This window comes from Microbacterium lacticum, from assembly GCF_006716815.1.
GTDB classification, from domain to species: domain Bacteria; phylum Actinomycetota; class Actinomycetes; order Actinomycetales; family Microbacteriaceae; genus Microbacterium; species Microbacterium lacticum.
In genome coordinates this window covers 1-112,507 of the sequence record NZ_VFPS01000004.1, presented here as the reverse complement: position 1 = coordinate 112,507, position 112,507 = coordinate 1, and the positions used below count along the sequence as shown (strand labels likewise).

The following is a 112,507-nucleotide window of genomic DNA, read 5'->3' as shown; positions in this document are numbered from 1 at the left end:
GAAGACGCCCGCCTCTTCCATCTCGCCGATCAGGTCGTTGCCCTCACGGGTGCGCTCGCCGACGCCGGCGAACACCGAGACACCACCGTGGTCCTGCGCGACGCGCTGGATCATCTCCTGGATGAGGACGGTCTTGCCGACGCCCGCACCGCCGAACAGGCCGATCTTTCCACCCTGCACGTACGGGGTGAGGAGGTCGATCGACTTGATGCCGGTCTCGAACATCTCGGTCTTCGACTCGAGCTGGTCGAAGTTCGGCGCGGGACGGTGGATGCCCCAGCGCTCGGTGATCTCGACCTGCTGGCCGGGCTCGAGGTTCAGGATGTCACCGGTGACGTTGAACACCTTGCCCTTGGTCACGTCGCCGACGGGCACCGTGATGGGGCCGCCGGTGTCGCGCACCTCCTGGCCGCGGACCATCCCGTCGGTCGGCTTCAGCGAGATGGCGCGCACGAGGTCGTCGCCGAGGTGCTGGGCGACCTCGAGGGTGATCTCGGCCGAGTCGTCGCCGATCACGATCGTCGTCTTCAGCGCGTTGTAGATGTCGGGGATCGCATCGTGCGGGAACTCGATGTCGACGACCGGGCCGGTGACGCGTGCGACGCGCCCGACGACCGTCGTCTCGGCCTGTTCGGCAGTGGCGGTGGCAGTCATTGTCTGTCTCTTTCGGTGTGGTCTTACTTGCCGGATGCCAGGGCGTCGGCGCCGCCGACGATCTCGGCGATCTGCTGAGTGATCTCGGCCTGACGCGCGTTGTTGCGCAGGCGGGTGTAGTCGGTGATGAGGTTGTCGGCGTTGTCGCTGGCCGACTTCATCGCCTTCTGGGTGGCGGCGTGCTTGGCGGCCGACGACTGCAGCAGCGCGTTGAACACGCGGCTCTGCACGTAGACCGGCAGTAGCGCGTCGAGCACGACCTCGGGGCTCGGCTCGAACTCGTAGAGCGGGTAGACCTGGGCCGGACCGGTGGAGGGCTCGGCGACCTCGTCGGCCTCGACGACCTCGAGGGGCAGCAGACGCACGGTCTGCGGCTCCTGGGTCATCATGCTGACGAAGCGGTTGAAGACCAGGTGGATCTCGTCGACACCGCCCTCCTCCTCGCCGCCACGGTCGTAGGCATCCAGCAGGGCGCCCGCGATCTGCTCGGCGGTGTTGAAGTGCGGCGTGTCGGTGTCACCGACCCACTCGCCCGCCGACGGCATGCGACGGAACTGGAAGTATCCGACGGCCTTGCGCCCGACGAGGAAGTACTCGACCTCTTTGCCCTCGGAGCGCAGCAGCTCGCCCAGCTGCAGACCCTCGCGGAGGATCTGCGAGTTGAACGCGCCGGCCAGGCCCCGGTCGCTGGCGAAGATCACGACCGCCGAGCGGCGGATGTTCTCGCGCTCGGTGGTCAGCGGGTGCTGGGTGTTGGAGTGCGTCGCGACGGCGGAGACGGCCCGCGTCACGGCACGCGCGAAGGGCGACGAGGCGCGCACGCGCGCCTTCGCCTTCTGGATGCGCGAAGCCGCGATGAGTTCCATCGCCTTCGTGATCTTCTTGGTCGTCTGAGCAGAAGCGATCTTCTGCTTGTAGACCCGGAGTTGTGCGCCCATGGATGTCCTGTATCAGAGGGATGCCCGGCCTCAGCCGCGGCGACCCTTGACGATCTGCTCCTGGTTGACGTCTTCCGCCTGCGCCGAGGCGACCTCTTCGTGGCCGGGCTTGTTGATGGCCTGGCCCTTGCCGCCCTGGAACTCGAGGATGAACGCGTCGGTGACCTTGTCGAGTTCGGCGACGGTGTCGTCGTCGAGAACGTTGGTCTCGGGGAGGGTGTCGAGGATCGAGGTGTTGCGCTTGAGGTAGTCGAGCAGCTCGCGCTCGAACCGCAGCACGTCCTCGACCTCGATGGTGTCGAGCTTGCCGTTCGTGCCGGCCCAGATCGACACGACCTGCTCCTCGACGGGGTACGGCGAGTACTGAGGCTGCTTGAGCAGCTCGGTCAGACGCGCACCGCGCTCGAGCTGACGGCGGGAGGCCGCGTCGAGGTCGGAGGCGAACATCGCGAACGCCTCGAGCGAGCGGTACTGGGCGAGCTCGAGCTTCAGCGTGCCCGAGACCTTCTTGATCGACTTCACCTGGGCATCGCCACCGACGCGCGACACCGAGATGCCGACGTCGACCGCGGGGCGCTGGTTGGCGTTGAAGAGGTCGGACTGCAGGAAGATCTGGCCGTCGGTGATCGAGATCACGTTGGTGGGGATGTACGCCGAGACGTCGTTGGCCTTGGTCTCGATGATCGGGAGGCCCGTCATCGATCCGGCGCCGAGGTCGTCGGAGAGCTTCGCGCAGCGCTCGAGCAGACGCGAGTGCAGGTAGAAGACGTCGCCCGGGTAGGCCTCGCGGCCCGGCGGGCGGCGCAGCAGCAGAGACACGGCGCGGTAGGCCTCGGCCTGCTTGGACAGGTCGTCGAAGATGATCAGCACGTGCTTGCCGCCGTACATCCAGTGCTGGCCGATGGCCGAGCCTGTGTAGGGGGCGAGGTACTTGAAGCCGGCGGGGTCGGAGGCGGGAGCGGCGACGATCGTCGTGTACTCCATCGCCCCGGCATCCTCCAGCGCACCCTTGACGGAGGCGATGGTGGAGCCCTTCTGACCGATCGCGACGTAGATGCAGCGCACCTGCTTGTTCACATCGCCCGAGGCCCAGTTGTCCTTCTGGTTGATGATCGTGTCGATCGCGATCGCGGTCTTGCCGGTCTGGCGGTCGCCGATGATCAGCTGACGCTGGCCGCGGCCGATCGGGATCATCGCGTCGATGGCCTTGATGCCGGTCTGCATCGGCTCGTGCACGCTCTTGCGGCTCATGACGCCCGGCGCCTGCAGCTCGAGCGCGCGGCGACCCTCGGTCGCGATCTCGCCGAGACCGTCGATCGGGTTGCCGAGCGGGTCGACGACGCGGCCGAGGTAGCCGTCGCCGACGGCGACCGAGAGCACCTCGCCGGTGCGGGTGACCTTCTGGCCCGCCTCGACGCCGGAGAAGTCGCCGAGGACGACGACACCGATCTCTTTCTCGTCGAGGTTCTGCGCGAGACCCTCCACGCCGTTGTCGAAGCGGATCAGCTCGTTGGCCATGACGCCGGGAAGACCCTCGACGTGGGCGATACCGTCGGCCGCGTCGACGACCGTGCCGACCTCGGTCGCGCTCGCGGACGCCGGCTCGTAGGCTGCGACGAAGTCCTTCAGCGCATCCCGGATGGCATCGGGGCTGATGGTGAGATCTGCCATGGTGTTCCTTCTTTTCTAGCCAGCGAGGCGCTGGCGCAAGTCGTTGATTCGGGAAGAGACGGTGCCGTCGATGACGTCGTCGCCGATCTCCACCCGCATGCCGCCGAGGACCTCGGGGTCCACGACGACGTTGACGGTGACGTCGCTGCCGTGGCGCGCGCGGAGAGCCTCCGCGAGGCGCTGCTGCTGCGCGGCATCCGGCGCCGCGGCGACACGCACCGTCGCAACGGTCCGGCCGCGCTCGTCGGCGACGAGGTGGAGAGCACGGTTCAGCAGGGCGCGCACGCGCCGCTCACGCGGCTGCTGCACGAGCTGCGACGCGATGAGCGTCGTCGCCTCACTCGTCTGACCGGAGAACAGCTTCTCGATGAGTGCACCCTTGGCGGATGCGTCACCGAGGCGACTGCCGAGGGCGAGCTCGAGCTCCGGGTTCGCCGCGACGGTACGGTCGACCTGGAACAGCTCTCCCTCGATGTCAGCGTCCGGCGCACCGATGGCGGCAGCGCGGATCGCGAGCTCCTCGATGCCGGCGATGAGGTCCTCGGTCGAGGACCACCGCTGCGACACCGCCGATGCCACGAGCTGCACCGAGGTCGCGCCGAAACCGGCGAACACGGTGCGGGCGACCTGGGCGCGCGCCGCTGCCGGAGCGCCCCACGACGAGAGCGCGCCGCTCAGCTGCGCCGACTCGGCGATCTCGCGCGCGGCCGTGAACAGCTCGCGGGCGACCGTGAGGTCACTCACCTTCGCTGCCTTCAGCTCGGCGGTGGTCGTCGCCAGTGCCTGAGTGGTCGCGCTGCCCATTACTTGACCTTCTCGGTCTCGAGCTCGGCGAGGAAGCGGTCGACGACACGCTTGGCCTTTGCGTCGTCGGAGAGGGACTCACCGATGACAGCGCTGGCCAGGTCGAGCGCGAGCGTGCCGACCTCACTGCGCAGCGAGACGAGGGCCGACTGTCGCTCCGCCTCGATCTGCGTGTGCGCGGTTGCGATCAGACGCGCAGCCTCAGCAGACGCGATCTCGCGCGCCTCGGCGATGATCTTCTTGCCGTCCTCGCGGGCGGCCTCACGGATCTCGCCGGCCTCCTTGCGAGCCTCGGCGAGCTGCGCCGTGTACTCCTCGAGCGCGGCCTCGGCCTTGCGCTGGGCCTCGTCCGCCTTCGCGATGTTGCCCTCGATGGCGGCGGAGCGCTTGTCGAGCAGTGCCTTCATCTTCGGAAGGGCGACCTTCCAGAAGACGAACAGGATGATGACGAAGCAGAGCGCCGACCAGATGATGTCGTACCACGCGGGGATGAGCGGGTTATGCACCTCAGCCTCTTCCGCGGCGTACGCGACAAGAGCGTTCAGCATCCTGTCTCCTTAACTCTGGTGGCGGGCGATCAGTTGGTGAAGATGAAGTACGTCGCGATGCCGATGAAGGCGAGCGCCTCGGTGAAGGCGATACCGATCCACATGAGGACCTGCAGGCGACCGGCCAGCTCGGGCTGACGGGCGACGCCCTCGATCGTCTTGCCGACGACGATGCCCACGCCGATGGCGGGGCCGATGGCCGCGAGGCCGTAGCCCATCGTGGCGACGTTGCCGGAAAGCTCGGCGAGAACCGTAGTTGCGTCCACGGGTGTTTTCCTTTCGGGGTTGGGTGGGAGAGGCGGAAGCCTCGCCCGCTCAGTGCTCTTCTGCCACCGCGAGCTGGATGTAGACCGCGGTGAGGATGGTGAAGACGTATGCCTGGAGGACGGCCACCAGGATCTCGAACAGGGTGAAGGCGAGGCCGAGGGCGAACGATCCGGCCGCCAGCAGCGACCACCACCCGCCCAGGGTCACGAGGAAGAACAGCGTCGCCGAGAAGAACAGGACGAGCATCAGGTGGCCGACGATCATGTTCATCAGCAGTCGCAGCGTCAGCGTGACGGGACGGATGATGAACGTCGAGATGAACTCGAGCGGCGTGACGATGATGTAGAGGAACGGCGGCACCCCCGGGGGGAACAGCGAGTTCTTGAAGAAGTTCTTCGGGCTCTTCTTGATGCCGGCGTAGATGAACATCACGTAGCTGACGAGGGCCAGCAGCAGCGGCACCGCGACGATGCTCGTGCCGGCGAGGTTCAGGAGCGGGATGATGCCTGTGATGTTGAAGAACAGGATCATGAAGAACATCGTCGTGAGAATGGGCAGGAATCGCTGCCCGTCCTTCTTGCCGAGGAGGTCTTCGGCGATGTTGACGCGGACGAAGTCCAGGCCCATCTCGACGAGCGACTGGAAACGTCCCGGCACGATCTGCATGCGGCGGGTGCCGAGCGTGAAGATCAGAACGATCGCCGCCGTCGCCAGGAACTGGATCAGGTGGATGCGCGTGACCGGGATGCCCGCGATCTCGAACAGGACGTCAGGGAAGAACTCCGAGATGGAGGGTCCGTGGAACTCGCCGCCGTCTTCGGCGGTCTTGGCGATCAGTGTCGCAGCTTGGGTAAACAGCGCTGGCTCCAGCTTCGGGGCACCGGCGAACCGGGGCGACGATGGTCGGTGTGAGCGTCACTGCGCACGCGTTGCACTCCTGGGTGTAGGGCGGCGCGAACGGGCGCAGAGACAGACTATCAGCCTCTCGGCGGGTTCTCGTCCGCCTGATCGGACCGGATGGGCCCCGCCCCCTCTTCCGGGGGCGTCGCGCCCTCCGGCGCGGGTGCGGACGGGCGGCGGGCCTCGTCGATGATGTCGGCAAGCGTGGGCAGCGACACGTCGCCGACGTGCGGCACGCGCATCCTCAGCATGACGACGACGTCGATGGCGAGCGAGGCGATGACGCTCACCACGAGGGCGACGAAGAACACCGTGCCGTTCAGCCACGGCGCGCCGCGGAGCACGAACAGCACGACGATGAAGAGGGCGAACTTCACGATCCAGCCGCCCATCACCGCGCCGAAGAAGATCGGCGTGTAGAGCGGATCGCCGTACCAGCGGTTCGCGACGAGGATCGTGCCGGCGGTGAGGCCGAGGAACACGGCGGCGAGCAGCACCGCCACCAGCGCGCTCCACAGGCCCGACGTGCCGGCGACGGCGAAGCCGACGATCGCTCCGACGACCGCGAGGCCTGCGGTGACGATCGCCGACCACAGCAGGGTCGTGCGCAGCAGCCGGTTGCTGGAGACCTCGCGCGGCGTGCGGGGGGTGTTCGGGGCGGATGCCTGGGTCATGCGTTCCTCTGTTCGGCGGTCGGGTCGGATTCGGAAGCGTCGGGCGCGGACGGCCCGGGGGCGGCGTCGGGGACGGGGTGCGCGGCCCGCGCACGGCGGGAGGGCAGGCGCGTCACGGCGATGCAGGCGGCGGCGCCGAGGACCAGGTATCCGACGCCCAGCCAGTAGTCGCCCGGCCAGTCCTGCGCCGTGCCGAAGTACATCAGCAGCACGCCGATCGAGACGACCGCCGTCCAGGCGTAGAAGACGAGCACGGCGGCGCGGTCGCTGTGCCCCATGTCGAGCATCCGGTGGTGCAGGTGCTTGCGATCGGGCGAGAAGGGCGACAGACCCCGGCCCATGCGCCGGATGACCGCCATGCCGAAATCGAGCAGCGGCAGCAGCACGACCACGACCGGCAAGAGGATCGGGATGAACGCACCGAGCAGCTGCGAGCGGCCGAACACGTCGTTGTCGCCGAGCAGCCGCGGATCGAGGTTGCCGGTGAACGCGATCGCCGCGGTCGCCATGAGGAGGCCGATGAGGAGGGCGCCGGAGTCGCCCATGAAGAGCTTCGAGGGGTTCCAGTTCAGCGGCAGGAAGCCGATGCACACGCCGATGAGCACGACGGCGATGAAGGAGGCGAGGCTCGAATAGCTGGATGCCCCGGTGTCGCGCGCCACGATGTAGGTGTAGACGAAGAACACGACGTTCGAGATGAGGGCGACGCCCGCGACCAGGCCGTCGAGCCCGTCGATGAAGTTGACGGCGTTCATCACGATGACGATCGCGAGCACCGACACGGCGAAGCCCACCCAGCTCGAGACGGCGAGCTGGGTGCCGACGGGCAGGTAGTAGATCTGGATGCCGCCGAAGCCGACGACGATGCCGGCCGCGAGGAACTGGGCGCCGAGCTTGATCATCCAGTCGAGATCCCACAGATCGTCGACCACGCCGACGATCACGATGAGGGTCGCCGCGGCCATGATCGACCAGTTCCGGGAGGGATCGGTCCAGATGATCGAGAAGTACGGCACCTGCGACGACAGCGCGAACGCCGCCAGCACGCCGAGGTACATCGCGACCCCGCCGATGCGGGGCTTGGGCGTCGTGTGCACATCGCGTTCGCGGATCTCGGGGTAGAGCCGGTAGCGCAGCCCGATCCGCCAGACGATCGCCGTGAAGGCGAGGGTGGCGGCTGCCGTCAGGATGACGGTGAAGACGTAGTACTTCACGCCGAGCCGTCGGATGCCGGCCGCGCGGGCGGTTCGGGGCGGCGGTCGGCCTCGCCGTAAGCGTCGGCGGGGTCGGGCTCGAGCAGGTCGCCGAGCACCTCGCGCAGCTGCGCGCGCCGGATGGCGCCGTCGCGGAGCACCCGCACGGGGCGGGACGAGCCCGCCACGAGCCCGGTGGCGTCGATGATGGTCGAGGCCACACCGGTCTTCGAAGCCCCGCCGTCGAGGTACACCGACACGGAGTCGCCGAGCATGCCGCGGGCCTCGTGCACGTCGATCGCCGCGGCCCGCTTCGTGAGGTTCGCGCTCGAGACAGCGAGCGGGCCACACTCCTCGAGCAGTTCGAGGGCGATGCGGTCGGCGGGCATCCGCACCGCGACGGTGCCCCCGGTGTCGCCGAGGTCCCAGGAGAGGGACGGCTGGGCGGGCAGCACGATCGTGAGTCCCCCGGGCCAGAAGGCCTCGACGAGGCGTTCGACCGGCTCGGGCACCTCGGAGACGAGGGCGCGCATCGTCGCGAGCCCCGCGACGAGCACGGGCGGCGGCGACTGGCGTCCGCGGCCCTTCGCGGCGAGCAGGCGCGCGACGGCGGCGGCGCTGAACGCGTCGGCTCCGACGCCGTACACGGTGTCGGTCGGCAGCACGACGAGCTCGCCCCGCGCGATCGCCTGACGCGCCCGGCGCATCCCGGGAAGGAGCTGCTCGGGGTCGCGGCAGTCGAAGAGCTCAGACATATCCGGTCCAGTCTACGGCGCGTCGCCCGGCAGACCCTGGCACGGCGTGGGACTCGAGCGCCCGATTCTGGGTCAGGGTCGGACGGCCGTGGTGGCGCGGTCGCGCATCGTCAGGTCGGGGTGGGTCGCGCTCGCGCGCCAGCCGGCCTGGTCGAGGAGCTCCCGGATGGGCGCGCCCTGCCACTCGCCGTGCTCGATCACGAGCGTGCCGCCGGGCCGGAGGAGCCGCATCCCCACCTCCGAGAGCGTGCGGACGACGTCGAGGCCGTCCTCGCCGCCGTAGAGCGCCGACGGCGGATCCCACAGCCGCACCTCGGGGTCCCGGGGCACCGCGGCATCCGGCACGTACGGCGGGTTCGAGACGAGCACGGCGACCTGGCCGTCGAGCTCGGGGAATGCGGATGCCAGGTCGATGAACGCCAGCCGGGCGTGCGGCGCGAGCCGGGCGAAGTTCTCCTTCGCCCAGATGAACGCGTCGACGGCGTTCTCGGCGGCATGCACGCGCGCGTGCGGCACCTCGGTCGCCATCGCGAGGGCGAGAGCGCCCGAGCCGGTGCCGAGGTCGACGGCGATCGGATCGGCGTCGGGCACGGCGCGCAGCGCGTCGATCGCGAGCTGGGCGACCATCTCGGTCTCGGGGCGCGGCACGAACACGCCCCGCCCGACGCGCAGCTCGAGGTGCCGGAACGGCGCGAGCCCGGTGAGGTGCTGCAGAGGCTCGCGCGCCGCGCGGCGCGCGACGAGCTCGTCGAAGGCGGCGGTGTCCGCCGGCGCGTCGTCACCGCGGACGGATGCCGCGGCCAACGCCCCGCGCGACAGCCCGAACGCGTGCGCCGCGAGCAGCTCCGCGTCGACGTCGGGGCTCGGCACACCGGCATCCACCAGGGTGCGGGTGGCGGCGCCCAGCAGGATCGACAGGCGCACGGGGGTCTCGCGCGGGGCCTCGCTCGTGCGGGGCGCGCGGGGGTCTGACACGGCGCTCATGGGTCCTCCCAGCCTACCCGTGCCGGTTCGTCACATTCAGCGCCCGGACATCCCCGCCCGCATAAGCTGGTCGCACCCGGGCGATGCCCGGCACCCGACCCGTCGTCACCGCACGAAAGGCACCCCATGTCCGGCATCCACCCCGACATCACCAGCGCATTCGGCAACACCCCGCTCGTCCGCCTCAACCGCATCAGCGAGGGCCTGCCCGGCACGATCCTCGCCAAGCTCGAGTTCTACAACCCCGCCTCGTCGGTCAAGGACCGCATCGGCATCGCCATCGTCGACGCCGCCGAGGCGTCGGGCGAGCTGCAGCCCGGCGGCACGATCGTCGAGGGCACGAGCGGCAACACCGGCATCGCGCTCGCGATGGTCGGCGCGGCGCGCGGCTACAGGGTGATCCTCACCATGCCGGCCTCGATGTCGGTCGAGCGCCGCCTGCTGCTCAAGGCCTACGGCGCCGAGCTCGTGCTCACCGAGCCCGCCCTCGGCATGAAGGGCGCCGTCGCCAAGGCCGAGGAGATCGCGGCCGAGACCCCCGGCGCGATCCTCGCCAAGCAGTTCGCGAACCAGGCGAACGTCGAGATCCACCGCCGCACGACCGCCGAGGAGATCCTCCGCGACACCGACGGCGAGATCGGCTACTTCGTCGCCGGCATCGGCACCGGCGGCACGATCTCCGGCGTCGGTCAGGTGCTGAAGGAGCGCGTGCCGGGCGTCCAGGTCATCGGCGTCGAGCCGGCCGACTCCCCGCTCCTCACCAAGGGCACCCCGGGACCGCACAAGATCCAGGGCATCGGCGCGAACTTCATCCCCGAGATCCTCGACCAGAGCGTCATCGACGAGGTCATCGACGTCGAGCTCGACGACACGCTGCGCGTCGCCCGCGAGGTGGCCACGAGCGAGGGCATCCTCGTCGGCATCTCGTCGGGCGCCGCCATCTGGGCCGCTCTGCAGGTCGCCGCGCGCCCCGAGGCGGAGGGCAAGAATGTCGTCGTGATCGTGCCGTCGTTCGGCGAGCGCTACCTGTCGACCGTGCTGTTCGAGAACCTGCGCGACGAGGCCGCGGGCCTCTGAGCCGGCCTCCGACCCGCTCGGCATCTGACAAACTCGGCACGTGGCATCGATCCTCCCCGACATCACCCAGGCGTTCGGCGAGACGCCGCTCGTGCGGCTGAACGCCCTCACCGCGGGCGCTGAGGCCGAGGTCGTCGTCAAACTCGAGTTCTACAACCCCGGGGCATCCGTCAAGGACCGCCTGGGCTACGCCCTCGTCGAAGCGGCGGAGCAATCGGGCGCACTCCGGCCGGGTGGCACGATCGTCGAGTCGACGAGCGGGAACACGGGCATCGCGCTCGCGCTCATCGGCGCGGCGCGCGGATACCGGGTGATCCTCACGATGCCCGCCTCGATGTCGAAGGAGCGGCGCGCGATCCTGAAGGCCTACGGCGCGGAGCTCGTGCTCACCGATCCCCACAAGGGCATGACCGAGGCGGTCGCGACGGCCGAGCGGATCGCCGCCGAGACACCCGGCGCCGTGCTCGCGCACCAGTTCGAGAGCGCGGCGAACGCCGCCATCCACCGCCGCACCACGGCGGAGGAGATCTGGCGCGACACCGACGGACGGGTGGACGTGTTCGTCGCGGGGTCGGGCACCGGCGGCACGATCACCGGGGTCGGTCAGGTGCTGAAGGAGCGGAACCCCGACGTGCGCGTCGTGCTCGTGGAGCCCGCCGACTCGCCGGTGCTCAGCGAGGGCCGCGCGGGCGGCCACCGCATCCAGGGCATCGGGCCGAACTTCGTGCCCGAGGTGCTCGACCGGTCGGTCGTCGACGAGATCGTCGACGTGCAGTTCGACGACGCGATCCGCGTCGCCCGCGAGCTCGCCACCCGCGAGGGCATCCTCGCCGGCATGTCGGCGGGCGCCGCCGTGTGGGCGGCGCTCGAGATCGCCGCGCGGCCCGAGTCGGCCGGCAAGCGCATCGTCGTGATCGTGCCGGATGCCGGGGAGCGCTACCTCTCCACAGCGCTGTACGCGCACCTGCGGGACGAGGTGCCCGCGTGAGCCCGGTCGAGCGCCTCGGTGTGCGCGCGCGCCTGCGCGAAGACCTCGCCGCGGCGAAGCTGCGCGACCCCGCCGCGCGGAGCGCGTGGGAGATCGCGGTGCTCTACTCGGGCCTGCACGCGATCTGGTCGTACCGGCTCGCGCACACGCTCTGGACGCGCGGCTGGCGCTTCCCCGCCCGCGCCCTGTCGCAGCTGACCCGCTGGCTCACCGGGGTCGAGATCCACCCTGGCGCGGTCATCGGCCGCCGGTTCTTCATCGACCACGGGATGGGCGTCGTCATCGGCGAGACCGCCGAGGTCGGCGACGACGTGATGCTCTACCACGGGGTCACGCTCGGCGGCCGCACGCGCGAAGCGGGCAAGAGGCATCCGACCCTCGGCGACGGCGTCGCCGTCGGCGCGGGTGCGAAGATCCTCGGACCGGTCGTGATCGGGGCGGGGTCGGCGGTCGGCGCGAACGCGGTCGTCACGAAGGATGCCCCGGAGGATTCGATCCTCGTGGGCGTTCCCGCCAAGGCACGTCGCCGCACCGACCGCGACGACCCCCGGGCGCTCTTGACGACGCCCGAGTACTTCATCTGACCGGGTGGTCAGGCCGCGCGGCGCTCCTGCACCTTCTTCTTGAAGAACAGGCCGGGCAGCAGCCACGTCGCGAGCGCCGTCACGAGCCACACGATCACCGGCGCGACGAGCCACGTCCACCACGGGGCGCCGATCGTGAGGCCCGCCCCGGGGATCAGCACGACGATCAGCAGCGCGATGAACGTCGAGACGATGCCGATGCCGCCGAGGAACGCCGGCGCGTTCTTGCCTGGATCGTGTCACCGTCGGGTGATTTCGCGGGTTGAGGATCGTTGAGGCTTGATTTTCCGGGGGTGCTGGTGCCTCGTGCGGGGCACTAACGGCGTCGATCTAGACTCGCTCGGTGGGGTGGTTCGTGCGGAAGGTGCGCACCGCGTCGGGTGCGACGGCGGTGCAGATCGCGTCGAAGACCCGTGGTGTGCGGACGATCGTGGAGCACCTCGGCTCCGCGCACGACGATGAGCAGCTCGCGGTGCTGGTCGCGATCGCGCGGGAGCGGATCGCGGAGCTGGCCGGGCATGTCCCGTTCGATCTGGACGGGCTGGGCGCGACGCCGCCGGCCACGACCGCGCCGACGGTGACCGGGTCGAGGTCCAGGTTGTTGTGGGATGTCCTCGAGGACGCCTACGCCCGTCTCGGGTTCGACGCGGTCGGCAACGACACATTCATGAAGCTGGTCCTGGCCCGCGTCGTCGAGCCGACCAGCAAGGCGGACACGCTGCGGGTGTGGGACGAGCTCGGTGTCCCGGGTGCGCCGTCGCTGTCGACCGTGTGGCGGACCCTCGCCCGCAGCGTTGAGCAGGACTGGCGGTCGAAGATCGCCGCCGCAGCCTACGCGCATGCGACCCGATCTGGCCCGCTCACCGTCGTGCTCTACGACGTCACCACCCTCTACTTCGAGGCGGAGCGTGAAGACAAGCTCCGCAAGGTCGGGATGAGCAAAGAGCGCCGCGTCGACCCGCAGATCCTCGTCGGCCTCCTCGTGGACCAGGGCGGGTTCCCCCTCGAAGTCCACGAGTTCGCGGGCAACAGGGGCGAGACCCTCACCCTGCTGCCCGTCCTCGACCAGTTCCGCGAACGTCACTCCGCGACCGAGGTCGTGGTCGTCGCGGACGCCGGCATGCTGTCCGCAGCGAACCTGAACCGGCTGGAGGACGCCGGGTTCGGTTTCATCGTCGGCTCCCGCACCTCCTCCGCGCCATACGATCTCGCCGAGCACTACGCGACCGTCGGGAACATCGTCACCGATGGGGAGACGGTCGAGACCACCCGAACCATGGGTGCGGGTGTGAACGCGCGGGAGCGGCGAGTGGTGTGGCAGTACTCCCACAAGCGGAAGATCCGCGACAACATCACGTTGAACAAGCAGATCGAACGCGCCGAGCAGATCGCTGACGGCACCCGCCCGGCGAAGAAGGACCGGTTCGTCACCCTCGGCACGGGGCCCGGCGTGAACTGGGCAAGAGTCGAGAAGGCCCGCGAATACATCGGCCTCAAGGGGTACGTCACCAACCTCAGCACCGCGACGGCTTCCGCTGCAGAGATCGTGGCGGCCTACCATGACCTGTTCCAGGTCGAGGCGACGTTCCGGATGGCGAAGACCGACCTGCGGGCGAGGCCGATGTTCGCGTCGACCGCGGACTCGATCCACGCGCACCTCACCGTCGTGTTCTGCGCTCTCGCGATCAGCCGGCACCTCTACAAGACCACCGGCGTGACGGTCCGCCGTATCGTCCGCGCGCTGCGCCCGCTGCGTGACGTCACGATCACCATCGACGGACACGAACTCACCGCGACCACCCCGCCAACGGGGGAAGCCGCCGACATCATCGCCGCACTCCGGCCGGGCGTGGGGCACTAATCTGACACGATCCAGGTCTTGCGCGCGACCTTCGCCGCCCACGGCGTCAGCACCGACTGGAGCACCGCGAAGATCACGACGGCGAGCACGAACCCCCACCAGTTCGACCAGTCGATGCGGAACCCGTCGAGCACGAGGTCGGCGACGATGAGCCCGACCGCCGCCGAGACGACGAAGATCAGCGCGCGGATGACGAAGGTGATCATGCGCTGACACGATCGTTTTCGAGAGTCCTCACCGCGCCTTCACGGGTCCCGGATTGCAAGGGATCGTGCGCGACGCGCCGGGCGCGTGCGCCGCGCAGCGGCGTGTCGCGCCGCAGGCCTTGCAGTTCGGGCGGACCGCGCCACGCCGACCCGCGCGAGCGCTCAGTCGGCGCCGATGGCGGCGAGGCGCGCCTCTTCGTCGGCGGTGATCGCCGACTCGATGATCGGGCCGAGAGCGCCGTCCATCACCTGGTCGAGGTTGTACGCCTTGTACCCCGTGCGGTGGTCGGCGATGCGGTTCTCCGGGAAGTTGTACGTGCGGATGCGCTCGGAGCGGTCCATGCCCCGGATCTGAGATCTGCGGGCATCGGAGGCCGCGGCATCCCGCTCCTCCTGCTGCTTGGCGAGCAGGCGCGCGCGCAGCACCCGCATGCCGGCCTCGCGGTTCTGCAGCTGACTCTTCTCGTTCTGCATCGACACGACGATGCCGGTCGGGATGTGGGTGATCCGCACCGCCGAGTCGGTCGTGTTGACCGACTGGCCACCGGGGCCCGAGGAGCGGTAGACATCGATGCGCAGATCGTTCTGATCGATCTGCACCTCTTCGGGCTCGTCGACCTCGGGGAAGACGAGCACTCCCGTCGTCGAGGTGTGGATGCGCCCCTGCGACTCGGTCGCGGGCACCCGCTGCACGCGGTGCACCCCGCCCTCGTACTTCAGGTGCGCCCAGACGCCCTGCGCCGGATCGGTCGAGGACCCCTTGATCGCGACCTGCACATCCTTGTAGCCGCCGAGATCGCTCTCGTTGCGCTCGAGGAGCTCGGTCTTCCAGCCCATGGATGCCGCGAACTGCAGATACATGCGCAGGAGATCGGCGGCGAACAGCGCCGACTCGGCGCCGCCCTCCCCCGCCTTGATCTCCATGATCACGTCGCGCGCGTCGTCGGAGTCGCGCGGGATGAGCAGGCGCCGGAGCTTCTCCTGCGCCGCGGCGACCTGCCCTTCGAGCGCCGGGATCTCCTCGGCAAACGCGTCGTCCTCACGGGCGAGCTCGCGCGCCGCGTCGAGGTCGGTGGATGCCGCGGCCCACGCCTCGTGGGCCGCGACGATCCTCGACAGCTCCGCGTACCGACGGTTGACGCGCTTCGCGCGCCCCGCGTCGGCGTGCACGGTGGGGTCGGAGAGCTCCTCCTGGACCGCCTTGTGCTCGGCGATCAGCGACTGGACGGACTCGAACACAACGGGATCAGCGGATGCTGTTCTCGTGTCCGTGGCTGTGGCCGCCGGAGGCGGGCGCCGGGATCGACTTCTGCATCTGCACGAGGAACTCGACGTTCGAGGAGGTCTCCTTGAGGTTGCCGAGCACGACCTCGAGGGCCTGCTGCGGGTCGAGGCCCGCGAGGGCACGGCGGAGCTTCCAGGTGATCTTGACCTCGTCGGGGCTGAGCAGCATCTCTTCGCGACGCGTCGACGACGCGTTGACGTCGACGGCGGGGAAGATCCGCTTGTCGGCGAGCTGGCGCGACAGGCGCAGCTCGCTGTTGCCGGTGCCCTTGAACTCCTCGAAGATCACGTCGTCCATCTTCGACCCGGTCTCCACGAGCGCCGTGGCGAGGATGGTGAGCGAGCCGCCGTTCTCGATGTTGCGCGCGGCGCCGAAGAAGCGCTTGGGCGGGTAGAGGGCCGAGGCATCCACACCGCCGGAGAGGACGCGACCGCTCGTGGGTGCCGACACGTTGTAGGCGCGGCCGAGGCGGGTGATCGAGTCGAGCAGCACGACGACGTCGCGACCGAGCTCGACGAGGCGCTTCGCGCGCTCGATGGCGAGCTCGGCGACCGTCGTGTGGTCTTCGGCCGGCCGATCGAAGGTCGAGGCGATGACCTCGCCCTTGACCGTGCGCTGCATGTCGGTGACCTCTTCGGGGCGCTCGTCGACGAGCACGACCATGAGGTGCACCTCGGGGTTGTTCTGCGCGATCGCGTTCGCGATCTGCTGCAGCACGATCGTCTTGCCGGCCTTGGGCGGCGCGACGATGAGGCTGCGCTGGCCCTTGCCGATCGGCGCGACGAGGTCGATGATCCGCTGCGTCAGCTTCTCGGGCGCGGTCTCGAGGCGCAGGCGCTCCTGCGGGTAGAGCGGGGTGAGCGCCCCGAACTCGACGCGGCTGGCCGCGTCTTCGACAGACAGGCCGTTGATCGCGTCGACCTTGACGAGCGCGTTGTACTTCTGGCGGCTCGACTGCTCGCCCTCGCGGGGCTGCTTGATCGCGCCGACGACCGCGTCGCCCTTGCGCAGGTTGTACTTCTTCACCTGACCGAGCGAGACGTACACGTCGCTCGTGCCGGGGAGGTAGCCGGTCGTGCGGACGAACGCGTAGTTGTCGAGCACGTCGAGGATGCCCGCGATCGGGATGAGCACGTCATCCTCGCCGATCTCGGTCTCGAACTCGTCGCCCGACTGGCTCTGGCCGCGACGCTTGCCGCGCTGGCGGCCGCGCCCCGAGCCCTGCTCGTCGGCGTCGTCGCGGTTGTTGCTGCCGCCGTTGTTGTTGTTGTTCGAGGATGCCTCGGCGGGCTGCGCGTTCTGCGCGGGCTGGTCACCCTGGCCCGTCTGCGCGTTCTGGCCGTTCTGCGCGGCGTCGCCCTTCTGGCCGCGGCCGCGGCTGCGGCTGCGCGAACGGCTGCGGCTGCGGCTCGGGGTCTCGCCCTCGGCCTGCTCGGCGCCTTCGGCCGGGGTCTCGGCGGCGGGGGTCTCCGCGCCGTCGCTCGACTCGGCCGGCTGATCGGCGGGAGCCTTAGCGCCCTCGGCGGGGGTCTCGGCGGCGGGCGTCTCGGTCGCGGGCTGCGCGGCGGTCTCGGCGGGCGCGTCGGCGGCGGGGGCCGCGTCGGCGGACGCCTCGGTGGCCGGAGCCTCCGTCGCGGCGGGAACGTCGGTGCTCTTGGCCCGGCGCGGCGCGCGCTTGCGGGGCGCCTTCACGGGCGCGGCCTCGGCGGGCGCCTCCTCGACGGGCGCAGCCTCGGCGGGCGCCTCAGCCTGGACGGCAGGCGCGTCCTCGACGGCGGGCGCCTCGGCGACGGGGGCCTCGGCCTCCACGGCGGGGGCCTCCGCCTCGACGGGTGCGGCGTCAGCCGCGGCATCCGTGGCCTCGGCATCCGCCTCAGGCGCGGGCGCCTCGGGCGCTGCCGCGGTCTCGGTGGTCTCGGCGCCGGTGTTCGCGGCATCTTCGCGCGCGACGTCGGTGCCGTCGGTCTCGATCTCGGAGAGTGACTCCACGAGGTCTCCTTCAGGGGTGGTGTGGACAGGACAGATCCGCACAGACGCCGTCCACGACAGGCGCTGACCCGGTGCGCTTCAGCGCCCGATCAGGGCGGCGGCGTGCGCGAGGGTCACTATGCGGGGGTTCGCAGAATTGCGACGGAGGCCAGATTCACGGCCAGACCGTGGAACCCTCCGTATGGTCCCTCACTGTACCACCCTTGACATCGACGGCGAGCATGAGGGGTTCCCACGGAGTTTCCGAGGAGGATGCCGCGACGCGCGCCGCGTCGAGGCGGCGACCCGGGCCGTCGGCGAGCACCAGCACGCTCGGCCCCGCGCCCGAGACGACCGCGGCGAAGCCCTCCGCGCGGAGGGACCGCACGAGCGCGTCGGTCGCGGGCATGGCCTGCGCCCGGTACGACTGGTGCAGCTTATCCTCGGTGGCGGCCATGAGCAGCTCGGGGCTCTGGGTGAGCGCCGCGATCAGCAGCGCCGAGCGCGACACGTTGAACACGGCGTCCTCACGGGGCACCTGCAGGGGCGCGAGCCCGCGCGCGACCGAGGTCGACATCGTGAACTCCGGCACGAACACGAGCGGCGAGACGCCGCGCTGCACGAGCAGCTTCTTGTGCTGCGGCCCGTTCTCATCGATCCACGCGATCGTGAGGCCGCCGAAGAGCGCCGGCGCCACGTTGTCGGGGTGGCCTTCGAGCTCGGTCGCGAGCCGCAGCAGGGTGTCGGGGCCGAACTCCACGTCACCGGCGAGCAGGCCCTTCGCCGCCAGCAGCCCGGCGACGACCGCGGCGCCGGACGAACCCATGCCGCGCCCGTGCGGGATCGTGTTGTGCGCGCTCAGATGGATGCCGGGGAGCTCGCGCCCGACCGCCTCGAACGCGTAGGCCATCGCCCGGACGACCAGGTGCGAGGCATCCGTCGGCACCTCTCCCGCACCCTCGCCGGTCACCTCGATCTCGAGGCCGGGCTCCGGCAGCGCCGTGACGACGAGCTCGTCGTAGACGCTCAGCGCGAGGCCGAGCGTGTCGAAGCCGGGGCCGAGGTTCGCGCTCGTCGCCGGCACGCGCACGGCGACCGAGCGCACCGGGGCGGCGCCCGCGTTCGAGTCGCCCGAGGTCACGGTCATGCCAGGTCGAGCAGCGACGCGACCTCGGAGGTCGAGGCGTCGACCACGACCGGCTGCACCTCAGTGCCGTCGGCGTTGCGGAGCGCCCACTGCGGGTCTTTCAGGCCGTGTCCGGTGACGGTGAGCACGACCGTCGCGCCGGCGGGCACGACGCCCGCCTCGGCACGGTCGAGCAGACCCGCCACGCTGATCGCCGACGCCGGCTCGACGAAGACGCCGACCGTGTCGGCGAGCAGCTTCTGCGCGATGAGGATGCGCTCGTCGTCGATGGCGCCGAACCAGCCGTCGGTGGCGTCGCGGGCCTCGAGCGCGAGCTCCCACGAGGCGGGGTTGCCGATGCGGATGGCCGAGGCGATCGTCTCGGGGTTCTTCACGACCTCGCCGCGCACGAGCGGCGCCGAGCCCTCGGCCTGGAAGCCGAACATGCGCGGCACGCGGGTGGAGACCCCGCGCTCGGCCTCTTCGCGGTAGCCGCGGGTGTAGGCGGTGTAGTTGCCCGCGTTGCCGACCGGGATGAAGTGGAAGTCGGGGGCGTCGCCCAGCTGCGACACGATCTCGTAGGCCGCCGTCTTCTGGCCGTCGATGCGGTCGGGGTTGACCGAGTTGACGAGGTGGACGGGGTAGCCCTCGGCGAGCTCGCGGGCGATCTCGAGGCAGTCGTCGAAGTTGCCGCGCACCTGGATGAGCCGTCCGCCGTGGATGACGGCCTGGCTGAGCTTCCCCATCGCGATCTTCCCCTCGGGCACGAGCACGGCGGCGGTGATGCCGGCGTGCGCCGCATAGGCGGCGGCCGAGGCCGACGTGTTGCCGGTGGAGGCGCAGATGACCGCCTGGGCGCCGTGCTCGACGGCTCGGGAGAGCGCGACCGTCATGCCGCGGTCCTTGAACGATCCGGTCGGGTTCATGCCCTCGAACTTCACGAAGACCTTCGCGCCGGTCATCGCCGACAGCGACGCCGCCGGGATCAGCGGCGTGCCGCCCTCGCCGAGCGTGACGACGGTCGAGGTCTCGGTGACGCCGAGCCGGTCGGCGTACTCGCGCAGGACTCCCTGCCAGACATGTGCCATGTCAGTCTCCTTCTGCCGGCGGGGCCGGTCTCATTCGCCTACTCAGTCACCTTCGACGCGCAGCACCGACACGATGCGGTCGACCACGCCGCTGGCGGCGAGTCGGTCGACCGTGTCGCTGAGATCCTGCTCGAGCGCCCGGTGGGTTCCGATGACGAGGCGGGCGGTGCCCGACTCGCCGTTTGCTTCCGTGATCACCGTCTGCAGAGCGGTCGCGATGGACACGCGCCCCTCGGCGAGGATGCCCGCGACGGTCGACAGCACGCCGGGCTCGTCCGAGACGTCGAGGGTGATCTGGTAGCGGGTCGTGACGCGGCCGATCGGCAGCACCGGCAGGTTCGCCCGCGTCGACTCGCCCACCCCGACGCCGCCCGCGATGTGCCGGCGCGCGGCCGAGACCACGTCGCCGAGCACGGCCGACGCCGTCTGCACGCCGCCCGCGCCGGCACCGTAGAACATGAGGTTCCCGGCGGCCTCGGCCTGCACGAAGACGGCGTTGTTCGCCCCGTGCACCGAGGCGAGCGGGTGATCGCGCGGCACGAGCGCCGGCGCGACCCGCACCGAGATCGCCTCACCGGTCGGCGACTCCGCGGCGCCCTCCAGTCGCTCGCACACGGCGAGGAGCTTGATGACGTAACCGGCGCCGCGCGCGGCATCCATCACCGTCTTGTCGATCGCGGTGATGCCCTCGCGGTGCACGGCGTCGACCGGCACCGCTGTGTGGAAGGCGAGGGATGCCAGGATCGCGGCCTTCTGCGCCGCGTCGAAGCCCTCGACGTCGCCGGTCGGGTCGGCCTCGGCGTACCCGAGGCGCTGCGCGTCGGCGAGGACGACGTCGAAGTCGCTGCCCTCGCGATCCATGCGGTCGAGGATGTAGTTGGTGGTGCCGTTGACGATGCCCATTATCCGCTGCACGCGGTCGCCGGCGAGCGAATCGCGCAGCGGCCGGATGATCGGGATCGCGCCGGCGACGGCCGCCTCGTACGACACGGTCGCGCCGACCTGGTCGGCGACGTCGAAGAGCTCGGAGCCGTGGGTCGCCACGAGCGCCTTGTTGCCCGTGACGACGTCGGCCCCGGAGTTGAGGGCGAGGGCGATGTACTCGCGCGCCGGCTCGATGCCACCCATCAGCTCGATGACGATGTCGGCGCCGACGATGAGCCCCTCGGCATCCGTCGTGAAGAGCTCGCGCGGCAGGTCGGCGTCGCGCGGCGCGTCGACGTCGCGCACGGCGATGCCGACGAGGTCGAGGGCGACACCGGCGCGGTCGGCCAGCTCGTCCTGGTGCGTGAGCAGCAGGGCGGCGACCTGCGATCCCACGGAGCCGGCGCCCAGCAGGGCGACGCGGAGGCGACGGTCGTCGGTCATGCGGTCTCCTTTCGAGCCGGAGCGGCGGCGGCCCCGTCCGCGGTGACGCGGGCAGCGTCGATCACGCCCATGTCGCGGGCGAGCAGATCGTCGATGCTCTCGCCGCGCACGATCAGGCGTGCCTCGCCGCCCGTGACGGCCACGACCGGCGGGCGCGGCACGTAGTTGTAGTTGCTCGACAGCGAGAAGCAGTACGCCCCCGTGGCGGGGACGGCCAGCAGGTCGCCGGGGGCGACGTCGCCCGGGAGGTATTCCGCGTCGACGATGATGTCGCCCGATTCGCAGTGCCGCCCGACCACCCGCACGAGCGCGGGCGCGGCGTCCGAGGAGCGCGAGGCGAGGCGGGCGGAGTACTGCGCGCCGTAGAGGGCCGTGCGCGCGTTGTCACTCATGCCGCCGTCGACGCTCACGTACAGGCGGGTGAGCGCGTCGCTGACCTGCACGGGCTTCGTGGTGCCGACCTCGTAGAGGGTGACCCCGGCGGTGCCGACGATCGCGCGGCCGGGCTCGAACGCGAGGGCGGGCACCGGGATGCCGCGGCGCGCGCACTCGGCGGCGACCGAGGCGACGATGGCGCCGGAGAGCTCTTCGATCGGGGTCGGCGTGTCGGCGGAGGTGTAGGCGATACCGAAGCCGCCGCCGAGGTTCAGCACCGGGACCGGGCCGCCCGCGAGCAGCCGCTCATGCACGTCGAGGAGGCGGGCGGCCGACTCGCGGAAGCCGTCGACGCCGAAGATCTGCGAGCCGATGTGGCAGTGCAGGCCGCCGAAGTCGAGGCTCGGCAGCTCGCGGATGCGCGCCACGACCTCCTCGGCGCGGGCGAGCGCGGTGCCGAACTTCTGGTCTTCGTGGGCCGTCGCGAGGAAGTCGTGGGTCTCGGCGTGCACGCCGCTGTTGACGCGCAGGCGCACCGACTGGCGGATGCCGCGGCGTGCCGCCTCAGCGGCGACCCGCTCGACCTCGATGTCGCTGTCGATGACGATCGAGCCGACGCCGACCTCGATCGCGCGGGCGATCTCGGCGACCGACTTGTTGTTGCCGTGGAAGCCGATGCGCGCGGGGTCGGCGCCGCCGGCGAGGGCGACGGCGAGCTCTCCCCCGGTCGCGACGTCGACGGACAGCCCCTCGGCGACCACCCACCGCACGACCTCGGTGGACAGGAAAGCCTTGCCCGCGTAGTACACCTGCGCCGTCGTGCCGTGCTGGGCGGCGGCCTCGTCGAGGGCCGCGCGAGTACGCCGGGCGCGGGAGCGCACCTCGCCCTCGTCGAGCACGTACAGCGGCGTGCCGAACCGGGCGCGGAGGTCGCTCGCGGCGACCCCGCCGAGGACCAGCTCTCCGCTGTCGTCGCGGTGCGCGGCATCCGGCCACACGTGCGGAGCGAGGGCGTTCGCGTCATCGGGCACGATGAGCCAATCCGGCACGAGCGGACTGTCGGAAGGGGCGGACACGCGGAGGGGAACCAATCGGGGTGAAGGCCACGGGCGGGCGCTTGCGCGCCACGTGCCCGTCAGATGTGCGACAAGTCTAGGGCACCCCCGCATGCCGCCCACCGTATGGAAAGCCGCCGGGAAGACCGCCCAACGAGGCGTGCGCGGGAGGGGCGAAATGCACGCTCGGCGCCGGGTGCGGTGTGCATTTCTGCGCCGGCAGGGCTCAGTCGGCGCACGAGCCCTTCTGCTGCGCCTCCGGGTCGTTCACGATCGCGCTCGAGATCTCGAAGTCGGCGACGACCCGGTCGCGGTTCACCTCGACACCGGTGAGTTCGACGGCGCGCGGCAAGCGGTCGGCGATGCAGATGTCCCACGTGCGCAGCGCCGCGTCGGCCACCGAGCCGAACTGGTCGCGGAGCGACTGCGCACTCACCTCGGAGTCGCCGAGACGCAGGCTGGCGGGCGTGAGCTCGATGTCGCCGCCCGCCGCGCTCGGGGTGAGCGCGACGCCGATCGGCACATCGAACCCGAACAGCTGCAGGGTGAACTCGGCGCGGACGTCGGGGGCGTCGATCGACACGCTCTCCGCCGGGAAGCCGTCGATGCCCGCGAGCAGGGCGCGCAGCTGAGTCTCGTCGAGCGAGACCGTCGCGTATCCGCCGCTCCAGTCGCCGCCGTGGATGTTGACGTCCTGCGCGTTGACGCTGATGTCGGCAGTGACGCCGTCGAGGGGCACATCCTCCGACGAGATCGTCAGGTCGCCGATGCTCCCCACGATCAGCTGCGGGAGGATCGGACCGGGGATCTGGATGTCGATCGGGTGATCGACCGGGATGTCGAGGTTCTGGGTGATCTGCTCGCGGATCGTGCGCTCGACGATGCCGCGTGCGATGTACTCCCCCGCGAACCAGGCGGCGACGGCGAGGACCACGACGACGAGCACCGCGACGAGCCAGGGCCAGCGACGCGTCCGGCGCGGCGCGGACGCCGGGGCATCCGTCTGCAGCACCCAGCGCGCACTCGGATCGGGAAGCGGCTGGGTCGGGTGCTCGTCGGCGCTCATGGTCGATTCTCGGTCGCGGGATGCTCGGTCAGGCGCGGTCCGTCACATGCGCTCGGGGGCGCTCACACCGAGGAGGTGGAGGCCGTTGCGCAGCACCTGGCCGGTGGCGTCGTTCAGCCACAGCCGGGTGCGGTGCACGTCTTCGACGGGCGCGTCGCCGAGCGGGATGACCCGGCAGTTGTCGTACCACTTGTGGTAGAGCCCGGCGAGCTCTTCGAGGTAGCGGGCGACGCGGTGCGGCTCGCGGGTCTCGGCGGCGAAGGCGACGATGCGCGGGAACTCCTGCAGCGCGCCGAGGAGCGCCGACTCGGTCTCGTGGGTGAGCAGCTCGGGCGCGAACGCGCTCCGGTCGACGCCCGACGCGGCGGCGTTCCGGGCGACGTTGTGGGTGCGCGCGTGCGCGTACTGCACGTAGAAGACGGGGTTGTCGTTCGTGCGCTTCTGCAGCACGTCGAGGTCGATGTCGAGGTTCGAGTCGGCCGACGAGCGCGTGAGGGCGTAGCGCGCGGCATCCACACCGACGATCTCCACGAGGTCCTCCATCGTGACGATCGTGCCGGCGCGCTTGGACATGCGCAGCGGCGTGCCGTCCTTGACGAGGTTCACCATCTGGCCGATGAGGATCTGCAGGTTGACGTACGGCTCGTCGCCGAAGGCGGCCGTCATCGCCATGAGGCGCTGCACGTAGCCGTGGTGGTCGGCGCCGAGCATGATGATGCAGCGGTTGAAGCCGCGCTCGCGCTTGTCGAGGTAGTAGGCGAGGTCGCCGGAGATGTAGGCGGCGTTGCCGTCGCTCTTGATGACGACGCGGTCCTTGTCGTCGCCGAAGTCGGTCGAGCGCAGCCACGTCGCGCCGTCGGCCTCGAAGATGTGGCCGAGCTCGCGCAGCCGCGCGATCGCACGGTCGACGGCGCCGGAGATGTGCAGGTCGTTCTCGTGGAAGTAGACGTCGAAGTCGACGCCGAACTCGTGCAGCGACTGCTTGATCTCGGCGAACATGAAGCCGACGCCGAGCTCGCGGAACGCCTCCTGCTTGGCCGCCGGCTCGAGCGCGTCGATGTCGTTCGCGCCGCCGTCGGTGTAGGCGAGCGCGACGCGACGCGCGATGTCGTCGATGTAGCCGCCGCCGTAGCCGTCCTCGGGGGTCGGGTCGCCCTGGTGCGCGGCGACGAGGCTGCGCGCGAAGCGGTCGATCTGCGCCCCGTGGTCGTTGAAGTAGTACTCGCGGGTGACCTGGGCCCCCTGGCTCTGCAGGATGCGGGCGAGCGCGTCGCCGACGGCGGCCCAGCGGGTGCCGCCGAGGTGGATGGGCCCGGTGGGGTTCGCGGAGACGAACTCGAGGTTGATGATCTCGTCGCTGCGGCTGTCGTTCGTGCCGTATGCGGCGCCCGCCTCGACGATCGTCTTCGCGAGGGCGCCCGCGGCGGCGGCATCCAACCGGATGTTGATGAACCCGGGGCCTGCGACCTCGACCGACGCGACGCCGTCGGTGGCGGCGAGCGCGTCGGCGATCTCCTGCGCGAACTCGCGCGGGTTCGCGCCGACCGCCTTGCCGAGCTTCAGCGCGGCGTTCGATGCCCAGTCGCCGTGGTCGCGGTTGCGGGGGCGCTCGAGCGGGAAGTCGGCGGCGGTCAGCCCGGCGCTCGACCCCTCGCGTCGGGCCTCGGCGAGCGGGGCGATGACGGCGAGGAGGGCTTCGGCGAGGGCATCAGGATTCATAGCCCGTCAAGTCTACGGGCGCGGCGCTGAGCGCCCGCCCCGTGCGTCGAGACCGGCCGTTCGGCACCAGACCGACTGCCCGGCGGTCGGTGTCGCGCCAGACGGTCGGTCTCGGTGGCGCGCGCCGCGTGCGGGCCGGTCAGGCGAGCTGGACGAGCTCGGCGAAGTCGTCGAGGGCGGGGTCGGATGCCGCGGCGGCGGCGTCCTGCGCGGCGGCGGCCTCGGCATCCGCCACATCCCCCGGCACGACGAGGGCGTCCGCGCGCATGCGCTGAAGGCCCACGTAGCCGCCGTGGTAGCTGAGGAACGCGCAGTCGGCGGCGTCGCGCCCCGTCGCGATGCGCACGAGCGAGCGACGGTTGCTGAGCCGCGTCGCGTCGATGACGTACCAGCTGCCGTCGACGTAGGCCTCGGCGACGGCGTGGAAGTCCATCGGGCGCAGGCCCGGCGCGTAGCACGCAGCGTAGCGGGCGGGCATGTCCATCGCGCGCAGCAGCGCGATCACGACGTGCGCGTAGTCGCGGCAGACGCCCTGCCCGGTCATGAGTGTGGTCACGGCCGAATCGGTGCCCTGGCTGAGCCCGGGGGTGTACGTCGTCGAGGATGCCACGAACTCACTGACCGCGGCGATGAGGTCGAACCCCTGCAGCCCGCGGAACTGGCGCCGCGCCTGCGAGAAGACCTCGTCGGACTGGCAGTACCGGCTCGGGCGCAGGTAGGTGATGGCTTCGAGATCGCTCGTGGAGCGCTGCGCGACGTGCCCGTCGATGAGCGCCTCGTAGCGCACCTCGAGGCGTCCCGCATCGCCCTGCAGCCGGTGCAGGCGGCTGCCGGACTGGTCGATGATCTCGGTCGGCGTGTACACGCGATCGCCCTGACTGAAGGTCAGTTCCTCACGCAGAACGGGTGCCGGCTGGGCCGCCGCGATCTGAAAGATGAGGTCGACGGAGGCACCCAGTTCCAGGTCGAGTTCGGCGGTCACGATGCGTTGCACCGAAGTATCCTCGCACGCCGCGGAGGCTCCGTCGCACGCCGTGTTTCGACGCCTGTTCCCGTTCCCACTCGGCGTGGCTTACCCTCGACGCATGCGGACCTCCGCCCCCTCCCCTCAGCGCTCTCTGCGGCGCCGTCGGGCGCGGGTCATGCTGGCCGTCTCCGTGGCGGTCGCGGCGGTCGCCGGAGCCGCGCTGCTGCGGCCGTGGGCGAGCCCGGCCACCCCCGAGGCGGTCGTCGCGGCGGGGTCTGGCGCGGTGGCCGTGGCGACGACTCCGGAGCTGCTCGATCTGCCCGAGCATCCCACCGTGCTGATCTTCGGCGACTCGTGGACGTACGGTTCCGCGGCATCCGACCCCACCCTCGGCTACGCATATGTCGTTGCGGGAATGACCGGGTGGACGACGATCGTCGACGGCGTACGCGGCTCGGGATATCTCAAGCCCGGGCTCGACGGCCCCGACTTCGGCACCCGCATCGCCGCGCTCGACCCGCAGCTGCAGCCCGACCTCGTAATCGTGCAGGGATCGATCAACGATCGACGCGAGCCCGCGGCGGGGTACCGCGCCGCGGTGGATGCCGCGTGGGACGCCCTCGCCGCGACCTATCCGCACGCGCAGATCGTGATCCTCGGCGCCGCACCGCAGGTGATCCCGGTCGAGGCGGCGACGGCCCGCATCGACCGCGACCTCGCCGGCGCGGCGGCCGCTCGGGGCTGGTGGTACCTCTCCCCGCTCGGCGAGCACTGGATCACGCCGGCGAACTACGCCGACGTCATCGACACCGGACTCGGCCGCGACCACCCGTCGACGGCGGGTCACCGCTACCTCGCCGAGCGACTGGCCGCGGCGGTCGAAGCCATCACGCGGTGATACCCTCGATCGGTACGCCTCCGTAGCTCAGGGGATAGAGCGTTGGTTTCCGGTACCAAAGGTCGCAGGTTCGATTCCTGTCGGGGGCACTTCACATCTCGTCGATGACGTCACGGTCGTAGCCGCGCGTCGCGACCCGCCGACCGGGATACACTCGCCTGTGCGGGTGCGGCCCATCGATCTCGTCGACGTCTTCGTCTATCTGGTCGTGCTGCGCGTGTTCATCCAGCTCTTCCCGGCGGTGATCTCGGAGAGCTTCCTCGTCGCGCTTCTCACCGCGGTCCTGCTGAAGATCGTGCTCGAGGGCGTGCTGTTCGTGAAGAAGCGGATCGTGGCGCGCATTCGGGCCCCGCGCGGGCCGTGGATGCGCGCGCTCAACATCGGGATGCTGCTGCTCGTGCTCCCCGCAAGCAAGCTGCTCGTGCTCGAGCTCCTCGACCTCGTGTTCGGCGACGCCGTCTACCTGGGCGGGTTCTTCCTGGTCACTCTCCTGGTGCTGACCCTCACGCTCGCCCGCGCCACCGTCCGCCGCGCGTTCATCCTCGCGGCGTAGGCGAATCCCTCCCTGGGCTGATGCCCTCGCCCGCCGCGCTTTGTAGCGTCGAAGCATGGTCACCGCCAGCATCCCGTACCCCTCCGTCGCCGCACGATCCGCGCGCACGCGCACGCCGCTGCGCGACCGGGTCTCGACCGGCACCGCGACCGCACTGTCGGTCCTCGGACTGATCGGCCTCGGCGCGGCGAGCGCCACGAGAAGCGCGGGCACGAGCGTGCGCCCGAGCGTCGCGGCGGGTGCCGGGTCGGGCGCCACTCCGGCGGTCACAGCGGGCGCTGCTTCGGGCGTCGTAGCGGGCGCTGCGCCCGGCGCCCCGTCGGCGCCCGGCCCCGACTCGCGCGCCGCGTCGGCCGCCGACCGATCGTCGGCGGGGCGATCGGCGGCGGCGCTCACCCGCGCGGTTCCCGGCGGTAGACGAGGTCGCGGATCTCGCGTCCCTTCGCGATGCCCTTCCGTTCGAACGCGGTCATGACGCGTCCGTCGAATCGCGGCGCCCAGTCGCCCTCGAACGCCGGGGCGAAGTCCGCGGCATCCGCTATCACGGCGCGCATCTGCCGGGCGTAGTCCTCCCAGTCGGTCGCGAGGCGCAGCACGCCGCCGTCGCGCAGCGCCCGCGCGGCGAGCGGCGGGAATGAGGGGTCGACGAGGCGGCGCTTGTGGTGCTTGGACTTGTGCCACGGGTCGGGGAAGAAGATCCACAGTTCGTCGACGCTCGCCTCGGGCAGCAGGTGCTCGAGCACCTCGGGCGCGTTCGCCTCGACGAGCCGCAGGTTCTGGACGCCCTCGCGGGCGGCGTCGAGCATCGTGCGGGCGAGCCCCGCGCGGAAGACCTCGACGGCGAGGAAGTCGCGCTCCGGCGCCGCGGAGGCGGCGTGCACGATCGCGTGGCCCTGGCCGGAGCCGATCTCGATCACGAGCGGCGCCGTCCGGCCGTAGGTCTCGGCCGGGTCGATCCGGTTGCCGGGCTCGATGCTGGTCGCCGCCTGCCCGCGCGGCACCTCGATCAAGTAGAAGCCGGCGTGCTCGGCCCAGGCGCGCTCCTGGCCGTCGCTCATCCGGCCGCTCCGCCGGACGAAGGAGACGGGCTTGTCGCGGAAGCGCGGGGTCGAGTCGGTCACTCCCCCAGGCTACCCGTGACGAATGCAGGAGATCCGGCCCGCGCGGGCGCCCTGCGGCCCCGAACGGCGCCTCCGGCGCCAGATCTCCTGCACCCGTCACGCGGGTTCGGGCCCGAGGGTCACGGCCGTCTCGGCCGGCGGCCCCGGGCGCGAGGCGGCGCTCGGCAGAGGGGCCGGCCGGCCGAGACGGGGAGGGCCGGTGGGCTGAGGCCGGGCCGCGCCAGGCGGCTGACCGGGGTGCCGGTGACGAATGCAGGAGATCCGGGCCCGCAGGGGCGGCCAGGGGCCTAAACGGCGCGATCGGCGACGGATCTCCTGCGTACGTCACTCGGTGACGAAGTCGATCAGCTCCTCGACGCGTCCGAGGAGGGCCGGATCGAGGTCGCGGTAGCTCCTGACCGACCCGAGGATGCGCTGCCAGGTGCGCGCGATGTCGGCCTGATCGCGGGCGGGCCAGCCGAGCGCCCGGCTCACCCCGACCTTCCACTCGATGCCGCGCGGCACATCGGGCCAAGCCGCGATGCCGAGCGAAGACGGGCGCACGCACTGCCAGACGTCGATGTGCGGGTGCCCCACGATCCGGAGGTGCGCGCCGTGCGGCCCCCGCTCGACGGCCTGCGCGATGCGCGACTCCTTCGACCCCGGGACGAGGTGATCGACGAGCACGCCGTAGCGCCGCCCGGGCCCGGGCGGCTCCGCGCGGAGCAGGTCGTCGAGCAGGTCGACACCCTGGAGATACTCGACGACGACACCCTCCACGCGCAGGTCGTCACCCCAGACCTTCTCGACCAGTTCGGCGTCGTGACGACCCTCGACGAGGATGCGCGACGCGCGCGCGACGCGCGCCCGGGCCTCCGGCGCGGCGAACGAACCCGAGGCGGTGCGGCGGGGCGCGCGGGCACCGCCCGGCCCGCCCGACGCGGGGTTCGGCGGCCCGAGCAGCACGGGCTCGCCGTCGATGAGGAACCCGCCACCGAGCGGGAAGAGGCGGCGCTGACCGCGGCGGTCCTCGAGTTCGACGGTGCCCGACTGCACGCGGGTGACGGCGCCGCAGAAGCCGTCGCCTGCGACCTCGACGACCGTACCCGGGTCGGCCGGAACGGATGCCACCACCCGCCGCCCGGCATCCCGCCACCCTGCGGCGAGCACATCGCCGCCGTACCTGTCGATCCCGTCGTGAACCATCTCGCCTCCGAATCCGACACGCTACCTGCCGCGGGCCGCCCGGCCCGGCAGCGACGCCCGGATCGCACCGCCCCCGTCCGCGGCATCGCCAGCGCGGCTCGGCACGCGGCCCCGCCCGACGCAGCCCAACCCTGCGTCACGCCGACGCGGCACGCGGCCCAGCCCGGCGGGGCATTGCGGGGCACGACCCGGCGACCCGACCCGGCCCGGCACGGCCTGGCGACACGGCCCGACCCGGCCCGGCCGGGCGGCCCCGCCCGATCCAGCCCGACCCGGGCGCATAGCCGATTCCCATGCCGCGACCTATCGCCTCATACGCGGCCCGGCATAGGATCGGGAGGAGGCCGTCGCGAAGGTCTCGCGAAGGAGGGGGTGCGCCGTGCGCACGCGTCTGATGCTGGCTCTGACCGCCGCTGTCACGATCGTGCTCGGGGGCGCGGGCGCAGCCCTCGCCACCGCGCCGGTGACGCTGGGCGCCACGCGCGTGCTGGACGAGTCGGGGGTGCTGAGCGCCTCGCAGACCTCGAGCGTCGAGAAGGAGCTCGACTCCCTCTCCACCACCTCGGGCGTCGATCTGTGGGTCGTCTACGTGCCGACCTTCACCGACCCGACGAGCCCCGAGGGATGGGCGAACGCGACGGCCGAGGCGAACGGCCTCGGCCCCAACCCGTACCTCCTCGCGGTCGCCACCGACGACCGCGTGTACTACCTGTCCGGCTACTCGCAGGGACCCGTGAGCGAGGATCAGCTTCGCCAGATCGAGCAGCAGCGGGTGCAGCCCGCCCTCGCCTCCGGCGACTGGGCGGGAGCCGCCACGGCGGCCGCAGCCGGCCTGGCCGACGCGGTGAAGGGCGGCTCGGGAGGAACTGGCGGCTCCGGCGGCTCCGGCGGCGCCCTCGCGCCGATCCTTCTGGTCCTCGTCCTCGTGGCGCTCGCGGCGCTCGTCATCTGGATCGTCGTGCGCTCCCGCCGCAAGAGGACCCCCGCCGTGGCGGGCGGACAGGGCGGTGTCGGTGGCGCGATCGGCGCGGATGCCCCGCAGGACCCGCTCGCCCAGGTGTCCACCGACGAACTGCGCCGCCGGGCCGCGTCGGCGCTCGTGCAGACCGATGACGCGATGAAGACGAGCGAGCAGGAGCTCGGCTTCGCCCGCGCGCAGTTCGGCGACGCCGCGGCCGCGGAGTTCGAGCAGGCGCTGACGGATGCCAAGGCATCCCTCGACCAGGCCTTCGAGTTGCAGCAGCGGCTCGACGACTCCACCCCCGACTCCGAGGCCGACGTGCGCGCCTGGAACGCGCAGATCATCGACCTGTGCGAGCGGGCGAACGCCGGTCTCGACGAGAAGGCGAAGGCGTTCGACGAGTTGCGCCAGCTCGAGCAGAATGCCCCCGACGCGCTCGCCCGCGTGCAGGCGCTGCGCCAGACGGTCGCCGCCGCGCAGGATCAGAGCGCGAGCGCGCTCGCCGCGCTCCAAGGCGCGTACGCCCCGGCCGCCCTCGCGACGATCGCCGACAACCCCGTGCACGCCGCGACCGACCTCGCCTTCGCCGACGAGCAGCTGACCGCCGCGCAGCAGGCGATCGCCGCCGGCGACTCGGCGGCCGCCGCCGTCAGCATCCGCGCCGCCGAGGACGCCGTGGCGCAGGCCGACCTGCTGCACACCGCCGTGGGCACCCTCGCCGCCGACCTCGGCAAGGCCGAGACCGACGCCGCCGGCCTCATCGCCGACATCGAGCAGGACATCGCGACCGCGAGCGGCCTGCCCGACACCGATGGGCGCCTCGCCGGGGTGATCACGACGACCCGCGGACAGGTGGATGCCGCGAAGGCGCTCCTCGCCGGATCGGCCAAGCAGCCGCTCGCCGCCCTGCAGAACCTCGACGCCGCGAACACGCAGATCGACGCGACGCTCGCCGGGGTGCGCGACGCGCAGGCGCAGGCGCAGCGCGCTGGCCAGCAACTGAACGCCCTGATGACGCAGGCCCAGGCGCAGGTGTCGGCGGCAGAGGACTTCATCACCTCGCGGCGCGGTGCGATCGGCGCCGAGGCGCGCACGCGGCTCGCCGAGGCGGGCGCCTCGCTCGTGCAGGCCCGTCAGCTGCAGCAGACCGACCCCGCCGCCGCGCTCCCCTACGCCCAGCGCGCGAACGACCTCGCCGCTCAGGCGATCCAGTACGCGCAGAACGACGTCGGCGCCTTCTCGGGCGACGGCATGTTCGGCGGCGGCGGAAGCGGCGGCGGCAGCAACGTGATGGGCGCCGTGCTCGGCGGCATCGTCATCAACTCGCTGCTGGGCGGCGGTCGTGGCGGTGGCGGCGGCATGTTCGGCGGTGGCGGGTACGGAGGAGGAGGCGGCTACGGCGGCGGCAGTCGGGGCGGTGGCATGGGCCCCGGCAGCTTCGGCGGCGGCGGCACCCGCAGCCGGCGCGGAGGCGGCCGCTTCTGACTCCTCCTCCCGCGCCCGCCACGAACGCCCGCGGCATCCGAGCCCCGACCTCCCACACCCACCGACACCCCCAGTTCCCGTTAGGAAAGGAAAACCGATGGCAAAGCAGTCCATCTTCGGCCGCATCTCGACGCTCGTGAAGGCGAACGTCAACGCGATGCTCGACTCCGCCGAAGACCCGCAGAAGATGCTCGACCAGCTCGTCCGCGACTACACCAACAACATCGCCGACGCCGAATCGGCCATCGCCGAGACGATCGGGAACCTGCGCCTGCTCGAGCGCGACCACGAGGAGGACGTCAAGGCCGCCGCCGAGTGGGGCAACAAGGCGCTCGCCGCGAGCCGCAAGGCCGACGAGCTGCGCCGGGCCGGCAACACGACCGACGCCGACAAGTTCGACAACCTCGCCAAGATCGCCCTGCAGCGTCAGATCAGCGAGGAGAACGAGGCGAAGGCGCTGGCCCCCTCGATCGCCGCGCAGACCGAGGTCGTCGACAAGCTCAAGGACGGCCTCAACGGCATGAAGCAGAAGCTCGTCGAGCTGAGGTCGAAGGCCTCCGAGCTCATGGCGCGGCAGAAGAGCGCCGAGGCGCAGAACAAGGTGCACGACGCGGTCCGGTCGATCGACGTCATGGACCCGACGAGCGAGATCGGCCGCTTCGAAGACAAGGTGCGCCGCCAGGAGGCGCTCGCGGCGGGCAAGGCCGAGATCGCGGCATCCTCGCTCGACGCGCAGTTCAACCAGCTGGAGGACGTGGGCGAGCTCACCGAGGTCGAGGCGCGCCTCGCGGCGCTGAAGACCGGCGCGCCCGCCCCCGCGATCGAGCAGTAACCACCCCGCCACCACGCCGAGAAACCACTCCCGTGTCGAGAAACCACGCCCGCCGCGGTTTCTCACGCGCGGAGTGGTTTCTCGCGTGCGGGCGCTGTGCGGGAGGATGACCCCATGACGCGTTTCCTCATCGTGCCGCAGTGGCAGGGGTCGCCCGCCGCGCGGGCGATGCACCTCGTCGACGGCGCCGAGGCGATCGCCGGCGACCTGCCGCGCGCTCGCACGGTGCGGGTCGAGGTGCCGACCTCGGCCGGCGAGGCGCTCGACACGGGCATCCGGCGCTACAGCGCGCTCTCGCGCACCGCCGACGCGGTGAGGGATGCCCTGGCCGCGGGCGCCCCCGACACGCGCACGCCCGAGGGCTCGACGCCCGCCGCCGACCTCGACGCCGCGGCCGCGCCGACCGAAGCGGCCGCCCCGGCCGAGCCGGCGCTCGTGGTCGGCGGCGACTGCGGCGTCGCGGTGCCGGCGATCGCCCACGCCGCCGCGGCGCACGATCGCCTCGCGGTGGTCTGGTTCGACGCGCACGGCGACCTGAACTCGCCCGCCTCCTCGCCCTCGGGCGCGTTCGCGGGCATGGCCCTGCGCGCCGTGATCGACGACCTGCCGCTCCCGTCCGGCGGGCCGATCGTGCCCGCCGAGCGGGTGATCCTCGCCGGAGCGCGGGAGCTCGACGACGCCGAAGAGACGGCCGCGATGGATGCCGGTGTGCTGCGCCTCTCCGTCGAAGACCTCGACGGCCCCGAGCGCCTCGCCGACGCGGTCGCGGCGACGGGTGCCACCGCCCTCTACATCCACGTCGACCTCGATGTGCTCGACCCTGCCGTGATCTCCGGCGTCGGCCTGCCGGTGCCGTTCGGGCTGTCGCTCGACGCGCTGCTGCGCTCGATCGCCGCCGCCCGCGCCCGCGTGCCGCTCGTCGGCGCGTCGATCGCGGGATTCGCTCCGGCCTCTCCGGCCGCCGCCGTCGACGACCTCGGCACGATCCTGCGGGTCGTCGGGGCGCTCGCGTGATCGCCCGCCCCCCGGCGGGCTGGCGACAGCGCGCCGAACGCGCCGTCGCACGCGGCGAGGCGATCGACGCCTGGATCCCGTCCGTCATGCTCGACTCCCCCATCAGCCTCCTCGGCTACGCGTGGGGCACCGCCGTCGGCTGGCTGTGGGGCGGCCTGTGGTCGACCGGTCCGGTGACGCGCCGCGGCGGGCTGTGGGTGTTCACGGGCCTGCCGAACTGGGCGTTCGGCCGCGGCGGCGTGTGCGTGGGCGGCTGCTACCTCACCGGATCGGCGCCGGTCACCGACACCGTGCTACGACACGAGGCCGTGCACGCGCGGCAGTGGCGGCGGTACGGATTCCTCATGCCCCTGCTCTACCTCGTCGCCGGCCGCAACCCGCTGACGAACCGGTTCGAGATCACCGCCGGGCTCGAAGACGGCAACTACGTGCCGCGCGGCAGCTGAACGGAGCCCAAGCCAAGCCGACCGGCAGCGCAGCGCGGCAGATGCCGGCGCCGCGACCCCGGGTCAGCGCGCGGCGGCGAGCCCGAAGCGCTCGGGCGTGTGCACGGCGCTCGCCTCGATGCCGAGGGCGCCGGTCAGGTGGTCGAAGATGTCGGCCGTGCCGAGGAAGCCGCCGAGCAGGTGGATGCGGGTGCCGCCCGCGCACGTGTCGTCGGCGCAGAGCATCTCGTCGGCCCACGCCGTCACGGCGCGCGCGAGAGCCTGTCCGGGGGCGCAGGCGCGGCCCGTTCCGGGATCGCCGGTGCGCTGCGAACGGTCGAGCCACGTCACGATCATGCGGGCGGGCACGGCGAGATCGAACACGTACGAGGCATCCGGCACCTCGATGAACACCCGACCGGTCGAGCAGATCGGCAGGGTCGCGATGAGCGTCTCGAGCTCGACCAGCGAGGTCTCGTCGGCGGTGATCAGCTGCTGCACGCGCGCATGACGGGATGCCTTGCAGGCGGTGGCGTCGTGGGCGACGGCGTGCTCGGTCAGCGTGGTCATGATGCTTTCACTATACTCCCCGTTTAGGTGAGCCTTACCTCGCCTGCCCCGATTCCGCCGCAGATACTCAGCCTGCAATGAGCACGCGGCGGAGCTCGGCGAGCTCGTCGTCGCGCACGCCCTGCGCGCGCAGATAGTCGGCGGGCGAGCCGTAGCGCGCATCGAGCTCGTCGAGGAGGCCGCTCATCACGGGCGCCGGCGACCGGGTCGCGAGCTCGTCGAGGTGGCGCGCCTGCGGATGGGCGGCGCGAAGGTACGCGAGCACGCGGGCGTTGCGCGCCGGCGGCAGCAGCGCCTCGGTGCGGGCGTAGTCGTCGACGACGGCCGCGCGCTCCACCCCGACGGCGGCGAGCATGAGCGCCACCGCGACGCCGGTGCGGTCCTTGCCGACGGTGCAGTGCACGAGTACCGGCTGCGTCTCGAGCACGGCGCGCACCACCTCGACAAGGCGTTCGGCGCCGGTGTCGACGAGCGCGCGGTACATCTCGGAGAGCGGCACGTCGTCGACGAAGAACGATGCCGCCGACCCGAGGAAGAGCGGTGCGCGCAGCGTCTCGACCTCGAGCCCGTCGAGGCGGCTCGGCTCGAGCGCCACTTCGTCGTCGGCGCGCAGGTCGACGACACGGCGGAGGCCCAACGCGGCGAGCGCCGTGCGCCCGTCACCGGTGAGGCGGGCGAGGTTTCCGGAGCGGAAGAGGACGCCGCTCCGCGTGACGCCCGACTCCGCCGGGAGGCCGCCCACGTCGCGGAGGTTCAGCGCGCCGCCCACCGGCAGACCCGCGGGGGTCATGACGTCGCGCTCGGGGCCCGCTCCCCTCGGCGCGGCGGCACGGGGTACTTTCCGGCGATCGTGATGCGGTTGAAGGCGCCGATCGAGACGAGCAGCCAGCTGAGGGCGACGTACTCCTCCTCGGTGAAGATGCTGCACACGTGGTCGTACAGCTCGTCGGAGACGCCCTCCTCGTGGATGTAGACGTAGCTCTCGGCGAGTTCGAGGGCGGCCCGCTCGCGCGCGCTGAAGACGCCCGACTCGCGCCAGACCGCGATCTGGGCGATCTCGTCGGCGGTGAGGCCGGCCGCGACGCCGCGGTCGACGTGCACCCGCACGCAGTAGGCGCAGCCGTTGAGCTGCGACGTGTGGATGAGCGCGATCTCCTTCAGCCGGTCGTCGATCCCCGCCTCGGTCGCGAGGGTGCCGACCGTCTGCGAGAACGCCACCAGTGCGTCGTAGGCGGGCCGGGCCGAACGGGAGAGGTGCACGCGTCGCTCCGTGGTCATGCGCCCAGCCTATTGCGCCCGCACCGCGCAACGGCGAGCGGGACGCGGCGGCCGCGCGTGCACCACAATGGCGGGATGGATGCCCAGTTCCCCTATCTCTCCGCCCAGGCCGCCGAGCTCGGCGTCACCGCCCCGCCCGCCCGGCGGCTGAGCTTCGCACTGCCGGACGGCCGCACCGTCAGCGCGCTGCAGTACGGCGACGCCGCCTCGGGCACCTTCCCCTCCCCCGTCGTCACCTTCCTGCACGGCGCGGGCCTCAACGCCCACACCTGGGACACGACCGTGCTCGCCCTGGGTCTTCCCGCCCTCGCCCTCGACCTGCCCGGCCACGGCGACTCGTCGTGGCGGGACGACGCCGCCTACGTCGGGGCGACGCTCGCCGCCGACATCGCCCCGGCGATCGCGGAGTGGACGGATGCCCCGCAGGTGCTGGTCGGCCAGTCGCTCGGCGGACTCACCGCCGCTGCCCTCGCGGCCACGCATCCCGAGCTCGTCCGCGCACTCGTGATCGTCGAGATCACCCCCGGCATCGACCCGAACGGCGACGCCGCGCAGATCGGAGCGTTCTTCGCGGGGCCCACCGACTGGGCGAGCCGCGACGAGCTCGTCGACCGCGCCCTCGCCTTCGGGCTCGGCGGCACGCGCGAGGCGGCGACGCGGGGCGTCTTCCAGAACTCCCGCGTGCGGCCCGACGGCCGGGTGGAGTGGAAGCACCATTTCGCGCACCTCGCGAACGCCCTCGCCGCCGACCCCGCCGCCGCGGCGAGCGCCGAGGCGCAGCAGCAGGCGATCCGCGGCGCGCTGTCGGCCTCCGGCTGGGACGACCTCGCCGCGGTCACCGTGCCGATCACGCTCGTGCGCGGCGAGCGCGGCTTCGTCACCGAGGGTGACGCGGCCGACTTCGTGGCGCGCGTGCCGCAGGCATCCGTCCTCACGGTGCCTTCGGGTCACAACGTGCAGGAGGAGCTGCCGGCCCCGCTCGCGGCTCTCGTCTTCGACATCGCCGACGCGTGAGCGGACCGGCCGTCCGGCGAGCGAGAACGCGCGATTCGGCGACCCGTGCGACGGGGCGCGACGAACCGTGTGACAGATCGTGACCGACGCCGCGGCCGATCATGACCGGGGCACCGCGCCGGGAGCCTAGGCTGTAAGGCGCACTCGAGTCTGCGGACCGGCGCCCACAGCATATTCGCGCCCGTCCGCCCTGCGAAAGGAACCCCCTCACATGCTTCGCCGCACCACCGTCGCTGCTGCCGCGCTCCTCGCGGCCGGCGCCCTGCTGCTCAGCGCCTGCACCGACGGCACGTCGCCGTCGCCCACCTCGTCGGGCGGGTCCGCCGACCCGGATGCCTCGATCGCGGTGCGCCTCGTCGCCGAGCCCGGCAACCTCGACATCCGCGAGACCGCGGGCGCCGCGCTCGACCAGATCCTGATCGACAACGTGTACCAGGGCCTCGTCTCGCGCACCCCCGACCAGGAGATCGTCGACACCCTGGCATCCAGCCACGACGTCTCGGCCGACGACCTCACCTACACCTTCACCCTGCGCGAGGGCGTCACCTTCCACAACGGCGAGGAGCTCACCCCCGCCGACGTCGTGTGGTCGCTGCAGCAGGTCAAGGACAACGCCTCGTACCGCGACTCGGCGCGCCTCGAGCGCGTCAGCTCGATCGCCGCGAACGGGCAGGACATCGTGCTGACCCTCAGCGAGCCCGACTCGACGCTGCTGTGGAACCTCACCGGCCGCGCCGGGCTCGTCTTCAAAGAGGGCGACACGACCGACCGCAAGACGGCCGCCAACGGCACCGGCCCCTACGCCCTCGCCGACTGGAAGCAGGGCGACTCGATCACCCTGAAGCGCAACGACGCCTACTGGGGCGACAAGGCGAAGGCGGCCGAGGTCGTGCTCGACTTCATCCCCGACACGCAGGCCGCACTCAGCGGCGCGCTCGCGGGCGAGCTCGACGTGCTGACCGGGTTCGACGCGAACCTCAAGGACCAGGTCGAGGCGAACGGCGACTTCGCGCTCGTGCTCGGCAAGTCGACCGACAAGGGCGTGCTCGCGATGAACTCGACGAAGGGGCCGCTCGCCGACAAGCGCGTGCGCCAGGCGATCCGTCAGGCCATCGACAAGGAGTCGATCGTCGCGGCGCTCGGCGCCGGACAGACGCAGTACGGTCCGATCCCCGAGCTCGACCCCGGCTACGAGGACCTCGAGTCGACGGCGCCGTTCGACCCGGCCGCAGCCAAGAAGCTCCTCGCCGAGGCGGGCGCCGAGGACATCACGCTGAACCTCACGATCCCGGCGTTCTACGGCTCGACCGTGTCGCAGATCCTCGTGTCGAACCTGCACGACGTCGGCATCACGCTGAAGGTCGACAACGTGGAGTTCCCCACCTGGATCAGCGACGTCTACACGAACAAGGACTACGAGCTGAGCTTCGTGCTGCACACCGAGGCCCGCGACTTCGAGAACTGGGCGAACCCCGACTACTACTTCACCTACGACAACCCGAAGGTGCAGGACCTCTACGCGCAGTCGACGCGTGCCACCGACCTCGACACGTCGGCCGACCTGCTGAAGCAGGCCGCGAAGATCGTGGCCGAGGACCAGGCCGCCGACTGGCTGTACAACGGGGCATCCGTCGTCGCCGTCGGCACCGACATCACCGGCTTCCCGTCGGTCAACGTCAACGAGCGCTTGAACCTGGCCGAGCTGGCCACGTCTCAGAGCTAGCAGACGGGTGATCCGCTACGCGCTGACGCGGCTGGCCCTGCTGCTGCTGGGCCTGTTCGTCGCCAGTGCGCTCATCTTCATGACCCTGCGGGTTCTCCCCGGCGATGTGGCCCAGCTCATCGCCGGGGTGAACTCCACCCCCGACCAGGTCGCCGCCATCCGCGACCGGCTGGGCCTCGACGACCCGCTGCCGGTGCAGTACGCCGCGTGGATCGGCGGGGTGCTGCAGGGAGACCTCGGCTCGTCGCTGCTCACCGGATCGTCCGTCGCCGACGAGCTCGTGCAGAAGGGGCAGGTCACGATCCCGCTCGGTCTCATGGCGATGACGATCGCGATGCTCGTCGCGTTGCCGTTCGGCGTGATCTCGGCGATGCGCCGCGGCCACGCCGACGGCACCGCGCTGAACGTCACCGCGCAGACCCTCGCCGCCGTGCCGGTCGTGTGGGCGGGCATGATGCTCGTCGTCGTCTTCGCGGTGTGGCTCGGCTGGCTGCCCGCGCAGGGATTCCCGCGCAGCGGGTGGTCGGACCCCGGCCTCGCGTTCCGCTCGCTGCTGCTCCCCGCGATCACCATCGGCGTGATCGAGGGCGCGATGCTCATGCGCTTCGTCCGCTCGGCGACGCTGCAGGCGACGGGGCAGGACTTCGTGCGCACCGCCGCCGCGAAGGGGCTCACCCGCAATCAGGCGCTCGTGCGGCACGGCCTGCCCACCGTGGGGCTGTCGATCATCACGGTGCTCGGTCTGCAGGTGGCCGGCATCATCGTCGGCTCCGTCGTGATCGAGCAGCTGTTCAGCCTGCCCGGCATCGGACGGATGCTCGTCGCCGACGTCGGCAACCGCGACCTGCCCAAGGTGCAGGGCGAGCTGCTCGTGCTCACCGGGTTCGTGCTGGTCGTCGGGTTCGTCGTCGACCTCGTGCACCGGGTCATCGACCCGCGGCAGCGGGAGGCGGAGTGATGGTCCGGCGGCGCGCGCAGACCGGTCGCACCGGCGACCGTCCCTCGTGGTTCGCGCGGCTCTGGTCGCTGTCGACGGGCCGGTTCGGCATCATCGTCGTGGCCGTGACCGCGCTCACCGCGCTCGTCGCACGGTTCTGGACGCCGTTCGACCCGCAGCGGGTCGACGTCGCCAATCGTTGGGATGCCCCGGGCATCCCGCACCTGCTCGGCACCGACGGATCGGGGCGCGACATCCTCAGCCTCCTCATGGCCGGAGCGCGCACCACCGTGTGGGTCGCGCTCGGCGCCGGCGTCGTGGCGACCCTCCTGGGGCTGCTGCTCGCGGCGCTCGGCGCGCTGACCACCCGGTGGGTGCGCGAGTCGGTCGCGGTGCTCGTCGACATCCTGATCGCCTTCCCGGTGCTCCTCATCGCGATGATGCTGTCGTCTGTGTGGGGGGGCTCGCTCTGGGTCGTGATCGTGTCGGTCGGCATCGGCTTCGGCGTGAACATCGCCCGCGTCACGCGGCCCGAGCTCCGCCGCGTGCTGCACAGCGACTTCGTGCTGGCGGGGCGCGCGTCGGGCCTCACGCCCGTGCAGAACCTGTGGCGGCACCTGCTGCCGAACGTCGCACCGGTGTTCATCGTGCAGCTGTCGTGGGGCATGGCCGTGGCGGTGCTCGCCGAGGCGGGCCTCAGCTACCTCGGCTTCGGCGCGCCGGCGACCGAGCCGAGCTGGGGGCTCCTCCTGAAAGACCTGCAGACCTACATCTCGGTGCATCCGCTCACCGTCGTCTGGCCGGGGCTCGCGATCACGCTGACGGTGCTCGGGCTCAACCTGCTGGGCGACGGACTGCGCGAGGCGACCGACCCGACCCTCTCGCGCCGCACCCGCACGACCCGCTCCGACATCCCGCAGCCGGCGGTGGTCTCGTGAGTCTCGAGGTGCGCGATCTCGTGGTCGAGCTGGACGGGAGCCGCGTCGTCGACGGGGTCTCGTTCGACGTGCCCGACGGCGCGCGAGTCGGGCTCATCGGCGAGTCGGGATCGGGCAAGTCGCTCACCGCGCTCGCGATCCTCGGACTCCTGCCCGAGGGCGCGACGGCCTCGGGGAGCGTGCGGTGGGACGGCCGCGAGCTGATCGGACTGCCCGACCGCGAGCTGGCGACCCTCCGCGGCGACGAGATCGGCATCGTCTTCCAAGAGCCGCGCACCGCCCTCAACCCCGTGCGCACCGTCGGACGGCAGATCGGCGAGTCGATCCGCATCCACGAGGGCGCCTCGCGGCGCGAGGCGTCCCGCCGCGCCGTCGCCGAGGCCGCGCGGGTGCGCCTGCCCGACCCCGAGCAGATCGTGAAGCGCTATCCGCACCAGCTCTCCGGCGGACAGCGGCAGCGGGTCGCGATCGCGATGGCGCTCGCCTGCCGGCCGCGCCTGCTCATCGCCGACGAGCCGACCACCGCGCTCGACGTGACGATCCAGGCCGAGATCCTCGACCTGCTGAACGGTCTCGTCGCGCGGGACGGCATGTCGCTCGTGTTCATCACGCACGACCTGGCCGTGCTCTCGCAGGTCGCGACCCACGCCGTCGTGCTCGACGAGGGACGCGTCATCGAGCACGGACCGCTGTCGCGCCTGCTCACCGCCCCCGCCTCGCCGATCACGCAGGGGCTGCTGCGCGACGCGACCGCGACGCTCTGGAAGCCGGGAGGCCTCGCATGACGCCCCTCGCATCCGACGACGACGTGCTCGTGCGGGGGCGCGCGCTCTCGCGCACGTTCCGGCAGCGCGGGACTCGGATGTTCGAGCGCTCGCGCACGACGACGGCGCTCGACGATGCCGACGTCGACGTGCGCACGGGTTCGGCACTCGGGATCATCGGCGAGTCGGGCTCGGGCAAGTCGACCCTCGTCCGCATCCTGCTGGGGCTGGATGCCCCGACCTCGGGCACCGTCGCCTTCGACGGCCGCCCCGTCGACGCGCGCGCGCGCGCTCGGTCGCTGCACTGGCTGCGGCGCGAGACGGGGATCGTGTTCCAAGACCCCTACGCCTCGCTCGACCCGCGCATGAGCGTCGGCCGGATCGTCGGCGAGCCCCTCTGGGCGCTCGGCGTGCTCACGCCGGGCGCGGAGCGGCGCGCGCGCGTGCGCGAGGTGCTGGAGGACGTGGGCCTCGAGGCGGAGATGGCGACCCGCTACCCGCACGAGTTCTCCGGCGGTCAGCGGCAGCGGATCGCCCTCGCCCGGGCGATCGTGCACCGGCCGCGCCTGCTCGTCGGCGACGAGCCGCTGTCGGCCCTCGACGTCACCGTGCGCGCGCAGGTGCTGGAGCTGCTCCGCGAGCTGCGGCGGACGCAGGGGTTCACGCTGGTGATGGTGTCGCACGACATCGGCGTCGTGCAGAACCTCTGCGACGACGTGATCGTCATGAAGGACGGCCGCATCGTCGAGGAGGGCCCGACCGAGAAGGTGCTGCTTGCGCCGCAGGTCGCGTACACGCGGCGGCTGCTGGCATCCATCCCCGTCATCGGCCCCTCGCAGACCTGAACCGCCCCGTCGGGCGCCGCGTGGCGCCCCCAGTCGTCGGACCGGTGGGGCTGGATTCGTCTCGTGAGGCCGACACGCGCACGGCAGCCCCACCGGTCCTGCGACCGAGCCGGCGACGAGGTCGGGGCCGGTGTCGGAGGGTGGGGCGTAGGGTGACGCCATGCACGCGATCGTCCCTCCCTACCTGCTGGCCCGGCTCGCCGACGCCGACGCGCCGCACCTCGCCGGCGCCGCCGAGGCCGCGCGGGCGACCCTCGCCGCGCCCCGCCCCTACCACCGGGGTCGCACCCGCGCGAACCTCGACGTGTCGGTCGAGGGCGACGCCCTGGTCGTCGAGGGGTCACCGGCGCCGGACCGGGTGACCTCCGACGCGCAGCACCGCGAGACGCTGCCCGGGCGCCGCGTGCGGGGCGAGGACGACCCGCCGACCGGCGACGAGGCCGCCGACGAGGCATTCGACGGGCTCGGCGAGACGTTCGCGTTCTTGTGGGATGCCTTCGACCGGGCATCCATCGACGGCGCCGGCGGCACGCTCGCGGCGACCGTGCACTACGGCGAGAAGTACGACAACGCGTTCTGGAACGGCGAGCGCATGGTATTCGGCGACGGCGACGGCGAGGTGTTCACGGGGTTCACGGGATCGATCAGCGTCATCGCGCACGAGCTCGGCCACGGCGTCGTCGAGCACTCGGGCGGTCTCGACTACGAGGGGCAGTCGGGCGCGCTCAACGAATCGATCGCCGACGTGTTCGGCGCCCTGACCGACCAGCACGTGCAGGGGCAGAGCGCCGCCGAGGCGGCCTGGCTGATCGGCGCGGGGATCTTCACGCCGGCCGTGCAGGGCGTGGCTCTCCGCTCGATGAAGGCGCCCGGCACGGCCTACGACGACGACGTGCTCGGGCGCGACCCGCAGCCCGCGCACATGCGCGACTACGTCGAGACCACGGAAGACAACGGGGGCGTCCACATCAACTCGGGCATCCCGAACAAGGCCTTCCACCTCGTCGCGACCGCCCTCGGCGGCCACGCATGGGAGCGCGCGGGACGCATCTGGTACCTGACGCTGACCGGCGGGTCTCTCGCCGGCACCGCGGACTTCGCGCGGTTCGCCGCGGCGACGACGCAGACCGCCCACGCGGAGTACGGTGAGGACTCGGAGGAGGCCGCCGCCGTCCGCACCGCGTGGAACGCCGTCGGCGTGACGAACGGTGGCAGAGGGAACTGAACGGCAACGCACGGAGGACGATGCCCCGGGCGACGAGCCCACCGTCGCCGTGAGGGTCGTGCGCTCGGGCGGATTCGCGGGGCTTCGCCGCACGTGGGCGGTCGACGTGGATGCCGCCGACGCCGGCCCCTGGATCGCGCTCGTCGAGGCCTGCCCGTGGGATGACTGCGGTTCGGCGTCGGCGAGGTCGGCGTCGAACCCTCGCGGCGCCGACCGGTTCTCGTATCGCCTGTCGGCGCGGGTGCGCGGCGCGGAGCGTCAGGCCGACCTCGCCGAGTCGGACGCCGTCGGCCCCTGGCGCACGCTGATCGACGCGGTGCGCGAGGCCTCCGCGCGCGAGGCCTCGGACTGATCCAGACGGCGCCGCCTGGATCCGGTCAGCGCTCCTCGGCCGGGCGGCGCCCGAACAGTCCGCGCTTGCGCTTCACCGGCTTCAGCTGCTTCTGCAGGTAGATCGTGCCGAGCCAGCGGCCGAACTTGAACCCGACGCGCCCCATCCGTCCGACCTCGACGAACCCGAGCCTCTCGTGCAGCGCGACCGACGACTCGGCGCCCTTGTCGCTGATGACGGCGACCATCTGGTGGATGCCGGCCTGCTCGGATGCCTCGATCAGCGCCTCGAGCAGCGCCCGACCGAGCCCCTTGCCGGTCGCGGCGTGGCCGAGGTAGATCGAGTTCTCGACGCTGTAGCGGAAGGCCGACTTCGACGACATCGGCTGCACGAGCGCGTAGCCGAGCACCTGCCCGGTCGGCGACTCGGCGACGAGGAATGGCATGTCGTGCTTGCGGAGGAAGGCGATCTTCTCGCGCCACTGCGCGAGCGACCACTTCTTCTCGTCGAAGGTGACGACCGAGTTCGTGACGTAGTGGTTGTAGATCTCGCGGATCTCCGGAACGTCGCGGTCTTCGACCGGTCGGATCTCGTACGAGAACGGCCGCTCGGCCTCGGTACGGCGCAGGTGCGCGGGCAGGCGCCGACGCGTCTTCTCGTACTCCTCCTCCAGCATGCCGGTCAGCCTACGCCGCCCCCCGTGTCGTGCTCGCCCGCGGGCGCGATGCGCCAGTCGACGGGTGCCGCACCCTGCTCTTCGAGCAGCGCGTTCGCGCGCGAGAACGGCTTCGACCCGAAGAACCCACGGCTCGCCGACAGCGGAGAGGGGTGCGCCGACTCGATGATCGGGGTGCTCCCGAGCAGGGGCCGGAGGTTCGCGGCATCCCTCCCCCACAGGATCGCGACGAGCGGGGCGTCCCGCGCGGCGAGCGTGCGGATCGCGTGCTCGGTCACGGTCTCCCACCCCCAGCCCCGGTGGGATGCCGGAGCGCCAGGCGCGACCGTGAGCACGCGGTTCAGCAGCATGACGCCCTGATCGCCCCACGCCGACAGGTCGCCGTGCGGCGCGGGCGCGATGCCGAGGTCGTCGTGCAGTTCGCGATAGATGTTGCCGAGGCTCCGCGGCAGCGGGCGTACGTGCGCATCGACCGCGAACGAGAGACCGATGGGATGCCCCGGCGTCGGGTAGGGGTCCTGCCCGACGATGAGCACCCGCACCTCATCGAACGGTCGGGCGAAGGCACGCAGCACGCGATTTCCGGAGGGCAGGTACGACCGGCCCGCGGCCGACTCTGCACGGAGCCGCTCACCGAGCGCCGCGAGGTCGGGGGCGACCGGGGCGAGGGCGCGCGCCCACCCGGCATCCATGAGTCCCGCCGCGGCGAGCTCCTCGAGGGTCGTCGCCATCAGGCGCTGGCGCCCGTGTGCGAGTCGGCTCCGGCATCCTCCTCGGCGACCGTGCCGCGCGCCGACCAGGGGAAGTCGATCCAGCGGTCGGTCTCGCGCCAGGAGAAGTCGGGGGATGCCACGGAGCCCGGCTTCGTGTAGATGCACACCGAGCGCACCTCCGCCCCGGCATCCGTCAGCATCGTCACGGCGAGCGCCAGGGTGCGCCCCGAGTCGGCGACGTCGTCGACGAGCAGCACGCGCTTGCCGGGCAGGTAGCCGAGGTCGAGGTCGGGCGGCAGGAGCGCGGGCGCGTCGAGCACCGCGCCGATGCCGGTGTAGAACTCGACGTTCAGCGCGCCGCAGCTCTTCACCCCGAGCCCGTACGCGATGGCGCCGGCGGGGAGGAGCCCGCCGCGGGCGATCGCGACGACGACGTCGGGGGCGAAGCCGTCCTGCACGATCGCACGGGAGAGGGCGCGGGTCGCGTCGCCGAAGCCCGCCCAGGTGAGAATCTCGCGGTCGGCGGGGGCGTCATCGTGCGTCACGGTCTCCAACCTAGACGCTCCGTGATCCCGCCGACGCGCGCCGGAAACACACGCTGTCCGCCGGGGTCCTATGCTGAACGCCGTGTCATCGTCGTCGAGACTGAGTCCCTTGTCCGCCGCGACCGAGTCGTTGCGCACCTCCGCGGTCGGGGTGACGGCGGCCTGACGGTCTGGGCGATCTGCGCAGCCGGCGGGTTCCTCGCGGCCGTCCTGCTCTTCTTCGTGCCGAAGGTCGCCTTCGCCGACGCCCCGCCCGCCTGAGCCGCGCCCGCGCTCGGCCGTCAGTCGCGCGGGCGGAGCGCGCCGCGGGCGAGCAGATGCTGGGCCGACTGGGCCACCGGGCGCATGGTCACGAGGTCGAGGTTCACGTGGCCCGGGGCGTTCAGCGCGTAGGAGATGACATCGGCGACGTCGGATGCCACGAGCGGCTGCTCCACGCCGTCGTAGACCTTCTCGGCGCCCGCCGTGTCGCCGCCGAGGCGATTGAGGGTGAACTCCTCGGTGTAGACCATGCCGGGCGCGACCTCAGTGACGCGGATCGGCTCGCCGTTCAGCTCGAGCCGCAGCGCGTGCACGAGCATCGCCTCGCCCGCCTTCGCCGCGTTGTAGCCGGCTCCCCCTGGGTACGCGGTCTGCGCCGCGGTCGAGGTCACGTACAGGGTGTCGGCGTGGTCTCCGCCCGCGCGGATCCCCGCCCGGAGGAGCGGGAGGAGCGCCGCCGTGACGAGCTGGGCCGAAAGCACGTTCGCCTCGAACATCCACCGCCAGTCCTCAGCCTTGCCGTCTTCGACGCGGTCGACCCCGCGCGCCCCGCCCGCGATGTGCACGAGGGCGTGCACATCTCCCGTGCGGGCCAGATGCTCGGCGAGCGCTGCGACGTCGGCCTCGCTGCTGAGGTCGGCGGCGTACGAGGCGGAGCCCACCTCGGCATCCAGCGCCGCGAGGCGCTCGGCCCGGCGCGCGACGCCGACGACGTCCCATCCGCCAGCCCGCAGGGCCCGCACCGTCGCCTCGCCGATCCCCGAACTCGCCCCGGTCACCACAGCACGCCTCGTCGTCATGCCCCCACGCTACCCGTCCACTCGTCCGCCGATTATCGGCTCTGCGCATTCTAGGTGTACTGACCTCGACCGTTGTTGATTCGGTCGATGGGGGTTTTGCCTCCGATGCCGAGGTGGTGCCTGTCTAGGTTGTAGTGGTCGAGCCAGGTCGTCAACCCTGCTTTTCGGTCGTCGTTCGAGCTCCAGGGGCGGGCGTAGGCCCACTCGGTGGCGAGGGTGCGGTTGAGGCGTTCGACTTTCCCGTTGGTCCAGGGGCAGTGCGGTTTGATGAACCGCTGTCGGATGCCGTGCGCGTCGACCACGGCCTTGAACGCGGCCGAGTGGCGGTAAGCGAACGCGTTGTCGCTGATGACGCGTTCGACTGTGACGCCGAGGCGCGCGTAGAACGCGATCGCCCGCTCGAGCACACCCGCGGCGGTGATGCCTTTCTCGTCGTCGTGGATCTCCGCGTAAGCAACTCGGGAATGGTCGTCGATGACGGTGTGCACGTAGTCGTAACCCAGGCCCCGCTTGCGCGCAGGACGTTGCCCGCGGCCATGCAGACGCCATCCGCCGCCGTCGGGGATACGGCCGAGTTTCTTCACATCAACGTGGATCAGGGACCCGGGATGATCATGCTCGTAACGCTGCGCGGATCGGCGGGTCGCGCGGATCACGGACCCCGTGACCGGGTCCAGCTCCCGCAGCAACGGCACGTGGTGGCGGCGCAACACCCTACCGACCGTTGAGGCCTGCAAGCCGAGCTTGTCAGCGATGAACACCGGCCCACGCCGAGTGAGGTGCCGCATGATCCGCACCCTCGCCTCCACGCACGCTTTGGTCTGGCGAGGGTGGGAGCGGGCGACGCTGGAACGATCGATCAGGCCCGCCGGGCCGCACTCCCGGAACCTGCGCCACCACCGCCACGCGGTCGTGCGGGAGATCCCCATTTCCGCGGCAACATGCGCGACCGCACGCCCCGACTGGATGCGCTGAACCATGATCAACCGGCCGGCCGGAGTCAGCCGGGCATTAGCGTGAGACAAGAGAGACCTCCGTGCGTTTGAGCTGAAGAACTTTGACAGCTCCAACTCGACCCCGGAGGTCTCTCCTACGTCAACAACGATCTGGGTCAGTACATCTAGGTGGGGGTGAGGGGGTCAAGTCCGCCGGCGATCAGGAGCATGCGGAGCCGGTAGTTGTCGTAGTTGGTGAAGCCGCGGGCGATCCGGCGGGCGAGTTCGATGAGCCCGTTCACGGCCTCGGTGCCGCCGTTGGATGAGCGTCCTGTCGCCCAGTAGGCCAGGAACGCGGCTCGCCACTGGGTGAGGGTGCGGCCGAGGCGGGCGATTTCGGGGATCGGGCAGGACGGGAACGATTCGAGAACCTTCTCGGCGATCTTGTGCCCTTCGACCAGGTTGGGGTGCCGGTAGGCGTCGCGGAGCTGCTGGGCGGCGTGCCAGGCGACTTCAACTTCAACGTGCTCCTCTCTCGTCGCGAACGCCGCGTCGAGCCGGGACCGCTGCCTGTCGGTGAGGCGCTCCCGTCCGGCGCGGAGGATGTTGCGGATCCCGTAGAGCGGATCTCCCTTGCGGCCGCGATGTCCGAGGGTGTCTTGCTGGACGCGGCGACGGACGTCATCAACCGCGGCGGTGCCGAGCTTGACGACGTGGAACGCGTCCAGCACCGCGGTCGCGTCGTCGAGTTCGTCGTCGAGGGCCTTCTTGTAGCCGGCGAACGGGTCAAGAGCTGCGATCTTCACCCCGGCACGGAACTGCTCGTCCCGCTCCTTGATCCAGTCTGCGTACGCCTTCGAGGATCGACCTGGCACCAGGTCCAGCAGTCGCGCCCGCACGCGTCCCGTGGCGTCTCGGGTCAGGTCGACCATCCCGGTCAGCTCCTTCGGACCGCGCCCGCCGTCGGCGACGGGCTTCGTGGACACGTGATGCCACAGGTGCTCGTCCACGCCGAGCACCTCGACGCCATCGAACCGGCCAGGGTCCTGCTCGCGGCGCTGTAACTCGGCCTCCACGTGCGTCCAGACCGTGCGGCCACGCGACGCGCAGCTGCCGAGCGACACCGCGCACTGACGCGTTCTCGCGGCGCATCTGCACCACCGCCCACGCCACCGCGCGAGCCGTCAGCGCTTTGTTCGCCGCCGCGACGGCCGGGTTCTGCTCCGTGAATGAGCGCACCCCGCACCCGTCCTGGCGACACCGCCAGCGGCGCTTGCGCCACCGGACCCGAACCGGAGTACCGCCCATCGGGGCGTCCGTCAGAACGAGCACCTTCCGTCCCGCCGACTCCGCGACCACTCCGCACTCAGGGCAGCCGACCGGACCCGGCGGCGACTCGGCATCGATCACGAGCACGCCATCGCCGCGACGCTCGACCCCGGCCACCCGGAGCCCGTCGAGTCCGACGAGCAGGTCGCAGCGATCACAGTAGACAGCAGAACATGGGCGCGCGGCGGCGCAGCGCGTAGCATCAGGCACGGGTCGAGGTCTCCGGACGAACAGGTTGCTTGGTCGCTACCGATCCTCCGGGCCTCGACCCACCTCACCCCGTCACGCCACGCCCGAGCGCCTCACCCCACCCAGAATGCGCAGAACCCGATTGTGACGTCACATTTCCGCGTCGTTGTTGACACGGAGCCCGGACCGTACTCTCGGTCGTGGCCCCGGCATCCGCCTGCGCCGCACCCGTAACACCCGCAGGAGCCCGACATGTCCGCACCCGAGAACTGGCGCTTCGAGACCACGCAGATCCACGCCGGTGCCGCGCCGGATCCGGTCACGAAGGCCCGCGCGACCCCGATCTACCAGACGACCTCCTACGTCTTCGACAACGCCGACCACGCCGCGAACCTCTTCGCCCTCGCCGAGTTCGGCAACATCTACACCCGCATCCAGAACCCCACCCAGGATGTCGTCGAGCAGCGCGTCGCCGCGCTCGAGGGCGGCACGGGTGCGCTGCTGGTCGCCTCGGGCCAGGCGGCCGAGACCTTCGCGGTGCTGAACATCGCGCAAGCGGGCGACCACATCGTCTCGTCGTCGTCGATCTACGGCGGCACGTACAACCTCTTCAAGTACACGCTCGCCAAGCTCGGCATCGACGTGACGTTCGTCGAGAACCAGGACGACGCCGAGGAGTGGCGCCGCGCCGTACAGCCGAACACGAAGCTCTTCTTCGCCGAGACGATCGGCAACCCGAAGATCAATGTGCTCGACATCCGCACCGTCGCCGACGTCGCCCACGAGGCGGGCGTGCCCCTCATCGTCGACAACACGATCGCGACGCCGTACCTCATCCGCCCGTTCGAGCACGGCGCCGACATCGTCGTGCACTCGGCGACGAAGTTCCTCGGCGGCCACGGCACCGTGATCGGCGGCGTCATCGTCGACGGCGGCACCTTCCCGTGGACCGAGCACGCCGAGCGCTTCCCCGGCCTCACCACGCCCGACCCCTCGTACCACGGCGCCGTGTACACGCAGGCGGTCGGCGACCCGCTCGCCTACGTCATCAAGGCACGCGTGCAGCTGCTGCGCGACCTGGGCGCCGCCATCTCGCCGCAGAGCGCGTGGCTGCTCATCCAGGGCATCGAGACGCTGTCGCTCCGCATCGAGCGCCACGTGCAGAACGCGCAGGAGATCGCCGAGTGGCTCGAGAACCACGACGACATCGCCTCGGTCAACTACTCGGGGCTGCCGACCTCGCCGTGGTACGCCGCCGCGAACCGCTACGCCCCGAAGGGCGTCGGCGCGGTGCTCTCGTTCGAGCTCAAGGGCGGCGTCGAGGCGGGTCGCGAGTTCGTCAACTCGCTGACGCTGTTCAGCCACCTCGCGAACATCGGCGACGTGCGCTCGCTGGTCATCCACCCGGCATCCACCACGCACTCGCAGCTCACCCCCGAGCAGCAGCTCACGACCGGCGTCACGCCCGGCCTCGTGCGCCTGTCGGTGGGTCTCGAGAACGTCGAGGACCTCAAGGCCGACCTCGAGCAGGCCCTCGCCGCCGCGCGCCGGGTCGCCGAGGCCGCCCGCGCCTGACGCGGCATCCCGCGGCACCTGACGCACCTGCCGTTCCGCGCGAGCCGTCGCGTTCGCGCCGAACACGACGGCGGAGATCCCGCCCGACACGCCGACCCGTGGCATCCGCCACCCGCGTGTCTCGGCGACGCTCCGCCGTCGTGCCGTTCCCGCGCGGAGGCGTAACACGACTCACCCGGCGCGGCGGACCCGCGAGAATGGATGCCATGGACTGGCAGGCCTCTGAAGACACGGTGCCGTCGGCGCCGATCTCCGAGGCCGACGCGCGCCTCCTGCGCGCCCGCCCGCCCGCGAGCGGGGCGTGGCGCGACGGTGACCCGGCCGGAGGCCGGCGGTTCGCGCCGCTCGGGGCGTTCCACACCGAGAACGGCGAGCGGCTACCCTTCGCGCGGCTCGCGTACGAGACCTGGGGCGAGCTGAACGCGGCCGGGGACAACGCCGTGCTCGTCCTCCACGCCCTCACGGGCGACAGCCATGTGCGCGGCGAGGCGGGCCCGGGGCACGCCACCGACGGCTGGTGGCAGGACATCGTGGGCCCGGGCTGCGCGATCGACACCGACCGCTGGTTCGTCGTCGCGCCGAACATGCTCGGCGGATGCCAGGGTTCGACCGGGCCCGCCTCGATCGGCCCCGACGGGCGCGAATGGGGTCTGCGCTTCCCCTACGTCACGGTGCGCGATCAAGTCGCCGCGCAGGCGCTGCTCGCCGACGGGCTCGGCATCGACCGATGGGCGGCGGTCATCGGCGGCTCGATGGGCGGCATGCACGCGCTCGAGTGGGGCGTGGGGCTGCCCGACCGGGTCGAACGTCTCGCCGTGCTCGCCGCTCCCCCGACCACGACCGCCGACCAGATCGCGCTGAACTCGGTGCAGCTCGAAGCGATCCGCATCGACCCGCACTTCGGCGGCGGCGACTACTACGACGCCGCCGACGGCGAGGGGCCGCACCGGGGCCTCGCCCTCGCCCGCCGCATGGCGCTGCTGAACTACCGCAGCCCCGTCGAGCTGAACCTGCGCTTCCAGCGGTCGTGGCAGTCGGGCGTCAGCCCCCTCGGCGGCGGCGGGCGGTTCGCCGTGGAGAGCTACCTCGACTTCCACGGCAACAAGTTCACGCGCCGGTTCGACGCGAACAGCTACCTCACTCTCGTCGAGGCGATGAACTCGCACGACGTCGGCCGCGACCGCGGCGGGGTCGAGGAGGCCTTGGCACGCGTCACCGCGCGAACGCTCGTCGTCGGCATCGACAGCGACCGGCTCTTCCCCGTCGACGGCCAGGAGCGCATCTTCCGCGGCATCCGTTCGACGATCGACGCCGAGACCGTCGTGCTCTCGAGCGACTTCGGCCACGACGGCTTCCTCATCGAGACCGATGCCGTGGGCCGACACCTCGAGCGGCTGCTCGAGGGCTGACCTCAGGCGGCGGTGACGTCCGCCGCGGTGAGCGCACCCGGCGCACCCGGCGCACCCGGCACGCTCGTGCGGCGCTCGACCCCGAAGCTGACGAGGGCGAGGACGAGCCCCGCGGCGGCGAGCGCCGCACCGACGACCCCGGTGACGATCGACGCGATGTAGCTGTAGGCGGCGAAGAACCCGCCGAAGCCGATCGCCCCGACCGCGAGCGTCAGCCACACCTGGGGGATGTGGAACACCCCGAGCTCGGCACGGAGGGTCCGCCCGGGGTCGCCCGCGTGCGCCGGGACGAACAGGGCGATGAGCACCGCGGCGACCGCGAGCGCGCCGATCCCGAAGTAGGCGCCGTGCGGCAGGCCCGCGAGAAAGCGCGACACCGCGACGAGCTCGAAGGTGGGCATGACGAACGTGAGTGCGTTGAAGAGGGTCAGCACCGCGGCGAGCGCGAGCATGACGCGGTGGCGCGGGTACTTCGCGACGGATGCCGAGATCGTCGGCGCCCCGACAACGACCCCGAGCGCGTAGAGCGAGATGAGCCAGCCGGTGTGGGCGATCGCGGTGTCGGGATCGGTGGCCGAGAGCGCCGGCAGGAGGTCGGTGGCGGTCTGGGGCAGAAGGCCCATCACGACGAACTCGGTCATGCCGATGCCGAAGGAGCCGATGGCGAGAGAGAGGAGCGCCATCATCGCCGTCCTCTTCGATCTGGTCGAGGAGGCCACCCGGCAATGCTACCGGCGGCCTCGGGAGCCTCGGCGCGTCAGGACGCGTCGGGCTCGCCTGCTCCGAGCGCCCGCTCGAGCCGCTCGATCTTGCCGTCGATCTCGCCCGTGCGCCCGGGGCGGATGTCGGCTTTCAGCACGAGCGACACCCGCGACCCGAACGGCAGCACGGCCTCGGTGGCAGATTTGACGACGGCGAACACCTCGTCCCACTCCCCCTCGACCTCGGTGAACATCGAGGTCGTGCGGTGCGGCAGCCCCGACGCGCGGACGACCGCGACGGCGGCAGCGACGGCGTCGTGCACTGAGCCGTCGGCGCTCTCGCTGGCGGTGCCGGCACGCTCGGGGTCGGACGGGGCGCCGCTCGGGGCGACGGAGAAGGCGATGAGCACGGTGACCTCCAGGGTGATCGATGGGTGAGACGAGCGAGGGACGGCGAACGACGGTCAGCAGGCGGATGCCACGGCATCCACGACCCGGCTCCGCCGCCGCACCGGCGCCTGCAGCCGTGCGACGCGCACCACCATCCACACGAACAGCGCCCACACGACGAGGTTCCGGAGGGTCAGCACCGTGACGGCGACCGGTTCCGGGCTGAGGATGCCGGCGTACAGGAGCGGGTAGACGAGCTGGGTGAGCGCAGCGGCGACGAGGGCGAGCGCCGCCGGCCCCGCCCACACCCGGCGCCGCAGCACGATGCCGATGACGATCGACGGGACGAGCCAGGCGAGGTACTGCGGCGAGCCGACCTTGTTGAGCGCGATGAAGCCGGCGACAAGCGCGAGGGACAGGGACGGGAACAGCGCGGCGAACGAGACCCCGCGCGCGGCCTTCACGGCACCGATCACGGCGACCCCCGCGATGGCGACGATGAGGCCGGGGGTCATGACGGCCACCACGATGTCGACGGCCGGCCCGGCGACCTGGAACGTGAGCAGCTCGCGCGAGTAGGCGACCTCGAATCCCGGTGCACCGATCACGGCGCCCCAGAGGTAGGGCATCGCTGCGGGCGACTCGACCTGCAGCCCGCGCGTCGTCTGCTCGCCGACGAAGCCGAGCGCGTCTTCCGCGCCTCCGGCGAGGACCACCGCGATGAGGGTCAGCGCGCTCACGACGAGCGCACCGGCGACGATCTCTCCGCCGCGCCGCACCGAGCGCACGGCGATCACCGCGGCGAGCAGGAGCGCCGCGGGCCACACCTTCATCCACGTCGCGACGGCGAGGAGCATCGATCCCGCCCACGGGCGGCCGACGAGCCACAGGCATCCGACGATCGACAGCGCCACGGTGACCGCCTCGAGCCGGTAGAGGCCGACGGGACCGAGCAGCGCAATGAACCCGAGCCAGCACCACGCCGCCGTGCGGCGCCCGACCGACACGCCACGCCCGACGAGCACCGCGAACGCGACCGCGTCGAGTGCCGTGACGAGCAGTCCCCACCCGACGATGTAGCCCGCGATCGGGGCGAACGCGTGGGCGAGCACCATCGGCACGAGCGCCAGCTGCGGGTACACCCACGGCTCAGTGATGCCGACGATGGTGCGCCCCTCGAGCGCCTGCAGCGACCACGGTTCGTACACGCGGTAGACGTCGCCCATCGGCTCGTTCGGATAGGCGAACCCGAGCCAGAGGATGAGCGCGTGCACGAGCACGAACGCGACCCACAGCGCAGCCCGTCTCGACATCCTCCCCATCTTACGGAGCGGGTGTCGTGAGGACGGGGCGGCGCGAGGGCTCAGTCGCCGAGCAGGGCGCCGACGACGGATGCCACGGCGTCCGCCACATCGAGGGCGGTGACGGGTCCCCCGCCGCGCTGCGCCGACGCGGCAGCTGCGGCCCGGCCGTGCACGAACGCGGCGGTCGCGGCGAGCACACCGAGTTCCTCCGTGCCGATCGTCGCGTCCCCGCCCGCCGCCCGCTCCGCCCGGCCGGCCGCGCCGGCGACCAGAGCACCGAGGATGCCGCCGAGCACGTCGCCCGTGCCGGCCGTGGCGAGCCACGCCGTCGGGCTCTCGACTGTGCGGACCGTGCCCTCTGGGGTCGCGACGACCGTGCGGGCACCTTTCAAGAGCACCGTCACCCTCAGGGCCTCCGCGGTGTCGACGGCGGCCGCGACACGGTCGGCGCCCGGCGCCGTGAGGTCGATCACGCCGAGCCCCGCCGCCTCCCGCAGGCGCGCGAGCTCGCGGTCATGCGGCGTCACGACGAGCGGGGCCCCGTCGTCACCGTGGAGCTCGCGGCGCACGTCGGCGACGAGGTCGAGCGCCCCGGCGTCGGCGACGACGGGCACCGCACCCGCGAGCACCTCGCGCAGGGCGGCCGTCTCGGCGGAGCTGCGCTCCGAGGCATCCGTCCCCGATCCGGCGAGCCACGCCTGCACCCGCCCGTCCGCGGTGACCGTCTCGGGGCGCCGGGCGAGGACGAGCGCCGTGGAGCGGTCGTCGCCGAGGTAGCGCACCATGCCGAGGCCCGTGCGGTGCGCGGCCTCGACGCCGAGCACGGCGGCGCCCGGGTAGCGCTGCGAGCCCGTTCGCACGCCCAGCACGCCACGGGAATACTTGTCGTCGGAGGCCGTTGGCCTTTCGAGGACGCCTGCCGCGTGTTCCGCGCTCCACTCGATGGCCATGCCGTCACCCTACCCCCGTCACTCTCCCCGGAAGGCCCCGATGAACCTGCTGTTCACGCCGATCGAGCTGGGCGGGCTGACCGTCCGCAACCGTCTGTGGGTCGCCCCGATGTGCCAGTACTCGGCTGTCGACGGTGTGCCGAACGACTGGCACCACGTGCACCTCGCGCAGTTCGCGTCGGGCGGGGCGGGCGTCGTTATCGCCGAGGCGACCGCCGTGCTGCCCGAGGGGCGCATCTCGCCCGAGGACGTGGGGCTCTGGAACGACGCGCAGCGGGATGCCTGGGCCCCGATCGCCGCCTCGATCGCCGCGCGCGGCGCCGTCCCCGGCATCCAGCTCGCGCACGCCGGCCGCAAGGCGTCGACCTGGTCGCCGCTCACCGGCAAACGCGGCACGGTGCCGGCGTCGGACGGCGGCTGGCAGACGGTGGCCCCGTCGGCGATCGCCTTCGAGGGGCTTGACGAGCCCGTCGCGCTCGACGCCGCGGGCATCGACGCGGTGGTGGATGCCTTCGCCGCGGCCGCGGCGCGGGCCGTCGCGGCGGGGTTCACCCTGCTCGAGGTGCACGCCGCGCACGGATATCTGCTGCACCAGTTCCTCTCGCCGCTGTCGAACCTGCGCACCGACGAGTACGGCGGGTCGCTCGAGAACCGCGCCCGCCTGCTCCTGCGCGTCGTCGACGCCGTCCGCGCGGCGGCCCCGGAGGCGGCCGTGACGGTGCGGTTCTCGGCGAGCGACTGGGCCGACGGCGGCTGGGACGTCGCGCAGACCGCGACCGTCGCCGGGTGGGCGGCCGAACGTGGCGCGGTGTTCTTCGACGTCTCGAGTGGCGGCCTCGTCGCGCACCAGCAGATCACGACGGGCCCCGGCTACCAGGTGCCGCTCGCGGCCGAGGTGCGCCGCACGGCGGGCGTCGCGGTCGGCGCCGTCGGCGAGATCACGTCCGGCCCGCAGGCCGAGACGATCCTCAAGGCAGGCGAGGCCGACGTGATCCTCGCGGCGCGTGAATGGCTGCGCGACCCGCACTTCGGCCTGCGTGCGGCGACCGAGCTGGGAGAGCCGGCGGCGGCGCCCTGGCCCGTGCAGTACCTGCGCGCGCGGCCGCGCGCGCAGCGCTGAGCGCGGCGCTCAGCCGCCGGCGGGCGGGTTCTCGACGAGCACGCCGACGAGGCGCTCGAGCCGGCTGTTCATCTGTTCGGCGATCTCGGCGGCGCCCCGCCCCTCGATGGTCGCGCGGGTGCAGGTGTCGTCCGAGACGTCGACGAGCAGCTGGGCCGCCTCATCGATCGGCAGGCGCAGCCGCAGACCGTAGGCATCCACGACGTGCGCGATGATGCCCTCGACGCGCGAGCGCATCGCGCCCTGCCACGCGAGATAGGCCTCGGCGAGCATTGCGTCGCGCAGGGCCTGCGTGCGGATCTCGCTGATCAGCTGCGGCTCCATCCGCTCGCCGAGCGACGCGCCGACCACCTGGCGCACGAGGCTGCGCGTGTCCGACACCGCGTCGGCGGGAAGCCCGCGCACGCGGACCGCGACCTCGTCGAGCTTCGCCTCGGCGAGCTGGGTGATGAGGGCGAGGAACAGCTCGTTCTTCGAGGCGAAGTTCGAGTAGAACGCGCCGCGGGTGAAGCCGGCGCGCTCGCAGATCATCTCGACCGACGCGGCATCCATGCCGACCTCGGCGAAGACCTCGTGGGCGGCGGCGAGCAGGCGCGCCCGGGTCTGCTCACGACGGCGGCTGCCGGCGTGCGTTGTCACGTCGCTCACCACGTCTCCTCTCGGTATCGATCGCCTCGCCCATCTTCACATCGACTCCACAGGCTGTCGGCGCTCGACGCTCTTAGGATACATCTGTGTATCGGATACAGTTCTGTATCGACGCCGTCTGATCTCGTCCCGATACCGATCCTGGTATTCGTCTCGGAGCGCCCGTGTCCACACTTCTGTACTCCCTCGGCCGCTGGTCGTACCGCCACCCGTGGCGCGTCCTCGTCGGATGGCTGCTGCTGCTCGCCGTGGTCGGCGGCTCGGTCGGTGCCGGCATGGCCATCGGCGCCATCAAAGGGTTCGACAACTCGTTCTCGATCCCGGGCACCGAGGGCGAAGAGGGCCTTCAGATCCTGAACCGCACGTTCCCGCAGGCGAGCGGCACGAGCGCGCAGTACGTCGTCGCGGCCGCCCCCGGCGACCGCATCGACGACGAGCCGTACCGGAGTGAGATCTCCGACGCCGTAACGAGCCTCGAGGCTTTGGACGGCGTGATCGCCGTCACCGACCCGTACGACGACATGGTGACCGGCAACATCTCCGACGACGCTCAGGCGGCCCTCGTGAGGCTGCAGTTCGAGGGCACCGTGACCGACGTGCCGGATGCCACGAAGACGGCACTCGAGGACGAGTCGGCGACCCTGCAGAGCGCCCTGCCCGCGGGTTCGCAGGTGGTCGTCGGCGGCGACCTGTTCTCGACGTCGCTGCCCGCCCTCTCACTCGTCGAGGTGATCGGCGTGATCGTGGCGCTGTTCGTGCTGATCGTGACCTTCCGCTCGCTCGTCGTCGCCTGGTACCCACTGGTCAGCGCCCTCATCGGCGTGGCGCTCGCGATCACCCTGATCTTCCTGTCGACGGCGTTCGCCACCGTCTCGTCGACGACGCCGATGCTCGCGATCATGCTGGGGCTCGCCGTCGGCATCGACTACGCCCTGTTCATCGTGGCGCGACATCAGGATCAGGTGCGCGCGGGCACCGAGCCCGAAGAGTCGGCCGCGCGCGCGACCGGCACCGCCGGCTCGGCCGTGGTCTTCGCCGGCGTCACCGTGCTCATCGCCCTGATCGGCCTCGGCTTCGCCGGCATCCCGTTCCTGACGACCATGGGCATCGCGGCGGCCGTCGCCGTCGCCGTCGCCGTGCTCGTCGCCGTGACGCTCACCCCCGCCCTGCTCGGCTTCGCGAAGGCCCGCGTCGCGGGCTGGGGCTACGGCCTCTCGCGCGGCGTCGCCGTGCCCCGGCGGCGGCGCTCGGGCGCGACGGCAGCGGCCACCGAGTCCGCCTCGGCCCCTGTGTCCGCCTCGACAGGCTCGACGCCGAGGACGAACCGCTGGGTCATGCTCGTGACGAGGCACCCGATCATCACGACGATCGCGGTCGTCGTGATGATCGGCGTCGTCGCGATCCCCGCGGCGAGCCTGCAGCTGGCCCTGCCGAACGCCGGCATGCAGCCCACCTCGAGCGAGGCACGGCAGACGTACGACCTCACCGCCGAGCACTTCGGCGCGGGCGCCAACGGGCCGCTGATCCTCACCGGCACCATCGTCACCTCGACCGACCCGCTGGGCCTCATGGCGGACCTCAAGGCCGAGGTCGAGCAGATTCCCGGCGTCAAGGAGGTCGCCCTCGCGACGCCCAACGAGACCGCCGACACAGGGCTCGTGCAGATCGTCCCCGAGACGGCACCCGACGACCCGGCGACCGCCGACCTCGTGCGGGAGCTGCGCTCGCACCACGACGAATGGCTCGAGAAGTATGGCGTCGACCTCAAGGTCACGGGGTTCACGGCGATCGCGATCGACATCTCCGACCGCCTCGGCGCGGCGCTGCTGCCGTTCGGCCTGTTCGTCGTCGGGCTCTCGTTCATCCTGCTGATGGTCGTGTTCCGCTCGATCTGGGTGCCGCTGAAGGCGACGGTCGGCTACCTCCTGTCGATCCTCGCGGCGTTCGGCGTCGTGGCCGCGGTGTTCGAGTGGGGCTGGTTCGCTGACGCGCTGCACGTCACGCGGACGGGCCCGGTGATCTCGTTCATGCCGATCATCCTCATGGGGGTCCTGTTCGGCCTCGCGATGGACTACGAGGTCTTCCTCGTCTCGCGCATGCGCGAAGACTTCGTGCACGCGCGGCGCGCGGCGAAGGCATCCGGCGAGCCGTACAGCGCCCGGGCGCTCGCGATCGGCGCAGTGCGCAGCGGCTTCACCGCCTCGGCGCGCGTCGTGACCGCGGCCGCCGTCATCATGTTCGCCGTCTTCGCGGCGTTCGTGCCCGAAGGCGACACGGCGATCAAGCCCATCGCGCTGGGCCTCGCCGTGGGCATCGCGGTCGACGCGTTCGTCGTCCGCATGACGCTCGTCCCCGCCGTCATGGCCCTCCTCGGCGACAAGGCGTGGTGGATGCCTCTCTGGCTCGACCGCGTGCTGCCGCACTTCGACATCGAAGGCGAGGCCGTCGAGCGGGAACTCGCCCTCGCTGACTGGCCCGAACCAGGCTGCACCGCGCCCCTCGTCGCCGACGGCGTCGGCGTAACGGTCGACGGCGGTCGCGGCAGCGGCGACGTCGAGCTCTTCGCGGGCGCGAGCGTGCGACTCGACGACGGCGAGACGCTCGTCGTCACCGCGGCCGACGCCCGCGCCGCCCGCGCGTTCGTCCTCATGGTGGCGGGCCGCATCGACCCGAGCGCCGGGCGACTGCGGGTCGCCGGGCACCTGCTGCCCGGCCGCGCGGCGTGGGTGCGCGCGCACGTCGGCGTCGCGCTCCTCGACGGCGCCGCCGACCCGCTGCGCGAACTGCGCCGGGCGCTCTCGGGCCGGGCGACGCTCGTCGCGATCGACGGTCTCGACACGCTCACGGGGGCCGACCGCGACCAGGCATCCGCACTGTTGCGCGACGCGGCGGAGCGCGCCGCCTCGTCTCGCTCCCGTCGCGGCGGTTCACCACGCCCGCTCACGATCATCGCCTCGGCGCGCCGCGAGGGCGCCGCGCTCGATCTGCTCGCCGACGCGCGGCGCCCGGGCGTCCGCGCGCTCGCGCTCACCGTTGCGATATCCGCCCCGGCATCCCTCTCCTCTTCGTCGCCCACGACTTCGTCCACGCAGGTGATCTCATGACCCTCCCCCTCGAGCGCGCACGTTCGCGCCGCCCCGTGACCTGGCTGACCCTGCTCGGCGTGCTGCTGCTGCCGGTCGTCATCGGGGGCATCCTCGTCGCGGCCCTTTACAACCCGGTCGAGCGCCTCGACGGCATGCGCGCCGCGATCGTGAACAACGACGAGCCCGTCACGGTGAACGGGCAGCTCGTGCCCCTCGGCCGGCAGCTCGCCGCCGGGCTCGTCGAGGGGTCGGACGATCTGCCCTCGAACCTCGACTGGACGATCTCGAACACCGACGACGCTGCCGCGGGCCTCGCCGACGGTACGTACGACGCCGTGATCACGATCCCGGCGAACTTCTCGGCCGCCGCGACCTCGACGGCGGACGCCTCCGACGGCTCGGGCACGACCCCCGAAAAGGCGACGATCTCGACGCAGACCTCGCCCGACAGCCTCATCGTCGACGACGCGATCACCTCGCAGATGGCGCAGGCCGCGGCATCCGTCCTCGGTCAGCAGCTGTCGAGCACCTACCTCGAGAACGTCTTTCTCGGGTTCACGACGCTCGGCGACAAACTCGGCGAGGCGGCGAGCGGCGCCCACCAGCTCGCCGACGGTGCCGCGCAGGCCTCCGCCGGCGCCGCGCAGCTCCCGGCCGGGGCGACGGCGCTCGCGAGCGGTGCCACCCAGCTCGGCGAGGGGGCGACGGAGCTCTCGGGCGGCCTCACCCAGCTCGCCGACGGCACCCGTCAGTCCGCGGGCGGCGCCGGCCAGCTCGCGGCGGGGCTCGGCACCGTGTCGGGGCAGCTGACCGCGACCGCCCCCGACACGCTCGGCGGAGCGGCGGCGACGAACGTCTCGTACGCGAATGCGGCGGCGACGTCGACGCAGAAGCTGGCGGGCACCTACCAGGGGCTTCTCACCGCGAACAACTGCATCCCGCCGGCGACGCCGACCACGCCCGAGGAGGGTGCGGTATGCCTGGCGCTCGGGCAGCTCGCCGACGGCGTGACGGACGCCGCGACGAACGCCGGATACTCGGCCGGGTACGCGGCCGGCGTGCAGCAGGGGCTCGGCAAGACCGCGGCGGGCATCGATCAGCTCACGGCGGGCGCGTCGGGGCTGCAGACCGGGCTCGGCACGATCGCCGACGGCATCGACGCGTCCGCGACCGGCGCGACCGGGCTCGCTTCGGGCGCAGGCCAGCTCTCGACGGGCGCGACGCAGCTCGCCGACGGTGCCACGCAGCTCTCCGGCGGTGTGACGCAGCTGAGCATGGGTACGGCGTCGCTCGCCGACGGGCTCACCCAGGCATCCACGTCGCTGCCGTCGTACACCGATGAGCAGGCGAGCGACCTCGCGTCGGTCGTCGCGGACCCCGTGCAGGCCGAGGGGACGTCGACGAACCTGTTCGGCGCATCGGCGATTCCGCTGCTCGCGACGCTCGCGCTGTGGTTCGGCGCGCTCGGCTCGTTCGTCGCGCTGCAGGCGGTGCCGCGGTACGCGCTCAGCTCGCGCCGGTCGTCGGGGCTGCTCGCGCTGCGCGCGCTCGCCCCCGCCGCCGCGATCGGCGCCGTCCAGGGTCTGTTGGTCGCAGCGGTCGTCCAGTTCGCCGCCGGGTACGACTGGGGCGCATGGTGGACCTTCGCCGGCGTGGCGGTCGTCGCCGGCATCGCGTTCGCCGCCGTCAATCAGGCGCTCGTGGCGGTGTTCGGCGGCGCCGGGCGCTGGATCTCGGCGCTCATCGGGGTGCTGGCCGTCGCGACGGGCATCGTCTCGACGGTGCCGGGCGTCCTCTCCGCCATCGCCGGGCTCATGCCGACGACGCCGTCGTACACCGCGATGCTCTCTGCCCTCACCTCGGCGGGAGGCCTCGGCGCGGGCCTCGCCGGCCTGATCGTGTGGGCCGCGCTCGCCGTCGTCGTGACCATCATCGCCGTGGCGCGCCGCCGCACGGCGAAGGCATCGACGCTGCTGCAGCCCGCCCCCGCGCTGGCGTAGCCACCGCGGCCGGCGGCGGCGGCTTCCCGTAGGCGCTACAGAAACCAGCATCCGCGCCAGGTTAATCCTGTAGCGGATGCTGATTCGTGGCGCGGCAGCAGCCAGCGGTGCCGAAACCTGTGGCGGATGCGGTGACTGGCGCCTTGGCCACGCGCCACAGCCCACTCGGCCACGACGCGCCCGCAGCGCGCGGCGCGCGGCGCGCGGCGCGCTACAGAAACCGGCATCCGCGGCAGGTTAAACCTGTGGCGGATGCCGGTTCGTGGCGCGGGGACGGGCGCGCGGGGCGCGGGGTGCCTCAGTTCAGGCCGCTGTAGACGTGCAGCCCCTTGAAGAACATGTTCACGATCGTGAAGTTGAACATCACGGCCGTGAATCCCACGATCGACAGCCACGCCGAACGGGTGCCGCGCCAGCCGCGCGTCGCGCGCGCGTGGATGTACCCGGCGTAGAGCACCCAGATGACGAAGGTCCAGACTTCCTTGGTGTCGAAGCCCCAGTACCGTCCCCAGGCGTCGTTGGCCCAGATCGATCCCGCGATGAGCGTGAACGTCCAGAAGATGAAGCCGATGATCGCGAAGCGGTAGGCGAGGGATTCGAGGGCGTCCGCGGAGGGCAAAGTACGCAGGAAGCGCGGGCCGGTCCTCACGGGGTTCGCCGGCGTCTCCGCGACGACGGACGCCTCGGCATCCCGCTCCTCCGCGGCGACCGCGTCGGCTGCGATCGCGAGCCGCTCCCGCCGCGCCTGCAGCAATTGCATGACCGAGAGCGCGAACGCGAGGGCGAACAGGGCCGTCGCGAGCGATGCGACGAACACGTGGATGACGAGCCACACGCTCTTCAGCGGGTCGGAGAGCGGCACGACGACGGTGTAGAACCAGATGGCCGTGGCGCCCAGCAGCACGGTCACGAGGCCCGTGATGAAGGTGCCGAGGAAGCGCAGGTCGTAGCGCAGCAGCACGACGAGGTAGACGGCGACGATGAGCATCGTGCCGGTGAGGGCGAACTCGTACATGTTCGACCACGGCACGCGCCCCGCGGCGATGCCGCGAGTGATGTCGGCGGCCACGTGGAAGAGGAAGCCGAGCACCGTCAGCGACGTGCCGATCCGCGCCCACAGATAGCGGCGGCGCGCACCCGGACGCGCCGCGAGGTTCACCGCCGCGGCATCCTCTTCGGCGCGCACGCGCGAGATGGCCGAGCCACCGGCGTCGGATGCCACAGCACCACTCGCCCCGGTGCCGGCGACCGAGGCCGCACCGACGAGTTCGCGCGAACGCGCGGCATCCGTCGCGGCGTCTTTCTGCTGCAGAGCGAGGTCGGAGCGGCGCGCGAGGTCGACGGCGTACGCGATGAAGGCGAGCGCGTAGATCGCAATGGCCGTCCAGACGAGCAGGACCGAGACGCTGTCGAGCGAGAAATCGGCGGCGGGCATGGCGTCCAGTCTACGCGGGCAGGTTCGCGTCGTCGGGGGTCGTCGTCGAGGCCGACGACGGCGTGGCAGCAGGGTCCGACGGCGCGGTGGGGGTGGATCCCTGCGCCGGCCACCCCTCGGCATCCAGCGCCCTCTGGTGCTCGCGCTGCAGGCCCTCGACCGCGACGGCGATCGCGGGGTCCTCACCGCGCGCGAGGCCGGCGTACTCGAACGTGAGCTCGCCGGGCCCGGTCGACACAGCCTTGACCCACAGGCGCCGGCGCGGCACGAAGAGTGCGGCGAGCAGGCCGAGCAGGGCGATCACGGCGAACAGCAGCACGAACGGAGCGCCGATGTCGCGGTGCACCGACAGCGACACGTAGCGCTTCACCGTTTCCGCGCCGCCGGTCGCGGTGTTGTCGTCGAACGTGATCGTGCCGAGGCCGTCCGGCAGGTCGACGGTCTGCCCGGGCTCAAGCTTCAGCGAGTCGACGCCGATCGAGCGTCCGGTGAGCTGGGTCATGCCGCTCGTGTCGAGGGCGTAGACGTTGCGCGGGGTGCCGTCGTCGATGCCGAGGTCGCCGACGTAGACGTCGACGGTGAGGAGCGGGTTCGCGAGCGCCGGGTAGGCCGAGGTGAACGCTCCCGAGTGCAGCGTCGCGGCGGTCGGGTAGAAGAAGCCGACGAGCCCCATCTGCTCGGGCAGCCCGTCGGGCACCTTCACGACGCCGAGCGAGGTCATGTTCGTGTCCTGCGGCAGGAACTCGACGTCTTCGCGGAAGACCACATCGCCCGCGGGGTTTCGCACCGTGATGGTCGGGGCGTAGCCGTTCCCCATCAGGTAGACGCGGTCGCCGGCCATGTCGATCGGGTGGTTGACCCGCACGGTCTGCTTCTTCGCGTCCTGCCCGGGCTCGCGCGTCGTGAGGTTCGCGGCGAAGTCGCCCGCCATGCCCTGCCCCGCCTCGCCGACCGGCACGTACGACACGTCGAAGCTGTCGAGGGTGAGCGAGTAGGGCGGAAGGCTCTCGGTGTCGACGAAACGGCCCGGGTTGAAGGAGGTGTAGCCGAGGCCGAGGGAGTTCACGAAGCTGTCGCCCTCGACGATGACGGTCTGCCCCGTGTAGGTCAGGCCTCCCCCGATGCCGACCGAGAGCAGCACGCCGACGAGCGCGCCGTGGAAGATCAGGTTGCCGGTCTCGCGGGCGTAGCCGCGCTCCGCCGAGACCGACGCGACAGCGGGCCGCTTCGCCGTGGCGGGCGTGTCGTACCGCTCGACTCGGTAGCCGGCCTTCCGCAGCTGCTGCTGCGCGAGGTCGACGGCGTGGGATGCCTCGTCGGAGGCATCCCTCCCCGCTGGCACGGCACGGACCGTCTCGGCGTGGTCGTCGAGCCGCGACAGGCGCACGGGAGTGCGCGGCGGCCGGGCGCGGAGCGCCCCCAAATGGTGGGTCGTGCGCGGGATGACGCAGCCGATCAGGGAGATGAACAGCAGGATGTAGATCGCCGAGAACCACGCCGACGAGTACACGTCGAACAGCTGCAGGTGGTCGAGGATCGGGTAGAGATCGGGGTTGTCGGTGCGGTACTGGCTGACCCCGTTGGGGTCGGCGGTGCGCTGCGGCACGATCGATCCGGGGATCGCGGCGATCGCGAGCAGCAGCAGCAGCACGAGCGCCGTGCGCATGCTGGTCAGCTGCCGCCAGCCCCAGCGGAGCCACCCGACGACGCCCAGCCGCGGCTGCGCGATGTCACCGGTCGGACGCCCGGTGCGCGGCGCGCCGTCGGCGTGGTCGTCGGGCCGGAGCGGATCAGAGAGGGAGCTCGACACTGCCGATCACCCCCTGCAGCTGCGACATGACCGAGGTCCAGACGCCGGTGACCATGAGAAGGCCGAGGATCACGAGCAGCACGCCCCCGATGATGTTGACCGCGCGGATATGCCGCCGGAGGAATGCGACTGAGCGGGTCGCCCAGCCGAAGCCGACCGCGAGGAGCACGAACGGGATGCCGAGGCCGAGCGAGTAGGCGACGGCGAGCGCCACGGCGCGCCACGGGTCGGCCTGGGTCAGCGAGATGGACAGGATCGCGGTGTAGGTCGGTCCGATGCACGGGGCCCAGCCGATGCCCATCGCGACGCCGAGGAGCGGCGCGCCGATGAGGCCGAGGTTCGAGCGCACCTGCGGCTTGACGGTGCGCTGGGCGAACCCGAACACCCCGAGGAAGACGAGGCCCATCACGATCACGACGACGCCGAGCACGCGCGTGATCGGGTCCTGGTACTGGATGAAGAACCGCCCGACCGAGCCGGCGAGCACCCCCATCGCGACGAACACGACGGTGAACCCGGCGATGAAGAGCACGACGCCCAGCAGCAGGCGGCCGCGGCCGCGCCGCGCCGCCGTGCGCCCACCGCCGGCACCCGCGGTCGCGCCACCCACCCCCGTGGTCGTCCCGCCGGTCGCGCCCGCGGCGCCGCCGAGGAATCCGAGATAGCCCGGCACGAGCGGCAGCACGCACGGCGAGAGGAAGGAGATGAGCCCCGCGAGCATCGCGATGGGAAGCGCCAGCCACAGCGCGCCGTCGAAGACGATGGAGCCGGCGTTCACGACGCGAGCCTCACGACTTCTCGGCGAGAACGTCGTCGATGACGGTGCGCAGGATCGAGCCGCTCTCGATCTGGCCGATGAACCGTGCGGCGACGCGGCCCTGCGCATCGAGCACGAGCGTGACGGGCACCGACTGCAGCGGCGTCCAGTCGGCGAACGCGAGCTTGAGGTCGGCGTCTTCCTTCGCGATCAGCGACGGGTAGGTGATGCCGTAGGTCTTCTCGAAGGCGGTCGCCTGCTCGGGGCCGTCGTAGATGTTCACGCCGAGGAAGCGCGCTCCCTGCGGCGAGACCTGCTGGTAGGTGTCTTCCAGCGTGGATGCCTCGGCACGGCACGGTCCGCATCCGGCGTACCAGAAGTTCAGCACGAGCACGGTGTCGTCGTAGTCGGCGCTCGACACGGTGCTGCCGTCGACGGCGGTGCCGGAGAACTCGACGGCGGCCTCGCGCTGGTCGACGGGGATCTCCTGCACGCGACCGTCACCGGAGATGAAGCCCTGCCCGCCGCCCTGCTGGTACTGCGAGACGAGGTCGTCGTTCGCGCTCGTGCAGGCGGTGAGGGTCGCGGCGAGCGCGACCGCGGCGATGCCGGTCCAGATCCTGCGGCCCATCACACCGCTCCCACGTCGATGCTGCCGGCGGTGGTCGCCGGTTCCGCGTAGTCGACCTCGGTCCACTCGTCGCCGTGCCGCTCGAAGCTCGTGACGCTCGACAGCGCGCAGCGTCGCTTGCGCGGGTCGTGGCGCAGCGGCTGCCCAGCGACGGCGAGGTGCGTGATCCAGATCGGCAGCTGGTGCGAGACGATCACGACGTCCCCGCCGTCCTCTTGACCCCAGGCGTCGCGCATCGCGGCATCCATCCGCTGCACCACTTCGAGGTAGGGCTCGCCCCAGCTCGGGATCGAGGGATCGCTGAGGTAGCGCCAGTTCGCCGGGTTCGCGAGGGCGCGTCGCATGCGCTTGCCTTCGAACACGTTCGTTGGCTCGATGACGCGTTCGTCGATGATCGCGTCGAGGCCGAAGGCCGCGGTGAACGGCTCGGACGATTCGCGCGTGCGCTGCAGCGGAGAGGCGTACAGAGCGGCGACAGGGCGACCGAGGTCCTGCACATACTCCGCCGCGGCGGCCGCCATGCGTCGCCCGTCCTCGCTCAGCCGGAAGTTCGGCAGCCGTCCGTACAGGACGCGCTGGGGGTTGTGAACCTCTCCGTGGCGCACGAGGTGGAGGCGGTCGGCGGGCACCCGTCAAGTCTACGGGGCGCCGGTTGTGGACGGGCTGAGTGGATGCCTCGGGCGCCCGCCCGCTCAGTACTGCGTCACCAACCCGAGGCACGGACCGAGCACGATGAGCCACGCCGCGGCGACGATGATGAGCATCCCGGTGGCGAGCTTGCGCGTCTGCGGGAAGAACATCATGACGATCGCGCCGACGGCGATGACCATGAACGGGATGAAGAACCCGATCCCCGACCCGCCGCCGGCGCTCAGCAGCAGCAGCCCGAAGAAGAACGCCACGAAGTGCAGGCCGCACCCGATTCCCGCGCCCGCACCGACGCCGAGCGGCTGCGACCCGCGTGGCGGCGGCGCGTACGACTGCGCGTACGCACCCGGAGGGTAGGCCCCCGGAGGGTACGCGCCGGGCGGGTACGCACCCGGAGGGTAGGCGCCGGGCGCGGACGCACCAGGCGGATACGCGCCGGGCGGATATGCCCCCGCCGGATACGCCGGCGGCTGCGCGGGGGGCACCGCCGGAGTCGGGTTCTCCCCCGGCGGCGGCGCTGCAGGGGTCTGTCCCGCCGCTCCCTCAATGGCCGGGTCGACGGGCTGCTCGTGCGCGGGCTCGTCGGCGGGGGTGCGCTCGGGGTCGTCAGGCGTGCTGCTCACGGGGGCTCCTGTTCTGATCGGCGACGGATGCCTCGACGGCCGGCATTCCCGGCCCGAACGCCCCACGGCGCGCCATGACGGCGATGCGGGCGAGCAGGATCGGGATCGTGACCATGAGGAAGAGCTGCGGGCGGGTGAACCCCATCCAGGCGATGTCGTTGCCGCGGACGAACTCGATGAGAAAGCGGAAGACGCCGTACGCCGCGATGTAGAGGGTCAGCGTCTCGCCCGCGGCGATGCGGCGGTGACGCAGCCAGAACCACAGCAGCGCGAAGGCGGCGGCGTGAAAGGCGATCTCGTACACGAAGCTCGGGTGCAGCGGGACGCCCGCGGGCGATCCGGTGCGAGCGGCGGCGTCGGGGCTCAACACGATGCCCCAGCCCTGACCGGTCGGCGTGCCGGGACGCTCGGTCAACAGGCATCCGATGCGCCCGATGCACATCGCGAGGGCGACCGCGGGGGCGAACAGGTCGCCCGTGCGGTCGGGGTAGCGCACGATGCGCTTGGCCACGTGCACACCGAGCCACGCGCCGACGAGCGCGGAGAGCATCGAGGCGTTGCCGTGGATGAGCTGGTCGACGAAGCTCAGGTTCTTCGACGGGTCGAGGTGCTGCGCCCACGTGCCGAGGCGCGACAGGATCGCGGCCCCGGCGAGCGCGCCGAGGACGAGGTAGGGGATGCGGGGATCGCTCACCCCGCGGCGCCGTTTCTCGATCAGGAACACGACCCCGGCGGCGCAGAGGCCGAGCGCGACGAAGGTCTCGTGGCTGCCCCAGCCCGGCAGCCACGGTGCGAGATCGTTGAGGGTCGGGAACACCGCTCAGGCGCTCCCCGGCGAGAGGACGCGCACCCAGAGCAGCACCCAGAACGGGGTCGCCGCGGCGGCGAGCACCGCGACGGTCCAAAGGTAGATCAGCACGTTGCGGGTGTCACCGAGCTTGCAGCGCGAGCGCAGCAGTCCCGCCCGGCGGGCACGCGCGTACCCGGCGATCGCCACAGCCGCGAACGTGAGCACCGCGACCGGGCCCGCGACGCACGCGATGAGGGCGATCGTCGTGAAGACGCACAGCCGCAGCGGATCGTAGGGCGCCGTTGCATCCGGCACCGTCTCATCGCGCCGGTTGAGGTGCGAGTAGTCCGCGCCCGAGAGGTCGGCGGCGCTCACGTCGCCACCGTCACGGGCAGCTGTCGGCGGCCGCCGGACCCGATGCTGGTCGCGCCACCTGTCGCGTCCCCTCCCGCACGGGCGGCGGCGCTGCCGGTCGCGGTCGAGATGCGTGTGCGCGAGAGGGGCGCCCACGCCTGTACAGCGCAGAACGGCGCGCACTGGTGGACGGAGGTCTCTTCGTTCACGGTCGCGACGTGCACGCAGCACTGCGTGAGGCGCTCCTCGATCATCGTGTTGATGTCCATGAACGGCTTCACGGTGACGCGCAGCACGCGATCGGCGAGCATGCGGCGCAGCCGCTGATGCTGACCGGGCAGCTTCGAGGCGGCGAGGGTCGCGAGGGTGCCGATGCCGAGGTCGCAGTTCACGCAGATGTCGCGCCAGATGTCGCTCATCGACGGATGCGAGAGCGACGACTGCTCGCTCAGCAGGTCGAGCAGCGAGCTCTTCACGACGTCGCGGATCGCCTTGTTGACGTTCGAGTCGGCGATCCGGTTCGCGAGGAGGTCGGGGTTGAGGTCGAGGAACTCCTTCAGGCGCTCGTGGCCGATGAGCCCGACGAGCGAGCGCCACTCGCCGCCGTCGTCCTTCAGGAAGTAGCCGACCGAGCAGCAGTGCGGGTGGCTGCAGGGCAGCGCCGTGAGGTCGCGCCAGGTCATGAGGTCGTTCGTCTGCGGGCCGAGCCGCGCGAGCACACCCGTGTGGGTGAGCCGCTCGTTCGGGTCGATGCCTGCGGAGCGCCCCGAGCCGAAGACCGGTTGGATCGTCACGCCGCCGACGTACGGCGTCGCCATCGCCCGGCGGATGACGGCGCCGATCTCGCCGTCGTTGACCCCGAGGGCGGCGGTCATCGTGAGCGTCGTGAACACCCCGGCATCCGACAGACGCTCTAGGGCGCGCTCCTTGAAGCGGCGGATGTCGGCGCCGCGATGGTAGGCGGATGCCTCGGCCGACTCGCCGTCGTACTGCAGGTAGACCTCGACGCGTTCGCGGTGCTTCTTCAGCGTCTGCACGAACGCGTCGTCGTTCGCGATGCGCAGGCCGTTCGAGTTCAGCAGGATGCGAACGATGGGGCGTGCGACCAGCTGCTCCAGCAGCTGCTCGAGCCAGGGGTAGAGCGTCGGCTCACCGCCCGAGAGCATGAGCACGTCGATCCGCTGGTTCTCTTTCGCGAGGCGCGCGTCGACGGATGCCAGCACCTCGGCCAACGGCGCGATCGCGCTCGCCGCGGGGGTCGATTCGGCGAAGCACGTGGGGCACCGCAGATTGCAGTGGTCGGTGAGGTCTTCGAGCAGGATGCACGTGTGCTGGGTCTGCATCTGCGGCAGCCCGTCCTCGTACGCCGAGGGCACGGGCTTGAAGTTCGCGGTCGTGTCGGGCCCGTGCACTTTCGTGGGCGCGGTCCACTGCTCGAGATAGCGCAGCAGGTCGGCCGACTCGTCGTAGAGCGTCGAGATCAGGCCGTGGTCGGGGCATCCGCGTTCGAGCCAGACGGTGCCGTCGCGGTCGGCGAGCCAGCCCGACAGCCGGCGCACCTCGGAGAGCGGGCGGTCGGGATCCTCCTCGTGGCAGCGCGGGCAGAACGCGTTGACGTAGCGGTGGATGCGGTAGTCGCGCAGCGGCATGCCGGCGCCGGCGGCGGGGGTCATGCTCCGACGCTAGTGCACGGCGCCTCTCAGGCGGGGTCGCTGTCCACAGCGCGTCGGCGCCCCTGCCGACCGCGCAGCTGGCGCACGCGGGTGACGGTGAACCAGACGAGGGCGGCCGCCGCCGCAGCGATGACGACGTACTGCAGGATGCCGGCGTACTCCTCGACGATGTGCCACTGCTCGCCGAGGAGGTACCCCGACAGCACGAAGACGCTGTTCCAGAGGAGCGACCCCGCGAGGGTGAGCAGCCCGAACCGCCAGAGCGGCATGCGCACGACGCCGGCGGGGATCGAGATGAGGCTCCGGAAGATCGGCAGCATCCGACCGAAGAACACCGCCTTGCCGCCGTGGCGGGAGAACCAGGCGACCGTGCGGTCGACGTCTTCGACGTGCAGCAGCGGGGTGCGCCGCGCGATCGTCCGCAGCCGCTCGAGGCCGAGCAGCGCGCCCAGGCCGTAGAGGGCGAACGCGCCGACGACCGAGCCGGCGGTGGTCCAGAACAGCGCCTCGAACAGCGTGAACGACCCGCGCGCGGCGGCGAGCCCCGCCATCGGCAGGATCACCTCGCTCGGCAGCGGGGGGAAGAGGTTCTCGAGCGCGATCGCGATGCCGGCGCCCGGCGCCCCGATGAGATCCATGAGGCCGACGACTCCGTCGACGAGCGCGGTCAACCAGGAGCCGTCGGGAGTCGTCATGCCCGCGACGCTACGGGGACAAGGTGACGAGAACCTGAGCGGATGCCGGGGGCCGCGCGCCACCCCACTGAGAGCTCGCGCACCCCGAGCGCACGGCGCCCGCCGCGTAGACTGGCTCCTCGTGACCGAACGCACCCTCGTGAACCAGCTGCAGTCCCGTGAAGACGGACCCGTCCGCGTCTCCGGATGGGTCGAGACCGTCCGCGATCAGAAGAAGGTGCAGTTCGTCATCCTGCGCGATGAGACCGGCGCCGTGCAGCTCGTGAACCCCGCGACCCGCCCCGACCCGGAGGGCGCCGAGCAGGATGCTGCGGCGCTCGAGCTCACCGCACTCATCTCGGAACTGTCGACCGGCACCTTCCTGACGGTCACGGGCGACCTCAAGCACGACGAGCGCGTCAAGCTCAGCGGTGTCGAGATCAAGATCGGCGGCCTCGAGATCGCCGCCGCGGCCCTGCCCGAGACCCCGATCGCGGCCGACAGCGGCCTCGACAAGCGCATGGACTGGCGCTTCATCGACCTGCGCCAGCGCCGCAACAACCTGATCTTCCGCATCCAGACGACGCTCGAGCACGCGATGCGCAACTACTGGGTCGAGCGCGACTACGTCGAGATCCACTCGCCCAAGCTGATGTCGACGCCCGCCGAGGGCAACGCCGAGCTCTTCGCGCTGGAGTACTTCGGCGACCAGACGGCCTACCTCGCGCAGAGCCCGCAGCACTTCAAGCAGATGGCTCAGGCCGCCGGCTTCGGCAAGGTGTTCGAGATCGGCGACGTGTTCCGCGCCGACCCGAGCTTCACGAGCCGCCACGCGACCGAGTTCACCTCGATCGACGCCGAACTGTCGTGGATCGACTCGTACGAAGACGTCGCGCAGATGCAGGAGGAACTGCTCGCGGTCGCCTTCCAGGCCGTCAAGGACAAGCACGCCGACGAGATCAAGGAGCTCTTCGACGTCGACGTCGTCGTGCCGAGCCTCCCGTTCCCGCGCATCCCGCTCGCCGAGGCCCGCGAGATCGTGAAGGGCCGCGGCTACGACATCCCGCGCACCGATGGCGACCTCGACCCCGAGGGCGAGCGCCAGATCTCCGCGCACGTGCAGGAGACCTACGGGCACCAGTTCGTGTTCATCACCGACTACCACCCCGAGATCCGGCCGTTCTACCACATGCGCGACGCCGAGACCGGCCTCACCTGCAGCTACGACCTCCTCTTCCGCGGCACCGAGATCACGACGGGCGCGCAGCGCGAGCACCGGATCGACGTGCTCGAGGCGCAGGCGGTCGAGAAGGGTCTGTCGCTCGAGGGCCTCGAGCACTACCTCGACTTCTTCCGCTACGGCATCCCGCCGCACGGCGGCTTCGGCATGGGGCTCGCACGCGTGCTCATGCTGATGCTCGGTCAGGACTCGATCCGCGAGGTCACCTTCCTCTTCCGCGGCCCGACCCGTCTCGCCCCCTAAGGCCGTCTCACTCTGGTCTCGTCTCTAAGCTGACGGCCTGATCTCGACGCTCGACGCTCGACGCTCGACGGACTGCACAACGTCCGCGCCACCGGCGGCACCCCGCTTCGCGGAGGCGGATCGACGCGGCCCGACGTGCTCTACCGCTCCGACGCGCTGAGCAGCCTGACGCCCGCGGGAGTCGAAGAGCTCGCGGCGAGCCCGATCGGGGTGATCGTCGACTTCCGCACCGAGCAGGAGCGGCACTCGGCGCCCGACGTGCATCCCGACTCGCGCCCGTGACACCTACGGCCGAGGAGCCGACTACCTGCGCGCCGCGGGGCTCACCGACGGCGACCTGACCGCGTTGCGCGCGCGACTGCGCGGCTGACTCTTCCGCACCCGGCTGGCCAGGGCTCGCGTGTGAGCGTGCGCTGGCGTCCGCCCACACGCCTCCGGGGATGAAGGGGCACGACGAGCACCGGGAAGTTCGAGCTGTACACCGACACGGGTCGTCGAGGTCACGAGCTGACCCTCACCGCGGCGCGGCACCGTCATGCCCGAGCCGGCATGACCGCGGGCATAGCCTGAGCGGGTGCCACACGAGCCCTTCCCCCCTCGCCCCGCCGGCCGCACGGCCACCGCCGCGACCGAGAAGGTGCGCGCCGCGCGCGACCTGCTGTTTGCCCACGCCGACGACTACGACGGCGCCGTCGCCGCGTTCGCGTGGCCCGAGCTCGACGAGTTCAACTTCGCCCTGGAGTGGTTCGATGTCGTCGCGCGCGAGCAGCCCGACCGCGCCGCCGTCACGATCATCGACGCCGACCTGGGCGCCCGCTCGTGGACGTACGGCGAGCTGTCGCGGCGCTCCGATCAGGTCGCCGTCTGGCTCAGCGAGCGGGGACTTCGCCGCGGCGACCGCGTCGTCGTCATGCTCGGCAACCAGATCGAGCTGTGGGAGACGATGCTCGCGCTCACAAAGCTCGGCGCCGTTGCCATCCCGACGACGACGCTGCTCTCGGCCGACGACCTGGCCTACCGCGTGACGCACTCGGGCGCCCGGGCGATGATCGCGCCCGCTGAGGCGACTGACCGCGCGGCGGACGTGGATGCCGGGGTGCTGCGCATCGCCGTCGGCGAGGCATCCGGGTGGATCTCCTTCGCCGATTCCGATGCGGCCGGTGACGTCTTCGAGCCCGACGGACCCACTCCCGCGGGCGAGCTGAACCTGCTGTACTTCACGTCGGGCACGACCTCGGCGACGCCCAAGCTCGTGCGGCACACGCACGTGTCCTACCCGGTCGGCCACCTCTCGACGCTGTGGTGGCTGGGCGTCCGACCGGGCGACGTGCACATGAACATCTCGTCACCCGGGTGGGGCAAGCACGCGTGGAGCAACTTCTTCTCCCCCTTCCTCGCCGAGGCGACCGTGTTCGTGTACACCTACGACCGCTTCGATGCGGCGACCCTCATGCACGTCATGGACACGCACAAGGTCACGACCTTCTGCGCCCCGCCGACGGTGTGGCGCATGCTGATCCAGGCCGATCTGACGCAGCTCACGCAGCCGCCGCGCGAGCTGCTCGGTGCCGGTGAGCCGCTCAACCCCGAGGTCATCGCGCGGGTGCGGGATGCCTGGGGCGCGACGATCCGCGACGGTTACGGTCAGACCGAGATGACCTGCGCGATCGGCAACTCCCCCGGGCAGATCGTCAAGGACGGCTCGATGGGTCGACCGCTGCCCGGATACCCCGTCGTGCTGCTCGACCCCGACACCGGCGAGGTCACGAACGACGAGGGCGAGATCTGCCTCGACCTGTCGCACCCGATCCTCGGCCTCATGGACGGGTACCACGACGCGCCCGACCGTACGGCGCGCGCGACCGAGGGCGGCTACTACCGCACCGGCGACATCGCGAGCCGTGACGACGACGGCAACCTCACGTACGTCGGGCGTCGTGACGACGTGTTCAAAGCATCCGACTACAAGATCTCGCCGTTCGAACTCGAGTCGGTGCTGCTCGAGCACCCCGCTGTCGCCGAGGCCGCAGTCGTGCCGAGCCCCGACCCGGTCCGGCTCGCCGTGCCGAAGGCGTACGTGCGGCTCTCCGCCCAGGCACCCGAAAACCACCGTGAGGCCGCGCGCGAGGTCTTCGCGCACTCCCGGGCCCGCCTCTCGGCCTACCAGCGGGTGCGGCGCCTGGAGTTCGTCGACGAGCTGCCGAAGACGATCTCGGGCAAGATCCGCCGGGTCGAGCTGCGCGCCGCCGAGTCCGCGCGGGGCAACGAGGCGCCCGCGGGCGAGTTCAGCGACCGCGACTTCCGCTGAGCCCTGTCAGATCTCGAAGTCGACGGCCACTCGGTCGGCGACGACCGAGCGCACATAGGCGACCACGACCTGGTGGTCCGGGTGGGTCTGATAGGCCTCGAGCGCCGCCTGATCGGCGAAGTCGGCGACGAGCGCGACGTCCCAGTTCGTGCCGCCGACGACGTCGGGGCCGACCGAGATCGCCTCGATCGAGGGCACGACACCCTGCAGGGCGAGGAGGTCCTCTGCGATCTTCCGGCCCTGCGCGGCCTTCTCGGCGGGGTCTTCGGTGGCGAGGCGCCAGGCGACGATGTGACGGATCATGCGGGGTCTTCCTCCGGTGCTGGGGTGGTGTCGGGCGCGGGGCCCGTGGATGCCGCGGCCAGCGCGTCGCGCAGTCGCGCCGCGTCGAGCCGCCAATGCGCGTGCAGACGGTCGTCGATGAGCACGACCGGGATCTTCTCCCACCACGCGTCGTACAGGGCCGCGTCGTCGAGGATCGAGACCTCCTCGACCTCGACGTCGTTCTCGGGCAACTCGGCGACGACGACGTCGACGATCTCGCGTGCGACGTCGCACAGGTGGCAGTCGGGCTTCGAGATGAGTGTGAGGGTCGTCACGGCATCCATCCTGCCCCTCGACAGGCTCGGAGACCAAGACAGGCTCGGAGACCAAGACGGGGTCGGGGACCGACCGGGGCCGGAAACACGAAGCGCCCGTCCAGACGGACAGGCGCTCGGTGCAGATTACTCAGAATCCAGGGCCGCTCACTTCTTGTTGCGGCGCTGGTGGCGAGTCTTGCGAAGCAGCTTGCGGTGCTTCTTCTTCGCCATGCGCTTGCGGCGCTTCTTGATGACAGAACCCACGGAAAACCTCACTATGTCAGGGGTCTGGACGCGGATCTTTCGCGCCCGGGAACGGGCATCACGAAAAATGCCCTCGGAACAGTCTAGCCGACGTCGGCGATAGGCCGTTGCAGGGCCTCGGTGACGGCCGTCTCGGGCAGGCGATAGCTGCGGCCGAACCGCACAGCCGGCAGCTCGCCCGAATGCACGAGGCGGTAGACGGTCATCTTCGACACCCGCATGAGTTCCGCCACCTCGGCGACGGTGAGAAAGCGCACGTCCGACAGTTCTGCCATGTCTTCTGATCCCCCGAATCCCGGACTCCCCCGAGTCCTGCGGCGCATGACCGCGCCGCCTGCTCAGCCTAGGGGGCCGATGATACGCGTGTAAACCGATGTGAACGCTGTGATGAACCTGTGCCGGTTCAGCGGCCGGGGATCTTCTTCAGCACACTCTCGAAGGCGTGCTTGGTGGATGCCGCGGCGCGCCCCACCAGGTCGGCGGCAGCCGCGGCCGAGTCGGTCAGCCCGGTGCCGGCCGCAGCGTCGGCGGCGGCGATGCCGTCGTCGAAGAAGGGGACCAGCCAGTCATCCACCTCGTCGAGCGGCGCGGTCGACAGGCTGTAGTAGCGATGCTGGCCCTCTTCGCGCACCGAGACGAGCTCCGCCTCGCGCAACACCTTCAGATGCTTCGACACGGTCGGCTGGCTGACACCGAGCTGGTTGACGATCTGCGAGACGCTCGTGCCGTGCTCGCCCGAGGCCGCTCGCTCGCGCAGAAGCTGCAGGATGTCCCGACGGGTACCGTCGGCGATCACGTCGAAGATGTCCGCCATGCCCTTAGGTTAGCCCGCGCCGCCGCCCGAGTACCATGACAACGACCCAGCGGCAGCGAACGAGGAGAGGAGGCGGTCATGGCGGAGGACTCCGTCGTCGTCCGCGCCGGGCGGCGCCTGGCCGCATCCGCCACCCGTTTCGGTCACGGACTGCGCGAATTGGCGATGGCCTCGCCGTCTCGGTTCGCCGTCCTCGTCTTCCTCGCGCTCATCCTGCTGTTCACGGCCCTGTTCTCGTTGCCGGCGGCATCGGCCGACGGCACCCGCACGCCGTTCGCCGACGCCCTGTTCACCGCCGTCTCGACGATCTGCGTGACGGGCCTGTCGACCGTCGACATGGCGACGCACTGGTCGCCGTTCGGGCATGTGCTCGTCTACATCGGGGTGAACGTCGGCGCGCTCGGTGTCCTGACCCTGGCATCCATTCTGGGTCTCGTCATCTCGAAGCGCCTCGGGCTGCGGGCGAAGCTCATCGCCGCGGCCGACACGAACCCGCTGCGCGCCCACGGCGGCCCGGTCAACGAGGGGCAGGCCGTGCGCCTGGGTGAGGTGGGCCAGCTGCTGTCGACCGTCGCACTGTCGACCCTCGTCATCGAGGCGGCGCTCGCGATCCTGCTATATCCATCGTTGCTGATCAATGGCGTTGACCCGGTGACGGCACTGTGGGAGGCGCCGTTCTATTCAGCGATGGCGTTCACGAACACCGGGTTCTCCCCCAACGCCGGTGGGCTCACGCCGTTCGCGCACGACTACTTCTTCCTCACCGTGCTGATGATCGGCGTGTTCCTCGGGTCGATCGGGTTCCCCGTCATCTTCACGCTGTGGCGTCACCACTTCCACGTGCGACGGTGGTCGCTGCACGCCAAGCTCACCGTCATCACGACGGTGATCCTCTTCTTCGTCGGCGCCGGCGCGTTCCTCCTGCTCGAGTACGACAACCCCGAGACGTTCGGGAGCATGGATGCCTGGGACACCACCTTCCAGGCATTCTTCCTCTCGGCGATGACCCGCTCGGGAGGCTTCTCGATCATCGACATCTCGCAGCTGAACGGGTCGTCGCTGGTCGTCGGATCGATGCTGATGTTCGTCGGCGGCGGGTCGGCCTCGACGGCCGGCGGCATCAAGGTGACGACGCTCGCGGTGCTCGCGCTCGCTGTCTGGTCGGAGGCGAAGGGCCGCCCGAGCGTGCAGGCATTCGGTCGGCGCATCCCGAGCGACGTGCAGCGGGTCGCGCTGTCGGTCGTCGCGTGGGGCGCCACGATCTGCGCGATCTCGACGATCACGATCGGCCAGATCACGAAAGCGCCGATCGAGGACGTGCTGTTCGACGTGATCTCGGGATTCGCGACCGTGGGGCTGTCGACGGGGCTTACAGCGAACCTCCCCGATCCGGCCGTGTACGTGCTCGCGCTGACGATGTTCATGGGCCGCGTTGGTACAGTGACTCTCGCCGCAGCGGTGGCTGCGACGAACCGATCGCAGCACTATTCGCTGCCCGTCGAGAGGCCGATCGTTGGTTGAGCAGCACCGTGGTTGAACAACTCAGGAGCGACGCTCCCGTCCTCGTGATCGGCCTCGGCCGCTTCGGTGCCGCGTGCGCCGGCGAACTCGACCGCCTCGACCGCGAGGTGCTCGCGATCGACGAGAACCTCGACCTCGTGCAGAAGTGGTCGGAGCGGGTCACCCACACGGTGCAGGCGGATGCCAGGAACATCGAGGCGCTCAAGCAGATCGGGGCGCAGGACTTCCAGGTGGCGGTCGTCGCGGTCGGGTCGTCGATCGAGGCATCCGTTCTCATCACGGCGAACCTGGTCGACCTGAAGGTGCCGCAGATCTGGGCGAAGGCCGTCTCGCAGAGCCACGGCAAGATCCTCGCCCGCGTCGGCGCGAACCACGTGATCTACCCGGAGCGCGAGGCCGGCGAGCGCGTCGCGCACCTCGTCTCGGGGCGGATGCTCGACTTCATCCGCTTCGACGACGACTTCGTGCTGGCGAAGATGTACCCGCCGAAGTTCATCCGCGGCATCAGCCTGAAAGAGTCGGGCGTGCGCTCGAAGTACAACGTGACCATCGTGGGGGTGAAGAGCCCGGGCAAGCCCTTCCGCTACGCGGAGGAGGACACCGTGGTCACCAACCACGACCTGATCATCGTGGCGGGCACCAGCAGCGACATCGAGCGGTTCGCCTCGCTCGATCGCTGACCCGCGCCGCCGCCCGGGCGGTCGCGCGGGGTCGGGACTTCACGCCGAGAAACCACTTCACCCCCGAGAAACCACGGCACACCTGATTTCTCGGGGAGGGAGGTGGTTTCTCGCGGGGCTCGGGGCCGGGCGGGGAGAGTCAGGCGCCGGCGGCGAGCTCCTTGGCGCGGGCGACGGCGGCGTCGGTCGCCTCGGAGAAGAGCCCGGCGAGGTTGGCGCCCTGCAGCACCGCGACGGCGCGCTCGGTCGTTCCCTTCGGGCTCGTGACCTTGCGGCGGAGCTCCGCCGGATCCTCCCCCGTGGCATCCAGCAGCGCGGCGGCGCCGATGAAGGTCTGCTCGGCCATGAGGCGCGCATCGGCATCGCTGAAACCCTTGCCGCGCGCCGCCTCGGTGAACTCCTCGATCAGCAGGAACACGTACGCCGGCCCCGACCCCGAGATCGACGACAGCGCGTCGATCTGCGCCTCGGGCACCTCGATCACCACGCCGCACGTCTCGAACAGCGCGCGCACGAGCGCGACGTCGTCGGAGGATGCCGCGGTGCCGGCCGACACGCCGGTCACCGCCTTCCCGACGACGGCGGGGGTGTTCGGCATCGCGCGCACGACGGGCACCCCGTCGCCGACGATCGCCTCGAAGGTCGCGAGGGTGACGCCGGCCGCGAGGCTCACGACGATCGTTCCGGGCCGGAGCGCGGGCGCGATCTCGCGCAGCAGATCGGACACCATGACCGGCTTCACCCCGACGAGCACGATGTCGGCAGCCGCGGCGGCGGCGAGGTTGGCGTCCGGGGCGTCGGCCAGCGCGACGGAGGTCACGCCCTCGAGTCCGGCGAGGGTCTCGGCCTTCGCGGCGCTGCGGTTGGTGACGGTCACGCGGGGGGCGCGACCGGAGCGGGCGAGCCCCGTCGCGATGGCTCCTCCCATCGAACCGGCACCGAGGATCGCGATCGTGGGGAGGGTCTGAGCCATGGCATCCATCCTACGGATCCCGGCTAACTGAGAGTCCATTCAGGTCCCTAGGGGGCGGGGGTAGGATGCCGTCATGACCCTCCTGGACGGCATCACCTCGCGCCTCATCGACACCGATCGGCTGACCGTGAACATCCTCGAGCGGGCAGGCGACGACCCGGCCACCGCGCCGGAGCAGACGGTCGTGCTCGTGCACGGCAACGTCTCGTCGAGCCTGTTCTGGCAGGAGCTCATGCAGGATCTGCCGAGCGATCTGCGGGTCATCGCGATCGACCTGCGCGGGTTCGGCGAGACCGAGAGCCTGCCGGTCGACGCGACCCGCGGTGTTCGCGACTTCAGCGACGACGTGCGCTCCACCCTCGTCGCGCTCGGCATCGAGACGGCCCACCTCGTCGGCTGGTCGATGGGCGGCGGCGTCGTCATGCAGTACGCGCTCGACCACCCGGCGCTCTCGCTCACCCTGCAGGCCCCCGTCTCGCCCTACGGGTTCGGCGGCACGCGCCGCGACGGTTCACGCCTCACCGACGACGACGCGGGCACCGGAGCCGGCGGGGCGAACGCCGACTTCGTGCAGCGACTCACCGACCGCGACACCACCGACGACGCCCCCACCTCACCCCGGAACGTCTTCCGCTCCGGCTACGTCGCACCGGGCTACACGAGCGAGCACGAAGACCTCTGGGTCGAGTCGATGAACACGACATCCACGGCGGTCGGCAACTACCCCGGCGACGGCGTGGAGAGCCCAAACTGGCCGGGGTTCGCGGCCGGAAAGATCGGCGTGCTCAACACGATGGCGCCGGGCTACTTCAACACCTCGGGCATCGTCGATCTCGCCGTGAAGCCGCCGGTGCTGTGGGTGCACGGCACCGTGGATGCCATCGTCTCGGATGCCTCGTTCTTCGATCTCAACCACCTCGGCGCCATCGGCGTGATCCCCGGCTGGCCGGGCGAGGAGATCGCCCCCGCGCAGCCGATGGTGTCGCAGACCCGCGACGTGCTCGACGCCTACCGTGCCGCCGGCGGCACGGTCACGGAGGTCGTGCTGGAGGGCGTCGGGCACTCGCCGCACCTCGAGCGTCCGGCCCTGTTCCGGCGCGCACTGCTCGAGGTGATCGGCTACATCGGACGGCCCGCCGACCCGGCGCCGCCGACCGAGACCATCATCCTCAGCTCGTCGGACTGAGCAGCCCGCCGGCCAGGCCGCGGCGTCAGCGGCGCGGGTCGAAGAAGGCCCGCAGGAGCGCCTGAGACTCGGTTTCGCGCACGCCGCCGACGACTTCGGCCCGCACGGGCAGCCGCCGATCGCGCAGCACGTCGTAGACCGAGCCCGCCGCCCCGGCCTTCTCGTCCCAGGCGCCGAACACCACCCGGCCGACGCGCGCCTGCAGGATCGCACCCGCGCACATCACACAGGGCTCGAGCGTCACGGTGAGCGTGCAGCCCTCGAGGTTCCACGAGCCGAGCGACTCCGCGGCTGCCCGCAGGGCGACGATCTCGGCGTGAGCGGTGGGATCGTGGGTCTCTTCGCGCAGATTGCGTCCCTCGCCGAGGCGCGTGCCCGAGGCATCCATCACGACGGCACCGACCGGGATCTCGCCGGCGACGGCGGCCTCCGCGGCGAGCGCGAGGGCGCGGCCCATCGCCGCGTCGTCGGCGGGCGGCGTCGGAAGGGTCACCGGTCCAGCGTAGAGGCGCGGCGAGCGCCGGATCGGCGGATCGGCCCGAACCTCGCTCCGGAGCCCGAGGGCTGAGTCGGGGCGCCCCGACGCCGTAGGCTGGATGCCATGCGCGTGCACGTTGCCGATCACCCCCTCATCACCCACAAGCTGACGGTGCTGCGCGACGAGCGCACCCCCTCGCCGGTGTTCCGCCAGCTCACCGAGGAGCTGCTGACCCTCCTCGCCTACGAGGCCACCCGGAACGTGCGGGTCGAGGAGATCGAGATCCAGACCCCCGTGACCACGACGACGGGCGTGCGGATCTCGGAGCCGCGCCCCCTCGTGGTGCCGATCCTGCGCGCCGGGCTCGGCATGCTCGACGGCATGGTGAAGCTCCTCCCCACCGCCGAGATCGGCTTCCTCGGCATGGCGCGCGACGAAGAGACCCTGCAGCCGTACACGTACGCGGAGCGCCTGCCCGAAGACCTCAGCGACCGCCAGTGCTTCGTGCTCGACCCGATGCTCGCCACCGGCGGCTCGCTCGGCGCGGCCATCGACTTCCTCTTCGCGCGCGGCGCACAGGACGTCACCGCGATCTGCATCCTCGCCGCCCCCGAGGGCGTCGCGAAGATCCAGGAGCAGGTCGGCGACCGCGACGTGACCCTCGTGCTCGGCGCCCTCGACGAGGGCCTCAACGAGAAGGGCTACATCGTGCCCGGCCTCGGCGACGCGGGAGACCGGCTGTACGGCACCGTCTGAGCGCGCCCGCGAGCGCGACCGGTTCGGAGTACCGCCACGTCCTGGAGCTGCTGGAGGAGGCGACCCGGCCAGGCAGGCCCGCGCCCGCCCACGTCTGAGGGCCCCGGGGACACAGTGGGCCGCGCTGGAGTCACCCGCAGGAGTCCTCCGGGGCCCCCGGCGCTGTCCGGGAGCTCCGGGGTGGGCTTACAGTGTGGGGAGGAACCACCGAGTTCGCGCGCGCGGTCGGTCGTCCACCCCTCAGTGGGTGTCCCCGAACCAGGCCTTCCAGTAGGCGAAGAAGTTGAGGTTCCCCCCGCTCGAACAGCTGGAGCCGGAGCCTGACAGCGCAGCGTCGTCGGGCTGGTAGGGCGTGTAGTTGTAGAGCCCCGCCGTGGCCTGGTTCTCCATGGTGACCACCCGTGACCCGCAGTCGGGATCCGGGTTGAACAGCACCGGCCTGGTCTCACCTGCCCGGAAGCTGAAGTGGCCGGGATCGCCCTCGTAGACGCGGAACTGGTGGGCGGCGAACCAGACTTGGCGGGCGAACCCGCTGAAGTCATCGTTGCAGGTCGCAGTGTCGGGACATGCGTAGCCCATGGCGGAGCGGTAGCGGGAGGGGACCAGCGCGGGGCCGGATGCCGTGACCAGACCCTGTTCCTTCTGCAGGATCACCAACAGTGCCTTGGGGCTCACGCCGCAGCCCTGGGCCGCCTTGGTGAGGATGGAGGCGGCACTGTCCCCCTCGGACCTGCGCCGACGCGAGGGCCTGCGCCGCGAGGAGCCGCGGCCGGGGGAAGTGCGCCGGGAGGCGGGACGCCGAGAACGGGTCGCGCTGGCGCGAATGTGCCGACCGGGCATCAGGGGCGGGGCCCGTCGCGCAGGTCGCGGAGGTGGTCGACGAGGGCGGGACTCACCCTCTCGATGAGATGCAGCGTCTCCACGAAGTCCTCGTGACCGCCGTACCACGGGTCGGGCACGTCCCAGTCGGCGGGGATGTCCCGTGACGGGTGGGCCGCGGCGTCTCCCGTGCTGCCCGCTGCACCCAGGAGTGGATCGTAGGAGCGGTACATCCGCAGGTCCACGACACCCCGTTCCCCGCCGGGGGCATCGGGGATGACCTCCACCCCGACGCGTTCCGCCAGGCGTTCCAGGGCCCGCAGGTGCTGGCGGGTCATCGCCAGGACCAGGTCCCAGGAGTCCAGCTCTGCGGCACTCACCTGCCGAGCACGGTGGTCAGGAACACGGTGGCCGGCCTCGCGCAGCACACGGGCAGCGCGAGGGTCGATCGGATTGCCGTGTTCCTCGTCAGAGATCCCCGCGGAATCGACCAGGACGTCCCGTGCGGCCGCGGATGCCTCCTCGGCGAGCCGCCCTCCGCGAACTCCCTCCGCGAACTCCCTCCGCGGCTTCCTCCCGCAGTCTCCCGGCCGTCCTCCCTCCTCACATGGAGAGGTAGGCGCGCACGGCCTCGTAACTGAAGCGCGCGGCGCGCGTGGAGTCCATGTGGAAGTCCTGGTCGGCGCGCGGACCGCACAGGTCGGACACCGCGCGCACCGACACCCAGCCGACACCCTCGCCGAAGCAGACCTGGGCCAGGGCGGCGGTCTCCATGTCGGTGGCCAGGGCCTGGGGAAACTCCGCACGCATGGACCCGACATTGGCGGCGGTGACGAAGGAGTCCCCGGACACGACCTGCCCGACCCGCACCCGCTGGCTGACATGGCGGGAGAGGTTCTCGGCCTTCAGCACCGCCAACTCCGGGGAGCGGTGGTCCACGGGCATACGCGGGATCTGGCCGCGCACGTAGCCGAAGGCCGTCGCGTCGGCGTCGTTGTAGGTGGTGGAGGTCCCCACCACGACGTCTCCGACCTCGACGTCCGGGGCAAGTCCGCCCGTGGTGCCCGCGGCGATCACCACGTCGGGATCGACCATCATCAGGGCGCGGGCGGTGGCGGAGGCGGCGTTGGCCAGACCAATCCCGGAGACGACGACCAGCACCGTGGACCCGTCCAGGGTTCCCGTGGTGAAGGTCTGGCGGTGGCGTTCCACCTGCCCGATGGCAGTGGTGCGGGCATCCGGGCCCAGTGCGTCCAGGAAGGGTCCTGCCTCGATGTCCATGGCGCACTGGATGACGGCCCGCACGCCCTCGCGGGTGGTGGGGGCGGTCGGACAGACGCTCATGGGACTCCTCGGGGTACGGGGGCTGGGGTGGGATGTGGGGTCGTGCGGCGGGAGGTGGGCGCGGGAGGGTCCGAGGGCGGCCCCACTCGGGCAGGCCGGGCGCCACAGGAGGGGAGGCGGTCGCCCCGGCACTCAGGAGGCGGTGACGTCCTCCCACTCCGCGCGGTGGGAGAGGAAGTCGCGCACGGCCTCCTGCGCTCCCTCCAACGAGTGGTGGGCGCCCCACCCGCACTGGACCTCGTTGGCGGCGGGCACCGAGGTGGCGGAGAGGATGTCGCGGAAGGTCTGCTCCAGCAGCGGCAGGAAGTCCTCGGTCTCCACCCCGAGCACCAGGGCGTAGAAGCCGGTCTGGCAGCCCATGGGTGAGAAGTCGACGAGCCGGTCGGTGTGGTTGCGCATGAGTTCCGCGGTGAGGTGCTCGATGGAGTGCACGGCGGGCATCTCCAGGTGGGCGACATTGGGTTGGGTGAATCGGACGTCGTACTTGACCAGCACGTCCCCTCCGGGCAGCTCCTTGCGGTCGGCGACGCGGACATAGGGGGCGACCACGGTGCGGTGGTCCAGGTTGAAGGACTCGACGTTCATGCGCTCGCTCATGCCAGAAGTCTAGGTCGCGCCCTCGCCTCCGCGGCCGGCGGCCCCACCCAGGCCCTCAACGGTCGCCTCGAGCACCTACGCGGCTCCGCCCTGGGAATCCGCAACCTCCACAACTACATCCACCGCAGCCTCCTCGAAACCGGAGGATTCAGACCCCGACCACACCCCCAATTGGCTTCATGACCAAGCCACGTATCATCGCCGTCTCGAATCTGAAGGGCGGCACGGGAAAGACCACGACCACCTGCCATCTCGCTGCAGCATTCGCGGCCCAGGACCTGAAGGTGTTCATCATCGACGCGGATCCCCAGGGCTCCGCACTCCGCTGGAGCGAAGCTGCGGACTGGACGATTCCGACCGTCGGCCTTCCGGTGAAGAACCTGCACTCTCAGATCTCGGGCATCGTGCCGCCGGGCACCGACGTCGTCATCATCGCTTTGGCGGTGTTCTGCATTACGGTGGCGGTCGCGGTGCCCGAGTTGATGCCGTTCAGCCGGGCCGCGCGTGAGAAGCAGTTGGACCAGCGTGCGGAGGCGTTAGCCGCACGACGGCCAGTGCTGTCCGAGGAGGCACGCATCATCCGTCGATGCGCTATTCCGTTGTACGAGGGTAGCGGGGCATCAAATCGATTGATGGCCTGGTACATCAGTGCTGCTGTGGCGCCGATCGTCATCTTGGTGCTCGGGGGGTTCTTGCTGGCGTTGTCGCAGCGGCCGGAGGACGCCGCTGCGCCGTCAGAGACCTCAGTCGGATCGACTGTGATCGGGATGGTCGTTTTCGCGGCATTGGGCGTGGTGGCGCTCGTGCTGCTACACGTTGCCGTGCTCGCTCAGTATCGGCGTCCGCGACGGCTTTGGCGAGGTGTCGCGTTGCCGGCCGCGCTTGGGACCCTGCTGCTAGCCGTAATTCCGCTCATGATGACTGCAGTCGCGCGTCAACAGCCTGGTTACGCGTGGACGGTGACCGCGGCTGCGGAGTGGATATGGGCGGCAATTGTCTGGGGAAGTGTGTTTGCCCCGTCGTGGATTGCGATGCCCCGGCTCGGTCTGTTCGGCCAGGTCGCCGTGGCCGCCGCGGTCGACTCTGCCGAACGACAGAGCCGACATCTTCAGGCTCTGCGTCGCGTGACGTCGATTTCGATGACTGCTTCTCACTCGGATACGACGTCTCACACGGACGCTGGCCGTTCGACGCCGGCGTAGGTATGTCCCGGATGAGCGCGGGGGCGAGCTGTAATGAAGCACGCACCGCGCCGGCCGTACCACCGTCGGTGAACTCCCACCGGCGGCGTCGACTGACATCGTGCACGAGATACCGAGCGGTGCACGATGTCGCGCAATCGGCGGGTAGCGCCCGTGGCAGGATCGCCAACGAGCGTGCTGAGCGCCTGCGCGACGTGCAGAGGCCTCTTCTGAAGCCGCCTGAGCTCTCGAAGCGCGTGCTCCGCAACTGTCCTCCATTCGGCCGATGCCGCGGGAGAACCAGCCGGTACCCGTGACCGCGGCAAGGAACTATCCGCTCACGCCACCTTCGCCCTGGAGACCGGCACGAAGGTCTACTTCGCTGACCCCCACAGCCCATGGCAGCGGCCCAGCAACGAGAACACCAACGGGCTGCTGCGTCAGTACTTCCCCAAGGGCACCGACCTGTCCCGCTGGACAGCAGAAGATCTGGAAGCCGTGGCCCACACCCTAAACAGCCGCCCCCGCAAGACCCTCGGCTGGAGAACACCGGCCGAGGTCTTCGAAGAGCAACTACAATCCTTGGAAGAAGCCGGCGTTGCGACGACCGGTTGAACCTGCCGTGGCTCCGACCAGCAGAGCGATGTCAGCAGTTGGCTTTCCATCTCAGCGGTACCGCTGGAAGGATGCCCACCGGCAAATCCCGCACCTCGTGGATTGCGAGCGTTGCGAGCGAGAGCGTGCCTACGCGAAGGAGAATTGTGATGGACGTTGACCTGCTGGTGATCGGCTGGGGCAAGGCAGGCAAGACCCTGGCGGGGCGCTTCGCGGCCGCCGGCAAGACCGTGGCGCTGGTGGAGCGCTCGCCCGAGATGTACGGCGGCACCTGCATCAACATCGGCTGCGTGCCGACCAAGGACCTCGTCGTCTCGGCCGAGGAGCGTCGCGACTCCGACGACCCGCAGGAGTTCTTCCGCACCGCCGTCGCCGGCCGCGACGCGCTGATCGGCACGCTCAACGCCGCGAACCACCAGATGCTGGAGAAGCCGGGCGTCACCCTGGTGGACGGCACCGCCCGGTTCACCGGCCCGCGGACGGTCGTCGTCGACACCGCCGAGGGCCAGGTGGAGCTCACCGGCGAGACCGTGGTGATCGGCACCGGTGCGACCTCGCGCCGCGTCGACCTGCCCGGCTTCGACTCACCGCGGGTGTTCGACTCGACCACCATCCAGCACATCGACCCGCTGCCCGAACGGCTGGTGATCGTGGGCGGCGGCTTCATTGGGCTGGAGTTCGCTAGCATGTTCACCCACTTCGGCTCCAAGGTCACCATCCTCGACCGCGGCGAGGAGTTCCTTCCCCGCGTCGACCGGGACGTGGCCGAGGCCGTGAGGCAGACCCTGCTCGACATGGGCGTCACCATCGAGCAGGGCGTCCGGCCCACGTCGCTGGACGACGACGGCACACACGCCGTGGTGCACACCACCAAGGGCGATTTCGCGGCCGACGCCGTGCTGGTGGCCGCCGGACGCGTGCCGGTCACCGGCGAGCTGGGCCTGGAGGCCGCCGGCATCGAGGTGGACGAGCGGGGCTTCGTCGTCGTGGACGACCAGCTGCAGACCAGCGTCCCCGGTGTGTACGCGGTGGGCGACGTCAACGGCGGCCCGCAGTTCACCTACATCTCGCTGGACGACAACCGCATCGTGTGGGACGCGGTGATGGGCCAGGGCACGCGCCGCCGCAGCGACCGCGTGGCGGTGCCGAACACCACCTTCATCACCCCGCCGCTGTCGATGGTGGGCATGGACGAGACCCAGGCCCGCAAGTCCGGCCGCAACGTCCTGATGGCGAAGAAGGAGGTGGCGAAGATCGCCGCCATGCCCCGGCCGAAGATCGTCGGCGAGACCCACGGCCTGTTCAAGCTGTTCGTCGACGCCGACAGCCAAGAGATCCTCGGCGCGACGATCTTCTCCATCGACTCCCAGGAGCTGGTCAACATGGTCGCCCTGGCCATCCGGCTGGGCGCTAAGGTCTCCGACCTGCGCGACGGGATCTGGACCCACCCGTCCAGCACCGAGGCCTTCAACGAGGTGCTCGGCACCCTGGAGCCACTGGCCTGACCGGTGATGCGCCGGGTGGAAGCGATGGTGCCGCAGGACCACGCCCCCGGCGCCGAGGCCGAGGTCGACTTCGGCGAGGTCTACGTCATCCTCGACGGCGTCAAGACCAAGTGCCACATGTTCGTCTACCGCCTGTCCCACTCCGGCAAGGCCATCCACCGCGTCTACCCGACCGGCGGACAGGAGGCCTTCCTCGAAGGACACATCGAGGCCTTCCACGCCCTGGGCGGCATCCCCACCCGCCACATCCGCTACGACAACCTCACCTCCGCCGTCGTCCAGGTCATCCACGGCGGCGACCGGTTACGCGACGAGAACGAACGCTGGGTGCTGTTCCGCTCCCACTACGGCTTCATGTTCATAACCATTCCGGTTGACGTTACGGCAGAGTCAAGCGCGGTGGGTCGGTCGGTGCGTCTTGTAGGAATCCACATCGGACCGAAATTGATCGTTTGGGGACTGTCTGAATAACGGTGTGTGAGGGTCCGGCCTGATCCGAAAGGAGATGGCCGTGGCTGACACGACCAAGATGTTGGACGAGACGATGATTGATCCCGTGACCGGGGAGATCATCGATCAGAAGGACCTCGCGGAGCGGTTGCTCGCGCAGGCGAAGGAACAGGGCGTGAGCCTGGTGGGCCCGGGAGGGCTGCTGAACCAGCTCACCAAGAGTGTGCTCGAGACGGCGTTGAACGCTGAGCTGACCGAGCATCTCGGCCATGATCACGGCGGGACGCCGACGGCCGCGAATATGCGCAACGGGACGCGGGTCAAGACGGTGTTGACCGAGATCGGCCCGGTGGAGATCGAGGTCCCCAGGGATCGGGATGGGTCGTTCGAGCCGGTCATCGTCCCCAAACGGAAACGCCGCCTCGAGGGGATCGATCAGATCGTGCTTTCCCTCTCGTCCCGCGGGCTCACGACAGGTGAGATCGCGGCGCACTTCGACGAGGTCTACGGGGCGAAGGTCTCCAAGGACACCATCAGCCGGATCACGGAGAAAGTCGCCGGGGAGCTCGCGGAGTGGTCCGCGCGACCGTTGGACGCGCTCTACCCGGTGATCTTCGTCGACGCGATCGTCGTCAAAGTCCGCGACGGGCAGGTCCGCAACACCCCGTTCTACGTCGTGATGGGCGTCACCACGGCCGGGGAACGGGAGATCCTGGGGATCTGGGCCGGTGATGGCGGCGAAGGCGCAAGGTTCTGGCTGCAGGTGTTCACGGAGCTGAAGAACCGTGGCGTCGAGGATGTCCTGATCGCCGTCTGTTATGCCGTGGTCGTGGTTATGCCGATGATGCTCGGGCGGTCCTGGTCAGCGGCGGTGGCCGGGCTGCGGTTGTCGGCATAATCAGAGCCGGTCGAGGAACGCCAGGAGCGTGTCGCTGGGCTGGTAGCGCGGGCTGGGGCTGGTGCCGACCGGTGTGGTCTTCGCGATCGCTTGCTCCTTGATGGTCATGTCGGCGTGGATGTAGATGCTGGTCGTGGCGACGTTCTCGTGCCCGAGCCAGAGCGCGATCACGGTCGCGTCGACGCCCGCGTGCAGCAGCCGCATCGCTGCGGTGTGACGCAGCGTGTGGACGGTGACGTTCTTTCCCGTCAGTGACGGGCAGGACTTGGCCGCTCCCGCGGTGGTGTGGCGGAGCCTGGCTTCGACCGCGTCGCGGCTCAGGCGCCGGCCTGTGGTCGTCGCGAACAGCGGCTCCGTGCCGGGGGTGGCGCGTTCGGTGATCCAGGCGTTCATGATCGCGATGGTGTCGGGCAGCAGCGGGGTGGCGCGTTCCTTACGGCCCTTGCCGAGGCAGTGGACGTGCGCGCCGGTCCCGGTGCGGATGTCGGCGAGGTTCAGCCCGGTCAGCTCGCTGACACGCAGCCCGGTCTGGATCGCGAGGGCGAACATCGCGTGGTCGCGTCTTCCGGTGCGGGTGGTCTGGTCGCAGGCGTCCAGCAGCGCGGTGGTCTCGGCGTCGGTGAGCCAGGTGACGAGGTTGCGCTGGATTCTCGCGGCGGGGATCGCGAGGACCCGGGCGATGGTGTCGGCGTGCTCTGGATGCCGCAGTGCGGCGTAGGAGAACAGTGAGTGGATCGCTGCGAGCCTCGCGTTGCGGGTGCGGGGACTGTTGCCCCGCTCGTGTTCGAGATGACTGAGGAACCCGCCGATTCGGGTCGCGTCGAGATCGCCGATGTCCAGGCCCGCAGGTGCCGTCCCGGTGTGCTCGTGAAGGTAGGCGAGCAGGAGCCTGAACGTGTCGCGGTAGGCGGCGATTGTGTTCGCGCTGGCGTGGCGTTGAGTGATGAGCCGGTCGGTGAAGAACGCCTGCAGCAGCGGAGCGAACGCGGTCATGTGCGCGCCTCCCGCGTCGTCTGCTGCGCGATGTTGAGCATGCGGGCGGCGTGGGCGAGCAGCTCCGGGACGGTGGTGAGATACCAGTAGGTGTTGGCCGGGTTGCTGTGGCCGAGGTAGGTCGACAGCCTCGGCAGCAGGCCCGCGACGTCCGCCCCCTCGCGATACCAGCCCAGCAGCGTCGTGACCGCGAACGTGTGCCGCAGATCGTGCATCCGCGGCCTGGCCCCGCCCGCGGTCAGGCCAGCGGCCTCGCGGGCCCGCTCGAACGCATACTGCGTGTTGCAGCGAGACAGCCGCCTGCCGCGGTGATCAATGAAGAACGCCGCGGACTGCGCCGTGCGATCGGCGCGCCGGGCGGCATACTCGGTGAGCGTCGCCGCTGTCGTGGCATGGACGGGGACGAGCCGGGGGTCGCGGGACTTGCCGCGGCTGACCGTGATGATCCCGGCGTCCAGGTCGACCTCGTCGGCGTCGAGCGCGAGGAGTTCCCCGACTCTCATGCCCGTCGCCGCGAGGAGCCCGAACACGACCGGGAAGATCCGCGAACGCTCGTATCGCCGCAGCCGGCCAGCCGCTTCCAGCAGACCGGTGATCTCGCCGGGCGTGTAGATGTAGGGCGTGGTCCGTCGCGTCTGGTGCGAGAACACCGCCGCGGGCGGGACCTCGTGGGCTGGGTCGAGGGCGTGCATGTAGGCGGCGAACGAGCGCACCGCCCTCATCCTCACTGCCGCGCGTGATGCTCCGGCCCCGCCGTCGGGGCGAGGCAGACCGGCCCAGTCGATCATCGCCGTCGTCGTCAGGAGCCTGGCCCCGGCGGCGTTCAGGTGCGTCGTGAACTGTCCGAGGAGGTGCTCGTCCCAGACCAGGGTGAATCCGAGCTGGCGGCGCAGCCGCAAGTAGTCATCGACGTGCGCTTCCCAGGCGATCATGACCGACCGCCGCCCGTCATGGCGGGCCAGGGTTGCGCCAGGTCGCGCAGCGCCGTGACATCGACGCGCGCGTAGCCCGCGGTTGTCAGCGCCGTCTCGTGTCTCAGCACTTGCCCGATCGCGTCCAGCGGGACCGCGGCGGCGACCATCTGCTCGCCGAGGGTGTGCCGCAGCCGGTGCGCCCCGAACCTCGCCAGGCTCGCCCGGTCGCAGGCGCGTTCGACGATCCCGCCGACCGCTTCCCGTGTCAAGGGACGAAGCGGCGCGCGGTCGGCGGCGAACACCTCCCGGAACCCGACTCCGGCAGGGCGCGCCTCTTGCAGGTAGGCGACGACCGCTTCACCGACCTCGGCGGGCAGCGGGAGCCGCTCGTCACGATTGCCCTTGCCCCGCACGAGAATCTCGCCACGGCGCCAGTCGAGGTCGTCCAGTCGGAGCCGGGCGACCTCGATCGCACGCAGCCCGAGGTGGGCCAGGAGCAAGAGCACCGCGTGGTCGCGCAGTCCCGCGCTGGTGTCACGGTCGCAAGAGACCAAGAGTGCAGCCACCTCGTCGCGACTCGCGCCGACGGGAAGGCGGGAGGGTTGCGGGGAACGGATCACCAGCGTCGCCGCCGAAAGGTCGTGACTCGTCACACCGGTGATGAAGAAGAACCTCAGCAGCGCCCGGAGCGTGTATCCGAACGCCTTCACCGACACCGGGCGACGGGTGACGCCCTCGTCCAATAGCGCCCGCGTCACCTCCGCCGCGGTCAACGCGACCGCTCCTTCTGGCGGGGCATACCCGGCGAGGAACCTGCGCGCCCGGGCCACGTTTGCCGCGATCGTGGACGCCGCCAGGTGACGCTCAACGCGCAGATACCCCTCAAACCCGACCAACTCCACCGGATCCGTAGCCGTCGGCGCGATGGTCGCCGCGGCCGGGATCACGCCCTCGTAGGCGAGCCATTCCAGCGTCGGGCCAAGCGCCTTTCGCGAGAACAGGCCCGTGTGGGTGCGGCGCCGCTCAGCGAGGAACACCTCGACCTGCCCCGCCGTCAACTCGCCCACCGCGATGCCCCGCGCCTGCAGCCACCGGGACAGATGGGCCAGCAGCCGCAACTGGTTCATCAGCGACTTCCGCGTGAACCCCCGCCGGACAAGTTCGTCCTCGAACCGGCGGGCTATGTCTTCCAGTGGACCGGCGATGAGCACACCGCGTCCCTCGATCTCGATCCTGACCATGATCAACTCCTGTCTCCTCAAGTTGAGAAGACCAGCCGATCAGGATCACACGATTATGCCGACAACCGGAGCCCGCCCACCGCCGCTGACCAGGACCGCCCGAGCATCATCGGCATAACCGCGAGCACGGCATAACAGACGTTATGCCGATGTCGGCATAGCGTCTGCGACGGGCTGAAGGGACTCCCCGAAGCGATCAACACGACGTGGGAGCAGGCGGTTGTGCAGCAGTGCATCGTGCACCTGATCCGCAACAGCTTCCGCTACGCCGGCCGCCAACACCGCGACGCGATCGTGAAGGCGCTCAGACCGGTCTACACGGCCCCGTCCGAGCAGGCCGCGAAAGACAGGTTCGAAGAGTTCGCCGCCGAGTGGGGTGGGCGATACCCGGCGATCATCCAGCTCTGGAAGAGCGGCTGGGCGGAGTTCGTGCCGTTCCTCGAGTACGACGTCGAGATACGGAGGGTGATCTGCACGACGAACGCGATCGAATCGATCAACGCCCGATACCGCAGGGCGGTCCGGGCGCGCGGGCACTTCCCGAACGAGCAAGCCGCGTTGAAGTGTCTCTACCTCGTGACCCGCTCGCTTGACCCCACCGGCGGCGGCAGGGCACGCTGGGTGATCAGGTGGAAGCCAGCGCTCAACGCGTTCGCGATCACCTTCGCCGGACGGTTCGAGAGAACCACCTACTAATGAAAACCGCCGGACCCCAGAGGCTGTCGCGTGAATGTGTGGCGGGGTGGTGTGGTCAGTGGGGCGTCGGTCCCGACGCTCGAGCGGGCGGCGGTCTCGATGGGCCGATGAGCGTCGTGCGCGCTGGTTGAGGACGCGTGTTGGACGCGGTCAGCTCGTTGGCTCCGCCGCGTTGGCCGGTCAGATCGCAGTGATCGGGGCGGCGGCTGTGGCGAGCAGGTGGCGGTGGAGCTTGCGGAGGTTGTGGGTCGCGGCGATGAGCTTCCACTCGGCTGCCGCGGCGTGGAAGCCGCGGCGGGTGAAAGAGCGGATTCCTCTGCCGGTCTTGATCTGACCGAAGACAGGCTCGATGATCCACTTGCGTTTGTCGTAGTGGACCCGTCCGGCCTTGCGGGACACCTTCCGGTCCATCTTGTCCATCAGCGTCGCGCCCGCGGGCAGGCGTCCGCGGGATCCGACGCGGGGCTTCCCGTGACGCATGTTGCGTGCGGCGAGGTAGTAGTCCGGCCCGTCGTCGGGCAGGCCGGCGAGGACGGCTTCGGTGCAGTATCCGGCGTCGCCGAGCACGACCCCGATGGGCTCGGTGACACCGGCTGCGTCTAGCTCTCGGTCAGCGGCGGCGATCATCGGGGTGAGCTGGGCGGTGTCGCCGGTGTCCTGGGTGACATCGCACGCGATGATGATCTGCGACTCGGTCGCGACCGCTTGCGCGTTGTAGCCCTGCACCCACCCGTTGCGGATCGGCATCATCCGTGACTCTGGGTCGGTCGTGTTCACTTTCGGCGGGTTCGTCTTCGGTGCCTTCTCCGCCGGGTGCTTGGGTTTGCGTCCCCGCAGCTTCTTCCCCGCCGCCTGCTCCTTCGCCGCGCGCTCGGCGAGGTGTGCGTCGTACTCGGCTTGGCGGGCCGCGTCGACCGCGTCAAGTCGCGCTTTCGCTGCCGCGAGCGGGGCGCGGCGGCTGGTGCGGTCGCGGAGATCGGCGGGGACCTCGTCACCGCGCACCCCCGCCCCGAACACCTCATCCTCGCCGGCGTCGGCAGCCTCGGCGGCGGCGATCGGTTCCTCGACCTGCTTCATGATCGCCTCACGCGTCCTGTTCGCATCCAGCGACGCGGACACGGAGATCTTCGTCCCATCGACCGCGATCGTGCCGACCTTGACCAGCCCCGCCTCGGCGCACATCGCCAGCACCTGCGTGAACAGACCCGCCAACGCGTCCGCATGGGTCGCGCGGAACCTCGCGATCGTGGTGTGATCGGGGACCAAGTTGCCAGCGATGACACGGAACGCGACATCGACCTGGCAGGCAGCCTCGATCTTGCGGGACGACACCACCCCGGTGCAGTACGCATACAGCAGCAGCCCGGCCATCATCGACGGGTCATGTGCCGCGCCGCCGCGACCATCCGCCCGATACGCCTTCACGAACTCCGACAGATCCAGCTCCGCAACCGCGTCCAGCACGAACCACGCCAGATGATCCGGTGGCAGCCAGTCCGTCAGCGACGGCGGCAACAAGAACGGCTGATCACGATCAACACCAACGAAGTTGTACCCCACAACCCCGATTATCCCAGGTCAAGACACGAAACTGAGTCACCCAATCATGCGACACGCCCCGGATTCATGCAACAGCTGACTCGCCCCGGCGTGTCCGGAGACAGGATTCCTTGGAAGGATCTGTCTCATGGGACGTCCCAGTAAGTACCCGCGTGAGCTTCGTGAGCGCGCTGTCCGTATGGTCGCCGAGGTGCGATCCGACTATCCGAGCGAGTATCAGGCGATGAGCGCGGTGGCGCAGATGCTCGGTGTGGGATCGCCCGAGACGATCCGCACCTGGATTCGCCGCCAGCAAGTCGATGCCGGCGACCGGCCTGGCGTCACGACCGACGCAGCGGTGGAGATCAAGCGCCTCAAGCGTGAGAACGCCGAGCTTCGTCGTGCGAACGAGATCTTGAAGGCAGCATCAGCTTTCTTCGCGGCCGAACTCGACCGGCCACACAAGAGATAGTCGTCTTCATCGACGAGCACAGGGAGCGCGCCGACGGCGGGCTGCGATGGGGTGTCGAGTCGATCTGCACGGTGCTGACCCAGCATGGCGTGAAGATCGCCCCATCGACGTACTACGACGCCAGAGGGCGCGGCCAGTCGCCTCGGGCGGTGTCGGATGAGCGGTGGAAGCCGATCATCCTGGCCACGTGGCAGGAGCAACGCAGGTCCTCGGCGCGCGCAAGCTGTGGCTTCGGTTGCGCCGCAACGGGCACGACATCGCCCGCTGCACGGTCGAACGTCTCATGCGGGAGTTGGGGATCGCTGGCGTGGTTCGCGGCAGACGCAAGCGTCCGGTCGATACGGAGCCGAGGCAGACCAGACCTGCCGACCTCGTTGACCGCCACTTCGCACGGCTGCGCACGAACCAGCTGTGGGTCGTGGACTTCACGTACGTGTGGACGTGGTCCGGATGGGTGTACGTCGCGTTCGTGTTCGACGCGCACTCCCGACGCATCCTGGGATGGCGGGCCGCGACGAGCATGACGACGCCGCTGGTGCTGGACTGTCTCGACATGGCGCTATGGGCGCGCCGACGTGAAGGCGTCACCGCGTTCACCGGACTGACGCACCACACGGATGCGGGCAGCGTCGGCGGATTCAACTGGTCGTCGCAACACCGCTTGTTTGCAGCAATGCTAGGTGGTCGTTGAGTGCTTCGGCAGGGGTGCGCCAGTCGAGGCGCTTGCGTGGTCGGGTGTTGAGGGCATGGGCGACGGCGGCGAGGTCGTCTGGGGTCCAGCGGGAGAGGTCGGTGCCCTTCGGGAAGTACTGCCTGAGTAGTCCGTTCGTGTTCTCGTTCGTGCCTCGCTGCCAGGGGCTGTGAGGGTCGGCGAAGTAGACCTTCAGGCCGGTGTCGATGGTGAACTGAGCGTGGGCGGACATCTCTTTCCCGCGGTCCCAGGTCAGGGAGCGTTTGAGTTCCGCGGGCAGCGTGTTCATCGCGGTCGCGAGGGCCCTGTTCATCGAGAGGGCTCCGTAGCCGGACAGCGCCGGGCCGTTCTTGACGATGGGTTGTTCGCGCCATCCGTGCTCGCGGGGCAGGTGGACCAGCGTGGTGAATCCTGTGGTCCGTTCGACGACGGTGCCGATCGCGGATCTGTTGATGCCGATGATGAGGTCGCCCTCGTGGTGGCCAGGGATCGCCCGGTCTTCGGCTTCCGCGGGCCGTTCGCTGATCAGGACGTCAGCGCTCACGTGGGCCCATGGCACCCGCTTGGACCGGGCTCGGGGCATTCGCAGTGCTCTCCCGGTGCGCAGACACAGGATGAGCTCGCGTTTGAGCGCTCCGCGGCTCTGGATGAACAGCGCCTGGTAGATGGCCTCGTGGCTGATGCGCATGCTGTCATCATCGGGGAAGTCGAGCTTGATCCGGTTCGCGATCTGCTGCGGACTCCACCCGAGAACCCAGCCCCGGTCCTTCCGGTGGGGCTTGTTCTGCCCGGTCCATCGCGGCGGGGTCGGCCCAACGGCCACGCTCCCATCCGCGCGGTGAATCTGCCCGGAAAGCCGGTCTTGCACGTACTCGCGCAGCCGTGGATTCGCGACCAGTTTCGCGACCTTCGGTCTCCTCGCGAACAGCTCCGCCTTCCACTGCGCAACCGACGCGCGGTATTCGAGCTTGCCGCCTCGCGTTGCGGCGTTGCGGCGCAGTTCTCGGGAAATCGTCGAGGGGCTGCGGCCTACGGCCCTGGCGATCCCGCGCACCCCCACGCCCGTTGCGCGGAGGATCGCGATCTCTTCCCGTTCAGCGAGCGACAGATATCGGCCAGACGGCGCTGGCCACGAATACGGTGTCATACCGCCTGATTGTCGGAACCAACGCGATCCGACGACAGGAGCCACGCCGAGCGCGATCCCAGCCTCAGTCGGGAGTAGCCCGGTGCTGATCTTTGCCCAGAACTCACGTTCCCTTGCACGCGGATGACCGGGATGGCCGGGCGAACGCATCGGCGCCCGCCCCGTCACTTCTTTCATCCAATCTGACGGTCGTCCCACAACACCCTCCGATCAGGTGTTGCTTCCACCGGTTGAGCCCAGTGTCTACACGTCGATCGCGTTCACCGACCGGCTCATCGACGAAGGCATCGACCCGTCCGTCGGGTCCGTCGGCGACGCGTACGACAACTCCCTCGCGGAGTCGCAGATCGGCCTGTACAAGTCCGAGCTGATCCACCACGAAGGGCCCTGGCGCGACGTCGACCAAGTCGAGGCCGCCACTGCCTCCTGGGTGCTGTGGTTCAACACCGAACGCACCCACGGCTCCATCGACGACCTCACGCCCCTCGAGGTCGAACAACTCGACTACGCTCGCAACGAACCGGTCGAACAAGCCGGCTGACACCAGCAAAACACTCTCCGGACACGCCGGGGCGAGTCAAGCCTCCCCACACACCGTTTATCGGACAGACCCATCGTTTGCGGCACTGTGCCCGATCAGCTGAGTGAGTGCGGCCGTAATCGTGTCCCGTATCGAAACCTAGTTGCGGGAGAATCCGTTTCGGGACACAGTTTTGGCACGGCTCTGCCCGGGCCAATATGATGCGGCGAATGGGGACGTCGTACGAGCAGTTTCTCGCGTGCTTACGGAACTCCACGGCTCGGAGCTTGATCGGGATCGAGATATCGGACGAGCAGGCCGAGGTGCTGGCGGCTGACGCTACAGCTGCGCGAGCGTACTACGAGGTCTGGTCAACGAACCAGGGCGGCTCCACGCTGCCATCGACGAGAACCGTCCGGCAACCCGGTCCGGCTGTTCCGGTCGAGCGGGTCCTCCTCAATGTCTCCACCATTGGGAGAGGTGGAGAGCCCGCAAAGGTGCGGGTGTCAACTTCGCGCTTGTTCATCTCCACCACCGGTGGGGTGTCGGCGTGGAAGGCATTCCTAGGTGTCGCGACGCTGGGATTGAGCACCGCCGTGACCGGAATCAACGCCGGCGTGGGAGGCGACCTCGATATCCCCGTGAACGCGGTCAGCGCAGCCCTAATCACCAAGACGGGAATGGCCTATTCGACGGTCAAACTCGTCGTCGGGGGAGATGCCATCGAGGTAGGGCTAGCGACAGTCACGTCTAGAGCAATTGTCGAGGCTATCAACGCCGCAGTATCTGGCGGAGATCGAGCCATGGCCGCGGCTGACGCGTGGGCTATCTATGAGCAGGGACGCGCGAAGCAGTGGCCGAGCGAGGGGCAACTGAGGAAGCAGCTACGGAAGGGGCAGATCGCTCAGAAGCGATTCGAGCACGACGCCGCGGTCGCCCGCGCCCTTCAAGCTCTCGCAATGATGTGACGGGTAGCACCGCTGCGGACCCTTACTTGCCGCGTCTCTCGTCGATCAGGCGCTGTATAGCCTCATCAACTTGCAGCTCGACTCTCTCAATTGCGTCTTCCAAGGTCGTGAGCTGATGGTCTATCTGGGCCAGTCTCGCGAACGTCTGGAAGGCCGCCTCATATGGCTCCGCACGAACCACTTCTTGTGCCCATGAATCGAGAGTGACCGTCGTTACCGCGGGTGCCTGCCCACCGATCCCGGGACAGATGCCTTCGAGGTGGTGGTCGACGGCGTGGGACACAGGATCGCGACCTCGACGGGGGAGATCCTGCAGACGCAGGGATGAGCCGGCCCCCGAGCTGCCCCCTGACGGCCCCCGGGCTGCCCCCGGCGCAGACTTCCGGACGGAGCGCGACACGACTAGCGTCGGTCCTGGCAGGAGAACGCGTGTCGCATGCCGTCCACCACACCGCCGGGACCGTGGCACGACGGACTTCGCCGAGAAAGAGGACAGACTTCGGCGGGAGAAGGAGGGGGAGGGACGTGTCGGAACAGGGGGGACCCGAAGAGGTTGACCAGGCCGTGGAGCGGCCGCAGGTCCGGGTGCGCAGGATCTACGAGGACCCCGACCCCGCTGACGGGGACCGTGTCCTGGTGGACCGTCTGTGGCCGCGCGGCATGAGCAAGGTGCGCGCCCATCTGGACGAGTGGTGCAAACAGGTCGCCCCCTCACCCGAGTTGCGTCGGTGGTACGCCCACGATCCGGCGAAGTACCCGGAGTTCCGCCGCCGCTACCTGGAGGAGCTCCGTGGTCCCGACCATGCCGACGCGCTCGCGGACCTGCGGCAACGGGCAGCAGCCGGTCCCCTCACGCTGCTCACCGCCGCGAAACGCTCCGACATCTCCGAGGCCACCGTGTTGAAGGAACTCCTGGACCCCCACGCATCCTGATCCGCCGGAGCCCCATTCCTCACGGCCGCGTCAAGGACCCGGGCCCCGTGCGCCCTGATCCGCTCTGCACGGCTGCGCCGCCCCCACCGCCCCCGTCACTGAGTCCCGGGGAGGGGCACAACGGTGGCCATGGATCTGCATCCCGCGCCCCTCCACCGGCAGACCCCTGAGCACCACGGCGCCGACCAACCCACCCCGGCCGCCCTCGTCGCGGGTCAGGTCGCAGCCGCGGACGCGCCGCACCCCCTGTCGGTCTTCGACCTCTTCCGCATCGGCATCGGTCCCTCCTCCTCCCACACGGTGGGCCCCATGCGGGCGGGTCTGGCCTTCGGATCGCGGGCGCGCGGGAAGATCGCGCACCCGGGTGGGATGCGCGCCGATGCGCCACGGACCGGCGCTCAGCGTGCGAAGACGCGAGCTGCGGACGCCGCGGCGCGCGGACTATCGTCTGCCATGGTCGTCACCGCCTTCGCTCGCCGGCGCCGCAGGAGAAAGCGCGGCGCCTCGGCGAGTACACGCCCGATGGATGCCTCGTTCCGCCCGCGCCGCGTGCGTCAGGCGCCGGTGCGGCGGCCCGTCTCCTGCTCCCAGAACTCCAGCTGCTGAGTGAGCGCCTTCGCCAGCTCGAACACCTGCCGCGGAGGGATGCGCACCCGCTGCACGACGCGGCCGGGGACGACGGTGACCGCGTTGCCCTCGGCATCCGTCGCCGCCTGCGGCGGGCGGGCGAGGGAGACGAAGTCCATCACGAAGACGTCGGGCGTGTGCCAGACGTTCGCGAAATCGGCGTAGCTGCCCGGAACGACCTCGGGCGGCAGGTCGATCTCGAACTGGCGGGGCGCGTCATCGGCCATGGCATCCCTCTCATCATCACCCGCGAACCGGCGGATGCCGCGAGTCTACGGGGCGCTCACACGGCACCGACCAGCCGGGCGAACGCGCTCAGCCGGGCGACGCCCTCGGGGGTGCGGGGCAGGTCGTCGAGGAGGCCGGTGCTGTAGACGACGTAGGCGGTGTGCTCGGCCCGTGAGACGGCGACGTTGAGACGGTTCTGCAGCAGCAGGAACTCGAGTCCGCGCGGCGCATCGCGCCCCGACGAGGCCGCGAGCGAGACGATCGCGACGGCGGCCTCCTGCCCCTGGAACTTGTCGACCGTGCCGACGGGCACCTCGCCCCACCCCGCCGCGGCGAGCGCCTCTTCGACGACGACCTGCTGCGCGTTGTAGGGCGTCACGACGATGAGGTCGCTCTGCACGAGCGGTCGCGGCGGCTCCCCTTCCCCCGCCACCCAGGGCCGAGCGAGCAGGTCGCCGACGATCGCGACGACGGCGTCCGCCTCCTCCGGCGACGACGTCGCGTTGCGCGTGTGCGAGAGCGGCACGGGGATCACCCCGGGAGCGACGCCGTCCAGGTGCCGCGCGGAGGTCGACGGGTGCGCCGCGAGGCGGCCGGCGTAGGAGAGCTGCGAGACGGGCTCGGCGACCTCGGGGCGCATGCGCCGGGTCTGCGCGAGGAAGTAGCCGCGGTCGTCGGGGATGACGGCGGCGCCGTCCATGATCCAGCCGAGCGCCGACGTGTCGACCGGCTCGGGGTGGGTGCCCTGACTCACCTGTGGCAGCTGCTGCGGGTCGCCGAGGAGCAGCAGCCGGTCGGCGGCGACCGAGACGGCGATGGTGGATGCCAGGGAGAACTGCCCCGCCTCATCGATCACGAGCAGGTCGAGGCTGCCGCGCGCCACCCGGCCGGGGTGGCTGAGATCCCACGCGGTGCCGCCGATGACGTACCCGTCGGGATGCTCGTCGGCGAACGCCGCGTAGCCGTCCTTCGCGATCACCGTGAACGGCGCGTCGCCGGAGGCGCCGGATTTCCGCGCCTTCGCGACCCGCGCGGCGGGGAGCCCGGCGGCGACGATCCGCTCGAGCATGTTCTCGACGACGGCGTGCGACTGCGCGACGACGCCGACCTTGTATCCGCGCTCGGCGACGAGCCGCGCGACGACGTGCGAGCCGACGTACGTCTTGCCCGTTCCGGGCGGGCCCTGCACGGCGAGATAGCTGTGATCGAGCTCCTGCACGGCGCGGGCGATGTCGTCGACGTCGTCGCCCGCCGACCGCGGCAGCGTGCCCGATGCGGTGCGCGGCGCGCGGCGCAGCAGCAGGTCGGTAGCCGCGTCGCGGGGGAACTCCGCGGCCACGGTCGGCGCCGCCTCGATCACGCCGTCGGCCCACCGGTCGATCGCCGCCTGCTGGCTGCCGGCCTGGGGCGGCGCGGGCGGGGTGAGCGCGATCGGCAACTCCTGCCAGGTGAACCCGGCGATGGAGTTCTCCTCGAGGATCACACCGTCGTCGAGCGTGTCGACGATGCGCGCCGAGCGAGCCGCGTGGATCCAGCGCGGGCTCGTGTCGATCGGGAACGGCGCCGGCAGCTCGTACACGAGGTACGCCGACGAGTCGGCCGTGAGCTTCGTGCCCGGGGCGAGGTCGCCGCGCAGCTGCACGACCCGGCGCTGCACCCGTGCCCCTTCAGGGATGTGCCAGTCGGTCAGCACGCGGCAGCGGTCGTGGTCGAACACGACGACGTCGCGGGTGTCCTCCCAGATCGACACCGGTTCGCGAAGCCGCAGGAAGTGCGTCGCCCAGAAGGTCTTCGCCTCGCGGGGGTAGTAGTCGATCGCAGCCGCGCCGAGCCGGAGCGCGGCGACCGCCGGCTCGTCGGCGTGGTCGGCTTCGGCCGCCCGGTTCGCGAGCCGGTTCAGCGCCTCGGCGCGCGGCGACGGCTCGTAGGGCCGCTCGGCCGCATCGATGTCGGCCGACGGCATGAGATTCGCCTCGCGCGCCCGCTCGACGAGCCAGTCGCGGAGGCGACGCGTCGACACGCAGTCGTACCGGTTGTAGTCGGCGAGGTCGTCGAGCACCGCCTGCGCGGCGGCCGTGTCGCCGGCATCCGCGAGGGTGCGCGCCTCGACGTAGTTCACGATCGAGTCGTCGCCGCGCTGCACGTCGCTCGTGCGCACCTCGGCGCCCATGTAGAGCGGTTCGAGCTTCTTGATCGAGTACGAGCGCGACCCGACCCGCAGCGCCCGGCGGACGATCGGGTAGAGATCGACGAACACGCCCTCGCGCAGCAGCGTGTCGACCTCCGCCTCGCGCACGCCGTACGTGGCGGCCATCGCCAGCAGATGCGTCGTCTCGTAGGGCGCGTAGTGGTAGATGTGCATGCCGGGGTGGGTCTTGCGCCGCAGCATCACGATGTCGAGGAACGTCTCGAGCGCCGCGCGCTCTTCGGCGTGCGTGTGCGCCCAGAGCGCCGAGTACTGCTCTCGATCGTCGACCCAGCCGAACAGATAGTCGATCCCCCACTGCGGCCGGCCGCCCGGCGGGGGCGTCTCGGTGTACAGCGGATCGCCCTCGAAATCGAAGAAGATGTCGCCGCGATCGGGCCGCGGGAGCGCGCCGATCGCCTTCGGGAACACCACCTCGTAGGTCGGCACGGGCGGCAGCTCGACCGTTTCGGAGCCCGGTGCCTCCACAGCGTTCTCGGCGGCCACGACCTCGACTGCCGCGACCTCGTCGGGTGCCGGCCCCGGTGCGGGCGCTGACGCGGGCAGCAGGGCGACGATCCCGCCGGCGGGGCTCTCCAGCTGCAGGCGCGCCTGGGTGCGCAGGCCCGTGAAGGTGTCCCACGACATGCGCTCGGGCGCCTCGCGGGCGGCGGCGAGGTCGTCGATGGCGAGGATGCCTGCGGCGCGCAGCCGATCGCGCTGCACGGGTCGCATGCCCGCGACGAGCAGCAGGTCGCGGTGCGAGATGACCTCGGCGTCGCACGTCGCGCAGCGCCCGCACGCGACGACGCGCAGCTCGCCGCGGTCGTCGCCCCAGGCGATCGGCTCGCCCTCGGCCCCGGCGGCGAGGTCGCGGTCGGCGATCAGGGCGCGCAGGCGCTCGCGGCGCAGGCGGAAGACGGGCATGAGGTCGCGCACCTCGTGCGTCGAGGTCGTGCCGTCGCCGAGGAGCAGCTCGACGCGGTCGCTGCGACGGACGCCGAGGCGGTCGAGCTGATCGACGTATGCCGCCAGCTGCATGAGCGCGGTCACCCGGGCATGGCGGGCGAGCTTCGTGTCCTGCACGATCCACGCACCGGGCTCGGCGTCAGCGTCCCCGCCGGGCGAATCCTCCGCGGTCTCTCGCAGCAAGAAGTCGGCGAAGCCGACGAACTCGTCGGTCGCGAACACCGCCTGATAGATCACCGCGACGTCGGGGTCGCCGAGCGCCGCGTTCGTCGCGGCGACGGCCGCGGCGATGCCCTGGGCATCCGACGACCGCGTCTCGGGCAGTTCGACGACGCGGCCGGGGTACTGCGCGCGATAGGCCTCGAGCTGACGCAGTTCGTGCTGCGTGCCGAGGCGGCCGGCGCGGGCGAGGGTGAGGTCTTCGGGCTCTTCGACGGCGGGCAGCCGGCCGAGCTTCGCGTCGATGGCGCGCAGCCACGCGAACTCGCACTCGGCGGCGGCCTTGAGGTCGCTCGCGCTCCAGACGATCCGTGCGCCGTCGCCGCTGTCTTCGATGTATCGCATGTCACCCTTCCGCGATCGACCCTAGCCGTGGGCTCGGACGTCGCCCCGGTCGACTCCGCCCCAGCCACCCGAGACGAGGTGCCAGACTGGGCAGGTGAGCGAGCAGCTACCGTTCGAGAGCGTCTACCGGCACGGCTTCGCGCGCGTCGCGGCCTGCACGATCCCCGTGGCCGTCGCCGATCCGCCGCGCAACGCCGCCGCCGTCATCGCGGCGGCCCGCGCCGCGCACGACGAGGGTGCGGCGGTGGCGGTCTTCCCCGAGCTGTGCCTCACCGGCTACGCGATCGACGACCTCGTGATGCAGGACGTCGTTCTCGACGCCGCTCGCGCGGCGATCGACGAGGTCGTCACCGCCTCGCGGTCACTGCGGACCCTGCTGGTGGTCGGGGCGCCGCTGCAGCTGGGCGCACGGCTGTATAACTGCGCCGTGGTCATCCACCGCGGCGCCGTGCTCGGCGTCGCACCGAAGACCTACCTCCCCACCTATCGCGAGTTCTACGAGGCGCGCTGGTACGCGTCGGGCGCGGGCGCCCCCGCCACGACGACCCTGTCCGGCGAAGAGGTGCCGGTCGGCACGGATCTCGTGTTCGAGGCATCCGATGTGCCCGGTCTCGTCGTGCACGCCGAGGTGTGCGAGGACATGTGGGTGCCGATCCCGCCGTCGTCCACCGCGGCGCTCGCCGGCGCGACGGTGCTGCTGAACCTCTCCGGCAGCCCCATCACGATCGCCCGCGCCGACGACCGGCATCTGCTCGCGAAGTCGCAGTCGTTCCGCTGCAACGCGGCCTACGTCTACGCCGCGGCCGGCCAGGGCGAGTCGACGAACGACGTGTCGTGGGACGGGCAGACGATGATCTACGAGGCCGGGGCGCTCCTCGCCGAGACGGAGCGCTTCCCCGACGGTCCGCGCACCGCCCTCGCCGACATCGACCTCGACCGGCTGCGGCAGGACCGCCTGCGGCAGGGCACGTTCGACGACAACCGGGTGCAGGCGGAGGCCGCCGCCTCCGTCCGTCGCATCCCGTTCCACGTGGACCCGCCCTCGGCGCTGGCATCCACGACGACCCTCCGCCGCCCCCTCGACCGGTTCCCGTTCGTGCCCGACGACCCCGCCCGCCTCGACCAGGACTGCTACGAGGCGTTCAGCATCCAGGTCTCCGGGCTCGAGCAGCGGATGCGTGCGATCGGGTCACCCAAGCCCGTCATCGGTGTCTCGGGCGGGCTCGACTCGACCCACGCCCTGCTCGTCGTCGCGCGCGCGATGGACCGGATGGGGCGCCCGCGCAGCGACATCCTCGCCTACACGATGCCCGGATTCGCGACGAGCGAGCACACGAGATCCAACGCGGTCGCCCTCGCCGAGGCGATCGGCGCGACGATCTCGACCATCGACATCCGTCCGATGGCGACCGAGCTGCTGAAGGGCATCGGGCACCCCTACGCGAACGGCGAGCCCGTCTACGACGTGACGTTCGAGAACGTGCAGGCCGGGGCGCGCACCGACTTCCTCTTCCGCCTCGCGAACCAGAACGGCGGCTTCGTCGTCGGCACCTCCGACCTGTCGGAGCTGGCGCTCGGGTGGGCGACGTACGGCGTCGGCGACCAGATGAGCCACTACGCGGTCAACGCGGGTGTGCCGAAGACGCTCATCCAGCACCTGATCCGCTGGGTCATCGCGCATCCGGACGACGGCGCCGCGCTGACGCAGGAGGCGAAGGACGTGCTGCAGTCGGTGCTCGACACGGAGATCAGCCCCGAACTCGTCCCCGCCGGACAGGACGGCAAGGTGCAGTCGACCGAGGACACGATCGGCCCCTACGCGCTGCACGACTTCGCGCTGTTCCACGTGCTGCGCTACGGACTGCGCCCGTCGAAGATCGCGTTCCTCGCCGAGCAGGCGTGGTCGGATGCCACGGCGGGCGCGTGGCCGCCCGGATTCCCCGACGCCGACCGCTACGCCTACGACCGCGCGGCGATCGTGCGCTGGCTGCAGGTGTTCGTGAAGCGCTTCTTCGGGTTCGCGCAGTTCAAGCGCACGGCGATCCCGAACGGACCGAAGGTGCTCGCGGCCGGGTCGCTGTCGCCGCGCGGCGATTGGCGCGCGCCGTCGGACGGCAACGCCGCCGTGTGGCTCGCCGAGCTGCGCGAGGCGTTCCCCGACCTCGTCGACTGAGGCGGGTCAGGGGGTCAGGGGCGCGTCGCCGGAGGGACGGGGCGGCCGACCGCGATCGTGATGATCCAGCCGTCGCGTGACGCGTCGACCAGTTCGTACTTCATGTTGCGGTCGGGGATCCAGCCCTTGTTGCGCCCGGTGTCGAGGTGCACGCGGTCGGGGGCGACGCGCACGCCGCGGCCGTCGGCTTCGAGCACGGCCTGCACGCGCACCCAGTGCTGCAGCAGGTCTTCGGTGTTCGACTCGTCGATCAGTCGCGAGTGGCGCCCCATCTGCCGGATGTCGGCGTCGTCGGGGTGCATGTCGCGGATGTCGATGCCGACGGAGAGCGACGGGTCGCAGATCGCGACGACGGTCGCCGCGCGATAGCTGGCGGTGACGATCGAGATCGGCAGCTCCTCGCCGTCGCGCGAGGCGATCAGGCGCGTGTGGTACCCGAATCCGCGCGGAGGTTCGCGCTCGACGCGGATGTCCTTGGGCTCGCACCCGAGCTTGGCGGCGATGAGCTCTTTGGCGATGATGCGACGGCGGTCGTGCACACTCGTCGCCGGGTCCCAGCCCAGTCGGGCGGTCACACCGTCGGGGGTGTCCAGAGGAACGGTCTGCAGGGTCATGTCGCTCCGATCTCCACGCGGACGGGTCCGTCGAGACCCGACATCCTCATCTTGGTCCACGGAGCGCACTCGCGCGCCCCGGGCGCCGTGAGAAACCGATCTCGACCGGCGCACGTCGCGGCGAGGCGGCTCCCCGCGGCGGAGGGAAGCACTCGCGGCGGATGGAAGAATGAGGGGGTGAAGCTCCTCGTCGCCGCCCTCGCCTCCGAACTCGACGCCTTCGAAGACCCGCTCGACGGGTTCGAGCGGCTCGTCACCGGGCCGGGCAAGCTGCAGGCGGCCTACGCCCTCACCCGCCGTCTCGACGCCGGCGGCATCGACGAGGTCGTCGTGGTCGGCACGGCGGGCTCGGTGGATGCCTCGGTCACCGGCGTGCACGAGATCGCCGCGGCGATCCAGCACGACGTCACCGACATCGACGGCATCGCCGGGCAGCACGTGTCGCTCCCGGCGCGTGTGGAGACCGGCGGCGGCACCGTGACGATCGCCACGGGCGACTACTTCGTCGACGACGCGGATGCCGTGGCATCCATTCGCACCCTCGGCGCGACGCTCGTCGACATGGAGACCTACGCCTACATCTGGGTGGCGGAGCGCTTCGGCGTGCCGATCACGGTGCTGAAGGCGGTGTCGGACAGCGCGCAGGACGATGCGATCACCGACTGGCGCAGCACCGTCGCCGCGTGCAGCGCGCAGCTGCGCACCGAGATCCGGAGCCGCTACGGCGTCTGAGCGGTGGGGCGGCCGCCGGTGCGTGCGCGCTGGGCGGGGATCCGCCCGCGTAACGTGAGGGCATGAACTGGTCGCTGCGCGCCGCGCGCCGCTCGTCGTTGCTGCAGGTGGTGAAGTCGGCGGTCGCGACGGCGGCGGCGTGGCTGATCGCGGGCTGGCTCGTCGAGGGACCGCCGCCGGTGTTCGCGGCGATCGCGGCGCTGCTGACGGTGCAGCCGAGCATCAGCCAGTCGTTCGGCCGCGGTGTCGAGCGGACGGTCGGGGTGATCGCGGGGGTGATCGTCGCCTCGGCGATCGGACTGCTGCTGGGTTCGGGTTTCTGGGCGGTGGCGCTCGCGGTGACGTGCGCGCTGCTCGTCGCGTGGGCGCTTCGCGCGACTCCCGGCACGGCGAACCAGATGGCGATCAGCGCGATGCTCGTGCTCGCTCTGGGCACGGCGACGCCGGGTTACGCGGTCGATCGCATTCTCGAGACGGCGATCGGCGCCGTCATCGGTCTGATCGTGAACGTCGCGATCGTGCCGCCGCTCGCGCTCGGCCCGGCCCGCGAGCAGGTCGCGATCCTGACCGGCGACACCGCCGACGCGCTCGACCGGTTGGGCAGCGCGCTGGTGCAGCCGCAGACCGCCGCGTCGCTCGACGACCTGCTCGCGCAGGCGCGGGCGCTGCGCGGCTCGGTGACGGCGGCCGAGGTGGCGATCACGCAGGCAGACGAGTCGCTGGCGTTGAACCCGCGGCGCCGTCGCAGCTCGGAGGAGGTCGAGGCCCTCAGCACCGATGTGCGGCGCCTGTTCGCGATCACGACGCAGCTGACCGGGATGACCCGCGCGTTCGTCGACGACTACGACGACACGATCGCGGGCGACCGCTACGCGACGGCGATCGCCGAGCAGCTGCACCGCGCCGCGCACGATCTGCGCCTCGCGGTGTCGACGGGCGACCTCGACCTCTCCGCCGAGGAGCCGGCGCTGACCCGGCCGCTCGAGGTGATCACGGCGCCGCCGACGCACTGGATGCTGATCGGATCGCTCCTCGTCGACCTGCGACGCATCCACGACGGCCTGGCCGCGCACCCCGAGGCCTGACCCCGGCCCTCGGCTCGAACTTCTGGTCACTCGTGGCGGCGTCCCCCGCCGCGACCCCGCAACAACTGACCACAAGTCGGATGCCACGAGCTGGCGCGGCGGCGGAGCGCGGGTGCCGGGCTCAGGCGTCGGCGGCGACGGCCTGGCGGATGATGCTCGGGCCCTGCGGGGTCGCCTCGACGACGAGTTGCGCGGGCAGCTGCTCCTTCATCGCCTCGACGTGGCTGATGACGCCGACCGTGCGCCCGCCCGCCCGCAGCTCGTCGAGGGTGCGCATCGCGAGCTCGAGGGTCTCCGGGTCGAGCGACCCGAACCCCTCGTCGACGAAGAGCGTGTCGAGCCGGATGCCACCGGCGCGTGAGGTCACGACCTCGCCGAGCCCCAGGGCGAGAGCGAGCGAGGCGAGAAATGTCTCGCCGCCGGACAGCGATTGCGGGCTGCGGAGCCGTCCGGTGTGCGCGTCGAGCACCTCGATGCCGAGCCCCGACGCGCGCCCGCGCGCGGCCCGCGCGTCGGAGTGGTGCAGCGTGTAGCGGCCCGACGACATCTCCGTCAGCCGCACGTTGGCCGCCGCCACGATCTCTTCCAGTTCCGCCGCGAGCACGAAGGTCTCGAGGTTCATCTTCAGCGTGTTCGGCGCGCGCCCGGCGACGGTGTCGGCCAGGCGCGTGACGGCGCTCGCCCGATCGGCGATCTCCTCGACCTGCGCGGCGGCCTCGTCCACCTGCTCCGACAGGTCGCGGAGCGCGTCTGCGGCCAGTTCCGCCCCGCGCAGGGCCGCGATCGCAGCGCTCCGCGCGGTGTCGGCACTCGCGAGCCGCGCCGCCGAGTCGGCGAGCGCCTCGGCGGTGACGTCATCACCGGTCGCGGAGACCTCGAGGTCGAGCAGCCGTGCGCGGGTGGCGGTGAGATCGGCGGCATCGCGGGCCAGCCGCTCCTCGAGATCGGTGACGTCCGCGGCGGGCAGCAGCGCGGCCCGCGCCGCGTCTATCGTCGGGAACCCGCTGCCCGCGAGTCGTGCGTCGCAGTCGGCTCGCGTCGTCTCTTCGGCGCGCCGGCGCTCCGCGAGTGCGGCGCGGGAGTCGGCGAGGCGCTCCGCGCGCATCCGCTCGGCGGCGCCGGCCTCGATCCGAGCGGCGACGCTGGCGTGATCGCCGCGTGCGGCGACGATCACTGTCTCCGCGCGTGTCGCCTCGGCGGCCGCCGCGGCGTGCTCCTCACGGTCGGCTCCGCGCTGGTCGGCGCGCGCTGCCCGCTCGCGCTGCGCCGCGGCGGTGAGCTCGTCGAGCTCGGCGCGCTTCGCGATCAACTGCTCGAGGTCGCGCACCGCGGCGTCGGCGGCGTTGAGGTCGGACTCCGCGGATGCCAGGGCGTCGACGAGCGAGGAAAGGTCGTTTCCGCCCGCCCGGGCACGGGCGGCGGCGAGCTGATCCCGCAGGGCGCGCGCTGCGTCGGCGGCGGCGACGGCGCTGGCTCCCGCGCGCTCCCGCTCCTGTTCGGCCGCGCTGAGATCCTCGTCGGTGACCGGTTCGGCGGACCCGGTGGCGGGCGCGGGGTGCGCGGTCGCGCCGCAGACGGCACAGGGCTCGCCGTCGACGAGCGCAGCGGCGAGCTCCCCCGCGTGCCCCGCAAGGCGGCGCTGCAGCAGCTCGGTGACGGCGCCGGCCGCGGCGGCGGCGGCGATGCTCGCGGCGTGGTGTTCCTGTTCGGCGGCGGCGCTGCGCTCGGCGAGCGCGGCAGCCTCGCCCGCCGCAGCGTGCTGCACGGCGAGCTCGTCGCGGCGGACGCGCAGGTCGCCCTGTCGGGCGGCGCCGGCGCGCGCCTCAGCGATCGCATCGTCGAGGTCACGGGCCTGGGCGGGAATGAGCGCGAGCTGCGCGTCGAGCTGCGCAAGCGCCACGTCGGCATCGGCCACGGCGGCCGCGGCGGCGTCGCGCCGGGCGAGCAGCGGCACCTGCGCGCGCTCGAGCGCCCCCGCATCCTCCCACCGCGCGAGCTCGGCGGTGAGTTCGTCGATCCGAGCGGCGATGTCGATGGATGCCTCGCCGCCCGACGCCGTCCACTCCGCCAGCGCGCCAGCTGCCGCGTCCTCGGCCGCACGACGCTGCGTGTCGGCGCGCTCGACGGCGTCGATGGGCGCACGCAGCGCCTCGGCGGCGCGGGCGCGCTCGAGGCGCTCACGCTCGACGGCGCGCTCGGGCGCTCGTGCCTCGAGCTCGGCGAGCCGCGTGCGCACGGCCGCGCGCTCACGCCCCTGCTTGTCGCGCTCGACGAGCGCGCCGTGCTCGGCGAGAGCGTCGCGGTGCGCCCCCTCGGCGTTCGCGAGCACGGCGGCGGCCTGCTCGATGCGGTAGTCGGCGCGGCTGACCGCGACGATCAGCGCCGCGCGGCGCGCCGACAGATCGCCCGCACCCGGGTCCACGCTGCCGCCATAGGCACCAGAGTCCGCCCCGCTTCCAACGTCGGAGCCAGAGTCCACGTCAGCCTCGGCACCAGAGTCCGCACCGCTTCCAACGT

107 protein-coding genes, 1 tRNA gene and 9 pseudogenes (1 of these 117 cut by a window edge) are annotated in these 112,507 nt (G+C 71.0%); 48 read left to right on the top strand and 69 right to left on the bottom strand.

All coding sequences use genetic code 11. The features are described from left to right. The 7 genes in view from atpD to atpB are tightly spaced (at most 49 nt apart) and all read right to left on the bottom strand, a layout consistent with a single transcriptional unit that may run on beyond the window. Positions 1-654: the 5' portion of a F0F1 ATP synthase subunit beta gene (gene atpD / locus FHX68_RS11885; protein WP_141380738.1), read on the bottom strand. Its footprint begins 801 nt before the window's first position; only the first 654 of its 1,455 coding nucleotides appear in the window; the start codon lies at positions 652-654; the stop codon falls past the left edge of the window. Between the two features lie 23 nt (positions 655-677). Further along, the gene (locus FHX68_RS11880; RefSeq protein WP_141380739.1) at positions 678-1,592 is read right to left on the bottom strand and encodes a F0F1 ATP synthase subunit gamma; all 915 of its coding nucleotides are present in this window, start codon (positions 1,590-1,592) and stop codon (positions 678-680) included. 30 nt (positions 1,593-1,622) lie between these two features. Continuing rightward, entirely contained in the window at positions 1,623-3,263 is a 1,641-nt protein-coding gene (gene atpA / locus FHX68_RS11875) for a F0F1 ATP synthase subunit alpha (RefSeq protein ID WP_141380740.1), read from the bottom strand. Positions 3,264-3,278: 15 nt separating this feature from the next. After that, positions 3,279-4,067, bottom strand: coding sequence for a F0F1 ATP synthase subunit delta (locus FHX68_RS11870; protein WP_141380741.1), 789 nt, complete (start codon positions 4,065-4,067; stop codon positions 3,279-3,281). Continuing rightward, on the bottom strand, positions 4,067-4,615 hold the full coding sequence (locus FHX68_RS11865; RefSeq protein ID WP_141380742.1) for a F0F1 ATP synthase subunit B: 549 nt from the start codon (positions 4,613-4,615) through the stop codon (positions 4,067-4,069). Before FHX68_RS11865 ends, FHX68_RS11870 begins: the two co-directional genes overlap by 1 nt. Positions 4,616-4,644: 29 nt before the next feature. Then, entirely contained in the window at positions 4,645-4,881 is a 237-nt protein-coding gene (gene atpE / locus FHX68_RS11860) for an ATP synthase F0 subunit C (protein WP_141380743.1), read from the bottom strand. 49 nt (positions 4,882-4,930) lie between these two features. Further along, a complete protein-coding gene (gene atpB / locus FHX68_RS11855) occupies positions 4,931-5,671 on the bottom strand; it encodes a F0F1 ATP synthase subunit A (RefSeq protein WP_244926862.1) in 741 nt (246 codons plus the stop codon). Between atpB and FHX68_RS15970 the strand changes: the two genes are divergently transcribed. Further along, positions 5,609-5,794, top strand: coding sequence for a hypothetical protein (locus tag FHX68_RS15970; protein WP_244926860.1), 186 nt, complete (start codon positions 5,609-5,611; stop codon positions 5,792-5,794). The two genes, atpB and FHX68_RS15970, sit on opposite strands and share 63 nt — an antisense overlap. 65 nt (positions 5,795-5,859) lie before the next feature. On the opposite strand, the gene FHX68_RS11850 is transcribed toward FHX68_RS15970, so the two are convergent. From FHX68_RS11850 to prmC, 4 genes are all read right to left on the bottom strand, one after another. Next, positions 5,860-6,456 (bottom strand): Cg1360 family ATP-synthase-associated protein, encoded by a 597-nt coding sequence (locus tag FHX68_RS11850; RefSeq protein WP_229661557.1) that lies wholly within the window; start codon positions 6,454-6,456, stop codon positions 5,860-5,862. Then, positions 6,453-7,670, bottom strand: a complete 1,218-nt coding sequence (locus FHX68_RS11845) for an MraY family glycosyltransferase (RefSeq protein ID WP_141380745.1) — start codon at positions 7,668-7,670, stop codon at positions 6,453-6,455. The genes FHX68_RS11850 and FHX68_RS11845 overlap by 4 nt, the downstream gene beginning before the upstream one ends. Continuing rightward, complete coding sequence (locus FHX68_RS11840; protein ID WP_141380746.1) at positions 7,667-8,404, bottom strand: L-threonylcarbamoyladenylate synthase; 738 nt, start codon at positions 8,402-8,404, stop codon at positions 7,667-7,669. The genes FHX68_RS11845 and FHX68_RS11840 overlap by 4 nt, the downstream gene beginning before the upstream one ends. 72 nt (positions 8,405-8,476) lie before the next feature. Further along, on the bottom strand, positions 8,477-9,388 hold the full coding sequence (prmC, locus tag FHX68_RS11835; RefSeq protein ID WP_141380747.1) for a peptide chain release factor N(5)-glutamine methyltransferase: 912 nt from the start codon (positions 9,386-9,388) through the stop codon (positions 8,477-8,479). 126 nt (positions 9,389-9,514) lie between these two features. On the opposite strand from prmC, the gene cysK (FHX68_RS11830) reads away from it, so the two are divergent. Genes cysK (FHX68_RS11830) through epsC form a run of 3 tightly spaced genes read left to right on the top strand, consistent with a single transcriptional unit; the run spans position 9,515 to position 12,037 of the window. After that, the gene (cysK, locus tag FHX68_RS11830) at positions 9,515-10,465 is read left to right on the top strand and encodes a cysteine synthase A (protein ID WP_141380748.1); all 951 of its coding nucleotides are present in this window, start codon (positions 9,515-9,517) and stop codon (positions 10,463-10,465) included. Between the two features lie 40 nt (positions 10,466-10,505). Next, positions 10,506-11,453, top strand: coding sequence for a cysteine synthase A (cysK, locus tag FHX68_RS11825; protein ID WP_141380749.1), 948 nt, complete (start codon positions 10,506-10,508; stop codon positions 11,451-11,453). Then, positions 11,450-12,037 (top strand): serine O-acetyltransferase EpsC, encoded by a 588-nt coding sequence (gene epsC, locus FHX68_RS11820; RefSeq protein WP_141380750.1) that lies wholly within the window; start codon positions 11,450-11,452, stop codon positions 12,035-12,037. Before cysK (FHX68_RS11825) ends, epsC begins: the two co-directional genes overlap by 4 nt. An 8-nt stretch (positions 12,038-12,045) precedes the next feature. On the opposite strand, the gene FHX68_RS11815 is transcribed toward epsC, so the two are convergent. Further along, a complete protein-coding gene (locus FHX68_RS11815; protein ID WP_229661558.1) occupies positions 12,046-12,198 on the bottom strand; it encodes a hypothetical protein in 153 nt (50 codons plus the stop codon). A 182-nt stretch (positions 12,199-12,380) separates the two neighbouring features. Between FHX68_RS11815 and FHX68_RS11810 the strand changes: the two genes are divergently transcribed. Then, positions 12,381-13,898 (top strand): IS1634 family transposase, encoded by a 1,518-nt coding sequence (locus tag FHX68_RS11810; protein WP_141920252.1) that lies wholly within the window; start codon positions 12,381-12,383, stop codon positions 13,896-13,898. On the opposite strand, the gene FHX68_RS11805 is transcribed toward FHX68_RS11810, so the two are convergent. The 10 genes from FHX68_RS11805 to FHX68_RS11760 form a co-directional block, all read right to left on the bottom strand. Further along, the gene (locus FHX68_RS11805; RefSeq protein ID WP_141920250.1) at positions 13,895-14,104 is read right to left on the bottom strand and encodes a hypothetical protein; all 210 of its coding nucleotides are present in this window, start codon (positions 14,102-14,104) and stop codon (positions 13,895-13,897) included. The two genes, FHX68_RS11810 and FHX68_RS11805, sit on opposite strands and share 4 nt — an antisense overlap. Before the next feature lie 162 nt (positions 14,105-14,266). Beyond that, entirely contained in the window at positions 14,267-15,343 is a 1,077-nt protein-coding gene (gene prfA / locus FHX68_RS11800) for a peptide chain release factor 1 (protein WP_141381174.1), read from the bottom strand. A 7-nt stretch (positions 15,344-15,350) separates the two neighbouring features. Then, positions 15,351-17,378 carry a transcription termination factor Rho gene (rho, locus tag FHX68_RS11795; RefSeq protein ID WP_141381175.1) on the bottom strand — a complete coding sequence of 676 codons (2,028 nt, stop codon included), beginning with the start codon at positions 17,376-17,378 and terminating at the stop codon, positions 15,351-15,353. Positions 17,379-17,532: 154 nt separating this feature from the next. Continuing rightward, entirely contained in the window at positions 17,533-18,504 is a 972-nt protein-coding gene (gene thrB / locus FHX68_RS11790) for a homoserine kinase (protein ID WP_141381176.1), read from the bottom strand. Then, on the bottom strand, positions 18,501-19,571 hold the full coding sequence (gene thrC, locus FHX68_RS11785) for a threonine synthase (RefSeq protein ID WP_141381177.1): 1,071 nt from the start codon (positions 19,569-19,571) through the stop codon (positions 18,501-18,503). Before thrC ends, thrB begins: the two co-directional genes overlap by 4 nt. 42 nt (positions 19,572-19,613) lie before the next feature. Beyond that, positions 19,614-20,939: a homoserine dehydrogenase gene (locus tag FHX68_RS11780; RefSeq protein ID WP_141381178.1), complete on the bottom strand. Its 1,326-nt coding sequence runs from the start codon at positions 20,937-20,939 to the stop codon at positions 19,614-19,616. Then, the gene (gene lysA / locus FHX68_RS11775; RefSeq protein ID WP_174799180.1) at positions 20,936-22,390 is read right to left on the bottom strand and encodes a diaminopimelate decarboxylase; all 1,455 of its coding nucleotides are present in this window, start codon (positions 22,388-22,390) and stop codon (positions 20,936-20,938) included. The genes FHX68_RS11780 and lysA overlap by 4 nt, the downstream gene beginning before the upstream one ends. 205 nt (positions 22,391-22,595) lie before the next feature. After that, a complete protein-coding gene (locus tag FHX68_RS11770) occupies positions 22,596-23,435 on the bottom strand; it encodes an LmeA family phospholipid-binding protein (RefSeq protein ID WP_141381180.1) in 840 nt (279 codons plus the stop codon). A 42-nt stretch (positions 23,436-23,477) separates the two neighbouring features. After that, positions 23,478-25,154 carry an arginine--tRNA ligase gene (gene argS / locus FHX68_RS11765; RefSeq protein WP_141381181.1) on the bottom strand — a complete coding sequence of 559 codons (1,677 nt, stop codon included), beginning with the start codon at positions 25,152-25,154 and terminating at the stop codon, positions 23,478-23,480. 139 nt (positions 25,155-25,293) lie between these two features. Next, complete coding sequence (locus FHX68_RS11760; RefSeq protein WP_141381182.1) at positions 25,294-26,148, bottom strand: transglutaminase-like domain-containing protein; 855 nt, start codon at positions 26,146-26,148, stop codon at positions 25,294-25,296. Between the two features lie 148 nt (positions 26,149-26,296). On the opposite strand from FHX68_RS11760, the gene FHX68_RS11755 reads away from it, so the two are divergent. From FHX68_RS11755 to FHX68_RS11745, 3 genes are all read left to right on the top strand, one after another. Beyond that, positions 26,297-27,019, top strand: coding sequence for an SGNH/GDSL hydrolase family protein (locus FHX68_RS11755; protein WP_141381185.1), 723 nt, complete (start codon positions 26,297-26,299; stop codon positions 27,017-27,019). Between the two features lie 16 nt (positions 27,020-27,035). After that, positions 27,036-27,108, top strand: a tRNA-Arg gene (locus FHX68_RS11750). Positions 27,109-27,185: 77 nt separating this feature from the next. After that, the gene (locus FHX68_RS11745; RefSeq protein WP_141381183.1) at positions 27,186-27,572 is read left to right on the top strand and encodes a hypothetical protein; all 387 of its coding nucleotides are present in this window, start codon (positions 27,186-27,188) and stop codon (positions 27,570-27,572) included. Between the two features lie 392 nt (positions 27,573-27,964). On the opposite strand, the gene trmB is transcribed toward FHX68_RS11745, so the two are convergent. Together trmB and FHX68_RS11735 are read right to left on the bottom strand one after the other, a co-directional pair. Next, positions 27,965-28,630, bottom strand: coding sequence for a tRNA (guanosine(46)-N7)-methyltransferase TrmB (gene trmB, locus FHX68_RS11740; RefSeq protein WP_141381186.1), 666 nt, complete (start codon positions 28,628-28,630; stop codon positions 27,965-27,967). 387 nt (positions 28,631-29,017) lie between these two features. Further along, a complete protein-coding gene (locus FHX68_RS11735) occupies positions 29,018-29,878 on the bottom strand; it encodes a DUF3097 family protein (protein WP_141381184.1) in 861 nt (286 codons plus the stop codon). A 379-nt stretch (positions 29,879-30,257) separates the two neighbouring features. Between FHX68_RS11735 and FHX68_RS11730 the strand changes: the two genes are divergently transcribed. From FHX68_RS11730 to FHX68_RS11715, 4 genes are all read left to right on the top strand, one after another. Then, positions 30,258-32,324 carry a TPM domain-containing protein gene (locus FHX68_RS11730; RefSeq protein WP_268239149.1) on the top strand — a complete coding sequence of 689 codons (2,067 nt, stop codon included), beginning with the start codon at positions 30,258-30,260 and terminating at the stop codon, positions 32,322-32,324. Between the two features lie 97 nt (positions 32,325-32,421). Continuing rightward, entirely contained in the window at positions 32,422-33,156 is a 735-nt protein-coding gene (locus tag FHX68_RS11725) for a PspA/IM30 family protein (protein ID WP_141381231.1), read from the top strand. A 114-nt stretch (positions 33,157-33,270) separates the two neighbouring features. Beyond that, on the top strand, positions 33,271-34,170 hold the full coding sequence (locus FHX68_RS11720; RefSeq protein ID WP_141381232.1) for an arginase family protein: 900 nt from the start codon (positions 33,271-33,273) through the stop codon (positions 34,168-34,170). After that, a complete protein-coding gene (locus FHX68_RS11715) occupies positions 34,167-34,616 on the top strand; it encodes a Fe-S oxidoreductase (protein ID WP_141381233.1) in 450 nt (149 codons plus the stop codon). The genes FHX68_RS11720 and FHX68_RS11715 overlap by 4 nt, the downstream gene beginning before the upstream one ends. Before the next feature lie 63 nt (positions 34,617-34,679). On the opposite strand, the gene FHX68_RS11710 is transcribed toward FHX68_RS11715, so the two are convergent. The 3 genes from FHX68_RS11710 to FHX68_RS11700 form a co-directional block, all read right to left on the bottom strand. Further along, positions 34,680-35,165 carry an SIP domain-containing protein gene (locus tag FHX68_RS11710; protein WP_141381234.1) on the bottom strand — a complete coding sequence of 162 codons (486 nt, stop codon included), beginning with the start codon at positions 35,163-35,165 and terminating at the stop codon, positions 34,680-34,682. Positions 35,166-35,232: 67 nt separating this feature from the next. Further along, a complete protein-coding gene (locus FHX68_RS11705) occupies positions 35,233-35,955 on the bottom strand; it encodes a tyrosine-protein phosphatase (protein ID WP_141381235.1) in 723 nt (240 codons plus the stop codon). Beyond that, complete coding sequence (locus FHX68_RS11700) at positions 35,952-36,443, bottom strand: carboxymuconolactone decarboxylase family protein (protein WP_141381236.1); 492 nt, start codon at positions 36,441-36,443, stop codon at positions 35,952-35,954. Before FHX68_RS11700 ends, FHX68_RS11705 begins: the two co-directional genes overlap by 4 nt. A gap of 75 nt (positions 36,444-36,518) precedes the next feature. Between FHX68_RS11700 and FHX68_RS11695 the strand changes: the two genes are divergently transcribed. The 8 genes from FHX68_RS11695 (at position 36,519) to FHX68_RS11660 (ending at position 44,241) form a co-directional block, all read left to right on the top strand. Continuing rightward, positions 36,519-37,457, top strand: a complete 939-nt coding sequence (locus FHX68_RS11695) for an alpha/beta fold hydrolase (RefSeq protein ID WP_141381237.1) — start codon at positions 36,519-36,521, stop codon at positions 37,455-37,457. A 211-nt stretch (positions 37,458-37,668) separates the two neighbouring features. Continuing rightward, positions 37,669-39,180 carry an ABC transporter substrate-binding protein gene (locus FHX68_RS11690; protein ID WP_141381238.1) on the top strand — a complete coding sequence of 504 codons (1,512 nt, stop codon included), beginning with the start codon at positions 37,669-37,671 and terminating at the stop codon, positions 39,178-39,180. Between the two features lie 7 nt (positions 39,181-39,187). Continuing rightward, positions 39,188-40,138: an ABC transporter permease gene (locus FHX68_RS11685; RefSeq protein WP_141381239.1), complete on the top strand. Its 951-nt coding sequence runs from the start codon at positions 39,188-39,190 to the stop codon at positions 40,136-40,138. Further along, complete coding sequence (locus FHX68_RS11680; RefSeq protein ID WP_141381240.1) at positions 40,138-41,055, top strand: ABC transporter permease; 918 nt, start codon at positions 40,138-40,140, stop codon at positions 41,053-41,055. Before FHX68_RS11685 ends, FHX68_RS11680 begins: the two co-directional genes overlap by 1 nt. Then, positions 41,052-41,840 (top strand): ABC transporter ATP-binding protein, encoded by a 789-nt coding sequence (locus tag FHX68_RS11675; RefSeq protein ID WP_141381241.1) that lies wholly within the window; start codon positions 41,052-41,054, stop codon positions 41,838-41,840. Before FHX68_RS11680 ends, FHX68_RS11675 begins: the two co-directional genes overlap by 4 nt. A 77-nt stretch (positions 41,841-41,917) precedes the next feature. Next, positions 41,918-42,664 (top strand): ABC transporter ATP-binding protein, encoded by a 747-nt coding sequence (locus tag FHX68_RS11670; protein ID WP_229661565.1) that lies wholly within the window; start codon positions 41,918-41,920, stop codon positions 42,662-42,664. Between the two features lie 160 nt (positions 42,665-42,824). Beyond that, entirely contained in the window at positions 42,825-43,889 is a 1,065-nt protein-coding gene (locus tag FHX68_RS11665) for a M4 family metallopeptidase (protein ID WP_141381243.1), read from the top strand. Continuing rightward, complete coding sequence (locus tag FHX68_RS11660; protein WP_141381244.1) at positions 43,873-44,241, top strand: protealysin inhibitor emfourin; 369 nt, start codon at positions 43,873-43,875, stop codon at positions 44,239-44,241. The genes FHX68_RS11665 and FHX68_RS11660 overlap by 17 nt, the downstream gene beginning before the upstream one ends. A 25-nt stretch (positions 44,242-44,266) precedes the next feature. Here FHX68_RS11660 and FHX68_RS11655 read toward each other — a convergent pair whose 3' ends face one another. From FHX68_RS11655 to FHX68_RS11625, 6 genes and pseudogenes are all read right to left on the bottom strand, one after another. Beyond that, positions 44,267-44,896: a GNAT family N-acetyltransferase gene (locus FHX68_RS11655; RefSeq protein WP_141381245.1), complete on the bottom strand. Its 630-nt coding sequence runs from the start codon at positions 44,894-44,896 to the stop codon at positions 44,267-44,269. A 5-nt stretch (positions 44,897-44,901) separates the two neighbouring features. Further along, the gene (locus tag FHX68_RS11650) at positions 44,902-45,627 is read right to left on the bottom strand and encodes a uracil-DNA glycosylase (RefSeq protein WP_141381246.1); all 726 of its coding nucleotides are present in this window, start codon (positions 45,625-45,627) and stop codon (positions 44,902-44,904) included. Further along, positions 45,627-46,154, bottom strand: a complete 528-nt coding sequence (locus FHX68_RS11645; RefSeq protein WP_141381247.1) for a phosphoribosyltransferase — start codon at positions 46,152-46,154, stop codon at positions 45,627-45,629. The genes FHX68_RS11650 and FHX68_RS11645 overlap by 1 nt, the downstream gene beginning before the upstream one ends. A gap of 281 nt (positions 46,155-46,435) precedes the next feature. Then, the gene (locus FHX68_RS11635; protein ID WP_174799185.1) at positions 46,436-47,215 is read right to left on the bottom strand and encodes an SDR family oxidoreductase; all 780 of its coding nucleotides are present in this window, start codon (positions 47,213-47,215) and stop codon (positions 46,436-46,438) included. Between the two features lie 50 nt (positions 47,216-47,265). Further along, positions 47,266-48,240 (bottom strand): IS481 family transposase, encoded by a 975-nt coding sequence (locus FHX68_RS11630; protein ID WP_141920004.1) that lies wholly within the window; start codon positions 48,238-48,240, stop codon positions 47,266-47,268. Between the two features lie 95 nt (positions 48,241-48,335). Further along, a pseudogene (locus FHX68_RS11625) lies at positions 48,336-49,689 on the bottom strand (ISL3 family transposase). A gap of 231 nt (positions 49,690-49,920) precedes the next feature. Here FHX68_RS11625 and FHX68_RS11620 point away from each other — a divergent pair. After that, positions 49,921-51,243, top strand: coding sequence for a bifunctional o-acetylhomoserine/o-acetylserine sulfhydrylase (locus FHX68_RS11620; RefSeq protein ID WP_141380582.1), 1,323 nt, complete (start codon positions 49,921-49,923; stop codon positions 51,241-51,243). 206 nt (positions 51,244-51,449) lie between these two features. Further along, a complete protein-coding gene (gene metX, locus FHX68_RS11615) occupies positions 51,450-52,652 on the top strand; it encodes a homoserine O-acetyltransferase MetX (RefSeq protein ID WP_141380581.1) in 1,203 nt (400 codons plus the stop codon). 2 nt (positions 52,653-52,654) lie between these two features. Here metX and FHX68_RS11610 read toward each other — a convergent pair whose 3' ends face one another. The 4 genes from FHX68_RS11610 to FHX68_RS11595 are packed head-to-tail and all read right to left on the bottom strand — an operon-like array spanning position 52,655 to position 55,997. Continuing rightward, on the bottom strand, positions 52,655-53,371 hold the full coding sequence (locus FHX68_RS11610) for an MFS transporter (protein ID WP_141380580.1): 717 nt from the start codon (positions 53,369-53,371) through the stop codon (positions 52,655-52,657). 38 nt (positions 53,372-53,409) lie between these two features. After that, a complete protein-coding gene (locus FHX68_RS11605; protein WP_141380579.1) occupies positions 53,410-53,763 on the bottom strand; it encodes a thiamine-binding protein in 354 nt (117 codons plus the stop codon). A 54-nt stretch (positions 53,764-53,817) separates the two neighbouring features. Then, positions 53,818-55,056, bottom strand: coding sequence for a DUF2029 domain-containing protein (locus tag FHX68_RS11600; protein ID WP_141380578.1), 1,239 nt, complete (start codon positions 55,054-55,056; stop codon positions 53,818-53,820). Positions 55,057-55,106: 50 nt separating this feature from the next. Beyond that, positions 55,107-55,997 carry an ADP-dependent NAD(P)H-hydrate dehydratase gene (locus tag FHX68_RS11595; RefSeq protein ID WP_141380577.1) on the bottom strand — a complete coding sequence of 297 codons (891 nt, stop codon included), beginning with the start codon at positions 55,995-55,997 and terminating at the stop codon, positions 55,107-55,109. Positions 55,998-56,037: 40 nt separating this feature from the next. Between FHX68_RS11595 and FHX68_RS11590 the strand changes: the two genes are divergently transcribed. Beyond that, entirely contained in the window at positions 56,038-57,117 is a 1,080-nt protein-coding gene (locus FHX68_RS11590; protein ID WP_141380576.1) for an NADH:flavin oxidoreductase/NADH oxidase, read from the top strand. Positions 57,118-57,126: 9 nt separating this feature from the next. On the opposite strand, the gene FHX68_RS11585 is transcribed toward FHX68_RS11590, so the two are convergent. Continuing rightward, entirely contained in the window at positions 57,127-57,765 is a 639-nt protein-coding gene (locus tag FHX68_RS11585; RefSeq protein WP_141380575.1) for a TetR/AcrR family transcriptional regulator, read from the bottom strand. 164 nt (positions 57,766-57,929) lie between these two features. Here FHX68_RS11585 and FHX68_RS11580 point away from each other — a divergent pair, with 164 nt between their 5' ends. Further along, on the top strand, positions 57,930-60,869 hold the full coding sequence (locus FHX68_RS11580; RefSeq protein WP_141380574.1) for an efflux RND transporter permease subunit: 2,940 nt from the start codon (positions 57,930-57,932) through the stop codon (positions 60,867-60,869). Next, positions 60,866-62,851, top strand: a complete 1,986-nt coding sequence (locus FHX68_RS11575; protein ID WP_141380573.1) for a YhgE/Pip domain-containing protein — start codon at positions 60,866-60,868, stop codon at positions 62,849-62,851. Before FHX68_RS11580 ends, FHX68_RS11575 begins: the two co-directional genes overlap by 4 nt. 298 nt (positions 62,852-63,149) lie before the next feature. Here the strand turns inward: FHX68_RS11575 and ccsB are convergent, their stop codons facing one another. The 10 genes from ccsB to FHX68_RS11525 form a co-directional block, all read right to left on the bottom strand. Next, a complete protein-coding gene (ccsB, locus tag FHX68_RS11570) occupies positions 63,150-64,286 on the bottom strand; it encodes a c-type cytochrome biogenesis protein CcsB (protein WP_141380572.1) in 1,137 nt (378 codons plus the stop codon). Between the two features lie 10 nt (positions 64,287-64,296). Continuing rightward, positions 64,297-66,096: a cytochrome c biogenesis protein ResB gene (gene resB / locus FHX68_RS11565; protein ID WP_141380571.1), complete on the bottom strand. Its 1,800-nt coding sequence runs from the start codon at positions 66,094-66,096 to the stop codon at positions 64,297-64,299. Further along, positions 66,077-66,874 (bottom strand): cytochrome c biogenesis CcdA family protein, encoded by a 798-nt coding sequence (locus FHX68_RS11560; protein WP_170214237.1) that lies wholly within the window; start codon positions 66,872-66,874, stop codon positions 66,077-66,079. The genes resB and FHX68_RS11560 overlap by 20 nt, the downstream gene beginning before the upstream one ends. Before the next feature lie 10 nt (positions 66,875-66,884). Beyond that, positions 66,885-67,484 carry a TlpA family protein disulfide reductase gene (locus FHX68_RS11555; protein WP_141380570.1) on the bottom strand — a complete coding sequence of 200 codons (600 nt, stop codon included), beginning with the start codon at positions 67,482-67,484 and terminating at the stop codon, positions 66,885-66,887. Then, positions 67,484-68,113 carry a histidine phosphatase family protein gene (locus tag FHX68_RS11550; RefSeq protein ID WP_141380569.1) on the bottom strand — a complete coding sequence of 210 codons (630 nt, stop codon included), beginning with the start codon at positions 68,111-68,113 and terminating at the stop codon, positions 67,484-67,486. The genes FHX68_RS11555 and FHX68_RS11550 overlap by 1 nt, the downstream gene beginning before the upstream one ends. A 63-nt stretch (positions 68,114-68,176) precedes the next feature. Next, positions 68,177-68,755 carry a hypothetical protein gene (locus FHX68_RS11545; protein ID WP_141380568.1) on the bottom strand — a complete coding sequence of 193 codons (579 nt, stop codon included), beginning with the start codon at positions 68,753-68,755 and terminating at the stop codon, positions 68,177-68,179. Further along, positions 68,739-69,572, bottom strand: coding sequence for a prolipoprotein diacylglyceryl transferase (locus tag FHX68_RS11540; protein ID WP_141380567.1), 834 nt, complete (start codon positions 69,570-69,572; stop codon positions 68,739-68,741). Before FHX68_RS11540 ends, FHX68_RS11545 begins: the two co-directional genes overlap by 17 nt. A 3-nt stretch (positions 69,573-69,575) precedes the next feature. Next, positions 69,576-69,920, bottom strand: a complete 345-nt coding sequence (locus FHX68_RS11535) for a hypothetical protein (protein WP_229661584.1) — start codon at positions 69,918-69,920, stop codon at positions 69,576-69,578. Beyond that, a complete protein-coding gene (locus tag FHX68_RS11530) occupies positions 69,917-71,572 on the bottom strand; it encodes a radical SAM protein (RefSeq protein ID WP_244926859.1) in 1,656 nt (551 codons plus the stop codon). The genes FHX68_RS11535 and FHX68_RS11530 overlap by 4 nt, the downstream gene beginning before the upstream one ends. Positions 71,573-71,598: 26 nt before the next feature. Then, a complete protein-coding gene (locus tag FHX68_RS11525) occupies positions 71,599-72,267 on the bottom strand; it encodes a DedA family protein (RefSeq protein WP_141380566.1) in 669 nt (222 codons plus the stop codon). Positions 72,268-72,388: 121 nt separating this feature from the next. Here FHX68_RS11525 and aspS point away from each other — a divergent pair, with 121 nt between their 5' ends. From aspS to FHX68_RS11510, 3 genes are all read left to right on the top strand, one after another. Next, positions 72,389-73,729, top strand: coding sequence for an aspartate--tRNA(Asn) ligase (gene aspS / locus FHX68_RS11520; protein WP_141380565.1), 1,341 nt, complete (start codon positions 72,389-72,391; stop codon positions 73,727-73,729). Positions 73,730-73,801: 72 nt separating this feature from the next. Beyond that, a complete protein-coding gene (locus FHX68_RS11515) occupies positions 73,802-74,011 on the top strand; it encodes a tyrosine-protein phosphatase (RefSeq protein WP_141380564.1) in 210 nt (69 codons plus the stop codon). A 292-nt stretch (positions 74,012-74,303) separates the two neighbouring features. Continuing rightward, positions 74,304-76,037, top strand: a complete 1,734-nt coding sequence (locus FHX68_RS11510) for an AMP-binding protein (protein WP_141380563.1) — start codon at positions 74,304-74,306, stop codon at positions 76,035-76,037. A gap of 6 nt (positions 76,038-76,043) precedes the next feature. Here the strand turns inward: FHX68_RS11510 and FHX68_RS11505 are convergent, their stop codons facing one another. The 5 genes from FHX68_RS11505 to FHX68_RS11485 all read right to left on the bottom strand — a co-directional run bounded on the left by FHX68_RS11505 (position 76,044) and on the right by FHX68_RS11485 (position 77,696). After that, positions 76,044-76,340 carry a Dabb family protein gene (locus FHX68_RS11505; RefSeq protein ID WP_141380562.1) on the bottom strand — a complete coding sequence of 99 codons (297 nt, stop codon included), beginning with the start codon at positions 76,338-76,340 and terminating at the stop codon, positions 76,044-76,046. Next, the gene (locus FHX68_RS11500) at positions 76,337-76,636 is read right to left on the bottom strand and encodes a glutaredoxin family protein (protein WP_174799129.1); all 300 of its coding nucleotides are present in this window, start codon (positions 76,634-76,636) and stop codon (positions 76,337-76,339) included. Before FHX68_RS11500 ends, FHX68_RS11505 begins: the two co-directional genes overlap by 4 nt. Positions 76,637-76,783: 147 nt before the next feature. After that, on the bottom strand, positions 76,784-76,882 hold the full coding sequence (locus FHX68_RS11495) for a 30S ribosomal protein bS22 (RefSeq protein WP_003792170.1): 99 nt from the start codon (positions 76,880-76,882) through the stop codon (positions 76,784-76,786). Between the two features lie 83 nt (positions 76,883-76,965). Further along, positions 76,966-77,157 (bottom strand): helix-turn-helix domain-containing protein, encoded by a 192-nt coding sequence (locus tag FHX68_RS11490; RefSeq protein ID WP_141380560.1) that lies wholly within the window; start codon positions 77,155-77,157, stop codon positions 76,966-76,968. Positions 77,158-77,285: 128 nt separating this feature from the next. Further along, the gene (locus tag FHX68_RS11485) at positions 77,286-77,696 is read right to left on the bottom strand and encodes an ArsR/SmtB family transcription factor (protein WP_141380559.1); all 411 of its coding nucleotides are present in this window, start codon (positions 77,694-77,696) and stop codon (positions 77,286-77,288) included. Positions 77,697-77,774: 78 nt separating this feature from the next. Between FHX68_RS11485 and FHX68_RS11480 the strand changes: the two genes are divergently transcribed. Next, the gene (locus FHX68_RS11480; protein WP_141380558.1) at positions 77,775-79,217 is read left to right on the top strand and encodes a TrkH family potassium uptake protein; all 1,443 of its coding nucleotides are present in this window, start codon (positions 77,775-77,777) and stop codon (positions 79,215-79,217) included. Between the two features lie 8 nt (positions 79,218-79,225). After that, positions 79,226-79,897, top strand: coding sequence for a potassium channel family protein (locus FHX68_RS11475; RefSeq protein ID WP_141380557.1), 672 nt, complete (start codon positions 79,226-79,228; stop codon positions 79,895-79,897). A 139-nt stretch (positions 79,898-80,036) separates the two neighbouring features. Here the strand turns inward: FHX68_RS11475 and proC are convergent, their stop codons facing one another. Then, entirely contained in the window at positions 80,037-80,870 is an 834-nt protein-coding gene (gene proC / locus FHX68_RS11470; RefSeq protein WP_141380556.1) for a pyrroline-5-carboxylate reductase, read from the bottom strand. Between the two features lie 73 nt (positions 80,871-80,943). Here proC and FHX68_RS11465 point away from each other — a divergent pair, with 73 nt between their 5' ends. Further along, positions 80,944-82,056: an alpha/beta fold hydrolase gene (locus FHX68_RS11465; RefSeq protein WP_141380555.1), complete on the top strand. Its 1,113-nt coding sequence runs from the start codon at positions 80,944-80,946 to the stop codon at positions 82,054-82,056. A 25-nt stretch (positions 82,057-82,081) separates the two neighbouring features. On the opposite strand, the gene FHX68_RS11460 is transcribed toward FHX68_RS11465, so the two are convergent. Beyond that, entirely contained in the window at positions 82,082-82,513 is a 432-nt protein-coding gene (locus FHX68_RS11460; protein ID WP_141380584.1) for a nucleoside deaminase, read from the bottom strand. 144 nt (positions 82,514-82,657) lie between these two features. On the opposite strand from FHX68_RS11460, the gene upp reads away from it, so the two are divergent. Further along, positions 82,658-83,290 (top strand): uracil phosphoribosyltransferase, encoded by a 633-nt coding sequence (upp, locus tag FHX68_RS11455; RefSeq protein ID WP_141380554.1) that lies wholly within the window; start codon positions 82,658-82,660, stop codon positions 83,288-83,290. A gap of 240 nt (positions 83,291-83,530) precedes the next feature. Here the strand turns inward: upp and FHX68_RS11450 are convergent, their stop codons facing one another. From FHX68_RS11450 to FHX68_RS11435, 4 genes and pseudogenes are all read right to left on the bottom strand, one after another. Beyond that, positions 83,531-83,965, bottom strand: a complete 435-nt coding sequence (locus FHX68_RS11450; RefSeq protein WP_141380553.1) for a hypothetical protein — start codon at positions 83,963-83,965, stop codon at positions 83,531-83,533. A gap of 164 nt (positions 83,966-84,129) precedes the next feature. Further along, a pseudogene (locus FHX68_RS11445) lies at positions 84,130-84,606 on the bottom strand (arsenate reductase/protein-tyrosine-phosphatase family protein); the annotation flags it as partial. Between the two features lie 106 nt (positions 84,607-84,712). Beyond that, a complete protein-coding gene (mtnN, locus tag FHX68_RS11440; RefSeq protein WP_141380552.1) occupies positions 84,713-85,453 on the bottom strand; it encodes a 5'-methylthioadenosine/S-adenosylhomocysteine nucleosidase in 741 nt (246 codons plus the stop codon). A gap of 132 nt (positions 85,454-85,585) precedes the next feature. Beyond that, positions 85,586-86,050 carry an S-ribosylhomocysteine lyase gene (locus FHX68_RS11435; protein ID WP_141380551.1) on the bottom strand — a complete coding sequence of 155 codons (465 nt, stop codon included), beginning with the start codon at positions 86,048-86,050 and terminating at the stop codon, positions 85,586-85,588. A gap of 30 nt (positions 86,051-86,080) precedes the next feature. Between FHX68_RS11435 and FHX68_RS11430 the strand changes: the two are divergent. The 6 genes and pseudogenes from FHX68_RS11430 to FHX68_RS11405 all read left to right on the top strand — a co-directional run. After that, positions 86,081-86,233 (top strand): annotated as a pseudogene (locus FHX68_RS11430) (ISL3 family transposase); the annotation flags it as partial. Beyond that, complete coding sequence (locus FHX68_RS11425; RefSeq protein WP_141380550.1) at positions 86,230-87,252, top strand: nucleotide-binding protein; 1,023 nt, start codon at positions 86,230-86,232, stop codon at positions 87,250-87,252. The pseudogene FHX68_RS11430 and the gene FHX68_RS11425, both read left to right, overlap by 4 nt. Before the next feature lie 288 nt (positions 87,253-87,540). Continuing rightward, positions 87,541-87,846: pseudogene (locus FHX68_RS11420) on the top strand (IS30 family transposase); the annotation flags it as partial. Positions 87,847-87,995: 149 nt separating this feature from the next. Beyond that, positions 87,996-89,351, top strand: coding sequence for an FAD-dependent oxidoreductase (locus FHX68_RS11415; RefSeq protein ID WP_141380549.1), 1,356 nt, complete (start codon positions 87,996-87,998; stop codon positions 89,349-89,351). Positions 89,352-89,360: 9 nt separating this feature from the next. Continuing rightward, positions 89,361-89,705: pseudogene (locus FHX68_RS11410) on the top strand (IS21 family transposase); the annotation flags it as partial. Between the two features lie 190 nt (positions 89,706-89,895). Continuing rightward, positions 89,896-90,618: pseudogene (locus tag FHX68_RS11405) on the top strand (IS256 family transposase); the annotation flags it as partial. Positions 90,619-90,699: 81 nt separating this feature from the next. Here FHX68_RS11405 and FHX68_RS11400 read toward each other — a convergent pair. From FHX68_RS11400 to FHX68_RS11390, 3 genes are read right to left on the bottom strand one after another with little or no spacing between them, the layout of a single operon-like run. Next, positions 90,700-91,692, bottom strand: coding sequence for a tyrosine-type recombinase/integrase (locus tag FHX68_RS11400; protein ID WP_141381569.1), 993 nt, complete (start codon positions 91,690-91,692; stop codon positions 90,700-90,702). Further along, complete coding sequence (locus FHX68_RS11395) at positions 91,689-92,624, bottom strand: tyrosine-type recombinase/integrase (protein WP_141381568.1); 936 nt, start codon at positions 92,622-92,624, stop codon at positions 91,689-91,691. The genes FHX68_RS11400 and FHX68_RS11395 overlap by 4 nt, the downstream gene beginning before the upstream one ends. Next, positions 92,621-93,847 (bottom strand): tyrosine-type recombinase/integrase, encoded by a 1,227-nt coding sequence (locus FHX68_RS11390; RefSeq protein WP_141381567.1) that lies wholly within the window; start codon positions 93,845-93,847, stop codon positions 92,621-92,623. The genes FHX68_RS11395 and FHX68_RS11390 overlap by 4 nt, the downstream gene beginning before the upstream one ends. A gap of 162 nt (positions 93,848-94,009) precedes the next feature. Between FHX68_RS11390 and FHX68_RS11385 the strand changes: the two are divergent. Continuing rightward, positions 94,010-94,543 (top strand): annotated as a pseudogene (locus tag FHX68_RS11385) (IS256 family transposase); the annotation flags it as partial. Between the two features lie 180 nt (positions 94,544-94,723). On the opposite strand, the gene FHX68_RS11380 reads toward FHX68_RS11385, so the two are convergent. After that, on the bottom strand, positions 94,724-96,103 hold the full coding sequence (locus FHX68_RS11380) for a transposase (protein WP_141381635.1): 1,380 nt from the start codon (positions 96,101-96,103) through the stop codon (positions 94,724-94,726). A 127-nt stretch (positions 96,104-96,230) separates the two neighbouring features. Here FHX68_RS11380 and FHX68_RS11375 point away from each other — a divergent pair, with 127 nt between their 5' ends. After that, entirely contained in the window at positions 96,231-96,554 is a 324-nt protein-coding gene (locus tag FHX68_RS11375; protein ID WP_074040652.1) for an IS3 family transposase, read from the top strand. A gap of 163 nt (positions 96,555-96,717) precedes the next feature. Further along, positions 96,718-97,245: a DDE-type integrase/transposase/recombinase gene (locus FHX68_RS11370; RefSeq protein ID WP_141920247.1), complete on the top strand. Its 528-nt coding sequence runs from the start codon at positions 96,718-96,720 to the stop codon at positions 97,243-97,245. Here FHX68_RS11370 and FHX68_RS11365 read toward each other — a convergent pair. Further along, on the bottom strand, positions 97,193-98,569 hold the full coding sequence (locus FHX68_RS11365; protein ID WP_141920245.1) for an IS30 family transposase: 1,377 nt from the start codon (positions 98,567-98,569) through the stop codon (positions 97,193-97,195). The two genes, FHX68_RS11370 and FHX68_RS11365, sit on opposite strands and share 53 nt — an antisense overlap. 61 nt (positions 98,570-98,630) lie before the next feature. On the opposite strand from FHX68_RS11365, the pseudogene FHX68_RS11360 reads away from it, so the two are divergent. Together FHX68_RS11360 and FHX68_RS11355 are read left to right on the top strand one after the other, a co-directional pair. Further along, positions 98,631-98,933, top strand: a pseudogene (locus FHX68_RS11360) (integrase core domain-containing protein); the annotation flags it as partial. Between the two features lie 266 nt (positions 98,934-99,199). Next, a complete protein-coding gene (locus FHX68_RS11355) occupies positions 99,200-99,880 on the top strand; it encodes a hypothetical protein (protein WP_141920241.1) in 681 nt (226 codons plus the stop codon). Positions 99,881-99,902: 22 nt separating this feature from the next. Here the strand turns inward: FHX68_RS11355 and FHX68_RS15260 are convergent, their stop codons facing one another. Next, entirely contained in the window at positions 99,903-100,163 is a 261-nt protein-coding gene (locus FHX68_RS15260) for a hypothetical protein (RefSeq protein WP_170219068.1), read from the bottom strand. 242 nt (positions 100,164-100,405) lie between these two features. Here FHX68_RS15260 and FHX68_RS11350 point away from each other — a divergent pair, with 242 nt between their 5' ends. Then, entirely contained in the window at positions 100,406-100,813 is a 408-nt protein-coding gene (locus FHX68_RS11350) for a DUF488 domain-containing protein (protein WP_229661512.1), read from the top strand. A 246-nt stretch (positions 100,814-101,059) separates the two neighbouring features. Next, a pseudogene (locus FHX68_RS11345) lies at positions 101,060-101,138 on the top strand (serine dehydratase beta chain); the annotation flags it as partial. Between the two features lie 229 nt (positions 101,139-101,367). Here FHX68_RS11345 and FHX68_RS11340 read toward each other — a convergent pair. Both FHX68_RS11340 and FHX68_RS11335 read right to left on the bottom strand, forming a co-directional pair. Further along, positions 101,368-101,667 (bottom strand): DUF3467 domain-containing protein, encoded by a 300-nt coding sequence (locus FHX68_RS11340; RefSeq protein WP_141380149.1) that lies wholly within the window; start codon positions 101,665-101,667, stop codon positions 101,368-101,370. Between the two features lie 56 nt (positions 101,668-101,723). Continuing rightward, positions 101,724-105,386, bottom strand: coding sequence for an AAA domain-containing protein (locus tag FHX68_RS11335; protein WP_141380150.1), 3,663 nt, complete (start codon positions 105,384-105,386; stop codon positions 101,724-101,726). A gap of 94 nt (positions 105,387-105,480) precedes the next feature. Here FHX68_RS11335 and FHX68_RS11330 point away from each other — a divergent pair, with 94 nt between their 5' ends. Further along, positions 105,481-107,559 (top strand): NAD(+) synthase, encoded by a 2,079-nt coding sequence (locus FHX68_RS11330; RefSeq protein ID WP_141380151.1) that lies wholly within the window; start codon positions 105,481-105,483, stop codon positions 107,557-107,559. 14 nt (positions 107,560-107,573) lie between these two features. Here the strand turns inward: FHX68_RS11330 and FHX68_RS11325 are convergent, their stop codons facing one another. After that, complete coding sequence (locus tag FHX68_RS11325; protein ID WP_141380152.1) at positions 107,574-108,173, bottom strand: 4'-phosphopantetheinyl transferase family protein; 600 nt, start codon at positions 108,171-108,173, stop codon at positions 107,574-107,576. A 177-nt stretch (positions 108,174-108,350) separates the two neighbouring features. On the opposite strand from FHX68_RS11325, the gene FHX68_RS11320 reads away from it, so the two are divergent. Continuing rightward, positions 108,351-108,905: a phosphorylase family protein gene (locus FHX68_RS11320; protein ID WP_141380153.1), complete on the top strand. Its 555-nt coding sequence runs from the start codon at positions 108,351-108,353 to the stop codon at positions 108,903-108,905. Positions 108,906-108,967: 62 nt separating this feature from the next. Then, entirely contained in the window at positions 108,968-109,990 is a 1,023-nt protein-coding gene (locus tag FHX68_RS11315; protein WP_141380154.1) for an FUSC family protein, read from the top strand. A 121-nt stretch (positions 109,991-110,111) separates the two neighbouring features. Here the strand turns inward: FHX68_RS11315 and FHX68_RS11310 are convergent, their stop codons facing one another. After that, positions 110,112-112,412: an SbcC/MukB-like Walker B domain-containing protein gene (locus tag FHX68_RS11310; RefSeq protein ID WP_141920238.1), complete on the bottom strand. Its 2,301-nt coding sequence runs from the start codon at positions 112,410-112,412 to the stop codon at positions 110,112-110,114. Between the last annotated feature and the right edge of the window lie 95 nt (positions 112,413-112,507).

What these genes read in the sequence shown, in the direction of transcription:
- FHX68_RS11620 (WP_141380582.1), top strand. Translation starts at nt 49,921, where the DNA reads ATGTCCGCACCCGAGAACTGGCGCTTCGAGACCACGCAGATCCACGCC.
- FHX68_RS11770 (WP_141381180.1), bottom strand. Translation starts at nt 23,435, where the DNA reads ATGAGCGCCGACGAGCACCCGACCCAGCCGCTTCCCGATCCGAGTGCG.
- FHX68_RS11425 (WP_141380550.1), top strand. Translation starts at nt 86,230, where the DNA reads ATGACCAAGCCACGTATCATCGCCGTCTCGAATCTGAAGGGCGGCACG.
- FHX68_RS11805 (WP_141920250.1), bottom strand. Translation starts at nt 14,104, where the DNA reads ATGATCACCTTCGTCATCCGCGCGCTGATCTTCGTCGTCTCGGCGGCG.
- FHX68_RS11375 (WP_074040652.1), top strand. Translation starts at nt 96,231, where the DNA reads ATGGGACGTCCCAGTAAGTACCCGCGTGAGCTTCGTGAGCGCGCTGTC.
- FHX68_RS11315 (WP_141380154.1), top strand. Translation starts at nt 108,968, where the DNA reads ATGAACTGGTCGCTGCGCGCCGCGCGCCGCTCGTCGTTGCTGCAGGTG.
- thrC (WP_141381177.1), bottom strand. Translation starts at nt 19,571, where the DNA reads ATGGCACATGTCTGGCAGGGAGTCCTGCGCGAGTACGCCGACCGGCTC.
- FHX68_RS11400 (WP_141381569.1), bottom strand. Translation starts at nt 91,692, where the DNA reads ATGACCGCGTTCGCTCCGCTGCTGCAGGCGTTCTTCACCGACCGGCTC.
- FHX68_RS11415 (WP_141380549.1), top strand. Translation starts at nt 87,996, where the DNA reads ATGGACGTTGACCTGCTGGTGATCGGCTGGGGCAAGGCAGGCAAGACC.
- FHX68_RS11390 (WP_141381567.1), bottom strand. Translation starts at nt 93,847, where the DNA reads ATGGTCAGGATCGAGATCGAGGGACGCGGTGTGCTCATCGCCGGTCCA.
- FHX68_RS11670 (WP_229661565.1), top strand. Translation starts at nt 41,918, where the DNA reads ATGTTCGAGCGCTCGCGCACGACGACGGCGCTCGACGATGCCGACGTC.
- FHX68_RS11880 (WP_141380739.1), bottom strand. Translation starts at nt 1,592, where the DNA reads ATGGGCGCACAACTCCGGGTCTACAAGCAGAAGATCGCTTCTGCTCAG.
- FHX68_RS11635 (WP_174799185.1), bottom strand. Translation starts at nt 47,215, where the DNA reads ATGACGACGAGGCGTGCTGTGGTGACCGGGGCGAGTTCGGGGATCGGC.
- FHX68_RS11840 (WP_141380746.1), bottom strand. Translation starts at nt 8,404, where the DNA reads ATGTCTGAGCTCTTCGACTGCCGCGACCCCGAGCAGCTCCTTCCCGGG.
- metX (WP_141380581.1), top strand. Translation starts at nt 51,450, where the DNA reads ATGGACTGGCAGGCCTCTGAAGACACGGTGCCGTCGGCGCCGATCTCC.
- ccsB (WP_141380572.1), bottom strand. Translation starts at nt 64,286, where the DNA reads ATGCCCGCCGCCGATTTCTCGCTCGACAGCGTCTCGGTCCTGCTCGTC.
- argS (WP_141381181.1), bottom strand. Translation starts at nt 25,154, where the DNA reads ATGAATCCTGATGCCCTCGCCGAAGCCCTCCTCGCCGTCATCGCCCCG.
- FHX68_RS11780 (WP_141381178.1), bottom strand. Translation starts at nt 20,939, where the DNA reads ATGACCGACGACCGTCGCCTCCGCGTCGCCCTGCTGGGCGCCGGCTCC.
- FHX68_RS11460 (WP_141380584.1), bottom strand. Translation starts at nt 82,513, where the DNA reads ATGGGCCGCGCCCTCGCGCTCGCCGCGGAGGCCGCCGTCGCCGGCGAG.
- FHX68_RS11665 (WP_141381243.1), top strand. Translation starts at nt 42,825, where the DNA reads ATGCACGCGATCGTCCCTCCCTACCTGCTGGCCCGGCTCGCCGACGCC.
- thrB (WP_141381176.1), bottom strand. Translation starts at nt 18,504, where the DNA reads ATGACCGTGACCTCGGGCGACTCGAACGCGGGCGCCGCCCCGGTGCGC.
- FHX68_RS11725 (WP_141381231.1), top strand. Translation starts at nt 32,422, where the DNA reads ATGGCAAAGCAGTCCATCTTCGGCCGCATCTCGACGCTCGTGAAGGCG.
- FHX68_RS11680 (WP_141381240.1), top strand. Translation starts at nt 40,138, where the DNA reads ATGGTCCGGCGGCGCGCGCAGACCGGTCGCACCGGCGACCGTCCCTCG.
- FHX68_RS11720 (WP_141381232.1), top strand. Translation starts at nt 33,271, where the DNA reads ATGACGCGTTTCCTCATCGTGCCGCAGTGGCAGGGGTCGCCCGCCGCG.
- FHX68_RS11595 (WP_141380577.1), bottom strand. Translation starts at nt 55,997, where the DNA reads ATGGCCATCGAGTGGAGCGCGGAACACGCGGCAGGCGTCCTCGAAAGG.
- FHX68_RS11865 (WP_141380742.1), bottom strand. Translation starts at nt 4,615, where the DNA reads ATGCTGAACGCTCTTGTCGCGTACGCCGCGGAAGAGGCTGAGGTGCAT.
- FHX68_RS11480 (WP_141380558.1), top strand. Translation starts at nt 77,775, where the DNA reads ATGGCGGAGGACTCCGTCGTCGTCCGCGCCGGGCGGCGCCTGGCCGCA.
- FHX68_RS11465 (WP_141380555.1), top strand. Translation starts at nt 80,944, where the DNA reads ATGACCCTCCTGGACGGCATCACCTCGCGCCTCATCGACACCGATCGG.
- FHX68_RS11735 (WP_141381184.1), bottom strand. Translation starts at nt 29,878, where the DNA reads ATGGTTCACGACGGGATCGACAGGTACGGCGGCGATGTGCTCGCCGCA.
- FHX68_RS11850 (WP_229661557.1), bottom strand. Translation starts at nt 6,456, where the DNA reads ATGACCCAGGCATCCGCCCCGAACACCCCCCGCACGCCGCGCGAGGTC.
- upp (WP_141380554.1), top strand. Translation starts at nt 82,658, where the DNA reads ATGCGCGTGCACGTTGCCGATCACCCCCTCATCACCCACAAGCTGACG.
- FHX68_RS11590 (WP_141380576.1), top strand. Translation starts at nt 56,038, where the DNA reads ATGAACCTGCTGTTCACGCCGATCGAGCTGGGCGGGCTGACCGTCCGC.
- FHX68_RS11700 (WP_141381236.1), bottom strand. Translation starts at nt 36,443, where the DNA reads ATGACCACGGAGCGACGCGTGCACCTCTCCCGTTCGGCCCGGCCCGCC.
- FHX68_RS11325 (WP_141380152.1), bottom strand. Translation starts at nt 108,173, where the DNA reads ATGACCCTGCAGACCGTTCCTCTGGACACCCCCGACGGTGTGACCGCC.
- FHX68_RS11600 (WP_141380578.1), bottom strand. Translation starts at nt 55,056, where the DNA reads ATGTCGAGACGGGCTGCGCTGTGGGTCGCGTTCGTGCTCGTGCACGCG.
- prmC (WP_141380747.1), bottom strand. Translation starts at nt 9,388, where the DNA reads ATGAGCGCCGTGTCAGACCCCCGCGCGCCCCGCACGAGCGAGGCCCCG.
- FHX68_RS11650 (WP_141381246.1), bottom strand. Translation starts at nt 45,627, where the DNA reads ATGGCGACGACCCTCGAGGAGCTCGCCGCGGCGGGACTCATGGATGCC.
- FHX68_RS11485 (WP_141380559.1), bottom strand. Translation starts at nt 77,696, where the DNA reads ATGGCGGACATCTTCGACGTGATCGCCGACGGTACCCGTCGGGACATC.
- FHX68_RS11365 (WP_141920245.1), bottom strand. Translation starts at nt 98,569, where the DNA reads ATGAAAGAAGTGACGGGGCGGGCGCCGATGCGTTCGCCCGGCCATCCC.
- FHX68_RS11505 (WP_141380562.1), bottom strand. Translation starts at nt 76,340, where the DNA reads ATGATCCGTCACATCGTCGCCTGGCGCCTCGCCACCGAAGACCCCGCC.
- FHX68_RS11525 (WP_141380566.1), bottom strand. Translation starts at nt 72,267, where the DNA reads ATGACGACTCCCGACGGCTCCTGGTTGACCGCGCTCGTCGACGGAGTC.
- FHX68_RS11575 (WP_141380573.1), top strand. Translation starts at nt 60,866, where the DNA reads ATGACCCTCCCCCTCGAGCGCGCACGTTCGCGCCGCCCCGTGACCTGG.
- FHX68_RS11435 (WP_141380551.1), bottom strand. Translation starts at nt 86,050, where the DNA reads ATGAGCGAGCGCATGAACGTCGAGTCCTTCAACCTGGACCACCGCACC.
- trmB (WP_141381186.1), bottom strand. Translation starts at nt 28,630, where the DNA reads ATGAGCGACGGCCAGGAGCGCGCCTGGGCCGAGCACGCCGGCTTCTAC.
- FHX68_RS11335 (WP_141380150.1), bottom strand. Translation starts at nt 105,386, where the DNA reads ATGCGATACATCGAAGACAGCGGCGACGGCGCACGGATCGTCTGGAGC.
- FHX68_RS11395 (WP_141381568.1), bottom strand. Translation starts at nt 92,624, where the DNA reads ATGATCGCCTGGGAAGCGCACGTCGATGACTACTTGCGGCTGCGCCGC.
- FHX68_RS11655 (WP_141381245.1), bottom strand. Translation starts at nt 44,896, where the DNA reads ATGCTGGAGGAGGAGTACGAGAAGACGCGTCGGCGCCTGCCCGCGCAC.
- proC (WP_141380556.1), bottom strand. Translation starts at nt 80,870, where the DNA reads ATGGCTCAGACCCTCCCCACGATCGCGATCCTCGGTGCCGGTTCGATG.
- FHX68_RS11710 (WP_141381234.1), bottom strand. Translation starts at nt 35,165, where the DNA reads ATGACCACGCTGACCGAGCACGCCGTCGCCCACGACGCCACCGCCTGC.
- FHX68_RS11530 (WP_244926859.1), bottom strand. Translation starts at nt 71,572, where the DNA reads ATGACCCCCGCCGCCGGCGCCGGCATGCCGCTGCGCGACTACCGCATC.
- FHX68_RS11695 (WP_141381237.1), top strand. Translation starts at nt 36,519, where the DNA reads ATGGATGCCCAGTTCCCCTATCTCTCCGCCCAGGCCGCCGAGCTCGGC.
- FHX68_RS11755 (WP_141381185.1), top strand. Translation starts at nt 26,297, where the DNA reads ATGCTGGCCGTCTCCGTGGCGGTCGCGGCGGTCGCCGGAGCCGCGCTG.
- FHX68_RS11870 (WP_141380741.1), bottom strand. Translation starts at nt 4,067, where the DNA reads ATGGGCAGCGCGACCACTCAGGCACTGGCGACGACCACCGCCGAGCTG.
- FHX68_RS11690 (WP_141381238.1), top strand. Translation starts at nt 37,669, where the DNA reads ATGCTTCGCCGCACCACCGTCGCTGCTGCCGCGCTCCTCGCGGCCGGC.
- FHX68_RS11705 (WP_141381235.1), bottom strand. Translation starts at nt 35,955, where the DNA reads ATGACCCCCGCGGGTCTGCCGGTGGGCGGCGCGCTGAACCTCCGCGAC.
- FHX68_RS11555 (WP_141380570.1), bottom strand. Translation starts at nt 67,484, where the DNA reads ATGGGCCGCAGGATCTGGACCGGCATCGCCGCGGTCGCGCTCGCCGCG.
- atpA (WP_141380740.1), bottom strand. Translation starts at nt 3,263, where the DNA reads ATGGCAGATCTCACCATCAGCCCCGATGCCATCCGGGATGCGCTGAAG.
- cysK (WP_141380748.1), top strand. Translation starts at nt 9,515, where the DNA reads ATGTCCGGCATCCACCCCGACATCACCAGCGCATTCGGCAACACCCCG.
- FHX68_RS11340 (WP_141380149.1), bottom strand. Translation starts at nt 101,667, where the DNA reads ATGGCCGATGACGCGCCCCGCCAGTTCGAGATCGACCTGCCGCCCGAG.
- FHX68_RS11490 (WP_141380560.1), bottom strand. Translation starts at nt 77,157, where the DNA reads ATGGCAGAACTGTCGGACGTGCGCTTTCTCACCGTCGCCGAGGTGGCG.
- mtnN (WP_141380552.1), bottom strand. Translation starts at nt 85,453, where the DNA reads ATGAGCGTCTGTCCGACCGCCCCCACCACCCGCGAGGGCGTGCGGGCC.